Source organism: Bradyrhizobium sp. UFLA05-112 (assembly GCF_053572325.1).
In genome coordinates, this window is record NZ_JBANBK010000009.1 from 55,037 (window position 1) to 153,123 (window position 98,087).

Here is a 98,087-nt window from a genome sequence, read left to right on the forward strand (position 1 = left end):
CCGCAGATGGTGCCGGCGCCGCCCGCCGCGATGGCGCGGGTGATGTCGGCTTCATTGCCGACGGTGATGGCGAGTTCGGGCGCAGCAGCACGAAACGCCTGGAATTGCTTGAAGTCGCCGCTGGAGTCTTTCAGTCCCGCAACGAGCTTGCCGTAGCGCTTGCGCAAGTTCGCCGCGACTTGCGTCGGCACGGCGACGCCGGAGACCTGCGGGATGTGGTAGAGGTAGGCGCGCAGGCGATCGTCGGCGACGCCATCGAAGATCGCGGCGAAGGCATCCTCGAGGCCCTCGGACGTGACGTTGCGATCGAAATAGGGCGGCAGGTACAGCACATGGTTCACGCCGAGGCTCAGCATCGAACGCGTCAAGGTGATGCTGTCGCTGATCGCGGGAAAGCCGCCGCCGACACCGATGCGATCTGCGGCGATGCCGGCCTTGAGCAAGGCCTCCACGGTCGCGACCCGCTCTGCAACGTTGAATGAGGTGCCTTCGCCGGTGGTGCCGAACACCACGACGCCGTCGACGCCCGTCTTGAAGAGCCGAAGCGCATGATCCGCCAACCGGCCGGGGTCAGCGGCTCCCTCGGCCGTCAGCGGCGTCGGCGTGGCGACCCAGAACCCGCGAATTGCGTCCGTCATGACCTGTCCTCTGCAAGAGCAATCGTTCTAAAGCTTTGATCAGGCTTGCACTTCCTGAAAAGTGCGGAACCTGCTTGGCGTTCCCATTTACTTCTTGTACCTTACATACAACACCACTGCAATTCCGCGGTGAAGCGGGTCGCGCCGCCAAAAATGCATGGGCAGGCGCCGACCCGCGACGTACCCCGGCAACACACGTACCCCGGCAACAAGAGGCTCCGCATCGACATGACGACGCTACTCGAAGGCTCCGAGGGCATGTTGCGCGATCTGCGCGACCGGCTCGGCCCGCAAGCCGTGCTGATCGGCAACGAGGTGCCCGCGCGTAATTGCAACGACTGGAGCGCGAGCCTGCCGCAGACGCCGCTTGCGGTGATCCGGCCGATGGATGCGGCCGGCGTCGCCGCGGCGATTGCGACCTGCCGCAAGGCAAGTCTGCCGTTCGTGCCGCAGGGCGGATTGACCGGCCTGTGCCGCGGCGCGGCGCCCGAGCCCGGCTGGGTCGCGATCTCGCTGGAACGCATGACCGGCATCGAGGAGATCGATCGCGCTTCCGCGACCATGACAGTGAAGGCCGGCACGCCGCTGGAGACGATCCAGAAGGCGGCCGATGAGGCCGGCGTCTTCTTTCCACTCGATCTGGGCTCGCGCGGCTCCTGCGCGATCGGCGGCAATCTCTCCACCAACGCCGGCGGCAATCGCGTGATCCGCTACGGCATGACGCGCGAGTTGGTGCTCGGACTCGAGGTCGTGCTGCCGGATGGCACCATCATCACGAGTCTCAACAAGCTGATGAAGAACAATGCCGGCTACGACCTGAAGCATCTCTTCATCGGCTCGGAGGGCACGCTCGGCATCATCACGCGCGTGGTGCTGCGGCTGTTTCCAAAACCGCGCTCGACCATGGCCGCGCTGTGCGCCCTGGAGAATTATGCCGCTGTGGTCGACCTGCTCGCTGCCGCGCGCTCCGGCCTCGGCCCGCTGCTGTCGGCCTTCGAGGTGATGTGGCCGGATTATTGGGAGGTGATCACCGCGCGCGCCGGCGTCAAACCGCCGGTCGCTGCCGGACGCGGGCTCTACGTACTGGTGGAAGCGCAGGGCACCGACGAGAGCATCGATGCGCCGCGTTTCCAGGCCTGGCTAGAAGAGCTGATGGAGCGCGGCCTGCTCGCGGACGCCGCCGTCGCGCAATCGCTGGCGCAGACGCAGAAATTCTGGGCGGTGCGCGACATCTGCGCCGAGTTCGGCCAGGTGCTGGGGCCGCACATCTCCTACGACATTGGCCTTGCGGTGGCCCGGATGGACGAGTTCGTCACGCGCTGCAAGGCCGCGCTCGCCGAAGGCATCAAGGGCTGCGAGAGCGTCTATTACGGTCATATCGGCGACGGCAATCTGCACCTGGTATCCTGGGTGACGGGTCTGCCGACCGAGCGTCAGCCGAAGGACGCGATGGATGCGATCATCTATGGCCTGGTGCGCGAGATGGGCGGCAGCGTCTCCGCCGAGCACGGCATCGGCACGCTGAAGAAGCAGTGGCTCGGGCATGCCCGCAGCGAAGCCGAGATCGCGCTGATGCGCACGCTGAAGGCCGCGCTCGATCCCGCTCATCTGCTCAATCCCGGCAAGGTCATCTGAATCCCGATGAAGTCGCTGAAGCTCGATACGCCGAAATCGCTGGCGCAGCGTGTGATGCTGCGGCTGCGCCAGGGCATCATCGACGGCGAGTTCGCACTCGGCGCGGCGATTTCCGAGGAGAGGGTCGCGCAATCCTTCGGTGTCAGCCGCACGCCGGTGCGCGAGGCGATGGGCCAGTTGCAGGCGCAGGGCCTCGTGGTGATCCGGCCGCAAGTCGGCAGCTTCGTCTTTACCCCGAGCGCGGAGGACATCACGGCGCTCTGCACGTTCCGGATCGCGATCGAGCCCAAGGCCGCCGAACTTGCCTTCGCCCACGACCGTGCCGGTGCGGTCGCGGCGATGGAGCAGGCCATTGCCGCGATGGAGGAGGCGCTCACGGCCAAGGACAACGTTGCCTATGGACGCGCTGACAGCGCGATCCATGATGCGTTGTTCGCCCATTGCGGCAATCGCTATCTCCAGGAGTCCTATCAGCTCGTTTCCGGGCGCGTCGCAACGCTGCGCACCAATCTGAGCGCGCCGATTGACGTGCAGACGCCGGCCTCGTTCGAAGAGCATTACAAATTGTTGGGCCTGTTCGAACGCGGCGACTTCGACGGTTTCGCGCAATTGATGACGACCCACATCACCAATTCGGGCCTGACCTATGCCCGTGCCTTGCAAGTCGCCTGATCCTCATCGTGCGCGTGCCGGATTCAATCGACGGATTTGGCGTGGCGTCCTCCGGATCTGGCGCCGTGCGAGCTCCTGGCCACTCGTGTGATACAGGTCAGGAACTGGCCGGCGATTGAAGCCTCATCTCAAGCGCGGGCGTTGCAGGCGGGCTCACTCCGCTCGCTCGCCTGCGCCAGGCGCCGGTGCCTGCGCCGCGACAGATAGAGCAGCACTCCCGTGACCGCGAATAGCGGCATCAGGCCAGCGGCCAGCATGAAGGCGAGCCTGCCGGGCCAGCCCAGAATAGCGCCGCGGTGAATGTCGAGAATGCCGGCGATGGTCCGCTCGCCGAGCGTCTTGTTTGCGTAGATATCCGCAGATACGAGCTGGCCGGTGGCGGCATCGATACGGAATTCGTCGCGCACGCCTTCGAGCGTGGTTTCCGTGGGCCACGACCGGATGCGCATGACGGTGCCGCCACCAGCCGGCAACGTCAATTGCGCCCTCGCGAACGAGCCGCCCTGCTCGCGCAGGAACGTCGACCACGCGCGGTCGAATCCGGGCGGCTCCGCCGCCTCGCGCGCCGGCTTCGGCTGCATCCGCGCGGCGGCAGTCGATGGGCGCGACAACAGCCAGAGGACGCCATCCTTGTACCAATCGAACGAGTACCAGAGCCCGGTCAACGTCATCACCAGATAGATCGGCAGCACCCAGGTGCCGATGACCGCGTGCAGCGACCGGTGCAGGCCGCGACCACGCAAGGCCAGATTGGGCTTGAGCCACATCTTCACACTGCCGGCACGCTGCGGCCAGCGCAGCACGAAGCCGGAGACCAGCAGCGCGATCAGGCCGAACGCCGCGATTCCGGTGATCTGCCGGCCATAGCCCTTGCTATCGCCGGGCAGCAGCAGCCAGCGATGCAGCCTCCGGACGGTTGCGAAGAACTCCTCGCCGCGCGGCATCCCGAGCACGCGCGCGTCATAGGGATCGACATAGAGCGAGGACGGCCGCGCGCCCTGCTCTTCGCGGGCGAAACGGACGTGCACGGCCGTGGACGCATCGCGGGTCATCATGAGGGCCGAGACCTTGCCGAGCTCCTGCGTGGCCTTCAGTCTCGCGACGAGCTGATCCGGCGCAAGCACCGGCGAAGGGCGGGGCGCGACATGCATGATCCCGGCATTGAGGCTGTCGAGGATCTCGTCCTCGAAGCTCATGATCGCGCCGGTAATTCCGATCACCGCCAGCACAAGCGCGATCGTGAGGCCCAGGATGGAGTGGACGTCGAGCAGGACAGATTTGATCCGCCGCGCACCCATCATTCAGAACTTCACGGTTGCCGAAAGGGACACGCGCCGCGCGTCGCCGATCGCGACTTTGAGAGTATCGACAGCCGATGGATAGTCTGTCTCTTATACACATCTGCGCACCGCCGCCGAGGCGGAGCCGGCCCGGCAGCGCAGTGCCGAAATCGTAGACCAGATAGAGCGAGGCGGTATTGAGCGCGACGTTCTGCAATTGCTTGCCGTAGTAGGTCGGGTCGTCGGCCACGCGCGCGTCGGTGTAGCCATAGCTTCCGATCATGCTCCAGTGGTCGGTCAGCCGCCCGGTGACGTCGACCTCGACGCCGCGCGAGCGGACTTTTCCGGCAGCGCGATACTCGGTGACGCCGGTTGCGGCATTGAGCTGCGAGACCAGCACGTTCCGCTTGTCGATGTCGTACATCGCCGCGGTGCCCGAGAGGCGCTGGTTGAGATCGAACTTGATGCCGGTCTCATACTGGGTGCCTTGCTCGGGTGCGAGGTTCGAGCCGACGACCACGCCGCCGGTGAGCGGTGCAATCGTCGAGGTCGGCTTCAGGGATTCCGTGTAGCTTGCATAAAGCGAGACCTGTTCGGTGAGCTTGAGGATCGCGCCGCCGAGCGGCAGGGCCTTGTCGCCACTGAGATTCGTGTTGGTCACGAACGGACGCGCCTTGCCTGCGAGCTGCTCGTATTCCATCCAGCGAACGCCGCCGACCAAGGCGAGGCGGTCGGTGAGATGCAACGTGTCCTGGAAAAACAGCGCGCGCTCGCCGAGCTTGTCGGTCTGGTCGCTGTCGGCGGCGGACACCGTTGTGCCCGGCCCGATCAGCCCGTAGACGGGATCATAGATGTTGAACACGCTGGGCAGCGTCTTCCGCAGCAGATCCTGGCGGTAGATCGTACGATACTGCGCGTCGCCGCCGAACAGCACCTCGTTGCGCATCTCCCCTAACCAGAACACACCCTGCAAATAGGAGGTGCCGTAGCTGATGTTGCTGAGCGCGCCCAACGTGCCGTCATTGCTGCGCGACTCGATGCCCGTAACCGGATTCACCGCGGTAATGCGGAGCTGATAGGCGCCGTAGGATTCGGTGTTGTAGCCGTAGCCCGCGTAGAGCTTCCAATCCTGGTTGAAGCGGTGCTCCACAGAAGCCTGCACCAGATCGGACGTGCCCCACATGTTGTTGTAGGGCTCGTCCAGCCGGCGCGTCGCCGGGATCGCGAGTGGCTTCTTGGTGCGGGAATCGATCGCCGTGCCGCGATCGAAGGGATAGAGGAAGTCGCGGTGCTCGTAGTTGAGCTGGACCGTGGTGTCCTTGCCGTACCAGGCGAGCGACGGCGCGATCAGCGTTTCCTTGTGCGTACCGAAATTGCGCCAATAATCCTCGCCGACGCCGTAGGCGATGAATCGGTAGGCGAGCCCATCCTTGCCGATCGGACCCGTGATGTCGAACAGCGCATCGCCGCCGCTGCGTCCGCCATAGGTCGAGCCGAGCAGGGTGACGGAGCCGTGCTGATAGAGCTCGGGACGCTTGCTGATGGTGTTGACGATGCCGCCGGGATCCATGATGCCGTAGATCAGCGACGCCGGGCCCTTCAGCACTTCGACGCTTTCCACCGCGGCGTTGAGGCCGCGGCCTTGCACCAGCGGCATGCCGTTGCGCATGACCGAGCCGTCGCGGTTATCGCCAAAACCGCGGCGGATGATGGCGTCCTGGGTGCCGGCGAGCGTGTTGGTTTGCGTGATGCCGGAGACGTTGGCGAGCGCATCGTCGAGATTGCGCGGCAACTGGTCCTTCAAGACCTGCTCGGGCACCACGTTGACGGACTGCGACGTATCAAGCGGCGAGGCGCCCGTGCGCAGCGTGCTCGAGTTCGGCATCGCGCGATAACCGAGCTTGGCTTCATTCAGGACTGCCGCGGCAGCGGCCGCGCGCTCCGACGGCGAAGCTTCCATCGGCTTCGGATTGCGATCGCGTTGCCACGCGGTAGCCTGCGTGCGACGCGCCGATGTCGTAGCCGCATTCACCTTCGGCCGCTTTGTCGGCGCCTCCACCGTCACCGGCGGCAGCGCCGACTGCGCCTCTGCGATCCCTGTGGAGGAGGAATAATCGGCGAGCAGGACGACTGCTCCGAGGAGAACACGCGCACGACTCCTGCCGGCACGGTTTCGATGGCCGCGGACGCGCTGGCCATCAGCATTGGCACGCACTTTCGAGTCACTTCCAAGTCAGAGAATTGCATTCACGCAAGCGCGTCTAGCAGAGCCCGCGCAGCCCGCGCGACTTGAATAGCTCTAAGATCGAGTGGTTCTAAATCGGAGCGCGCGTTGCGCGGCGCAGTGCGCGATCAAGCCTGCTCTTCCCTCACCATGTCGATGAAAGCGCGAAGCGGCCGAGGCATGCGGCGGCGACTGGGGTAATAGAGCGAGGGGCCGGCGAACATGGGCTGCCAGTCGCACAGCACGGCCTTGAGGCGGCCAGCAGCAATATCGGGCGCGGCGTAAGGCTCGAACACGCAGGCCAGGCCAAAGCCTTCGAGGCAGGCGTCGAGGATGAGCTCCTGGTCGTCGAGAACCAGCGGACCTTCTGGGATGAATTCCAGCTCGTCGCCATCCTTTTCCAATGGCCAGGCAAAGAGGCCGCCGCCGGGAAAGCGCTGGCAGATACCCATGTGCCCCTTCAGGTCGGCAGGGACGCGCGGAATGGCGCGGGTGGCGAAATAGTCCGGGCTGCCGACCAGCGAGAAACGCATGGGACCAGACAAGGCAATCGCGATCATGTCGCGCGGCAGCTTCTCGTCGAAGCGAACCCCGGCATCGAACCCGGCGGCCACGATGTCGGTGAGCGCGTCATCGGACGCAAGCTCCACGCTCACGCGGGGATAGCGGCGCAGGAAGCGCTTGAGCGGAGGCAGCAGAATGAGCCGCGAGACGGAACGTGGTGCATTGATCCGGAGGCTGCCGGACGGGCCATGAGCAAAGGAGGCCGCCTCGTTCACCGCGGTTTCGATCGCTGCGAGCGCCGGATCGAGCTTGGCAAGCAGCTTCTGGCCGGCTTCCGTCAACGCCAAGGCGCGGGTCGTGCGGTTGAGAAGCCGGACGCCCATTCGCTCCTCGAGGGCGCGCATGCCGTGGCTCAGAGCGGACGGGGACACGTTCAGTTCGCTGGCTGCGCGCCGGAAGCTCTTCAGGCGCGCGATCGCCGCGAAAGCGGCAAGGTCGGGAAGGTCGGCGCGCTTCATTAGTGAATATGACTCATTGATTCATGCAATGAATACCCGATTATCGTTCTACATGCACCTTTCTAAAGAGATCCGCAGTCTCTCAAACACGGACCGCGATCAATGGAATTTTCGAACAAGACCTATGTCGTCACCGGCGCTTCCTCGGGAATCGGCGCGGCAACAGCCCGCGCCCTGGGACTAAGGGGCGCGAATGTCGTGCTGGCTGCGCGCCGCCTGGACTTGTGCGGCACGATCGCGGCAGACATCGAGCAAGCTGGCGGACGGGCCCTCGCCTTGCGATGCGACGTGACGCGGGAGGAGGATATCCGCGCGACGATCGCGCAGACGGTGGAGCACTTCGGCCGTCTCGACGGCGCGGTGAACAATGCCGGCCAACTAGGCCACGCCGCGCCCCTCCACGAGACCGCAACGGCCGACTTCGAGACGATCATGGCCGCCAACGTGACGAGCGTCTTCTGGTCCATGAGGTATCAGATCGCAGCCATGCTACCGAGCGGCGGCGGAGCTATCGTCAATGTTGCCTCCATTGCCGCGCATGTGGGCTTTGCCCAGGTCGCCCCCTATGTCGCCAGCAAACATGCGGTTCTGGGCCTCACCCGTACGGCGGCACTGGAGTATTTCGGCAAGGGCATCCGCATCAATGCGGTAAGCCCCGGCCCCATCGCCACGCCGATGGCGGAAATCGGCTTCGGCAGCCTCGACAATCTCAATGCCACCATGACGACGTCGCCCGCCGGTCGCGCCGGCATTCCCGCGGAAATCGCCGCATCCATCCTTTATCTTCTCTCCAATGCAGCAAGCTATGTGAGCGGTCAGGCGCTCGTTGCAGATGGCGGCTGGACGGTGGCCTGATATGCGGCGGCGCCGTCGTCTTGGCACCGTGTCAGTTTCTGCCCTCGGACTCGGCTGCATGGGCATGAGCGAGTTCTACGGCCCAAGCGAGGATGCGCAATCCTTCGCTACGATCGAACGGGCGCTCGATCTCGGCGTCGATCTTCTCGACACCGCCGACACCTATGGCTTTGGCTCCAATGAGGAGTTGCTCGGGCAATTCCTGAAAGGCAAACGCAATCGCGCTGTGCTGGCCACCAAGTTTGGCATCGTGCGATGCAAAAGACGCCCATGAGCGGCATGTCGACAACTCACCTGCCTACATCAGGACTGCCTGCGAGGGTTCTTTGCGGCGGCTCGGCATCGAAACCATCGATCTCTACTACTGCCACCGCCGCAATCCGGATGTCCCCATCGAGGAGGTGGTCGGCGCCATGGCGCGGCTCGTTGAGCAAGGCAAGGTTCGCTTGCTTGGCCTGTCCGAAGTTTCGCCCACCACGTTGCGCTTGGCATCTGCCGTTCACCCCATCTCGGCGGTGCAGAGCGAATATTCGCTGTGGAGTCGCGAGCCGGAAGGTGGAATGCTTGCAGCCTGCCGCGAGCTGGGAGCAACCTTCGTTGCCTATTCGCCGCTGGGCCGCGGCTTCCTTACCGGCAGGCTGGATGTGGCGGGACTTGCGGACGGCGACTTTCGCAAGACCAATCCGCGCTTCCAGGACGGCGCGCGGGAGACGAACCAGGCACTCGTCAATCAGCTTGACCGGATCGCCCGGACGCGAAACCTCACGCCCGCGCAGATGGCGCTTGCGTGGCTCTTGTCGAAACATCCGCACGTCACTCCGCTTTTCGGCACGCGCCGACCTGAGCGCGTCCAGGAGAATGCGACGGCAGCGGAGATCACGCTGTCTCCTGACGAGATCGGCACGCTCGATACGTTGTTTGCACCCGATACCATCGCCGGCTCGCGCTATCCGAGCACCGGAATGGTCGGAATCGAGCCATCAACCTAACGAGCGCGAGCGCAGCGATTGTGATGGCAAGCGGCGGAAATTGATGGGCCGGTCGATGGCAAGGACAAGAATCCGTGTGGTCCGCACTCGGTGTCGTCGAGATTGCGAAAACACTCACGGCTGTCGCTTGCAGAGTCCGTATCGTCGCGCGAGCGCGAGCGCGGTCATCGGCTTGCTGTAGAAATATCCCTGACCGATCTCGCAGCCGAATTTGCGCAAGAGACGCACCTGTTCCGCCGTCTCCACACCTTCCGCCACCACGTCCAGATCCAGAGCGTCCGCGAGCGAAACGAAGGCCCGGACCACGGCGGCCTTGCGGGGATCGCGGTCGATGCTCATGGTGAACGAGCGGTCGATCTTCACAACATTGATCGGAAAACGATCGATGTAGGCCAACGCCGAATGGCCGGTGCCGAAGTCGTCGACGGCGATGGAGACACCCATGCGCGAGATCGCCGAAAGCGTCTCCTGAACGCTCTCGCTGTCCTGGAGCATCATTCCTTCGGTGATCTCGATCTCGAGCCAGGCGGGCGGGCAACCGCTCGCCTCGAGCGCCGGCGCGATGTGCTCGGTCAATGCGCCGGTCGTGATCTGCCTCGGCGAAATGTTGACCGCCATGGTGATGGGCTGGGCGCGGTACTTGTTCTGCCGCACGATGGCCGCGCAGGCCCTCTCGAGCACCCAGCGACCGATCTCTACGATTTGTCCGGACTCCTCGGCGACGCTGATGAACCGGTCCGGCGATAGTGGACCGAGCGTCGGATGCTTCCAACGCAGCAGCGCTTCAACGCCCACGAGATGGCCGTCGCCGAGCCGGCATTTTGGCTGAAACACCAGGCTGAATTCCCGGCGATCGAGCGCCTGGCGAAGCGCCTGACCGAGGGCGACCTTCTCCATGGTTTGTTGCGAGAGCTCGGGCCGGTAGAACTGGGCCTTGTTGCGTCCGTTCCGCTTCGCCTCGTAGAGCGCCTCGTCCGCCGATCCCATCAGCTCGTCGATATCCCATTCGCCACTCACGACGGTAGTGATGCCGATGCTGCAGGACACGAACAATTCCGACCCACTCAGCCGGAATACGGGAGCCATCGCGCGCTGGATGCGTTCGGCGATCTCTTGCAGTTCGGCATCGTCCCGGATGTTTGCGACCAGAATGACGAATTCGTCGCCGCCGAGACGTGCCAGGGTGTCCGTCTCGCGGATGCAGGCGCTCAGGCGGCTTGCAACCTCCTTGAGCAGCTCGTCGCCACGGCTGTGGCCGAGCGTGTCATTCACGTCCTTGAAGTGGTCGATGTCCAGCAGCATCAGGCCGACACCGCCACGCGTGTTCGGCCCAACACTCAACTCGTCCCGGACGCGATCGTAGAGCAAGGCGCGATTGGCAAGCCCGGTCAGGGAATCGGAATAGGCGAGCCGCTGGATGCGTTCACGTTGGTTGACGGAGGCCGTGATGTCCCTGGAGACCGCGAGCACGGTTTGCACCTGTCCCGACTCGCCGACCTCCGGAACGAAACGCGCGTTCACCGTGCCGATCCCATCGACCTTTCTGACCTTGAACTCGGCCTCGCGCTGCTCGCCGCGGTCGAACACCTCTTGCAGCAGCGCCTTGAATCTCACGACGTCGATAACCGGCGAACCGTGGTCCGGCGTGCACCCTACGCCATAATTGTAGGCGGGACCGGTGATCGCCTGTGCCGCAGGATTGATATAGAGCCGTCGCAATCCGGAGTCGAACCGGACGATCGCATCCGGCGAGTTCTTGGCAAGCGCCCGAAACTCCTGCTCCCGCTGCGCGAGCTGTTCCTCCATGCTGCGCCGTTCCGTAATATCGCGCCCGATCGCCAGAACGCCCTGGACTGCCCCGTTGCGGTCCCACTCCGCGACGATCGAGATATGGTGCATCCGCAGTACTGCACTCTCGACCGGAACCTGCATTTCAAGCACCTGCGATTCACCGGTGGTGGACACCGTGTCGATAGCTTCGATGAAGCGAGCGAGGCCCTCTCCGGCAGAGGGCCAGATCTCGTTCAAGGTTTTTCCGTAGACGGCTTCGGGGCGAAGCTCGATCATTCGTGCATAGTGGGAATTGATGTAGGTCAGCGTCCGTTGCGGTCGAAGCGGATCACATTATCCGGGGAGTTCTCCGCAAGCGTCCGAAGCTCGGTCTCCCGTTCGTGCAATTCCTCGATCGTTTTCCGAAGATCGGTAATGTTGTGGCCGGCGCCGGCAACCCCGATCACCTCGGCTTCCGAGAGGATGGGAGACAGCGAGACGGACACGATGTGCTCGCTTCCCTGCAGGATGAGCCGCCTTTCATATTGGTGCGGCAGCCCGGTTTCCATCACACGACGATTGGATTCCCAGAGATCCTCGGCCACGTGAGCGGGCCAGACATCGTGAAATCGCTTTCCGATCAATTCGTCCGGATTTGTGCGGCCGATATTCGCTAGATAGGCCGAGTTGACGGCCATGAAGCGGCCATCCACGCCTACCAGCCAGGCCGGCATCGGAATGCTGGCCAGCAGCGCGCGATAGTATCTTTCCTGTATCGTAAGGCGTTCCTGAAGGGATAACCGCTCGGTCACATCGGTCCAGAACGCCAGCGTGCACTCTCGATCATGCCAGTTGAGCGGCTTGCAGACGACTTCGGTCGGCAGGATCGCGCCGCTCTTGTGGCGATGAAGCGCAATGGTTGCGCTCGGGCTGCGTGCGAGGCGCTCCGTCGTATCGCCAGCATGGGCCGCCGGCCCGTCACTGCAGATCAGATCGGCAAGACACAACCGCGCGAACTCTTCGCGCGAATAGCCGAGATCGGCGCTCGCCCGATCGCTGAAGTCCAGGAAGCGCTGGCTTGCGCAATCGATGATCACGATGCCACATGGAACGTGCTTGAGCAGCATCTGGTCGAGCGTCAACTCGCCCGCCAGCGGCGGGGAAGGTGCCGTCGGCAGGTGCCACATCCCCGCATCCTCCGGCATGGTCGATGCCGATCCAGGGCGCGCGGTTTGCCCCGCAGCCAGCTCGACCAATTCCGCCGTCTTCATGATCCCCACTGCCGCCATTCTGCCCACATCGGCCTAACGCTATCGAAGCCCCGTGAATGCAACGTTACCTCGGTTCCGTCGTATTTGAGTCCCGGATGGAGGGTTCGGAAAATGGACCGCTACGCCGGCAAATATGCCTCCTTGACGCGTCCGTCGGTTGAATTCGGCAGCCCGGGGTCTTATCGGTAAGCGCCATGAACACCCAGATCATGACCGCCGAGAGGCCCCTGATGGCCCAGGCGCGGCCGCGCAAGGCGGCCCCATTCCTCCCCATGAGCCGCGCCGAGATGACGGCGCTCGGCTGGGATGCCTGCGACATCGTGCTGGTGACGGGTGACGCCTATGTCGACCACCCGAGCTTTGGCATGGCGATCATCGGCCGGTTGCTGGAGGCGCAGGGCTTCCGGGTCGGCATCATCGCGCAGCCGGACTGGCATTCGGCCGAGCCGTTCAAGGCGCTGGGCAAGCCGAAGGTCTTCTTCGGCATCACCGGCGGCAACATGGATTCGATGGTTAACCGTTACACGGCGGATCGGCGCTTGCGCCACGACGATGCCTATACGCCCGGCGGCGAGGGCGGAAGGCGGCCGGACCGCTGCACGATCGTCTACGCTCAGCGTTGCCGTGAGGCTTTCAAGGACGTTCCGATCGTGCTCGGCGGCATCGAGGCCTCGCTGCGCCGGATCGCGCATTACGACTACTGGTCCGACAAGGTGCGCCGCTCGGTGCTGGCCGACGCCAAGGCGGATCTCCTGCTCTACGGCAATGCGGAACGTGCTGTCGTCGAGGTGGCCCACCGGCTCGCCGAGGGCACGGCGCCCCGCGATCTCGATTCCATCCGGGGCACAGCGCTGTTCCGCCGCGCGCCCGAGGACTACACCGAGCTGCACGCGGACGATCTCGATTCCGCCGATGAGGGCGCGGCTCGCCATCCCGGTAACACCGTGATCCGGCTGCCTGCCTGCGAGCAGGTCGAGCAGGACCGCGAGGCTTATGCGCGCGCTTCACGCGTGCTGCACCGGGAGAGCAATCCCGGCAATGCGCGGCCACTCGTCCAGCGTCACGGCGATCGCGACCTCTGGCTGAACCCGCCGCCGATCCCGCTGACCACCGAGGAGATGGACGCGGTCTACGATCTGCCCTACGCCCGCGCGCCGCATCCGGCTTACGGCGATGCCAGGATTCCGGCCTGGGAGATGATCAAGTTCTCGGTGACGATCATGCGCGGCTGCTTCGGCGGCTGCACCTTCTGTTCGATTACCGAGCACGAGGGCCGCATCATCCAGAACCGCTCGGAAGGCTCGATCCTGCGCGAGATCGAGCGCATCCGCGACAAGACGCCGGGTTTCACCGGCGTGATCTCCGACATCGGCGGTCCGACCGCCAACATGTACCGGATGGCGTGCAAGGATCCGAAGGTCGAAGCGGCGTGCCGGCGGCCGTCCTGCGTCTTCCCCGAGATCTGCCCGAACCTCAACACCTCGCACGACGACTTGATCCGGCTCTATCGCAAGGTGCGCGAGACCAAGGGCATCAAGAAGGTGATGGTCGCTTCCGGCGTGCGGTACGACCTCGCGGTGGAGAGCCCGGAATATGTCAAGGAGCTCGTCACCCATCACGTCGGCGGCTATTTGAAGATCGCGCCCGAGCATACCGAGCGCGGCCCGCTCGACAAGATGATGAAGCCGGGCATCGGCGCCTATAACCGCTTCAAGCGGATGTTCGATGCCGCAGCAGAACAGGCCGGCAAGAAATATTACCTGATCCCCTATTTCATCGCGGCGCATCCGGGCACGACCGACGAGGACATGATGAACCTCGCGCTCTGGCTCAAGAAGAACCGCTATCGCGCCGACCAGGTGCAGACCTTCCTGCCCTCGCCGATGGCGACCGCCACGGCGATGTACCACACCGGCGTCAATCCGCTGCGCGGCGTGCGTCGCGGCGGCAGCGACAAGGTCGAGGCGATCAAGGGGCTTCGGCAGCGCCGGCTGCACAAGGCGTTCCTGCGCTATCACGACCCCGACAACTGGCCGGTGCTGCGCGAGGCGCTGAAGGAGATGGGCCGTGCCGATCTGATCGGCTCCCGCCCCGACCAGCTCGTGCCCGCCCACCAGCCGCCCGGCACTGGCAAGGCCGCCGGAACGCGACGTCCCGTGCGCCCGGGTGGCCGGACGCAGCGCTTCACGACGAAGGGTGTGCGTGTGATGAAGTGAACGACCGCGCCCGTTGCGGGTTGGGGGTGATCTGCGCCGTGAAGTGCGCACGCCTCACTTGGCATCGATCGCGGAATTGTCCAAACGAAGCAGAATTGTGGTAGTATCATCGGGTCGCTGTCGAAAGCACGACCTGAAATTTCACTGGTCTCGGGTGGTTCGCGCCATGCTCAGGCCCGCAGAAGACACACGTGAAGTCCAAGAGCTGAACCCAGCTGAATTCGGTGCGATTGCCCACCTCTATCGCGGCGAAATCTATCGCAGCACCATCTGGCGCACACGCCTCGACAACACGACCAACTGGTCGATCGTGACCTTGGGCATCGCCCTGTCGTCGACATTCTCGTCTAAAGAAGCATCAGCGCTGCCGCTCATCCTGATAGGCATGCTGCTCGCGGTCTTTCTCGGACTCGAGGCGCGCCGTTATCGCTATTTCAACGTCTGGCGCGCGCGGGCGCGCTTCCTCGAAACACACTGGTACGTTCCGATCCTGAGCGGCAAACGCGGAGAGGACGATGCGAGTTGGCGAACCATCCTCGCGGAAGACTACCTGCATCCGCGTCATCATATCAGCTTCGTTCGCGCCGCCGGACGTCGTATTCGCCGCACATACATCTGGATCATCGTGATCCAGACATCGGCCTATGTCGGCAAACTCGCGATCCATCCGCAAATGGCGACTCACCTGGATGAACTCATCGATCGCGCCGCAATCGGCCCGATCCCGGGCTGGGTGGTGATTTGCTGCGGCCTTCTCTACAATCTCTGCTGGGTTGTGCTTGCCGTCGCGACATATTGGCTTGATCGGCGTGCGCATGGCACACGACCCTCCGCAGGAGGAATGGGTTGACCGACGAGCCGGCGCGATCCCCGCGGTTCGCAGATAGGTCGGCAATACTGTCTAACTACGAGGTGGCTGGAATCGAATCGTGTCGCGATGCAGTGACGAATTGCGGCATTCGACCGCAACGCCTATCTTGAGCCCAGCCAATCACGCGGCCGCCTATCGTGCGGCAGGGCCCACGGTGGACGGCTTGCATACCCATCGGAGAGCACGCCATGTCCATTGCTCCGACACTGCACCGATATCTCACCGCCGAGAAAATCCACTATGCCGAGATCCCGCACGATCTCACCATGTCATCGACGCGCACGGCGCAGGCCTGTCACGTGTCGGGCGATCGTCTCGCCAAGGCCGTCGTGTTGCGGCATGACGGCGGCTATATGCTCGCGGTCGTGCCGGCATCGCACCATCTCAACCTGCCGGACCTGAAGCAGAGGCTCGGGGAGGATCTCGCGATGGCCAACGAAACCGAGATCAATCGGATCTTCGCCGACTGCGCGCACGGAGCAGTGCCGGCCGTCGGCAGGTGCTACGGGCTCGATCTCATCGTCGATGACACCATCCAGGCCCAGCCCGAGGTCTATATCGAAGCCGGCGATCACGAGACGCTGCTCCAGCTGACGCATGCGCAGTTCGCGCGCCTGACGGCCAATGCGCCGCATGGACGCTTCAGCGTGCACGACTGACGCGGCGCGACGCGAGATGATCCACCGATGCGCCCTCGTCGCATCGCGCGTGCGGTCGCGCCCGGTTTGTTGTATAGTCACGCGACGGGGCTGCGTTCGCAACGGAGGTCCTCATGAAAGTCAGGGACGTGATGCACAAGGGCGTCGATTGGGTCAGCCCCGACACCCCGATCACCGAGATCGCGAAGTTGATGCAAGGGCACGACATCGGTTGCATTCCGATCGGTGAAGACGACCATCTGATCGGGATGGTGACCGATCGCGACATCGTCTGCAAAGGCCTTGCAATCAAGGACTTCAACGCCGCGCGCATGACAGCGCGGGACGTGATGACCGAAGGCATCCATTGCTGCCGGGAAGACGACGATCTGGCGAAGGCCGTGCATCACATGGAGACGCTGAAGATCCGCAGGCTGCCCGTGATCAACAGGAGCAAGCGGATGGTCGGCATGATCAGCCTGGGTGATGTCGGCCAATCCGCCACCACCGATCTGTTGACCCAATGCGTCAAGGGCGTGTCGGCCCATCACCATTGAGGCAACGCCGGCTCGGCCGGAGGGACGTCGATGGCTCCGTGCCCAAACGGCGCGGGCAAGGGAGGACATGATGGCGTGGCGCGACGACAAGGCCCGGGCGACCCTGATCCACGATGCGGCAGGAAGCATTCAGCCGGGCAAGAGCCCTCGGGCCTTTGCCGAGCTTCTGTTCGGCTACACCAATCTCGAGGACCTCGCCAATTACGATGCCTCCTCGCTGGCCCTGCTCGCGGAGCAAGCCTGGGAGCATGTGCAGCGACGCACGGCTGGCAGTGCCGATATCCGCGTCGTCAATCCGGCGATGCCGGACGGGCGCGAGATTTCCGTACTCGAAATTCTCAACGACAACATGCCCTTCCTGTTCGACTCCACCATGGCGGAGCTCACCGAGCAGGGCATCGAGGTCACCCTCGTCGCTCACCCGATCATCGCGGTGGAGCGCGATGACCAGGGCAAGCTCCTGCGTTTCTACGGTGAAGCATTGCCGGAAGGGGCAAGGGGCGCGCGCGAGAGCCTGATTCATCTCCACATCACCCGCCTGGATGCCGAGGCCGACCAGCAGAAGCTGATCGTCGGCCTCACCCGGACGTTGAACGACGTGCGCGCCTGCGTCACCGACTGGCGAGCCATGCGGGACCGCGTCGAGCAAGCGATCAAGACGTTCACGTCCAACCCGCCGCCGCTCCCAATCGACGAGGTCGCCGAGGCCAACCAATTCCTGCAATGGCTGTGTGCCGACAATTTCACGTTTCTGGGCGTGCGCGAATATCGCTTCTCGCCCGACAGCGATGCGTCGGATGACATCACGACTGGCGAAGGCCTCGGCATCCTGAGCGACCCCGATGCGAAGGTCCTGCGCCGCGGCAACGAAATGGTGGTGATGACGTCGGAGATTCGCGAGTTCATGCGCGAGCCTACCCTGCTCATCGTCATCAAGGCCAATGTCAGCAGCCGCGTCCATCGCCGCATCCGGATGGACTATGTCGGGATCAAGCTCTACACGCCCGACGGCCGGCTCGAGGGCGAGTTGCGCGTCGTCGGCCTGTTCACCTCGGGCGCCTATACGCGCTCCGTCCGACAGATCCCTTATGTTCGCCACAAGGTGTCGCGGGTGCTCCAACGCGCCGGCTTCGATCCGAGCGGCCATTCGGGCAAGGCGTTCATGCACATTCTCGAAGAGTATCCGCGTGACGAGCTGTTCCAGATCGACGTCGACACGCTCTACGATTTCGTCATGGAGATCCTGATCCTCTATGAGCGCCCCCGCGTCCGGGCGCTGGCTCGGGTCGACAAGTTCGATAGATTCGTCTCGATCCTGGTCTTCATTCCGCGCGACAAATACGACACCGACGTGCGCACGCGCGTCGCCAATTTCCTGGCGCAGGCCTACCGGGGGACCCTGTCGGCCTCCTACGTGTCCTTCCCCGAAGGCGCATTGGCGCGGGTCCACTACATCATCGGGCGCTATGAAGCGAAGACTCCCGCCGTCGAGCGCGCTACGCTGGAAGCCGGCATCAGCGCCATTGCCGCAACCTGGGCTGACAAGCTGAAGGCCGCGCTGACTGCGTCAACCGATGGCATGCGGGCGCGCATGCTCGCCAATCGCTATGCGCAGGCCTTTAGCGGCGGCTATGCCGAGGTATTCACGGCGGAACAATCGGTCGCCGACATCGCGACCATCGAAAGGCTGACGGCAGCCCGCCCGGTAACGATTTCGGTTCACCGCTTCGAGGGCAAGGACGATCCCAGGCGCTTCGGCCTGAAGGTGTTTTCGGACGCCGCGCCGCTGTCGCTGTCCTATCGGGTGCCGGTGATCGAAAATCACGGCCTGCGCGTGGTCAACGAGCGCACCTATCAGATCGTGCCCGGTAACAGGCCCGAACCGGTCTGGCTACACGACATGACGATCGAAACCAGCGACGGCAAGCCGATCGAGATCAGTCCGGAATTGAGCCATCGCCTGGAAGCATCGATCATGGCCGTTGTCAGCGATCGCGCTGAATCCGACGGATACAACGCCCTGATCGTGCGCACAGCCCTGGGCTGGCGGGAAGTCTCGAGTATCCGGGCACTGTCTCGCTATTTGCACCAGATTCGCGCTCCGTTCAGCCAGGACTATATGTGGGAGACCTTGCGCAAGAACGCCGCGATCACCGCCAACCTCGTCGCGCTGTTCCAGGCCCGCCTCGATCCGCGCCTCACCCTGACGGAGGCCGAGCGTGCGGCGCGCGAGACGACCCTGCTCGCAGAGATCGAGGAGCAGCTCAAATCCGTCGCCTCGCTCGATGAAGACCGCATCCTGCGTCGGTTCACCAATCTGGTGCAGTCGATCATCCGCACCAATTTGTGGCAGGTCGGCCAGGACGGACATCCGCGTCCGGTGATCTCATTCAAGTTCGACGCGCGCGGGATCGAGGACCTGCCGGCGCCGCGACCGCTGTACGAGATTTTCGTGCATTCACCCCGTGTCGAAGGCATTCACTTGCGCTTCGGCAAGGTTGCGCGGGGGGGACTGCGCTGGTCCGACCGGCCGCAGGATTTCCGCACCGAGATCCTGGGCCTTGTAAAGGCGCAGCAGGTCAAGAACGCCGTGATCGTGCCGGTCGGGGCCAAAGGCGGCTTCGTGCCCAAGCGCCTGCCCTCCCCCTCCAACCGCGACCACTTTATGGCCGAAGGCACGGAAGCCTATCGCATCTTCGTTCGCTCTCTGCTCGAACTGACGGACAACCTCGACGGCGACGACATCGTGCCGCCCGACTCGACCGTGCGGCATAACGGCGACGATCCCTATCTGGTCGTCGCCGCCGACAAGGGCACCGCCACCTTCTCCGATATCGCCAACGCGATCTCGGCCGAGAAGAATCATTGGCTCGGCGACGCCTTCGCCTCCGGTGGCAGCCAGGGCTACGACCACAAGAAGATGGGGATCACGGCGCGCGGCGCCTGGGAGGCGGTCAAGCGCCACTTCCGCGAGCTCGGCACCGACATTCAGACCATGCCATTCACCGTCGCCGGCGTCGGCGACATGTCCGGCGACGTCTTCGGCAACGGCATGCTGCTCTCGCCGGCGACGAAGCTCGTGGCGGCTTTCGATCACCGCGACATCTTCATCGATCCTTCGCCCGATCCGGCGACCAGCTTCGCCGAGCGCCAGCGCCTGTTCGACCTGCCGCGATCGAGCTGGCAGGACTACAACAAGTCGCTGATCTCGCAAGGCGGCGGTGTGTTCCCGCGCTCACTGAAGGCGATCCCGCTCGCACCGGAAGTGCGCGCCCTGCTCGATCTCGACAAGCCGCAGGCGACGCCTTTCGAAGTGATGACGGCAATCCTGAAAGCGCGCACGGACCTCCTTTGGTTTGGCGGCATCGGCACTTATATCCGCTCGTCCTCGGAAAGCGACGATCAGGCCGGCGACCGCGCCAATGATCCGATCCGCATCACCGGCACTGAGGTCCGCGCCCGGGTGATCGGCGAAGGCGCCAACCTCGGCGTCACCCAGCGCGGCCGCATCGAAGCGGCGCAGAAGGGCATCAAGCTCAACACCGACGCCATCGACAATTCGGCCGGCGTGAACACCTCCGACGTCGAGGTCAATATCAAGATTGCGCTGGCGCGCCCCGAGCGCGAGGGGCGCCTCAGCCCCGCCGACCGCAACAGCCTGCTTGCAGCGATGACCGACGAGGTCGGCGAACTGGTGCTGCGCAACAACTATCTGCAGACGCTGGCGCTCTCACTCGCAGAACGCAAGGGCGTGGCCGAGACCGGCTTCCTCACACGCCTGATGCAATCGCTCGAGCAGCGCGGTCTGCTCAGCCGCGCCGTGGAGTTCTTGCCGGACGATGCGGCGATCACCGAACGGGTGAGGCGCGGGCAGTCCCTGACACGGCCCGAACTTGCCGTGTTGCTCGCCTACGCCAAGCTGACGCTTTACGATGACCTGCTCGTGACCAGCGTGCCTGATGATCCCTATCTTGCCCGCGAACTGTCCCAGTATTTTCCGAGCGAGGTCCAGGACAAATTCCCGACAGCGGTCGAATTCCACCGCCTGCGACGGGAGATCATCGCGACCAGCCTCGCCAATGCCGTCATCAACCGCGGCGGCCCGGCATGCATGGTGCGCCTGATCGACGAGACCGATGCCGATATCCCTACCATCGTCATGGCCTATGTGGCGGTGGATGAATCCTACGGGCTCCAATGGCTCAATGACGCGATCGACAAGCTCGACGCCTGCATCGACGGGCAGTTGCAGCTGTCGCTCTACGCGACGATCCAGGACCTTCTGTTGTCCCGCATGGTCTGGTACGTGCGCAATGTCGATTTCAGGGATGGCCTGGAGGCGGTGATCGCACGTTTCGGGCCGGGCATCCGCGAGACCACGGCCTCCCTCGACAACTCGCTGCCGCCGGACTTGCAGGCCGTGCGCAGCAAGCGTCGGCAGGACCTCACTGAGGCCGGTGTCCCGGCCAGCCTTGCCAGCGAGCTCGCCGACCTCGACGCCCTGGTCGCGGCACCCGATATCGTGACGGTCGCCGAACGCACCAGCCGCGCCATCGGGGATGCCGCCGCGACCTTCTTCGCTGCGGAAGCCAATTTCCGTCTCGATCGCATCATCGCCGCCGCCCGCAGCGTCCCGGCCAACGATTATTTCGAACGCCTCGCCATCGACCGCGCCGTCGACCAGATCGCAGCGGCCGAAAGGCGACTGGCTGCGGATATGCTGGCGACCGGCCAGTCCGGCAAGCAAGCCGTCGAGATCTGGCTCACGGCTCACCCCGAAGCGACGCGCACCCGCCGCTCGGTCGAGGAGATCGCCGCCAGCGGCCTGACGCTCGCCAAGCTGACGGTGGCTGCGAACCTGCTGGGAGATCTGGTCAAGGGCTGACGCGCGCCCGCAAACGGAGGGACCCCATGATCCATGCGACTTGCCATACCGCCGACAACGTCGTCTGTCTCGAGTTCGATGCCACGCCCTGGTTCAGCGAGGCCGACGCTCCGAGCATCATCGATCTCGCCCGGCGCGAATGGACGAGTGCCGCAATTGCCGAGTCACTCGAACGCCGACGAGGATACGAAGGCTTGCATGACCTCATGGAATATGCGGCCAAGCGACTTCAAGAGGAGTCCCTGGAGGACCCGACCTGGGAAACCTTCGAGTGTGTCGTCGACGGACCGGACGCCATGGCATGGCTCGAGAAGAACCGGCCTGAAATTGTGGCACGAATTCCGCGTCGACGTCAGCGATAAGGTTTATCGGCTCTGATCGAAGCGGAACCGGGCTCGCCCTTTTCTCGCCGCCATCATCATTCACGGAGCTAGCGGAGCGGGGCAAACGGTGGGCAGTGTTCCCGAAGGTTCCGTGTGATCGTCCGACATCTTCTGCAACATGAAACTCACGTGTCGCGCCGCGCGCTCCTGCGAGGGTTCGCGTCCTTTGGCATCCTCGCACTCGGCGGATGCACGGGCTTGGGCGCGACGGGCGCTCGCTATGACGCGTCGTCGCTTTCCGTTGACCCCACTCTGCTCGTCACCACCACGCGCAAGCCCGTGAACGGCGGTCGCACGAAACCCTGGTTCGGGCCGGAGCGCGCGACCACAATGACGGTCGCACGGGCAAAGCTGGTGGCGCCGGACGAGAGCCGTCTTTCTCTCGCCGCGGTCGGACTTGGCGATTGGCGCCTTGACCGGGTCGAACCGGTGTCGGCCGACGCTGGCGATCTCCTTGCGCAGGCCGGCGGGGGAGGAGACGTGCTGATCTACGTGCACGGCTTCAAGCAGACATTCGAGACGGCGGCGCTCGATGCCGCCCATCTCTCCGATGGGATCAAGTTCCGCGGCCGGACCATGGTGTTCTCCTGGCCCTCCAAGGCAGGACTGTTCGACTATGCCTATGACCGCGACAGCGCGATGTGGTCGCGCGACGATTTTGAGCGCGTGCTCTCGTCCATCGTGTCGGCCCCAACCGGCGGCCGCGTGCACATCGTTGCGCACAGCATGGGGACCATGCTGACGCTCGAAAGCCTGCGTCAGCTCTATGCGCGATACGGCGATACGGTGACCAGCAAGATCGGCGCGATCGTGTTTGCCGCACCCGATATCGACATGGACGTGTTCTCGTCGGCGATCCAGCGCATGGGTCCGCTTGCCGGCAAGATCACCGTGATTGCCGCAACGAACGATCGCGCACTGGCGCTGTCGGGGCAAATCGCCGGCGGAATGACACGGGTCGGCGCCGCCGAGAAGGCCGCCATCGAGCGGCTTGGCGTGCGCGTGATCGACGCCTCGGACGCGGGCTGGGGTATCATCAACCACGATCTGTTTCTGTCGAACGCCGACGTGCAGCGGGTAATCCGTCGCTCGATCGACGGTACGGCCGCCTGAGAGCGCGCCTGCCGCTCCGCCTTTGGGCGAAAACACCTTGCAAGATGAACCACAGCGCAGCGTCGCACTCGGCTGCGCCGCTTGTGTCGCGGCCGGCTCGTCGCTCGACCGTCATCCCGTCCGCGCGATCCCATGCTATCATGCTGCGCGGAAATCCATCGGGAGCCTCGGTTGCAGCGCCAGCAGTTCAAAATCGTCATCCAGACGGGCGAGCCGGTCTGGACGCCGGCGCGCGAGGCGCTGTGGCGACGCATTGGGCAGCATGATTTCGAGCCCGACACGCCGCTGAACTTCACCCGGCGCCTCGCGCGCGACCACGGCTGGAGCGTGCAGGAAGCTCGCGCGGCCGTCGAGGCCTATCGCCGCTTCTGCTTTCTCGCCGTCGTCTCGCCGACGCCGGTCACGCCGAGCGAGATCGTCGACGAGGTCTGGCACCAGCATCTCGTCTATTCGCGCGACTATTGGACGATCTGGTGCGCCGAGAGGTTACAGGCCCCGCTGCACCATGATCCCACTCCCGGCGGGCCCGAGGCTCAGGTGACCTATCGCCGGCAATATGCCGAGACGCTCGCGCTGCATGAGCGCGTGTTCGGGCCGCCGAGCGCGGGGCTGTGGCCGGCGACACATCTGCGCTTCGGGCGCCAACGCTATCATGTGACGGACCGCCGCCGCTGGCTTATCATCCCCAGACCGATCGCATGGATTCGCGATCGATTGATGAGGACGAACAGATGACGTGGAATCCGCTGGACTGGACGGCTGGTCCCTTCCTGACTCTCTATCTGACCAGCGCAGCCATCATCTTCCTGCTGGGTTACCATTTCAGGTCGACGATCGGTCCCGCCGCGAACGCGACGCGCCAATTGAACGCGCTGGAGCTGGCCTATCTCGCCGGCGGCGCACGGCGCCTCGGCGATGTGATCCTGCTCAGCCTAACGTCGGGGCACGGCGCCACCATCGCCCAGAACGGTCGCACGATCACCGTCACCGACCAGACGCCGCTGACGACGATCGTGCGCAGGCCGGCATCGCTCGATATCCAGCCGGACATGTCGCGCCAGCAGTTCCAGACGGCGGTCAGGCCGATCGTCCAGCAGATTCAGGGGCGCCTGCAACAGCTCGGCTACACCCCGACCGACGCGCAGATGACGTCCTTCCATATGACGGTCCTCCCTTTCGTCGTGCTTCTTCTGGGTCTCGGAGCCATCAAGGCCGCCGTCGGCGCAGAGCGGCACCACCCGGTGGGGATCCTGATTGTCCTGCTCGTCGCCACAGTGATCGGGGGCATCATGCTGGCGAAGCGCCCCATACGGACGCGAGCCGGCCAAGAGGCCCTCGCAAGCTATCAGACCTCCAACGCGCGAGCCTCGCGCGCGCCGCGCGATCACGAGCTGCTGCTCGCCGTGGCGCTCTCGGGTGCCGTCGTCCTGTCGGGGACGCCCTACGCCCCCGTCTATGCCGCCTCGCAGACGATGAGCAGCAGTGGTGGCGATGGTGGCGGCGGCTGCGGTGGGGGCGGCGGAGGTGGCGGTGGATGCGGCGGCTGCAGTTGAGGGGGCGGCCGGAAAGCAAAACATCGAAAACAACCCCATGCAAAGTAGCCGGCGATTTGCCGCCGTGAGGCTTATGCACTCGGCTAAGTCATTTGAACATCAAACGAATCACGCGATTTCGGATAGAGCCTCAAGGAACGAAGTACCTTACGACCTCCTCCTGATGCACCCAACGCAACGGGCAGGTCATCGATCACGTCGCGCCACCTCCCGTTGGCGCTGGCGATCTCCGCGCGCTGAAGGCCCGCCATAACCGAAAGAAGATGGAACCCGGGAACACGTGATGCGTTACGACGACGCGGATGAGAAGGCCGCGTTGGAAGGTGACGAGATCCAGGCATCGCTGCCGGGATTCTCGCGATAGCTGCGCCACCTTCCGCATCATCGACCGGCATGGGCGCACCTCGGTGAAGGAGGGCTGCATGTCAAATGGCGTCGGTTCGAGATCTAGCATCCGGGAATCAGCCACCGGCCGGCAGGACGAAAAACGTACCGGATGGAGCTGGTGGTACCTGCTCCTCCTCATTCAATTCGTCGCCGTTCTCTGGCCGCCGTTCTACAACATGGCCGAGCCTGAGCTCATCGGCATCCCATTCTTCTACTGGTACCAGCTTCTCTGGGTCATCGTTGGAGCCATCCTGACCGCGATCGTCTATTTCGCGACGGAGGAATAGTCCGGTCGCGGGTGCAATCACGCGAGGGGAAACAATAACGCGGGAGGGCCAATCGGGAGGAATGCCGTGCAGGACGTCAACTGGACTGCCTTGATCATCTTCCTGGTGCTGTTTGCCCTGATCACGTGGCTCGGCTTCGCCGCGGCGCATTGGCGCAAGGGCGATCTCGATCAGTTGCACGAATGGGGGCTTGGCGGACGTCGCTTCGGCACGATCGTCACCTGGTTCCTGATCGGCGGCGACCTCTACACGGCCTACACCTTCATCGCCGTTCCGGCGCTGGCTTTCGGGGCCGGTGCGGTCGCCTTCTTTGCCGTCCCGTATACGATCATCGCGTATCCCATCCTCTTCCTGGTTTTTCCGCGGCTTTGGTACGTCTGCCACCGGCACAACTACATCACGGCCGCCGACTTCGTCCGCGGGCGCTTCGGCAATCGCTGGCTTGCACTGGCGATGGCGGTCACCGGCATCGTCGCGACATTGCCCTATATTGCGCTCCAGCTTGTCGGGCTTCAGGTCGTGATCGGAGGAATGGGCGTTTCCGGCGAGGGCTATAGTGGCGACCTGCCGTTGCTGTTCGCGTTCATCATCCTCGCCGCCTTCACCTATTCGAGCGGACTGCGGGCCCCCGCGTCAATCGCCATCGTCAAGGACATCCTGATCTACATCACGGCGTTCGCCACCATCGTCCTCGTTCCCATACAGCTAGGCGGCTTTGAGAAGATCTTCGCAGCCGTACCGGATTCGAAACTGCTGCTGGCTACGCCCGGCGCCAACACGACCGGCGCGTACGGCGCCTACGCGACGCTGGCGCTCGGATCGGCACTGGCGCTCTTCCTTTACCCTCATTCGATCACGGGCATCCTGAGCGCCAGCAGCGGACACGCCGTCAGGCGCAACGCGGCACTTTTGCCGGCCTATTCATTCATGCTTGGCCTGCTAGCGCTGGTCGGCTTCTTCGCCATTGCCGCAGGGGTCGGCAATCTTCCCGAATACGCGACCGGCTTCAAACAGTTCGGCAACAACTTTGCGGTGCCGGCCCTGTTCCTGCACAGCTTCCCGTCATGGTTCGTCGGCATCGCCTTTGCAGCCATCGGCATCGGAGCGCTCGTACCGGCCGCGATCATGTCGATCGCTGCCGCCAATCTCTACACGCGCAACATTCACCGCGAATTCATCAATGACGCGCCCACCGACAAGCAGGAAGCGCAGATGGCAAAGTTGGTGTCGCTCATCGTCAAGTTCGGCGCGCTGGCCTTCATCGTGTTCGTGCCGTCGAAATTTGCGATCTATCTGCAGCTCCTCGGTGGAATCTGGATCATCCAGACGCTGCCTGCCGTGATGCTCGGCGTCTACACGCGATGGTTCAACGATTGGGCACTCTTCGTCGGATGGGCCGCGGGAATTGTTGCCGGGACCGCGATGTTCGTCGCCGCGAACCTTACCCCGACCTATGCTCTTGCGGTAGGCGACTTCAGCTTTCCCGGCTATTCGGCGCTGTACGCCGTGGTTCTCAACCTCGTTCTGACACTCGTCCTCACGCCGCTGTTCAATCTCGTCAGCCGCACCTCGACCGATGAGACTCTCGCGACCGAGTATAGGGCGCCGTTGCGAACCTGAGAAAGATCGCAAGACGGAAAAGTGCACTGCGCACACCGATGCCGGATCACGTCACACGCTATGCCCGGCCCTTGATCTCATAGTGACCCGGCACGCATTTGTAGCGTTCGATCCGCCAGTTCGAATGATACAGCGGATGTTCACCCATCCACTTCGCAAGCGGCGCCTGCGCCCCCTTCATGCAGTCCTGAAACGTGATGTCGGGCGTCATGCTGCTGTCGGTCACGATCTCCTCGACGCAACTGCCCGCGGCGGCGCCGCCGAGGTGACAGAGAATTGCAACGACGGTCACGAACATTGCATCGCATCCCTTCCGGTTCGCCGGGCCGGCTGCGTGCACGATTGCAGCGTCCTCGCCCTTCAGCGGGGCCGATCTTACCGAGGGCTATCGACGCGTCATCCTACTTAGGTCCTGATCGTACTTTGGTCCTGATGCGGCTCCCTAGCCGCCCCGGACTACATATCGTTGTGCTCGATCAATTCAGGCTGGTTCCGCCGGGACAGAGAATCGGCTCTATTTGCATTGGAGACGAGTATGGCTCGAAATGGCTTGGTGCCGATGGCCGGCGTACGTGCGGCTCATCGGAGTGCGGCTCACAGAATCGTCTATCTGATCGTCGACAACGTCGTGGGATGGCCCGGCCGCGCACGCCTGAAGCTCGAGGTCGAACGATCCGATCTCGAAACCATGATCGCCAGCCTTGTCGACGGTCACTTCAATGATCCGGTCCGCATCATTGCCTTCGACCCGAACGCCCACTTGTCGAAGGACATCTCGAGAGAGCTCGCGGAGGAAATCCAGACACGTTGCGACATCGATGCCGTGCCGGTGCCGGAGCACATCCAGCGCTTCGTCAGATGCCACATGACCGCTCCCGCAGCGATCGCTCATTGATCTCGGCGCAGGGATGTCACGAATCGTCTTATCCGGCGAACAGCGTCCAGATCGCCAAGAACTGCAGTCAGCAGCTTAGCGAGGTCTTTGCGAACCAATTCCTGGCGCAATTAGTTCTTGGCGTTCCGCGTCTTGCTCGCTCCTCTGAGCGGGACCGCCGGTGATGGAGCCGGATTGTCCCAGCCCGCCATCTGCAGACAGGTGAGCAGATCGACATAACTTTGTATTCCCCCTTGCGAAGCCTCGCCTTCGCAAGTGTCACGCATCGGAGCAGGAACGGTCAGCCAGGTCTTACTCAGCTGTTGCTGTGCGAGTGTCTCGTCACGCATGCATTCGCCGGCGTCCTGCGCCAGGGCGAGCCCCGACGCCTTGTCGTCGGCAGAAACGTCCCTGCAAAGAGCTTCCACGTTCAGGATGGGCACGCGGTCTGAAATCAGGACCGCAGGGTGGCCAAGAAGCGATAATGCCAGCAGCGCTGCTTTCATCGGATCCTCCCCTTTTGAATTGGATTGGACGGGGCAGCTCGCGGAAACTTAGACCTGATTTATTTCCGGCTGGCTTCGTCTGGCCGAGAAAGGGTTTCGCTCTTGGGGCGTGCGCAATCTTGCCCGTGCGCCCTCCTCGCGACGCTTACGGTAATGGCGCAGAACAGCGCTTGAAATTGCTAGCAGAAATGGCGCGCCACGGCCGATAAAGATGGGCACTACTGCTTCGCCGCGGCGCTATGATGCTGCGGCCGCCAAGACGATCCAGACAGCGGCGCCTCTCCGGCGGCGACAGCCTTCAAGAAATTGAATTTGGGCTCGTAGGGGTCACGCATCTAGCGATGCGTGGCACGGCTCCACACAACCTTCAAGCTGGGAACGATTCGGACGTCCGACCTTCAGCATTTGACCCGCATGCTTAATCCAAAATTGAGCATAACATCTCCATCCCAACCGAGCGCATTTTCAGAATCGTAATCCCCGTTAGGTCATTCTACCTGCGCGAGCGTGCCGGGAGAGCGATGCATGAGTGCGGTGCTGGACATCTATGACGAGCAGCGGCCCGGCGCCGAGCGCCAGTTGCGCCACCGGCTCGAATTGCCGGCCGAACGAATGACGGCCCGCGACCTGATCCGCTGCCGCATCGAGGCGGACCTGGCCATCCATAATGCCGTTGAACGCGCGCGCCTTGACGGGACGATCGCCGCCCAGGACGCCGACCGCGACGCGCGCAACAAATGGCTGGTCGCGCCCGGCGGGGTCGAGCGAGCGTTGAACGGCCCGCGCGCATATGGTCCGGGTGTCAAACGCCTGCGCCCGATCAAGAGCGAAACCTTGATCGCGGTCGCGCTCAAGGCGTTCGCGAGCAACGGCTTCTTCATGATCTTCGACGGCCGTCAGATCGTCGACCTCGACGAGGTTCTGACCGTCAAGGAGGACAGCGCCGTGACCTTCCTGCGGCTCGTGCCGCTGGTCGGCGGCTGAGGATTTCAACGCACGTTAGAGTTTGAAGGAGCATGATGCATGGCGCTGCTCGACTTGTTCACCACCACGAAGGTCCGTACCCTCGAGGATTGGTCGCCGGATGTCCCTCGCTCGCGCATCGACATGAACGCGCTGATCGCCGACATGCGGCGGTCGGGCGTCGCAGCGCTCGATGCCTTTCTGGCCGAGTGCCTCGACACCGATCGCAGTTCCCATGATATCGACTACTGTCGGCCGGCGCAGATCGTCGGCGAGCTACCCACGAGCGACCGGCTGCGGTTCGTCGCACGCGCGGCGCAGACCTCGGCGGTCATCACGTATATCAACGCGACATCGCCTGAAACGATTCAAGCGGCCAAAGCCAAGATCTGGGCGACCCTGCTCGATCGCGCCGTTTGGTCAATCGAGAACTCGAAGATCCAGCTCGACGATGAGGCAGTTGCCGCTTTGGCGCGCGCCGCACGCATCCACTTACCGGTGCCTGGGACGTGTCATCCCATGCACCTTGCCAAGTTCCTTGTTGGCTGCACGCCCGAGCCGATGAGCCACGCGCAGCGACGAGCACTCGCCGAGGCCGCCGACGCGATCGATGGCTTTGCGTGGGAGTCCCATCGTTATGGCATCGCCTTCAACGCCGTCGAGCCCTTGTATCAACGGCTCGGGCGCAATTTTTCCGAAAGCGCCCTTTTTCAGCGCGAGGAGCGGGCAAAGGATACGTCGCGCCTGGCCGTCGCCCATGTTTGCGAGGAGACAAGTCCAACGCTCAAGGCATTGATCGAGGCGCTCTGCGAGAGAGCCCCGCAAGAGGTGCAGAAGTCTCTCGCAGCGGAGATATTGGCTTTTTCCCCACCCGCGAAGGGGGAAGCACTTGCCATGATTGTCGAGGTAGATCGCCGCAAGGAGGCGCTGGTAGCAGGAAAAGTCGCGAAATTCCCTCCTTACAGCGAGTATTCGAGTATCACAGGCATTGGCAACATTTCCTGCAACTTATCGGGTCCAATTCCGGATCTGGTCGGTCAGCTTCTCAGGACCAAGGTCGTCGCCGGCGACGCGGCGGCTGCCGCGTTGCTCATCGCGATGCCAACCGCAAACGTGATGCAGGACCTTCGGGTCATCAACATTGCGATTGCGACGATGAAGGCGGAACCCGCGCCGCAAACCAGACAGGCCGCCGTCGCATGTCTTGCGTGGATCGCGAAGCACGACGGGGTTTGGGCGGCCGACAAGTCTTTTCGCGCCCAGGCTGCGCACCGCCTCAAGGCCGCGCTCGACAACACCGGCGCCGCAGCGGGCGCCAAGGCTACAGCCGAGGGGCCGTTGCCGCCGCGCCCCATACTGAACGGATGGGCCAACGCCGTTGCATTCGAAAAGGAGCTGACGACCTACTACGGCAATCTCAACGACTTGCGAAAATGTGCGCCGCAGGAGTTCGCCTTCATCGAGGACTATCTGAAGGGACCTGAGCAACCCACAACGCGATTTAAGGTCACGGAGGGGATGACACAGGAAGGGTTTGCCGAAGAGTGGGCGATAAGCCACTGGCATACGAACAGACGCCAGTTCCCAGAAGCGCTCATGGAGCGGATGCGAAAGGCCGCACAGGCGCCCGCGGAATTTCATGCGGCGTGGAAGGCGCTGCATGGTCACGCCTACGAACTCGAGGGCAAGAGCGCGCCGTCGGACAAGTGGATGAAGGCCGCGCGCCCGTCTATCGCGAGCTTGAGTCCGGAGCAGCGGACCGCGTTTCTGACCACGGTGCTCGACATCCTCACGCCGGCGATGGGATTTCCGACCGACAATCTGGCACGCGCGGTCGTCTACCTCTCGGCCGACTGTGCAGCCGATGCTGTCGGACCGTTCCTGACACGCTACGCGCAGAACGTTTGCTTCGATGCCGTTCCCGGCTGGGGCATGCGCAACGAGCGCCTCGGCAACGCCTGCCTGTGGGCCTTGATCCACCTCAAGGAGGGTGGCGGCGTGCCTTATCTGGCCCGGCTGCTGACGCGCATAAAATATCCGAAGGTGAAAAAGCGTATCGAGGCGGCGCTGAACGAAGCGGCGGCCGAAGCGGGCATCGCCCGCAGCGAGCTCGACGAGCTGTCGATCCCGACGCATGACCTTAACGCGCGCGGCGCCGCCGAGATCGCGGTCGGTGAAGGCGCGGCGCTGCTGGCGATCGCGGGCACGGCCTCGATCGACGTGACGTGGCGCGCGGCGAACGGGAAAGTGTCCAAATCCGTCCCGGCCGCGCTCAAGGAGCACAAGGACGCGATCAAGTCGGTCAAGGCGCTTGCCAAGGAGATCGAGGCTGATCTGGCCGTTCAGCCTCCACGCCTGCAACGCTTGTGGCTCGATGACCGGCGCTGGACGGCCGAGATCTGGCGGCAGCGTTACGCGGAGCATCCCTTGCTCGGCGCGCTGAGCCGCCGGTTGATCTGGAACGTGCACCACGGAGACGGCCGGGTCGCTGCCATATGGTCAGATGACGGCATGACCGACGTGAGCGGCAAGCCGGTTTCGATCGACGGCGCGGAGATCACGCTCTGGCATCCGATCGGCTGTGCGGTCGAGGAGGTGATGGCATGGCGGGAGAAGCTCCGTGCACTGGATATCACGCAGCCGTTCAAGCAGGCGCACCGGGAAGTGTATCTCGTCACCGACGCCGAACGGCGTACCGGCGCCTACTCGAACCGCTTTGCCGGGCACATCGTCAAGCAGCACCAGCTCATGGCGCTGGCGCGCCTCAATGGCTGGATGATCACGCATCGTATCTGGGCCGACAGGCCCAACGACGAGCCGACGCACATCGTGCTGCCGCGGCAGGGTCTCGTCGCGGAATTCTGGACGGCGGGCGCCGGCGGCGATGATCCCGAGGTCAGCGAGTCGCAGGCTTATCTCTATCTGACGACCGATCAGCTCCGCTTCTACCGGATCGCAGATCCCGCCAAGCCGGTCGTCGCATCGGCGCGCGGCCCGGAAAGGGGAGCAGTCGTCAATATCGAGGACGTCCCGCCGCTCGCATTGTCCGAGGTGATGCGCCATTGCGACCTGTTCGTCGGCGTCGCCTCCGTCGCGAACGACCCCTATTGGGCCGATGGCGGCCAAGCCGCGGAACATCCCAACCAGTGGCGCCGCACGGTCGGCACCGCGTACTGGCGGAGGCAGGCTTTCGGCGATCTCAGCGCGATGGCCGAGACGCGCCTTGCTCTGTTGACGGCGCTTCTGCCGAGTCTAGCCATCGGCAAGGTCTCCCGCATCGTCGACGGCAAATATCTGCGCGTCGAGGGCAAGCGGCGCGCCTACAAGATTCATCTTGGCTCCGGCAGCATCCTCATGGAGCCGAACGACCGGTATCTGTGCATCGTCCCGGCGTCGGCGGCGTGGGCCGGGGCCGAGGTGCGCCTGCCGTTCGAGGGCGACAACATGCTGTCGATCATCCTGTCAAAGGCGGCCATGCTCGCCGACGATGACAAGATCACCGACGCCAGCATCCTGAGCCAGCTCGAACGGTGAACGCGGACGGCAGGTTTTGAGTGACCGGCTTTGCTGCGAAATGGCGCGCCCGGAACGATTCGAACGTCCGACCCTCAGATTCGTAGTCTGATGCTCTATCCAGCTGAGCTACGGGCGCGTGTTTCGCAAACAGCTGTGCGGGCGAGGCCCGCACGCAGCCTCCGGACGGAGCCGGAGGGGGTGCGAAAGAGCGCTCTGACTAGCCGCTCTTGTCCCGGTTGGCAAGGTCTGGGAGGGCGGTATTTGGGGCATTTGCGCCTCCCCACGATGTCATTCCGGGGCGATGCGGAGCATCAAGCCCGGAATCCAGAGGTTTTGGCGCGAGATTCCGGGTTCTCGCTACGCGAGCCCCGGAATGACGCGTGGGTGCTCGGAAACGCGGCGCCGGTCGGCCGCTGGCCGACCTTACGCCCTCGCCCGCTCGTTGCGAATGGAGAGGAGTTCCACGGGGCGGTCGGGGATCACGATCCGGAAGGTGGCGCCGATGGTGCCCTCGACGAGGTGAATGTCGCCGCCATGGGCGCGGACGAGCTCGGCGGCGATCGCGAGCCCAAGACCACTGCCGCCGGGGCGGCCCGAGGTCTGGAACGCCTCGAACAGGTGCTCCCGGGTCTTTGTCGGCACGCCGGGGCCGGTGTCGGAAACTTCCAGAATCGCGACCGCACCCTCGCGCTTGCCGGTGATCCGGATCTGCTGCGGGCTGGTCGCGCTCGCGGCGTGGGTTTCCAGCGCCTGCGCCGCGTTGCGGACGAGGTTGAGCAGCACGCGGAACAGCTGGTCGGGGTCGGCATCGATCGACAGCCCGCGCTCGATTGCGGCAACCCAGGTGATCGAGGCATCGGAGCCAAGGCCCGCGGTCTCGCGCACCTCCACGACCACCGGCTCGATCAAAATCAGGCGGCGATCGGGCGCGGCCTCCTGGGCGCGGCCGTAGGACAGGGTCGACTGGCAGAACGCGATGGCGCGCTCGAGCGAGCGCACGAGCTTGGGCGCAAAGCGCTGCACCCGCGGATCGGGCACGCTCGCAAGCTGGTCGGACAACAGCTGCGCTGAGGCCAGCAGGTTGCGCAAATCGTGGTTGATCTTGGAGACGGCAAGGCCAAGCGCCGCGAGCCGGCTCTTCTGATGCAGCATCGACATCAGGTCGCGCTGCATGTCCGACAGCTCGCGCTCGGCAACCCCGATCTCGTCGCCGCGCTGGCTCGGCACGATGATTCCCGCCGAGCTCTCGGGGTTTTCATGGAAGCCCACCAGGCTCGCGGTCAGCCGCCGCATCGGCCGCACGAACAGATAGTGGAGCGCGAGATAGACGAGGCCCGCGGTCAGGACCGCGATGAACAGGGCGACGACCACGACGTTGCGGGAGAAGCGGTACATCGCCTGCCGCAGCGGCAATTCATCGGTGACGACCTCGATGAACTGCGCATTGCCGCTCGCCGGGCCGACGATGCGGATGGCCTGGTTGCCGGTCTCCAGCATCATCTGGAAGGAGCCGGTGATCGCCTGCCATGCCGTCATCTCGCGCAGGTCGATGTCGTGCTCGATCGCGGCAGGCAAGTCGGCGCTGGCGAGCAGACGGCGCTGCTGGCCCATCTTGATCGCGACCGCGCGCGCATTGATGCTCCTGAGAATCTGCCGCGACAGCGAGTCCGGGACCATGCCGAGCGGCGCGGCGTCGAGCACCAGCGCTGCGGTGTTCGCCGCGGCGACGCGGTCGTTCAGCCGGTTGACCCAGAAGTTGGCGATCGCGGGCACGTAGAGCATGCTCGCCGCGATCATCACGAGGGGGACGGTCAGCAGCAGCAGCTTGCCGGACAGGCCGAGCCGGCGCGGGGCACGCGGCCGCACCGCCGCCGGGTCAGGCGGCCCCATGGATTCCAGGTCTTGGCGCCCTAGGTCCTGGCGCTCCAAGCCCCTTTGGGCGGGCTGAAGGTCTGTCGCTGACACGAATATCGCCTTCGTTGGCCTCGACTCGCGGAGGATGCGGCCCCTGACACCGGTCGGTCAAATTACGGATCGCTAATCTGCCAACGTAGGATGTAGGCGCGGAAACTGCGAGTCGCTACCTCCACTGGGAAAAACCCCGCGGAAACAGCGATATTCGCCAATTGGACCCGCCGCGCAGCGTTGACGAAAAGGGGACGCTCCCTTATAAGCCGCGCCGAATTGTCCGCGATGACCCGGTGTGACACCGGGAGCGGCTCTTTTGGGGCCGGAAAGGGCCCGCTTTGGGCCGCATCTTTCGGACGTATCCATCAATTCCAAAGGCAAATTGCCCGGTCAGCGGAGAACAACCCGTGAAGCGGACTTATCAACCCAGCAAACTGGTGCGCAAGCGCCGTCACGGCTTCCGTGCCCGCCTCGCCACCGCCGGCGGCCGCAAGGTCCTCGCCGCCCGGAGAGCCCGCGGCCGCAAGCGTCTGAGCGCCTGAGCCGGACTGGCCCTTTTTGGGATTTCATCATGGATCGGCTGAGGCAGCGGGCGGATTTCCTCGCCGTTGCCAATGGCGCGCGGGTGAACAGGCCCGCGTTCGTCCTGCAAAGCCGTTGCCGCGATGACGCCGGCCCGATCAGGGTCGGCTTTACCGTTACCAAAAAAAACGGCACTGCCACCGAGCGCAATCGCATCCGGCGCAGGCTTCGCGAACTGGTGAAGCGCTGCGACCCAGTGTCGATGCACCCCCACCATGATTATGTGCTAGTCGGCCGCAGGGACGCGCTCACGCGCGACTTCGCGGTCATGCTCGACGACCTCCGCGCGGCGTTCGCCCAATCGCAGCGCCCGGCGTCGAAGGGACGTGGGCAGAAGCCCTCACTCACGGGCCGCAAACCGGACTGATGACGAGAATCCAGAGATGACCGACAATCGCAACACCATCATCGCCGTCATTCTGTCCGGCCTGGTGCTGATCGCCTGGCAGTATTTCTACAACGTGCCGCAGATGGAGAAGCAGCGCGCGCAGCAGCAGGCTCAGGCCGAGCTCCAGAAGAGCACGCCGCAGCCGACAGCCACCGCGACGCCCGGCGCCACGCCGCAAGCCGGCAACGCAGGCCAGCCGTCGGCGGCGCCGGCCGCGAACCAGCAGGCCCAGCCGGTCGTTGCCCGCGACACCGCGCTTGCCGCAGCCCCGCGCGTGAAGATCGACACGCCGCGGCTTGCCGGCAGCGTTTCGCTGAAGGGCGGACGCATCGACGACCTTGCGCTGGTGCAATACCGCGAAACGGTCGATCCGAGTTCGCCGCCGATCGTCCTCTATTCGCCCTCGGGCACGGCGGAACCCTATTACGCCGAGTTCGGCTGGGTGCCGGCGACGGGTGTCACGGCCAAGCTGCCGGACGCCCAGACCATCTGGCAGCAGGACGGCAGCGGCAGCCTGACGCCGTCGACGCCGGTGGTGCTGAAATGGGACAATGGCGAGGGCCTCAGCTTCCGCCGCACCATCTCGGTCGACGACCACTATCTCTTCACCATCAAGGACGAGGTGAGCAACGTCGGCAATGCGCCGGTCACGCTCTATCCTTTCGCCCTGATCTCGCGCCACGGCACGCCGCAGGTCTCGGGCTACTACATCCTGCATGAAGGCCTGATCGGCTATCTCGGCGACCAGGGCTTGCAGGAATACGCCTACAAGAAGATCGACGAAGCCAAGCAGGTGAACTTCAAGGCCACCAACGGCTGGCTCGGCATGACCGACAAGTACTGGGCCTCGGCGCTGTTGCCCGACACCAATGCCCAGCTCCAGGCCCGTTTCTCGTCGAACCCCACCGGCAATTTGCACACCTACCAGACCGACTATCTGCTCGATCCCGTCACGGTCGCGATCGGCGGCACCGCGACGGCCAATGCGCGGCTGTTTGCGGGCGCCAAGGAAGCCGGCGTCGTCGGCGTGTTCCCGTTCGCCGGGCTCGGCGGCTACAATAAGGATCTCGGCCTGAACCATTTCGATCTGTTGATCGACTGGGGCTGGTTCTACTTCATCACCAAGCCGATGTTCCTGGGGCTCGACTTCTTCTACCGCTTCTTCGGCAATTTCGGCATCTCGATCCTGCTCGTGACCGTGATCGTGAAGCTGCTGTTCTTCCCGCTGGCGAACAAGTCCTACGCCTCGATGGCGAAGATGAAGTCGATCCAGCCGCAGCTTCAGGCGCTCCGCGAGCGCTATCCCGACGACAAGGTGAAGCAGCAGCAGGAGATGATGGAGATCTACCGCAAGGAGAAGATCAATCCGGTCGCCGGCTGTCTTCCCGTGGTGATCCAGATCCCGGTGTTCTTCTCGCTCTACAAGGTGCTGTTCGTCACCATCGAGATGCGGCACGCGCATTTCTACGGCTGGATCAAGGACCTCTCGGCGCCGGATCCGACCAATTTGTTCACGCTGTTCGGGCTGATCCCGTTCGATCCGACCACGATCCCGGTGTTCGGCCACTATCTCGCGCTCGGCGTCTGGCCGATCATCATGGGCATCACGATGTGGTTCCAGATGAAGCTCAACCCGACGCCGCCGGATCCGACGCAGAAGATCATCTTCGACTGGATGCCGCTGATCTTCACCTTCATGCTGGCGGGCTTCCCCGCGGGCCTCGTGATCTACTGGGCCTGGAACAACATGCTCTCGGTGATCCAGCAGAGCTTCATCATGCGCCGCAACGGCGTGAAGGTGGAGCTGTTCGACAATCTCAAGGCGACGTTCGCAAAGAAGGCGACGTAGCCACAACTTCGAACCTCATCCTGAGGAGCGGCCGCAAGGCCGCGTCTCGAAGGATGGCCACGGGCACCGGGGTCTTCATGGTTCGAGACGGCGCTTGACGCGCCTCCTCACCATGAGGGACTAGCACTGGGCCGTGGCATGAGTGACGACATCGACGACAGGCTGATCGAAGCGGGGCGAAAGCTGTTCGCGCGCGAGTGGCGGTTCGTGTGGGCGTCGCCCTCGATTCAAACGCTGCCACCGATGGCGGGGCTGGAGGTCGCCTTTGCCGGACGCTCCAATGTCGGCAAGTCCAGCCTGATCAACGCGCTGACCGGCCGCAACAATCTCGCGCGCACCTCGCATACGCCAGGGCGGACGCAGGAGCTGATCTTCTTCGAGGGCCCCGACAACACCGGCCTGCGGCTCGTCGACATGCCCGGCTATGGCTATGCCAAGGCGCCGAAGACGCAAGTCGCATCCTGGACCGACCTGATTCACAAATTCCTGCTCGGCCGCGCGTCACTGGCGCGCGTCTACGTGCTGATCGACGCGCGGCATGGCCTCAAGGATGTCGATCTCGAAATCCTGAAGACGCTCGATCGCTCGGCCGTCAGCTACCAGATCGTGCTCACCAAGGCCGATCAGGTGAAGGCTTCCGAGCTTGGCAGCCGCATCACCGAGACCGAAGCGGCGCTGGCAAAGCACCCGGCCGCGTTTCCCAACGTGCTCGCGACCTCCTCGCGCAGCTCGACCGGCATGGAGAGCTTGCGCGCCGCGATGGCGCGGCTCTTGGAAGAGCGGGCATCGTGATGCCACGATTGTTGCGCCTGCCGATCGTCCTTGCCGGCCTGATGGGCGCGGCCGGCGTAGCGCTGGCGGCAGCCGCCGCCCATGGCGACGCCGCGGGCCGGCTTGGCCCGGCAAGCGCCATGCTGCTGTTTCATGCAACCATCATATTTGCCACCGTCGCACTGATCGCGCACGGCCTTCTGCACGGCGAAATTGGTCTTGTCGCAGCGTTCGGCTTCGTAATCGGGGCAGGATTGTTCGCGGGCGACCTCACCGTGCGCCAATATGCCGGCCACGGACTGTTTCCTTATGCCGCGCCGACCGGCGGCACGCTGTTGATTGCGAGCTGGCTGGCGGTGAGCGTCGCTTCGATGTGGCCAAGGAAGTAACGCTTCAACTTACCCTCCCCTGAAGAGGGAGGGTAGGAACATCGCTTTGCGTGAACGCCGCCAATCGGATAGAACGCGGCCGACAGTCCCGCCAGCGAGATCCGCCCCATGACCGACATCTCTCCGCTCGACCAGGCCCGCATCCTGTCCGAAGCGCTGCCGCACATGCAGCAGTACGACGAGGAAACCATCGTCATCAAGTATGGCGGCCATGCCATGGGCGACGAGGAGACCGCGAAGAATTTTGCCCGCGACATCGTGCTGCTCGAGCAGACTGCCATCAATCCGGTGGTCGTGCATGGCGGCGGGCCGCAGATCGCGACCATGCTCAAGCGCCTCGGCATCGTCTCCGAATTCGCCGCCGGCCTGCGCATCACCGATGCCGCGACCATCGAGATCGTCGAGATGGTACTGGCCGGCTCCGTCAACAAGCAGATCGTCGGCTACATCAACGAAGCTGGCGGCAAGGCCGTGGGGCTGTCCGGCAAGGACGGCAACATGGTGAAGGCGTCGAAGACGACGCGCACCATCATCGATCCGGACTCGCATATCGAGAAGGCGGTCGATCTCGGCTTCGTCGGCGACCCCGAGAAGGTCGACCTCACGCTGCTCAATCAGCTGATCGGCTACGAGCTGATCCCGGTGCTGGCGCCGCTCGCGACCTCCAAGGAAGGCCTGACGCTGAACGTCAACGCCGACACCTTTGCAGGGGCCGTCGCCGGCGCGCTGAAGGCAAAACGTCTGCTGCTGCTCACCGACGTGCCGGGCGTGCTCGACAAGTCGAAGAAGCTGATCCCGCAACTCTCCGTCAAGGACGCGCGGAAGCTGATCGCCGACGGCACCATTTCCGGCGGCATGATCCCGAAGGTCGAGACTTGCATCTATGCGCTCGAACAGGGCGTGCAGGGCGTCGTCATCATCGACGGCAAGATGCAGCACGCGGTGCTGCTCGAGCTCTTCACCAACCAGGGCACGGGAACGCTGATCCACAAGTGATGGACGAGCGGCAAAAGAGAGACGTCATGGCCGGGCTTGTCCCGGCCATCCACGACCTTTCGGCCCATACAAAGAACGTGGATGCCCGGGACAAGCCCGGGCATGACGAGCAGAGAACGAGGCGGCACGGTCGCTCTCCCCTCACTCGCTTCCTGATGACCCTGCCGACAGCGGCTTTGTCTTTCTTCTTCTCCTCCGCCCCGGCTCTCGCCGACCTCAAGATCTGCAACCGCATGTCCTATGTCGTGGAAGCCGCGATCGGCATCGACGACAAGGCGGCGACCGCGACGCGCGGCTGGTTCCGGATCGATCCCGCCACCTGCCGCGTGGTGGTGCAGGGCACGCTGACCGCCGACCGTATCCTGCTCAACGCCCGCGCGCTCGGCGTCTATGGCGCCTCGCCGATCCCGCAGAACGGCAGCGACATGCTGTGCATCGCGCAGGAGAATTTCGTGATCGCCGCCGCGCGCCAATGCCGCAGCGGGCAAACGCAAGCCGCCTTCACCCAGGTGACGCCGACCCAGGGCGACGACGGCAACCTCATCGCCTATCTGGCCGAGGACTCAGAGTATGACGACGAGCAGGCCCGGCTCGCCGGCATCCAGCGGCTGCTGGCGATCGCCGGCTATGACGCCGGCGCGATCGACGGCGTCGACGGGCCGAAGACGCAATCAGCGCTCGCCGCTTTCCTCAGGAGCCGCGGACTGCCGTCCGACGTCGTGCAGTCGCCCAACCTCTTCAAGACCATGGTTGACGCGGTGCAGACACCGTCAACGAGCGGCCTGACCTGGTGCAACGACACCCCGCACAGGGTGATGGCGGCGGTCGCGACCGACGACGGCAAGGCCGTGACGAGCCGCGGCTGGTACCGCATCGATCCCGGCAAGTGCCTGCATCCTGACGTCGCCGGCCAGCCGAAACAGATTTTCAGCTTTGCGGAAGCCGTCGACGCCGACAACCGCACCATCAAGCTGAAGGACAAGCCGCTGAACTGGGGCGGCGAGAAGCAGCTTTGCACGCGCGAGACCAAGTTCGAAACCAACGAGCAGGCCGATTGTGGAGCGCGAGGATTTGCGGCGTCGGGATTTGGCGCGGTGGACATGAGCAGCGGCGGCAAGACGCTGCGCTTTGCGATGCCGTGATGGTGTTGATGGGATGATGACGACGACGCCACACACTCCGTCGTCGTCCTGGCGAAAGCCAGGACCCACTACCCCAGGATTGGGTTTGGCGAAGAACGACGACCAGAGTGCCCCATCGATAAATCACGCGGTATGGGTCTTGGCTTTCGCCAGGACGACGATTGAGCGCAGAGCGCCGCCGCGGTCAACGGATAGAGATTTGTGATGACCCCACCCCGCCCCTTCACCCATATCGACACCTGGGTGTTCGATCTCGACAACACGCTCTACCCGCATCACGTCAACCTGTGGCAGCAGGTCGATGCGCGGATCGGTGAGTTCGTTTGCAGTTGGCTGAACGTGACGGCTGAGGAAGCCCGCAATATCCAGAAGGACTATTACCGCCGCTTCGGCACCACCATGCGCGGCATGATGACACTGCATGGCGTGCGCGCCGACGACTACCTCGCCTATGTGCACAAGATCGACCACTCGCCGCTGGAGCCGAACCCGGCGCTCGGCGAGGCCATCGCGAAGCTTCCGGGGCGCAAGCTGATCCTGACCAACGGCTCGGTCGACCACGTCGATGCCGTGCTGTCACGGCTCGGCCTCGCCACGCACTTCGATGCGGTGTTCGACATCATCGCGGCCGAATTCGAGCCGAAGCCGGCGCGGCAGACCTACCAGAAATTCCTGAGCCAGCACGCGGTCGATCCGACCCGGGCCGCGATGTTCGAGGACCTCGCCCGCAACCTCACCGTTCCGCACGAGCTCGGCATGACCACGGTGCTGGTGGTGCCCGACGGCACGAAGGAAGTGGTCCGCGAGGACTGGGAACTGGAAGGCCGCGACGCCGCCCATGTCGACCATGTCACGGATGATCTGGCGGGGTTCTTGGCGAGGCTGTCGCCGAAATCGTAGCCCGGCTGAGTATGCCTTGACTCCGCGGGCCCGAATCCCGAAAAAGCGTCCCAATTCATCACGCATCTCCGTCTTCCCGAGAGGAAATCCCGATGTCCCTCCAAGCCCTCGAATCCACCATCAACGGCGCCTTCGATGCGCGTGACGGCATCTCGACCTCCACCAAGGGCGAAGTTCGCGAGGCCGTGGATCATGCGCTGGAGATTCTGGACAAGGGCGAGGCGCGCGTCGCCGAGCGTGAGGCCAGCGGCAAGTGGAAGGTCAATCAGTGGCTGAAGAAGGCGGTGCTGCTCTCCTTTCGCCTCAACGACATGAGTGCCATTCCCGGTGGTCCCGGCAAGGCCTCCTGGTGGGACAAGGTGCCCTCGAAGTTCGACGGCTGGGGCGAGAACCGGTTTCGCGACGCCGGCTTCCGTGCCGTGCCCGGCGCGATCGTGCGCCGCTCGGCCTTCATCGCGCGCAACGTCGTGTTGATGCCGTCCTTCGTCAATCTCGGCGCTTACGTCGATGAGGCGACCATGATCGACACCTGGTCGACCGTCGGCTCTTGCGCGCAGATCGGCAAGCGCGTGCACATCTCCGGCGGCGTCGGCATCGGCGGCGTGCTCGAGCCGCTGCAGGCCGAGCCCGTCATCATCGAGGACGACTGCTTCATCGGCGCGCGCAGCGAGGTTGCCGAGGGCGTCATCGTGCGCAAGGGCGCGGTGCTGGCCATGGGCGTGTTCCTGGGCGCTTCGACCAAGATCGTGGACCGCGAGACCGGAGAGGTCTTCGTCGGCGAAGTGCCGGAATATTCGGTGGTGGTGCCGGGTGCGCTGCCCGGCAAGCCGATGAAGAACGGCCAGATCGGCCCAAGCACCGCCTGCGCGGTGATCATGAAGCGCGTCGACGAGCGCACGCGATCGAAGACCAGCATCAACGAGCTGCTGCGGGATTGATCTGCGTCTCCAAGGTCGTCCTGGCGAAAGCCAGGACCCGTACCGCGGAATCCCTCGTTGCGGATCGTCGAAGTACCGGGCAACGAATCTTCGCCAAACTACGCCCTGTGGTAATGGGTCCCGGCCTGCGCCGGGACGACGCCGATATCGGAATCGGCTCGCGCGTCGCAGCCCTGGGACCAGCAGAGCGAGCTCGAATTTGTCCCGCCCAGCGCTAGCCCGCCCAGCGGCATGCATGTTAAGCGGGGGTCATGACCGATGCCCTGTCCATTGCCCGCGATCTCATCCGCTGTCCCTCGGTAACGCCGGCCGATGCCGGTGCGCTCGGGGTGCTCGAAAGGCTCCTCACTGAGGCCGGCTTCACCTGCCATCGCGTGACCTTCTCCGAAGCAGGCTTTGCCGATGTCGACAATCTCTACGCGCGGATCGGCAGCGAAGGTCCGCATATCACCTTTGCCGGCCACACCGACGTGGTGCCGCCGGGTGATGAAAGCGCCTGGAGCGTCGGTGCGTTCTCCGGCGAGGTGAAGGACGGCGTCCTGCACGGCCGCGGCGCGGTCGACATGAAGGGCGGCATCGCCTGCTCGGTTGCAGCGGTGCTGGAGCATCTCGCTGCGAACGGCGGCAAGGCGCGCACTGACGGCAAGGGCTCGATCTCCTTCCTGATCACGGGCGACGAGGAAGACGTCTCGATCAACGGCACGATCAAGCTGTTGAAGTGGGCCGCGGCGCGCGGCGAGACGTTCGATCATTGCGTGCTCGGCGAGCCCTCCAATGTCGAGACACTCGGCGACACCATCAAGGTCGGCCGCCGCGGCTCGCAATCCGGCACGCTCCATGTCGAGGGACGGCAAGGCCACGTCGCCTACCCACACCGCGCGTCCAATCCGGTGCCTGATATCTCCCGGCTGATCGTGGCGATCTCGGAGGAGCCGCTGGACCATGGCAGCGCGCAATTCCAGGCCTCCAACCTGGAATTCACTTCCGTCGACGTCGGCAACTCCGCCTACAACGTGATCCCCGGCCAGGCCCGCGCCAAGTTCAACATCCGCTACAACGACAACCACACGCAGGCGAGCCTGCGTGAGCTGGTCGAGACGCGGCTGACCAAAGCCTGCGGCAACCGCATCCGCGCGCACATCGCCTGGGAGCCTTCGAACTCCAACGTGTTCGTCACCAAGCCCGGCCCGTTCACCGATCTCGCGGTCTCCGCGATCGAGGAGGTGACGGGACGCAAGCCCGAGCTGTCGACATCAGGCGGCACCTCGGATGCGCGCTTCATTTCCAGCTATTGCCCGGTGATCGAATTTGGCCTCGTCGGCCAGACCATGCACCAGGTCGACGAACGCGTAACGGTGGCGGACCTGGAGAAGCTGACGAAGGTCTATCGCGGGATTTTGACGCGGTATTTCGCTTAGGGCTTCCGCTGCCGCCGTTCACTCCGCCGTCGCCTCCCACTCCGCTGTCATCGTCCGCGAAGGCGGACGATCCAGTATTCCAGAGACAGCGACGAATACGGAGGAGCCGCGGCGTACTGGATTCCCCGCCTTCGCGGGGAATGACAATGGAGAGCGTGGCAAGAGCCTCAGTCGCTCGTCGCTTAGTAATCCACCCGCACCAGATACAGCCCCTGCGGCGGGGCGACGATGCCGCAGGCGGCGCGGTTGCGGGCGGCGAGCGCCGCGGAGAGGTCATCGGCGCTCCAGCGGCCTTCGCCGACCCAGACCAGCGAGCCGACCATCGAGCGGACCTGGCTGTGCAGGAAAGAGCGCGCCGAGGTGAGGATCGTCACCTCGCGCCCGTCGCGCAGCACGTCGAGCTGGTCGAGCGTCTTCTCCGGCGATTTGGCCTGGCACTCGGTATCGCGAAAGGTCGTGAAATCGTGCTTGCCGATCAGGCGCTGTGCGGCCGCGTGCATGGCGTCGGTGTCGAGCCGGCGCGCCACGCGCCAGGCATGGCCGGCATCGAGCGCGAGGTTGGCGCGCGTGTTGACGATCCGATAGCGGTAGTGGCGCTTGATGGCCGAGAAGCGCGCCTCGAAAGTTTCCGGCACGATCTCAGCTTCGAGCACCGCGATCGGAGCGGGGCGCAGATGCGCGTTCAGGCCATCGCGAAGGCGATCCGGCGCAAAGGGCTTTTCGATATCGACATGCGCGACCTGGCCAAGTGCATGCACGCCGGCATCGGTGCGGCCGGCGCCGTGCACGCGCACCGCCCTGCCGCACATTGCCTTCACGGCCATCTCGAGTGCGCCCTGCACGGAAGGCAGCGTCTCCTGCACCTGCCAGCCGCAGAACGGCGCGCCGTCATATTCGATGGTGAGCTTGTAGCGGGGCATTTTTCCCGGTGTCATCGTCCGCGCAGGCGGACGATCCAGTACGCCGTGACGGTTCGGTCCAATTTTCAAGTGCCTCGGCGTACTGGATACCCTGCCTTCGCGGGGTATGACAGTGTCAGGTGAATTTCGCACCCGCCTTCAGCGGCACGCCGCGCAAGAAGTCCGCAGCCTGCATCCGCGCCTTGCCCTCGCGCTGCAGCTCGATGATGCGGATCGCACCCTCGCCGCAGGCGATCGTGAGGAGGTCGTCGAGCACCTCGCCCGGCGCACCCGAGCCTTTTGCTAGCTCACAGCGCAGGATTTTGACGCGGGCGTTCTCGGTCACGCCAGTGAGCTCGCTCCAGGCGCCGGGAAACGGCGACAAGCCGTGGATGTGGCGTAGGACCGCGCGCGCCGGCTTGCTCCAGTCGATCCGCGCCTCGGCCTTGTCGATCTTGGCCGCATAGGTGACGCCGTCCTCGCTCTGCTTCTTGAGCTGGAGCCCGCCGCGTTCGAGCGCGGCCACGGCGCGCACCATCAGGTCTGCGCCGAGCCGGGCGAGGCGATCGTGCAGATCGGCGGCGGTCATGGTGTCCGAGATCGCAAGACGCTCGGCCATGGCGACGTCGCCGGTGTCCAGCCCCACGTCCATCTTCATCACCATGACGCCACTCTCGGCATCACCAGCCATGATCGCGCGGTTGATCGGCGCGGCACCGCGCCAGCGTGGCAGCAGTGAGGCATGCAGATTGTAGCAGCCGAGCTTTGGGGCATCGAGGATCGCCTGCGACAGGATCATGCCGTAAGCGACCACGACGGCCGCATTGGCGTCGAATGCGCGGAATTCGTCGAGCGCTTCCGGCGTCTTCAGCGTCTTTGGTGTCAGTACGGGAATGCCGAGCTTTCGCGCGGCGTCTTCCACCGGCGTCGGTTGCAACTGCAGCCCGCGCCGCCCGCCCGGCTTCGGCGCGCGAGTGTAGACGGCCACGATCTCGTGGCCATGCGCGACGAGCTCGAGCAGCGTCGGCACGGAAAAATCGGGCGTGCCCATGAAGATGAGGCGGAGAGGCATGGGGCGAGACAATCCTCAGAACGAGCAAGGTACTCGTCATGGCCGGGCTTGTCCCGGCCATCCACGCCCTTCTTGCTCGCGGAGCGAAGAACGTGGATGCCCGGCACAAGGCCGGGCATGACGGCGGAGGAGGCGCCTCACTCCACCGCGCGCTTGGCGGCTTTCTCGAACTTCTTGAACACGCGGTCGCGCTTGAGCTTCGACAAATAGTCGACGAACAGCACGCCATTGAGATGGTCGATCTCGTGCTGGATGCAGGTGGCGTAGAGCCCTTCGGCATCCTCCTCGTGCAGCTTGCCGTCGAGATCGATGAAGCGCACCCGCACCTTCGCAGGCCGCTCGACCTCCTCGTAATATTCGGGGATCGACAGACAGCCTTCCTCGTAGACCGACAGCTCCTCGGATGAGGCGACGATCTCCGGATTGATGAAGACGCGCGGCTCTCGCGCGGTCTCGCCGTTCTCGTCACGCTTGGCGAGGTCCATGGTGATGAGGCGCAGGGGTTGCGCGACCTGGATCGCCGCAAGCCCGATGCCGGGCGCGTCGTACATGGTCTCGAACATGTCGTCGGCAAGCTTGCGGATCTCCGCCGTGACCTTCTCGATCGGCTTGGAGACCAGACGCAACTGCTTGTCGGGCAGGATGATGATTTCTCTTAGGGCCATGGCGGCGATTTAAGCCGGCCGCCCGATGCGGTCAATGTGGCCGGGAACACCGTTAAAGGTTCGCTAACCATAAAAATTAGGCTTCCGTTAACCATAAAAATTCACTGCTGGTTAACCATAAATGTTCCCTCTTCGTTCGCGCGCTCTCGCGAATCGGCTAGAAGGACTACATGAACGAGATCATTTTTACCGCTGGCGACTGGCCGGTGCGCACCGTGGATGCGCTGATCGGCTTCGGTGTGCTGGCCCTCATCCTGCTCCTCGTGATCGCCATCGTGATTGCGCGCGGCTCGCGGCGGGGCGCGGAACTCGCCATGGCCCAGACCATCCGGGCCGACGAGCTGGAGGAGCGCCTGAGCCAGATGCTGCACGCCCAGAGCGAGGCGTCGGGCCGCGTCGACGCCATGGCGCAGGCGCTCGCCGGCCGCCAGGCCGAGATGGCGCGCGCGGTCAACGAGCGGCTGGATTCGGTCACCCATCGCGTCGGCCAGTCCATGGAGCATACGACCCGCAACACCATGGAGAGCCTGCGGGCGCTGCACGAGCGGCTCGGGATCATCGACAGCGCGCATAAGAACCTCACCGACCTGACCACGCAGGTGACGACCTTGCGCGACGTGCTCGCCAACAAGCAGTCGCGCGGCGCGTTCGGCCAGGCGCGGATGGAAGCGATCGTCCAGGACGGGCTGCCGAAGGGCTCCTACGAGTTCCAGTTCACGCTCTCGACCGGCAAGCGGCCCGACTGCGTGGTGTTCCTGCCCGACCAGCGCCCGCTCTGCATCGACGCCAAATTTCCGCTGGAGGCGATGACTGCGCTGCACGACGCGCGCACCGACGAGGAGCGGCGCATCGCCACGCAGCGGCTGCGCGGCGACGTGATGAAGCATGTCAGCGACATCTCCGAAAAATATCTCGTCACCGGCGAGACCCAGGAGATGGCGCTGATGTTCGTGCCGTCGGAGTCGGTCTATGCCGAAATCCACGATGGCTTCGACGACGTGATCCAGAAGGCCTATCGCGCCCGCGTCGTGCTGGTGTCGCCCTCGCTGCTGATGCTCGCAATCCAGGTCATGCAGCAGATCATGAAGGACGCGCGCATGCGCGACGCCGCCGACCAGATCCGTACCGAGGTGATCAAGCTCGGCGACGATCTCGGTCGCCTGCGCGATCGCGTGCTGAAACTGCAGAAGCACTTTGCCGACGTGAACGAGGACGTGCGCCAGGTCCTGATCTCGGCCGACAAGATCGAGAAGCGCGCCGGCCGCATCGAGGAGCTCGATTTCAGCAAGACTGACGCGCCGGAGGGGCCGCGGCTCGTCGCAAGCGGCCCAGAGCTGTTCCCGCGCAAGCTGCAAGCGGGGGAGTGATCGTCTTAGATGAAGTAACCTGCCGCCCGCTGTCGTCGCCCGGCTTGACCGGGCGACCCAGTATCCCAGAGACGTCAGATGAGCGCACGCTGCTACTACGTCTACATTCTGGCCAGCAAGATCGGTGGAACGCTTTATATCGGTGTGACAAATGATTTGGTCCGCCGGGTGGCCGAGCACAGGCTGAAATTGGTCGAGAGCTTTACGAAGGAATACGACGTCCTGAAGCTGGTCTATTTCGAGCAGTTCGATGATCCCGAGAATGCGATCAAGCGGGAGAAGCGCCTCAAGAAATGGAAGCGCGCATGGAAGATCGCGCTGATCGAAAAGGACAATCCCGACTGGAACGATCTCTACCCGGGGATCGCTGGTCCTCCATAACTGCGGTCTCTGGAATACTGGGTCGCCCGGTCAAGCCGGGCGACGACACCTCACTTGTGGCCGTCAGAATCTGCTAACACCCCTCCATGACCGCACCTGACGCGACTTCCGGAACCGCTCCCGCGACTACCGATGCTCCCGCCACTTCCTGGCGCGAGAGCCTGGCCGTGTACCTGCAGCCGCGGGTGCTGATCGTGCTGTTTCTCGGCTTCTCCTCCGGCCTGCCGCTGGCGCTGTCGGGCTCGACGCTGCTGGTGTGGATGCGGGAGTCCGGCGTCGATCTCGGGACCATCGGGCTGTTTGCGCTGGTCGGCACGCCCTATACGCTGAAGTTTATCTGGGCACCGCTGGTGGATGCGCTGCATGTGCCGCTGTTCACCCGCGCCTTCGGGCGCCGCCGCGGCTGGCTGCTGTTCTCGCAGCTCTTGCTGATCATCTCGATCCTGCTGCTGGCGCTGACCGATCCTGCGCGCTCGCCGTTCTTCGTCGCGCTCGGCGCCTTGCTGGTGGCAACGACGTCCTCGACACAGGACATCGTGGTCGACGCCTTCCGCGTCGAGAGCCTGCCCGAGAGCGAGCAGGCGGCCGGCATGGCGTCCTATGTGGCGGCCTATCGCATCGGCATGCTGGTCTCGACCGCAGGCGCGCTGTTCATCGTATCCGGCTTCGAAAGCACCGGCATTCCGAAGCCGTCCGCGTGGATGTGGGGCTATGTGGTGATGGCGGCGATGGTGCTGATCGGCACGATCACCGCGCTGCTCGCCACTGAGCCCGCACAATCGGCAAAGGCGGAGGCCGCAACGCAGACCGAGACGGCATTCGCGCGCGTCCTGCACGCCGCGATCGGCGCCTTCTCGGAATTTCTGTCGCGCAAGGATGCGTTCGCTGCGCTCGCTTTCGTGGTGCTGTTCAAGTTCACCGATGCATTCTCCGGCACCATGACGGCCCCGTTCGTGATCGACCTCGGCTTCTCCCGCAACGACTATGCCGCGATCGTGAAGGGCGTCGGCCTTGCCGCGACTCTGATCGGCGGTTTTGCCGGCGGTTTCGTCGCGCGGCGCTATTCGCTGGCAACGAGCCTGTGGATCGGCGGCGTGGTGCAGGCGATTGCCAACCTGTCCTTCTCATGGCTTGCGCTGGTCGGCACCAACCAATGGGCGCTCGCCTTTGCGATCACCTGCGAGAACTTCACCAGCGCCATCGGCACCGTGATCTTCGTCGCCTATCTCTCCGCGCTGTGCCAGAACCCGCTGCACACGGCGACGCAATATGCGCTGCTCACCGCGCTGGCCGCGGTCGGGCGCACCTATCTGTCGTCAGGCGCCGGCTTCGTGGCGAAGATGACGGGATGGCCGCTGTTCTTCATGATCTGCGTGGTGGTCGCGGTGCCGAGCCTGATCCTGCTCGCATATTTGCAGAAGCGCGGACATTTCGAGACGCTGGGGCCGGTCAGGGTGTAGCGCTGCGGTGGCCGCCGTAGGGTGGGCAAAGCTGAGCGTGCCCACCTCTTCTGTTGCAATCGTGCAAAGATGGTGGGCACGGCGCAAGCGCGCCTTTGCCCACCCTACGGCAGCTGCCTTCGCGGCGAGCCGCCCCCAACTACTTCTTCACCAGGCTCCACTTCGTGATCACGGCTTCGCTCATCTGGCCGGGATCGCTGGCGCAGGTGACTTCGTCGACCTTCACGGAAATTTCCTTGCCGACGAATGATTTCAGCTGCGTGGCCTGCGCGTCACTGGAGGTGACGAGCTGGAATGTCTCGGGACCGGTCTCGAGATTGCACAACCCGCTCGGCGCCGGCAGGCGGCGTGGCTCGGACGTGATCTGGTAGGTCGCAACCTTCTTGCCATTCTTGACGTCGCGCACGCGCATGGTGTTCAGCTCGCCGGAGAGCACCTCGCCGTTGCTGATCGGCTTGCCGGGCTTTGACGGCGGGGGCGCCTCATCCTCCTGTTGCGCGGAGACGGCCGGCGTCACCAGCGTCATCATCGTCGCGACCAAAGCCAACCGTCTGGCGAATCGTTTCGTCATGTCGTCCGTTCCGTCGTCTTAAGGGAATAGCTAGAACAGGGTCCGCTGCCGCATTGCTGCCGATAGCGTACCTTCATCGAGATAATCAAGTTCTCCGCCAACCGGCACGCCATGGGCGAGCCGCGTCACCTTGACGTTGGCGTCCTGGAGCAGGTCAGTGATGTAATGCGCCGTGGTCTGGCCGTCCACCGTCGCGTTCAGCGCCAAGATGATCTCGTGTACCTGCGGATCATGCGCGCGGGCGACCAGCGCGTCGATGGTGAGGTCCTGCGGTCCGACGCCGTCGAGCGGCGACAATGTCGCGCCAAGCACGTGATAGCGCCCTTGCGTCGCATTGGCCCGCTCCAGCGCCCAGAGATCGGCGACGTCGGCGACCACGACGATGATGGCGCCATCGCGCCGCGGGTCGGTGCAGACCGTGCAGGGACTTTGCGTATCGATATTGCCGCAGGTCTTGCACACCTGGACCTTGTCGAGCGCGACCTGCAAGGCGGCGGAGAGTGGCATCATCAGCGCTTCGCGCTTCTTGATCAGATGCAGCGCGGCGCGCCGCGCCGAGCGCGGCCCCAAACCGGGCAGCCGCGCCAGAAGCTGGATCAGGCGTTCGATCTCGGGACCGGCAACGGCTCCCATGTCACTGGCCGAACAGGCCCGGCGGCAGGCCGAGTCCGCCGGTGAGCGCCTGCATCTTCTCCTGCATGGCGGCTTCCGCCTTGCGGCGCGCATCGCCCAATGCGGTGACGAGCAGATCCTCCAGCACCTCGCGCTCCTCGGCCTTCATCAGCGAGGGATCGATCCTGACGCCCTTGACGTCCATCTTCGCGGTCATGCGCACCGCAACCAGGCCGCCGCCGGATATGCCCTCGACCTCGACATTGCCGAGCTCGTCCTGCATCGCCTGCATCTTGGATTGCAGCTGCGCCGCCTGCTTCATCATGCCGAGAAAATCAGCCATGGGTGTTCGTCCTTGGAAAGATAGGCTCAGAGATCGTCGTCGCCGTCGGAACCGTCGGGCGGATCGTCACTGCCATAGTCGGCGTTAATATTGGATTCCGGCGTCTCGGGGGCAAGCCTGCGGACCTCGACCACCTTGGCGCCGGGGAAGCGCGACAGCACCTCCTGCACCCGTGGATCGGCCTCGGCGGTCCGCGCGTGCTCCTGCTTGGCGGCCTGGTTGACCGAGCGCAGCGTCGGCTGGCCCTGCTCGTTGGACACGATCACCGTCCAGCGGCGACCGGTCCAGAGCTCGAATTTGCGCGCCAGCTCGGAAATCATGGTCTTGGAGGCGTTGGGCTCGAGCGCAACCTCCAGCCGGCCCTCCTCGAAACGGACGAGGCGCATATCGGCTTCGAGCGCGCCCTTGGTCATGAGGTCGCGCTTCTGGCCGGCGAGCGCGACGAGCTGGGTAAAGCTCGTGATACGCAGCGCGGGCGCCGAGCCCTGAGTCTCCGGCGCGGGCGCTGCCATTTGCGGCCGCGCACCACCACCGAACGAGGACGGCGACGACGGCGCGCGCACCGGCGCCGCCGAGGCAACCGGCGCGGTCGGCGTACTGCGCGCAGCGCTTCCGCCGCTCACGATCGGCGAACCACCACCGTTCTGTTCCAGCATCCTGATCGCTTCGTCCGGCGTCGGCAGGTCGGCGACATAGGCGATGCGGACCAGCACCATCTCCGCGGCGGCTGCCGGGCGCGTTGCGGCCTGCACCTCGGTGATGCCCTTGAGCAGCATCTGCCACATCCGCGACAAGACGCGCATCGAGATCTTCGACGCAAAGTCGCGCGCGCGCAGCCGCTCGGTCTCGCCATAGGCGACGTTGTCGGCGGTGGCCGGCACGATCTTGACGCGGGTGACGAAGTTGACGAACTCGGCGAGATCCGAGAGCACGACGATCGGATCGGCACCGGTGTCGTACTGGTCGCGGAACTCCTTGAAGGCTGACGCGATGTCGGCGCGGACCAGCGAATCGAAGAGGTCGATGACGCGGGTGCGGTCGGCAAGCCCCAGCATCTGCCGCACGGCGTCGGCCTTCACCTGGCCGGCCGCATGCGCGATCGCCTGGTCGAGCAGCGACAGCGAATCGCGCACGGAACCTTCCGCCGCGCGGGCGATGATGCCGAGCGCCTCCGGCTCGATCTCGACGCCTTCCTTCGCGGCGATGTTGGCAAGGTGCTTCATCAGCACGTCGGCCTCGACCCGGCGCAGGTCGAAGCGCTGACAGCGCGACAGCACCGTGACCGGAACCTTGCGGATCTCGGTGGTCGCGAACACGAACTTGGCGTGCTCCGGCGGCTCCTCCAGCGTCTTCAGGAAGGCGTTGAACGCCGCCGTCGACAGCATGTGGACTTCGTCGATGATGTAGACCTTGTAGCGGGCGCTGGCCGGCGCATAGCGCACGCTGTCGTTGATCTGGCGGACGTCATCAACGCCGGTGTGCGACGCGGCGTCCATCTCCAGCACGTCCATGTGCCGGCTTTCCATGATGGCCTGGCAATGCACGCCGAGCGTCGGCATGTGGATGGTCGGGCCCTTCACCGAGCCGTCTGGCATCTCGTAGTTGAGCGCGCGGGCGAGGATGCGCGCGGTGGTGGTCTTGCCGACGCCGCGGACGCCGGTGAGGATCCAGGCCTGCGGAATACGCCCGGTTTCGAACGCATTGGAGACGGTGCGGACCACGGCCTCCTGGCCGATCAGATCGTCAAAGCTGGAGGGACGGTATTTGCGCGCCAGCACCCGGTACGGCGTTCCCGGCTGGGCGCCGAGCGCAAAGCCAGCCTGGCTGGCGCTGTCAGGATCGGTGGGGGCGCCAGCGTCGGTCATCGGTCGATCCGCAATGAAATCTCTCTCGGCCGGCTTTTGCGGAAAGGAGCGCGCTGGCGGGGAGTCCCGCCGGCGCAATTCGCTCGAAAAACAGGTAGGAGACTGACGAGCGACCCGATCCGGACCTCGTTAGGGCTGCTTCCTTCCGGACCTGACCCGGTTGGCGAGTGGCTCGTCCACCGCCAATCTCCCGGTCCCTATTTGGGGCCAAAAGGGCCGGAAAGCAAGCGGGTATCGGGTCGGTATCAGCCTGCCCAGCATCCGGGCAAATCCCCGCCCAAAGCGCCAAGAGGCTGTGCTTTCGCTGACAGTGCCGCCTTGGTAAGAACGCTGCCGGAACTTCACCCAATCAGAAAAGCGATAACAAAAATGGTTACACGTCGTGATGTTGCATCGATTGTCGGGCTGGGCGCGGTCGGCGCGGCAATGGCGGCAGGCGCGGTCGCATCCCCGGCGGTGGCGCAGACGGCCCCCGATCCCAGCGAATCCACCTTCGCGCGCATCCGCCGCACCAAGAAGATGCGGATCGGCGCAGTCAATGGCGGTGCGCCCTACTACATGAAGGACCTCGCCAGCGGCCAGTGGAAGGGTTTTTACGTCGACATCGCGAAAGCGCTCGCCGACGACATGGAAGCCGAGCTCGAGATCACCGAGACGACCTGGGGCAATTCGGTGCTCGATCTGCAGTCCAACAAGATCGACATCTTCTTCGGCCTCAACCCGACGCCGAAGCGCGCGCTGGTGGTCGATTTCTCGATTCCCGTCTTCAACAACGCCTTCGGCTTCCTCGCGAAAAAGGATTTCAAGCCGAAGACCTGGGCCGAGCTGAATTCGCCCGACATCAAGATCGCCGTCGACCAGGGCTCCTCGCACGACCAGGTCGTCAGCCGCCTGATCCCGAAGGCGCAGATCTCGCGCCTGAAGACGGCGGATGACGCCACCGCCGCGCTGCAGACCGGCCGCGTCGACGCGCAGTGCCTGATCACCATGCTCTCGCTCACGGTGTTGAAGAAGAATCCCTCGCTCGGTCAGTTCGTGCTGCCGACGCCGATCTTCGCCACCACCTCGAACGCCGGCTTCCGCCGCGAGACCGACAAGACCTGGCGCGACTACGTCAACACCTGGATCGACTTCAACAAGGGCCTCGGCTTCATCCGCACCGCGATCCTCACCAACATGGAGCTCGTGGGGGTGACGGAAGCGGACATTCCGCCGGGCGTGACGTTGTAGTGTGGTGAGATTGGCTCGAGTTCGATCCGCACACTCTGCTGCGCTCCCTCTCCCGCTTGCGGGAGAGGGTTGGGGAGAGGGTATTTCCACAATGAAGAACCCCGATGAGGAGAGAGCCCTCACCCGGCGCTTCGCGCCGACCTCTCCCGCAAGCGGGAGAGGTGCAGCGAGACTGCGGCGCCAGTATTCCAAGCTTTCGACGGCTGAGTAGCGCAACATGTATCAGTGGGACTTCGGCATCCTCTGGGGCTATCGCTGGCTCTTCCTGAACGGGCTCGGCGTCACCGTCGGCTTCACCGTGGTCATCGTGCTGCTCGGGCTGCTGTTCGGCCTCATCGCCGCGCTCGCGATGCTGTCGCGCTTTGGCTGGCTGCGCGGCATTGCGCTGACCTTCGTCGAGGCGTTCCGCTGCACGCCGATCCTGGTGCAGCTGATCTGGTTCTATTACGCGCTGCCGATCCTCGCCGGCGTCGAGATGACGCCGATCACGGCTTCGGCGCTGGCACTGTCGCTCTATGGCGGCTCGTTCTATTCGGAAATCATCCGCGGCGGCATCGTCTCGATCGACAGCGGCCAGTCCGAAGCAGGCGCCGCGCTCGGCATGACGCCGCGCCAGGCCATGATGCGCATCGTCCTGCCCCAGGCGATCAAGCGCATGATCCCGGCGCTGATGAACCAGTCGATCATCCAGTTCAAGAACACCTCGCTGGTCTCGGTGCTCGCGGTGCCCGACCTCGTCTATCAGAGCCAGGTCGCCGCGCATGACAGCTACCGGCCGCTCGAGACCTACACCGCGGTGGCGCTCGCCTATGCCGCGATCCTGATTCCCCTGACCATCATCGTGCGGCGGGGCGAGAAGCGTCTGGCGGTCAGCGAATGAGCGATACGTCCAAAGATACTTGCAAGGATACTTGCAAGATCGAGATCCGCGGCTTGCGCAAAAGCTTCGGCAGCAACGAGGTGCTGAAAAACATCAACCTCGACGTCGCCAAGGGCGGCGTGGTCGCGCTGATCGGGCCGTCGGGCTCCGGCAAGTCGACGCTGCTCCGCTGCATCAACCTGCTGGTCGTGCCCGATGGCGGCAGCGTCCGTGTCGGCGAGACGCGTTTCGCATTCGGTGAAGGCGCGAAGCTGCCTGATGTGAAGACGTTGGCAAAATTCCGCGCCACCACCGGCATGGTGTTCCAGCATTTTAATCTCTTCCCGCACATGACGACCCTCCAGAACGTCATGGAGGGGCCCGTCACGGTGCGCCGCATGCCGAAGGCAGGCGCCGAGAAATTGGCGCGAGCGCAACTGGCAAAGGTCGGGCTTCTGGAAAAGGCCGATCAATATCCGGCGACACTCTCGGGCGGACAGAAGCAGCGCGTCGCTATCGCGCGGGCGCTCGCGATGGAGCCGGACGTGATGCTGTTCGATGAAGCGACCTCCGCGCTCGATCCAGAGCTCGTCGGCGAGGTGCTGGGCGTGATGCAGCAGCTCGCTTCCGAAGGCATGACCATGGTGATCGTGACGCATGAGATCGCCTTTGCCCGCGAGGTCGCGGGCCGCGTGGTGTTCATGCGCGGCGGCGTCGTGGTCGAGGACGGCCCGGCGCGGCAGGTGATCGACAGCCCGCGCGAGGCCGCGACGCGCGCCTTCCTCAGCCATTTCCACCGCACCGGCGCGTTGCCGCCGGCCACCACAGCATCCTGATGTCAGATATCGATCGCGTCTATCTCGTCACCGGTGCCGCCAGCGGTATCGGCCGCGCCACGGCAAAGCTGCTCGCCGCGCCCGGCATTGGGCTCGTTCTGCATACGCGCGCGAACGAGGACGGACTTAGGGCGAGCGCGGCGGACGCCGAAGCATGCGGTGCGGCCGTTGCAACATGTCTCGGCGATCTCGCCAATGAAGTGGCTGTGACGCTTGCATGTGCGACTGCGCATCTCAATTTTGACCGGCTTGACGGATTGATCCTGGTTGGAGGCCACGCCCGCCGCGGCAGTCCGATCGGCACGCCCGCAGATCAATTCCTGCAGGCTATGGACGAATCCGCCCTCGCCTTCACACGTTTCGTCAAGGCCGCGCTTCCGCTCCTGCGTGCAGGCCGCGATGCGCGGATTGTCGCGGTGTCGTCCTTCGTCGCACACGCAATCCGCCCTGATTTCGCGCCCTTCGCGGCAACGGCCGCGAGCCGCGCTGCACTGGAAGCCCTGGTACGGCTCACCGCGGTCGAGCTCGCCGGCGACGGCATCACTGTCAACGCGGTTGCGCCGGGCCTCATCGTCAAGGACAAGCCGAGCGAGAGCCGACTTTCACCCGAGCAGATCGCCGCAACAGAAGCATTGATCCCGATGCGCCGTCGCGGACGGCCGGAGGAAGTGGCCGAGATCATCGCCTTCCTGGCGTCACCGAAGGCATCCTATGTCACCGGCCAGGTCTGGCACGTCAATGGAGGCCTGACATGACCGAAGCGACCGTCGAGCGTCTTAGGCTGTTCCTGATCGAAAGCCCGATCAAGATGGCGCGGCTTCAGGGCGTCGGCAACGTCAAGGGCACAGTGAAGCGCGTGCTGCTCGAGCTCACCGCGAGCGACGGTGTGGTCGGCTGGGGCGAAGCGGCGCCGTGGGAGGTGTTTACGGGAACGCCGGAGGCGGCGTTCTCCGCGCTCGACATCTACTTGCGTCCGATCCTGCTCGGCAAGCCGGTGCGCCGCATCCGCGCGCTGATGGCGGAACTCGAGCGCGCGCTGGTTGGACATGCCGAAGCAAAAGTCGCAATCGAGATGGCGCTGCTCGACATCGTCGGCAAATCGGCGGGACTTTCGGTCGCCGATCTGCTCGGCGGCCGTGTGCGCGACTCGATCCCCCTCTCCTTTTCGATCGCCGATCCCGATTTCGCCGCCGACCTCGAGCGCATGCGCAAAATGGTTCCGGACGGCAACGTCATCTACAAGGTCAAGACCGGCGTGAAGCCGCATCGCGAGGACCTCGATCACCTCGCGGCGATCCGCAAGGAGTTCGGCGACAAGGTCGATCTTCGCGTCGACTACAACCAGGCCTTGGCGCCGTTCGGCGCCATCAAGATCCTGCGCGATATCGAGCAATTTTCGCCGACCTTCATCGAGCAGCCCGTGCCGCGTAGATATCTCGACGTCATGGCACAGCTCACAGCGGAGCTGGAGACACCCGTGCTCGCCGACGAGAGCTGCTTCGAGCGCCGCGACATGATGGACGTGGTGCGCCGGCAAGCTGCTGACGCCGTGTCCATCAAGCTGATGAAGGCCGGCGGCCTGTTCGAGGCGCAAGCCATCATGGCGATCGCCGATGTCGCCGGGCTGCCCGGCTATGGCGGCACGCTGTGGGAAGGCGGCATCGGGCTCGCCGCCGCCACGCAGCTCATCGCGGCAACGCCCGGCATCTCGCTTGGCTGCGAATTCTACATGCCGCACCACGTACTGACCGAGGACGTCCTGGAGGAGCGCATCCCGAACCGAGGCGGCCATGTCGTCGTGCCCGATGGTCCGGGGCTTGGCATCCGCGTCAGCGAAGCCTCAGTCCGCGCCAACGCGCGCGTGCTGGCGGAGGCGTGAGGAGCGTCGGCATGGCCGCCGGCGCCAGCCACAAACTCAATCGTCGTCCCGGGCAAGCGTCAGCGCAGACCCGGGATCCATAACCACAGGATTGAGTTTGGCGAAGACTCGGGGTTACCAACTCGCGCCATGACTCCTTCCTGGGATTATGGGTCCCGGATCTGCGCTCCGCTTCGCTGCGCTTGTCCGGGACGACGATCGAGTATGCGGACTCCGCGGAGCACGATCCTTCCCCTAACGGAATCGCTGTCGTATGGTCGGAGCCAACACTCAGGGGTTCCTGCCCTCGCCGCCCGATCGCGCCGGGCCTTTCGGAAACACTTTCATGCCTGATCCCGCCTGGTCGCTGCACTCCCGCCTGAAAGAGGACACCATCGATATCGGCGACCTGCCGTTGTCGAAAGTGCTGGTCATCAAGGACGCGCATTACCCCTGGCTGTTGCTGGTGCCGCGCCGTGCGGATGCGGTCGAGATCATCGATCTCGACGAGGTCCAGCAGGCGCAATTGATGACGGAGATCACGCGCGTCTCCCGGGCGCTGAAAGAGACCACCAAATGCGACAAGCTCAACGTCGCAGCGCTTGGCAACCTCGTGCCGCAGCTTCACGTGCACATCATCGCGCGCCGCACCAGCGACGCTGCCTGGCCGCGCCCGGTCTGGGGGGTGATGCCGCCGTTGGCGCATGACGCCGAAGAGGTGCAGAACTTCATCAGCGCGCTTCGCCGCAAGATCTGGTTGGGTTGAAAGAACGATTGGGTTGAAAGAACAATAATGTCAGCATTCGACTCGTTTCCGCTGGGGCAGCCGGCCTTCGTCACCAACGTCCTCGATCGCGCCGCGCATCTGCGCCTCAATGACGAAAAACTCTTCGCACTCGAACAGAACCCGTCGTCGCGCGCTTATGTGATCTACCGCGACTCGCTCCTGGTGAAGCGCGAGGGCGAGCGCGTCCGCGCCCTGCTCTCGATCGATGAAGCCACCAAATGCGGCGCCAATCCCGGCACGATCTTCCTGGGGCTGCGCGATGGCGCTGCGGTGTTCGGCATGGGCATGCCGCAGGCGGCGGCCGAAAAACTCATCGGCAGTGAGGACTATAGCGTGACCGAATTGCGCGGCATGGCCATGCAAGGCGCGATTCCGCCGCAGGAGCTGTCCGCGATCGCGATGGCGAAGTCGATGGTCACCTGGCATCAGCGCCACGGCTATTGTGCCAATTGCGGTGCGCGCAGCGCGATGAGGGAAGGCGGCTGGAAGCGCGAGTGTCCTGCTTGCAAGGTCGAGCATTTTCCGCGCACCGACCCGGTCGTGATCATGCTGGTCGCCTCCGGCGACAAGTGCCTGCTCGGCCGCCAGAAGCAGTTTCCGCCGGGCATGTATTCCTGCCTCGCCGGCTTCGTCGAGGCGGCCGAGACCATCGAGGACGCGGTGCGCAGGGAGATCTTCGAGGAATCCGGCATCCGCTGCACCGATGTGCAGTATTACATGACGCAGCCCTGGCCCTACCCGTCGTCACTGATGATCGGCTGCAGCGCACGCGCGTTGACCGATGAGATCACCGTCGACCACTCGGAGCTGGAGGACGCGCGCTGGTTCAGCCGCGACGAGGCCCGGCTGATGCTGACGCGGACGCATCCGGACGGGCTTGCCGGCCCGCACCCCTTCGCCATCGCCCATCATCTGGTCGGCCGCTGGTTGCAGGGCAAGGACGGCGTATAGCGGCGACCGCCGATGTCCGCCAAAACGATCGCGCCACGCATCCTCTGCATCGGCATCCCCGTGCGCGACCTCACCTTCCGCGTGGAAGGCGTGCCCGAGCATGGCAGCAAGGCGAACGCCACGCATCTGGAGGAGATCTGCGGCGGCAACGCGCTCAACGCCGCGATCACCATCGCGCGGCTCGGCGGCCGCGTCGCCTTCGCGGGACCGATGGGTGATGCGCAGGAAACCTCAAGTGGCTTCATCCTCGAGCGCATGGCGCAAGAGGGCATCGATGCCAGACACGTCGTGCGCATGCCGGGCCTGACGACGCCGGTCTCGGCGATCATGATCGACGCGAGCGGCGAGCGCACCCTCGTCATCTATCGCGATCCCAAACTCTGGACAGTGAAGCTGCCTGATGCCGACGCGCTGCTCGGCGATTGCGACGCGATTTTGGTCGAGAGCCGCTGCGCCGAATTCGCCCTTCCCCTCTGCGCCGAGGCGCGACGCCGCGGCATAGCCGTCATCGTCGGCGTCGACCGCGCGATGTCGCAAGGCGATGGCCTCTTCGCGGTCACCTCGCACATCCTGTTCGCCAGCGAGCAGTTGCAGGAAACGGCCGGTGTTGCCGACGACGGTGGAGCGCTGAAGACGCTTGCGAGGCTGACACCGGCATTCGTCGCCGCCACCCGCGGCCCGCGCGGCACGATCTGGCTGAACGAGCGGGGTGGGCTGGAGGAGACGGCGGCCTTTCCGGTTCATGCCGTGGATACGCTCGGCGCGGGCGACGTCTTCCATGGCGCGTTTGCCCTTCGCCTCGCCGAAGGCGTGGAGGCCCGGGAGGCGCTTCGATTCGCCGCGGCCGCGGCCGCGCTGAAATGCACTCGCTTTGGTGGCGGCCTCGCCGCGCCGCAACGCATTGAAGTTGAAGGGCTTTTGCTCGGAAGCTAACCAGCGCGGGCACCCTGTCGCCTGAATATCAGCTTGCTCTAGAAGATTTTTCTATATATGAGGGGTTTCGACCCCTGAAATGGAAAAAAGTTCCTCAAATGAGCGACCTCGCCGTCCAACTCCCAGAGACCAACCGCCGCCTCGACGCCATCGACCGCAAGATTCTGATGGTCCTCCAGGAAGATGCCTCCCTGTCGGTTGCCGAGATCGGCGACCGGGTCGGACTATCCTCCACGCCTTGCTGGAAGCGCATCCAGCGTCTGGAGGCCGATGGGGTGATCCTCAAGCGGGTGGCGCTGGTCGACCAGAACAAGATCGGGCTCGGCATTTCGGTGTTCGTGTCGGTCGAGAGCGCCGACCATTCGGAGGCCTGGCTGAAGAAATTCGCCGAGGCCGTCAGCGCTATGCCCGAGGTGATGGAGTTCTACCGCATGGCGGGCGATGTCGATTACATGCTGCGCGTCGTGGTCGCGGACATGCAGGCCTATGACGTCTTCTACAAGAAGCTGATCAGCGCCGTGCCGCTCAAGAACGTCACCTCGCGCTTCGCCATGGAGAAGATCAAGTCGGTCACCGCACTGCCGATCCCGGCGGTGGTGGCGGCTTAGGCTTCGAATCTCACCACAACGGAACTGTCATCGCCCGACTTGACCGGGCGATCCAGTACTCTGAGACGTTCGTTATTGAACCGAGAAGCCGCGGCGTATTGGATGCCCCGCCGGAGCCTGTCATCGGGCTCGCCGAAGGCGAGACCCGGTGGCGGGGCATGACAGCGGTGAAAGAGGCGGGAGCCTCGCTCAAATCTTCTGATTGTACTCGCCGACTTCCGGATGCGTGCGCAGCACGCTATTCACCATCTCGAACATGTCGTGCATGCGCTGCTCGGAGACCGGGCTTTCGACCACCACGACGAGCTCGGGCTTGTTCGAGGATGCGCGCACCAGGCCCCAGCTTCCGTCCTCCACCGTGACACGCACGCCGTTGACGGTGACGAGATCGCGGATCGCCTGGCCGCCGATCTTCGCACCGCCCTTCTGAAGACCTTCAAAGTGCTTCACCACGGCGTCGACGACGCCATACTTGGCCTCATCGGCACAGTGCGGCGACATGGTCGGCGACGACCAGGTTTTTGGCAGCGCGTTCTTCAGATCCGCCATCGTTTTACCGGGGGCGCGGTCAAGCATGTCGCAGATCGCGATCGCGGAGACGAGGCCATCATCATAGCCGCGTCCGAATGGTTTGTTGAAGAAGAAGTGGCCCGACTTCTCGAACCCGGCAAGCGCGCCCATCTCGTTGGTGCGGCGCTTCATGTAGGAATGGCCGGTCTTCCAGTAGGCGGTCTTCGCGCCCTGCTTCTGCAGCACGGGATCGGTGATGAACAGGCCGGTCGACTTCACGTCGACGACGAACTGCGCGTCCTTGTGGATCGCCGACATGTCGCGCGCCAGCATCACGCCGACCTTGTCGGCAAAGATCTCCTCGCCCGTATTGTCGACGACGCCGCAGCGATCGCCGTCGCCGTCGAAGCCGAGGCCGACGTCGGCCTTGTGATGCAGCACGGCGTCGCGGATCGCGTGCAGCATCTCCATGTCCTCGGGGTTCGGATTGTACTTCGGGAAGGTGTGGTCGAGCTCGGTGTCGAGCGGGATCACCTCGCAGCCGATCGCCTCCAGCACCTGCGGCGCGAATGCACCGGCGGTGCCGTTGCCGCAGGCCGCGACCACCTTGAGCTTGCGCTTCAGCTTCGGACGGTTGGTGAGATCGGCGATATAGCGCGCCGGATAATTTTCGTGGAACTGATAGGAGCCGCCGACCTTGTTCTTGAAATCGGCGCCCAGCACGATCTCCTTCAGCCGCGTCATCTCATCGGGGCCGAAGGTCAGCGGACGGTTGGCACCCATCTTCACGCCGGTCCAGCCATTGTCGTTATGCGAGGCCGTGACCATGGCGACGCAGGGCACATCCAGGTCGAACTGCGCAAAATAGGCCATCGGTGTCACGGCGAGGCCAATGTCATGCACCTTGCAGCCCGCCGCCATCAGGCCGGAGATCAGCGCATATTTGATCGAGGCCGAATAGCCGCGGAAATCGTGCCCGGTGACGATCTCCTGTTTGACACCGAGCTCGGCGATCAGCGCACCCAGCCCCATGCCGAGCGCCTGCACGCCCATCAGGTTGATTTCTTTCTGAAACAGCCAGCGCGCGTCGTATTCGCGAAAGCCTGTGGCCTTCACCATCGGCTCGGATTCGAAGGCATAGGTGTTGGGCAGCAGCGCGGATTTCGGCTTGGGAAACATCGAGACAATCTCGTTAATGGGCAGGAGGAATATACCGCAGGCATAGCGAATGCTCAGGCCGAGCGGAAGGCGGGATCGGCGGCTTATGGCGGATAATTGCGGCAGTTTGGTAACGGGGAAACCTTACCCGCCGCCCTTCAAATCAACGCAACAAAGCGAAATGAAGCCCGGAGCGACCCGCGCTATTGCTCCAGCACCATCTGGCCGTTGGCGTATTCGAAGCGCCTCAGCTTGGACAGAAAGGAAAGCCCGAGCAAATTCTCCGACAGCGCCTCGTCCGGCAACACCATGGCATCGACGTCGCGAACGATGAGGCCGCCGACGTCGAGCATGGCGATGCGGGTGCGCGCGCCCTTGATGGTGCCGTTGGCGGTGGCGACGCTGGCGTTGTAGTCGCCGCGCGACGGGCGCAGGCCGAAACGGGCAGCCGAGGTCTCATTCAGCGCCACCACGGAAGCGCCGGTGTCGACCATGAAGCCGATGCGCTGACCGTCGATGCGCCCCTCGGTCTGAAAGTGGCCGCGGGCGTCGGGCGGGATGCTGACGCTGCGATTGCTCGCTTGCGGCGCGGCCGCCTGCACTGCGGCCATCTGGCGCGGCGCCGAGGTGGCGGAGGCGGAGCTCATCTTGTCGGCCATCTGCGCCATGAATGTGCCCAGCCCAATCATGATGGCCGCGAAGATCATAATGTTACGCATGGCACCACTCGGAACCGAAAACACGATTTCAGCACGCTACGCGTCCCTCCGCGAGCGAGCTTGCGGCCGGGACGCCGCCATTTTGGCGAAAAGCGTGACGGAAGGGTTAATGCGACCGCGTGGCAACACCACAAAGCCCTCATCCTGAGGAGCCCGCGAAGCGGGCGCCTCGAAGGATGGCCGCGGGTACGAGCGGGGCCTGCATGGTTCGCCCGGCGATGCGCAGCATCGTCCGGAGACGCGCGTTCCGCGCTCCTCACCATGAGGGTCTGCCCCGGTTTACGTCCCGCGCGGCTTGGCACGCCGGGTCGGGAGCGCATTCGCTGGATCGTCCGGCCAGGGATGGCGCGGATACCGGCCGCGCAGGTCGGAGCGGACCGCGATGTAGCTACCACGCCAGAAGCCGGGCAGGTCGCGCGTCACCTGCACCGGGCGCTGTGCCGGAGACAGCAGTTCGAGAACGAGCGGCACCTTGCCGCCCGCGATGGACGGATGAGTGTTGAGGCCGAACAGTTCCTGGAGCCGGACGGCGATGGTCGGGCCCTGCTCGGCCTCGTAATCGATCGCGAGCATCGTCCCGGTCGGCGCCTCGAAATGGGTGGGCGCCTCGCGTTCGAGCCGTGCGCGCAGCTCCCACGGCAGCAGCGCCATCAGCGCCTCGGAGAGGTCGCCGGCGGCGACGTCCTTCAGCGCCGTCTTGTCGTAGAGCGCGGGCACCAGCCAGTCATCGCGCCGCGCGATCAAGGCGGCGTCGGACAGATCGGGCCAGCTCTCGCCTTCGGCCTTGCGCAGGAACATCACGCGGTCGCGCCATTGAATGGCGGCTTTCGACCAGGGCAACCGATCGAGACCGGCGGCAATCAGGCCGTCGGCGAGGAGGCGGGCCGTCGTCTCGGACGGCGTGAGCGTGAGCGGCGCCTCGGACAACGTGATGGCGTGCAGCGCACGTTTGCGACGTGCGCGCAGCGCCATTGCACCGCGATCGAAGGAAATCTCGTCCGAGGTTTCGATGTGCTCGGCGAAGTGACCTTCAATATCGTCCTCGCTGATCGGCGCGGCAAGCAGGATGCGTCCGCTCGCCGCCGTACCCGTCATCTCGGCCACCGCTATGTAGGGCGCGCGCGCAAGGGAAGACGTCTGCTCGACGGCCGCGCCGCGGCCGTTGGCGAGCACGAAGCTGCCGTTGCCGCGGTTGCGCGCAACGCGGTCGGGGAAGGCGTAGGCGAGCATGATGCCGGTGCGCAAGTCGCCCTGCCTCGGCGTCCCATTCTCCGATGACGCGACTTGCGAGGCCCAGCGTCGTGCGAGGTCGCGGGCGCTGGTGGCACGCGGTGAGCGGTCGCGGCGGAATTGGTCGAGACGATGGTCGAGATCGACGCTGTCGCCGCCGAGCCCGCGCTCGGTGAGGATCGCGGCGATTTCGGCGGCGGCCCCGCCGCTGCCAGCGCGATGCGAATCCACGATCATGCGTGCGAGCCGCGGTGGCAGCGCCAACGCGCGCAGGCTCTTGCCTTCCGCGGTGATGCGACCGTCGGCATCGAGCGCGTTGAGCTCGGCAAGCAGGCTGTTTGCCTCTTTCAGGGCGGGCTGAGGCGGCGGATCGAGAAACGAGAGCGCGGCAGGATCGCTGACGCCCCATTGCGCAAGATCCAGCACGAGCGAGGAGAGGTCCGCGCTCAGAATTTCAGGCTGCGTGTAGGGCGCGAGCGAGGCGGTCTGCGGCTCGTCCCAGAGCCGGTAGCACACGCCGGGCTCGGTGCGGCCGGCGCGGCCGCGGCGCTGATCGACCGCAGCGCGCGAAGCTCGCACGGTCTCTAGCCGCGTCAAGGCGATATCGGGCTCATAGCGCGGCACGCGGGCGAGGCCGCAATCCACGACGATGCGCACGCCCTCGATGGTGAGCGAGGTCTCCGCGATCGAGGTCGCCAGCACCACCTTGCGCGTGCCCTTGGGCGCCGGCGCGATGGCGCGGTCCTGCACGGCGGCATCCAGCGCGCCGAACAACGGCACGATCTCGATTGCAGCATCATGGATGCGTTCGGCGAGAAAGTTCTGCGTGCGCCGGATCTCGGCCGCGCCGGGCAGGAACGCCAGCACCGAGCCGGCGTCAGTGCGCAGCGTAGAGGCAATCGCATCCGCCATCTGCCGCTCCAGCGGGGCGTCCGCCTTGCGGCCGAGATAGCGCGTCTCGACCGGGAACGCACGGCCCTCGCTCTCGACGACGGGCGCTTCCCCCAGCAGCCTCGCCACCCGGGCGCCGTCCAGCGTCGCCGACATCACGAGGATGCGCAGATCCTCGCGCAGGCCCAATTGCGCATCGCGCGCCAGCGCGAGACCGAGATCGGCATCGAGCGAGCGCTCGTGGAATTCATCGAACAGGACGGCGGCAACGCCTGTCAGTTCGGGATCGTCGAGGATCTGGCGGGTGAAGATGCCTTCCGTCACCACCTCGATGCGGGTCGCACGCGAGATTTTCGAACCGAAGCGGACGCGATAACCGACGGTCTCGCCGGCGCGCTCGCCGAGCGACTTGGCCATGCGGTCGGCGCTCGCGCGCGCCGCGATGCGCCGCGGCTCCAGCACGATGATCTTCTTGTCCCTGGCCCAGGGCGCATCCAGCAGCGCCAGCGGCACGCGCGTGGTCTTGCCGGCACCAGGCGGCGCCACCAGCACGGCAGCATTATGCGCTTCCAGCGTGCGCGACAGGTCGTCGAGCACCGCATCGATCGGTAGGGGCGTGTCGAAGCTGCGAGCCAATATCCGGCATCCGTCATCGCCCGCCTCGTGCGAAATGGCGGACTAAAGAGGGCGATCCAGTAAACTCAGACCCTCGTCACCGACGAGGGTCGAGCATACTGGATACCCCGCCTTCGCGGGGTATGACAACAAGATGCGGCGATCAAACCTGCCCGGCGGGTCGTCCGACGCTCTCATAGACGAAGCCGGCGGCTTCCATGTCTTCGGGACGATAGATGTTGCGCAAATCGACCACGACCGGCTGCACCATGGTCTCCTTCAGCCGATCGAGATCGAGCGCGCGGAATTGCACCCATTCGGTGACGATGACAAGCGCGTCCGCGCCCTTGGCGCAGGCATACGCATCCTCGCAATATTCGATCGCCGGCAGCTCGTGCTTGGCCTGGTCCATGCCGACCGGGTCGTAGGCGCGCACCTTCGCGCCCATGTCGAGCAGTCCGGTCACCAGCGGGATCGACGGCGCATCGCGCATGTCGTCGGTGTCGGGCTTGAAGGTGAGACCGAGCACGCCGATGGTCTTGCCGCGCAGCGCGCCGCCAAGCGCGTGGCTGACCTTGCGCGCCATCGCGCGCTTGCGGTTCTCGTTGACGGCAAGCACGGATTCGACGATGCGCAGGCTCACATCATAGTCCTGCGCGATCTTGATCAGGGCCTTGGTGTCCTTCGGGAAGCAGGATCCGCCGAAGCCCGGGCCCGCATGCAGGAACTTGGTGCCGATGCGGTTGTCCAGGCCAATGCCGCGCGCGACCTCCTGGACGTTGGCGCCGACCTTCTCGGACAAATCGGCGATCTCGTTGATGAAGGTGATCTTGGTCGCCAGAAACGCGTTGGCGGCGTACTTGATCATTTCCGCGGTGCGGCGCGCGGTGAACATCAGCGGCGCCTGGTTCAGCGACAGCGGACGGTAGATGTCGCTCATCACTTTTCGGCCACGCTCGTCATTCGTGCCTACCACGATGCGATCAGGGAACTTGAAATCGCGGATCGCTGCGCCCTCGCGCAGGAATTCAGGATTGGACGCGACCACCACATCGGCCTTCGGATTGGTCTCGCGGATGATGCGTTCGACCTCGTCGCCGGTGCCGACCGGAACCGTGGACTTGGTAACGACGACCGTGAAACCGGAAAGCGAGGCAGCGATCTCCCGCGCGGCGGCGTAGACGTAAGACAAGTCAGCATGACCATCGCCGCGCCGCGACGGCGTGCCGACCGCGATGAACACGGCGTCCGCCTCCGCAACCGGCCCCGAAAGGTCGGTCGTGAAGCTCAGGCGCTTGGCCTTCACGTTGGTCTCGACCAGCGAGTCCAGCCCCGGCTCGTAGATCGGGATCTCGCCGCGGTGGAGCGCGGCGATCTTGCGCTCGTCCTTGTCGACGCAGGTGACGTCATGGCCGAAATCCGCAAAGCACGCACCGGAAACCAGCCCTACATAGCCCGTGCCGATCATGGCAATTCGCATGAAAAACCTGCCTGTCTTGGTTAACGCATGATGACGCTTTGGAGCGGTCTTAAAGCATTTTCAGGTCCGCGGGGAAGAGGCTGATCCCCAGAAAAACGGCAAGAAGACCGGCATGTGATTTGTACAGTAAAGGGGACCGAAACCTGCCGCCGGCATACTGTGCCTCGCTCTTGGGCGGTAAGCGCCTCGAAAAGGGACACCATGACACCAATTGGCACGATCGCGGCAAGCGGAGGCTCCAAGACCTCGCCGCCGGCGCGCGTCGATTGGGTCGATTATGCCAAGGGCATCTGCATCGTCATGGTCGTGATGATGCACTCGGTGATCGGGGTTGAGCTCGCTGCCGGCGAACCCGGGTTCATGCATGGTCTGGTCGCCTTCGCAAAGCCGTTCCGGATGCCGGATTTCTTCCTGATTTCGGGACTATTCTTGCCGCTCGTGATCGACCGCGACTGGCGAATCTATCTCGACCGCAAGGTCGTGCATTTCGCCTATTTTTATGTCCTCTGGGTGACAATCCAGTTTGGCTTCAAGGCGCCGGCTTTCGCAGCCGAAACGGGCTGGCGCGATGCGGGCCTTCTGTACCTCGAATCATTCATCGAGCCGTTCGGCACGCTCTGGTTCATCTACCTGCTGCCGATCTTCTTCGTCGTCACAAAACTGACACGACGAATCCCGCCGCTCGCGATCTGGCTCGCAGCAGTGCTGCTGGAGACGGCCCGCATCGCAACAGGATGGACCGCCATCGACGAGTTCTGCGCGCGCTTCGTCTATTTCTACTCCGGTTATCTGTTTGCCGATTACGTGTTCGCGTTGTCGGAACGCGCGCGCAGGCATCCCGCCGTTGCCCTTGCCGCGCTTGGCGCGTGGGCGCTCATCAATGCGGGTCTCGTCGCACGCGGCGCAAGCGAATGGCCGATGATCTCGCTTCTGCTCGGCTTCTCCGGAGCCGTCGCCATCGTAACGCTGGGCACGCTGCTCGCGCATTCGCGCTGGCTCAACTTTCTTCGGTTCTGCGGCGAGCATTCGATCGTGATCTATCTCGCCTTCTTCCTGCCGATGGCCGCGACGCGGACGCTGCTGCTGCGCACCGGCATCGTTCCCGACATCGGCATGATGTCGGTGATCGTCACCATCGTGGGCGTGGTCGGTGCACTCTTGATCTGGCAGGCCGCGCTGCGCATGCATGCGAACTTCCTGTTCGAGCGGCCGAACGCCTTCTGGGTCGCGCCGAAGAAGGCGGGGCCGGTGTTGCAGGCGGCGGAATAGTTTCTCGCTCCGCGGTCGTCGCCCGGCTCGACCGGGCGACCCAGTCTTCCAGAGACAGCGGTTATTGACCGATGGGCCGCGGCGTACTGGATTCCCCGGTCAAGCCGGGGAATGACAGTGGGGATAGCGGCGCCAGCAGCCCAAAAATCGCCCCTCCAAGGCTGTCAAATGCCGCAAAAATTCATACATTGCGGCCATGCCCAAAACCTCCCCGAAGACCACCGCCAAAGCTGACTCCAAGGCTGCTGCGCCCAAGGCGGCCGCCGAAACCAAATCCGCTGCTGCCAAGCCTGCTGCCAAACCCGTGGCGGCGAAGAGGGCCGCCAAGGGTGATCACGTCTTCCTGGTCGACGGTTCCTCCTATATTTTCCGCGCCTATCACGCGCTGCCGCCGCTCAACCGCAAGTCCGACGGCTTGCAGGTCAACGCCGTGCTCGGCTTCTGCAACATGCTGTGGAAGCTGCTCCGCGACATGCCCGCGGACAACCGGCCGACGCATCTGGCGATCGTGTTCGACAAGTCGGAAGTCACCTTCCGCAACAAGATCTATCCCGACTACAAGGCGCACCGGCCGCCGGCGCCGGACGATCTCATTCCGCAATTCGCGCTGATCCGCGAGGCCGTGCGCGCCTTCGACCTGCCCTGCCTGGAACAGGTGGGCTTCGAGGCCGACGATCTGATCGCGACCTATGTGCGGCAGGCCTGCGAGCGTGGCGCGAGCGCGACCATCGTTTCCTCCGACAAGGATCTGATGCAGCTCGTCACCGACTGCGTCACCATGTACGACACCATGAAGGATCGCCGTATCGGCATTCCCGAGGTGATCGAGAAATTCGGCGTGCCGCCGGAGAAGGTGGTCGAGGTGCAGGCGCTCGCCGGTGATTCCACCGACAACGTGCCGGGCGTGCCCGGCATCGGCATCAAGACCGCGGCGCAACTGATCGTCGAATATGGCGACCTGGAGCAGCTTCTGTTCCGCGCGACCGAGATCAAGCAGCCGAAGCGGCGCGAAGCGCTGATCGAGAATGCCGAGAAGGCGCGGATTTCGCGCCAGCTCGTGCTGCTCGACGACAAGGTCGATCTCGAGGTGCCGCTCGACGATCTTGCCGTCCACGAGCCCGACGCGCGCAAGCTGATCGCCTTCCTGAAGGCGATGGAGTTCACGACGCTGACCCGCCGCGTCGCCGAATACGCCCAGGTCGATCCCGCCGATGTGGAGGCCGATCCCGGCTACAAGACCGGCGCCAGCGTGTTCTCGCCACTGCCGCCCTCGGACGTCGTGCCGGCGTCGGAAGCTGGCGCAGCAGCGCAAGCTGCGCCCAAGGAGGCCAACAAGGCCGCCGGCAAGGAAGACAAGGCCGCCAGTCCCAAGGGCACGCCGGTCTCGCTCGCCGAGGCCCGCGCGGAGGCCGCGCGCAAGACCAGGATCGACCGCGCCAAATATCAGACGATCAAGACCCTCGACCAGCTCAACGCGCTGATCGCGCGCATCCACGATACCGGCCATGTCGCGATCGAGGTGAAGGCAAGCTCGGAAGACCCGATGCAGGCCGATATCTGCGGCATCGCGCTGGCGCTCGGCGCTGATGATGCCGCCTATGTGCCGCTGGCCCACAAGCCGCCGGGCGGCGGCGCCGGACTGTTCGACGCCGGGCTCGCACCCGACCAGGTGAAATTCGAAGCGGCCGTTGCCGCGCTGAAGCCAGTGCTCGAATCGAATGGCATCCTGAAGATCGGATACAATGCCAAGTTCATCGCGGTGCTGTTGGCGCAGGCCGGCATCACACTATGCAACCATGACGACGCGGAATTGATCTCCTATGTGCTCGATGCCGGCCGGGGCTCGCACGCGTTGGAATCGCTCGCCGAGCGCTGGCTCGGCCACGCTGTGCTGGCCGAAAGCGAGCTCGTCGGCAGCGGCAAGAACAAGCTCACCTTCGACCAGGTCGCGATCGACAAGGCGACCGAGCATTCGGCCGAGCGCGCCGATGTGGCCCTGCGCTTATGGCACGTGCTGAAGCCGCGCCTTATCGCCGAGCACATGACCGCCGTCTACGAGACGCTGGAGCGTCCGCTCACCAGCGTGCTCGCGCGCATGGAACGTCGCGGCATCTCGATCGACCGCCAGGTGCTGTCACGCCTGTCGGGCGACTTTGCCCAGACCGCGGCGCGGGTGGAAGCCGAGATCCAGGAGATCGCCGGCGAGCCCGTCAATGTCGGCAGCCCGAAGCAGATCGGCGACATCCTGTTCGGCAAGATGGGACTTCCGGGCGGCACCAAGACCAAGACCGGCGCGTGGTCGACGACGGCCCAGGTGCTGGATGATCTCGCCGAGCAGGGCCACGGCTTCCCGAAAAAGATCTTGGAATGGCGCCAGGTCTCGAAGCTGAAATCGACCTACACCGACGCGCTGCCGACTTACGTCAATCCGCAGACCCATCGCGTGCATACGACCTACGCGCTGGCAGCGACCACCACCGGCCGGCTGTCGTCGAACGAGCCGAACCTGCAGAACATCCCGGTTCGCACCGAGGACGGGCGAAAGATCCGCCGCGCCTTCATTGCAACGCCTGGCCACAAGCTGGTCTCGGCCGACTATTCGCAGATCGAGCTTCGGCTGCTCGCCGAGATCGCCGACATTCCCGTGCTCAAGCAGGCCTTCAAGGACGAGCTCGACATTCACGCGATGACCGCGTCGGAAATGTTCGGCGTGCCGATCAAGGGCATGCCGAGCGAAATCCGGCGCAGGGCCAAGGCGATCAATTTCGGCATCATCTACGGCATCTCGGCGTTTGGCCTTGCCAACCAGCTCGGCATCGCGCGCGAGGAGGCCTCCGCCTACATCAAGAAGTATTTTGAGCGCTTCCCCGGCATCCGCGCCTATATGGACGAGACGCGCGATTTCTGCCGGAACCACGGCTATGTCACCACGCTGTTCGGCCGCAAATGTCACTACCCCGACATCAAGGCATCCAACGCCTCGGTGCGCGCCTTCAACGAGCGCGCCGCGATCAACGCGCGCCTGCAGGGCACGGCCGCCGACATCATCCGCCGCGCCATGACGCGGGTGGAGGACGCGCTGGCGGCAAAGAAGCTCTCGGCGCAGATGCTGCTTCAGGTGCATGACGAATTGATCTTCGAGGTGCCGGATGCGGAGGTGGAGGCGACGCTCCCGGTCGTGCAGCACGTGATGCAGGACGCGCCGTTCCCGGCCGTGCTGCTCTCGGTGCCGCTGCATGTCGATGCCCGCGCGGCGACCAATTGGGACGAGGCGCACTGACGGCGGACACTTGATGAAGATCGCAACGATCTCCGGCAGCTTGCGCGCCGGTTCGAGCAATACGGCTGCGCTGCGCGCAGCGGCTCTGCTCGCGCCTGTTGGCGTCGAAGTCGTGGCCTTCGAAGGAATTGCGGACCTGCCCTTCTTCAATCCGGATCTCGATGGCGACGACGTGCCTGCCCCGGTCGGCGCAATGCGCAACCTCATCGGAAGCGTGGATGGCCTCCTGATCTCCAGCCCCGAATATGCCCGCGGTGTCGCCGGCGTCCTGAAGAACGCGCTCGACTGGCTGGTCGGAAGCCATGAATTTCCGGGCAAGCCGGTCGCCTTGATCAACACGTCGCCTCGCGCCACGCACGCGCTTGCTGCCCTCACTCTCACCTTGGAGACGATGTCGGCCCGGATCGCAGAGGACGCTTGCGTGACGCTGCCCCTGCTCGGCGGTGCCTGGGACGAGCGTAGCATCGCCGCAGATCCTGCAGTCGCGGCGCCGCTGCGTTCGGCGATGGAACGTTTTGCCGCGTTCGTCAGGAGCGTGCAGGCCGACGTGTCCTAATTAATGAATTGTCCTGCGTGCAATTGCGCGATAGCGGCGCGGACCCTCGCATATTAGAACCAGAGCATCTCCCGCACGGGTTCTACCGATGCCCCACACATCCTCCCTGCTCGGCTTCGCCCTCGTCTGCTTCGGCATCGCGCTGACGCCGGGGCCGAACATGATCTATCTGATCTCGCGCTCGATCACGCAGGGGCCCGCATCCGGCATCGTCTCGCTCGGCGGCGTGGCGCTGGGCTTCGTGTTCTACATGCTGTGCGCGGCGTTCGGCATCACCGCGCTGCTGCTCGCCATTCCCTTTGCCTATGACGCGCTGCGCTTCGCCGGCGCCGGCTATCTGTTCTGGCTCGCCTGGCAGGCGGTGAAGCCGGGCGGACGCTCGCCGTTTCAGGTGAAGAAGCTCGCCGTCGACAGCCCGCGAAAACTGTTCGCGATGGGGTTCGTCACCAACCTGCTCAATCCCAAGATCGCGATGCTCTATCTGGCGCTGCTGCCGCAGTTCATCGACCCCGCCGTCGGCAGCGTGCTGGCGCAGTCGCTGGTGCTGGGTGCGATCCAGATCGCGATCAGTGTCAGCGTCAACGCGATGATTGCGCTTGCGGCCGGCTCGATCGCGCTGTTCCTGGCGACCCGCCCGAGCTGGATGCTGGTGCAACGCTGGCTGATGGGCACGGTGCTCGCCGGGCTTGCCGTGCGGATGGCGGTGGAAGCGAAGCGGGTATAGCCGAGCAGCAAAGCACATGCTCGTGTCCCGGACGCGCTGCAGCGCTCCCCGGCGATCCGAAGCATCGTCCGGTGCGCTGCTGCGCAGAGCCAGGACCTAATTCCACATGGGCCCCGGCTCTGCAGTGCACCGCTAACGCGCTGTACTGCGTCCGGGGCACGAGAGCCGACTGGTCGACTAATCCAGTTTCGCCTCAATCCCGCGCTTCACCGCGGGGCGCGCCATCAGCGCCTCGTACCAGCGCTTCACGTTCGGAAAATCCGCCAGCTCCACCTTGTGGCGCGGGTGGCGCCAGGCCCAGCCCAGGATGGCGAAATCGGCGACCGAGAGATCGCCCGCGACGAAGTCGCGGCCCTCGAGGCGGCGATCCAGCACGCCGTAGAGACGGCGCGTCTCGGCCATATAGCGCTTCAACCCGTAGGCGCGGTCCTGCTCGTTCTCCAGCGCGATGAAGTGATGCACCTGGCCGGGCATCGGTCCGAAGCCGCCCATCTGCCACATCAACCATTCATAGACGGGAACGCGGCCGGCCAGCGATTTCGGGAGGAATTTGCCGGTCTTCTCGCCGAGATAGAGCAGGATCGCACCGGATTCGAACACGCTGACGGGCTTGCCGTCCGGCCCCTCGGGGTCGACGATCGCCGGGATCTTGTTGTTCGGACTGAGCTTGAGGAACTCGGGCGCCATCTGTTCGCCCTTGGTGATGTTGACCGGGAAGACCTTGTAAGGGAGCCCCATTTCCTCCAGCGCGACCGAAATTTTTCGGCCGTTCGGCGTATTCCAGGTGTGGAGCTCGATGGTCATTTGCCGGTTTCCTTCCCGCTTTGTCTGGCACCCCACTACTCCAGGACGTCGCGGCCTTACAACCAGCGGTCCGGCATGGTGGCTGTCCGAAAGGCGCGGACGATCCCCTGTTGACGGTGGTTTTGCGGGGCCACCCCCCTCTGGCATGTCGGCTCTGTGGCGGATAAATTCCGCCTCCTCCAAAAGTGCCCCAGAGGGACCGTCGTGTCGAAATCAGCCTCCCGCGCCCGCTTGTTCGAAATCATCCGCCGGCGCTCCTTCGGCCGCGGCGAGGTGACGCTCGCGTCGGGCCGCAAGAGCGATTTCTATTTCAACCTGAAGCCGACCATGCTCGACCCCGAAGGGGCGACGCTGCTCGCCGAGCTCACCTATGAAGCGCTGAAGGACGACGAGCTCGATTTCATCGGTGGACTGGAGATGGGCGCGGTGCCACTCGCCGGTGCGCTCGCGCAGATCTCATGGATCAAAGGCCATCCGATCGCGGCCTTCTTCGTGCGCAAGAAGCCGAAGGAGCACGGCGCCAAGCTTGCCATCGAAGGCCTTGCCAAGGGCGAGACGCTTCAAGGCAAGCGCGTCGTGATCGTCGAGGACGTCACCACCACCGGCGGCTCGGCGCTGAAGGCGGTGGAATCGGTGCGCGAGGCCGGCGCCAATGTGGTGCTGGTGCTGACCATGGTCGACCGCGAGGAAGGCGCCAATGATACCTTCGGTCAGGCCGGCCTGCCGTTCCGCTCGCTCTACAAGGCGTCGGAATTTTTGAAGGGTTGAGACGGCAAGGCTCTGTCCATCGTCTTGCCCGGGCTTGTCCCCGGCCTTGACGCGATTCGATCCAACAACCGCCACGGTCATCGCTCATTTACTATCCGACACTATGGTGAATCAGCGCTGAGACACGTCGCTCTCGGTGCGGTTCGTGGCGTCGGGTGGAGTGGGCATTGCGTACAGATTTGTCCAATGTGCGTTGGCCGCACCGCGCGATGATTGTGGCTGCAACTGTTGCCACGCCGCTTCTCGTGGCGCCTGCCCCCGTGTCCGCCGAGGGCCTGTTCGACTTCTTCTTCAACGCACTACAGCGTCCGCAGCGCAGCGCGCCGCAGGCGAGTTCCTATATCGATCCCTTCGCGGCGGCGCAGCCGAATGGGCCCGCCCAGGATTCGCCGACGCGTTCGGCCGCCAGCGGTTCCGGTCCGGCGTTCTGTGTGCGCACCTGTGACGGCAAGTATTTCCCGCTGATGCGCGGCGTGGCCTCGCCGGCGCAGATGTGTCAGGCGTTCTGTCCTGCCACCACGACAAAAATCTATTTCGGCTCGAACATCGACGGCGCCACTTCGCAGACCGGCGAGCGCTATGCCGATAGCGAGAACGCGTTTGCCTTCCGCAAGGCGCTCCGTGCGGACTGCACCTGCAATGGCCGCGAGCCGGTCGGACTTGCGCCGGTGGACTTGGCGCTCGATACGTCGCTGAAGGCCGGTGACGTGATCGCGACGAGCGACGGTCTCGTTGCCTATACCGGCGTTCGCCTCGGCAACGAGCAGGCCGCCGACTTCACACCGGTCGCCTCCTATCCCGGCCTCACCGCACAGGTCCGCTCCCGCCTCGGCGAGATGAAGGTTGCGCCGGTGCGCGCCGAGACGGTGGCGACGGACGCGCCACCCCCTGAGATCGTGCGCGAGACGCCGCCGGATGTGACGGTGCCGAAGACGCCGACGCAGAAATCGGGCAGGCGCGCGGGGCTGAATTGACGCTTCGCGTCACCGTCCGATGATCACGCCGATCACGTTCGGCGCTGCCAGATACTTCTCCTCGATCGCCGCGCGCGCAGCGGCGCGGTTTTCCGGCGTGAGCAATCCGCGCTTCTCGGCGAGGATCATCCAGCAAAACCCCCACCAGTCCGTCAGCATGCCCGCGTCGTCGACGAGGTCATAACCTTGCTCGGCCGCGAAGATGCGCGCCTGCGCCTCGTCGAGCGTGTCGAGGAACAGGTGGTCCCCGGCCGAGAACAGGTCATCGCTGATGTCATCGATGGTGTAGCCCCAGATCGACTGGCACACCGCGTTGAACTCGCGATCGATCTGGTCGTCATCGACCGCGTAGCGCCGCGCCGCCTGATGCAGCCGCGACAGCGAGCGCGCGAAGTCGCCAATTCGGGTGAGGGCGAATTGATCAAAGGCAATGGTGGACATGTAGTCCTCGCGAAATCGGACAGACGCTAGATATTGTGTCGGCAACACGCCGAATCACAATGATATATCAAAGGCTTGCTAAACTGTTCTTAATTTGTTCTGTTGAACATTTGGCTGGCTGAAAAGCGTCGTCCTGGCGAAAGCCAGGACCCATTACCCCGGTCAGCGTTGCTCTTGCGAGATTGCCCCACCATGAGCGCAGGCAGCTACTACGTCTACATCCTGGCCAGCCGCCATCACGGAACGCTGTACATCGGCGTCACCAACGACATCCGTACGAGGCTTGAGCTGCACCGCTCCGGTCGCGGGTCGAAGTTCGTGCAGAAATACAAAATCTTCCGCCTCGTCCACCTCGAAGCATTCGCGACGCCGCAGGACGCTATCGCGCGCGAGAAGCAACTGAAGTTCTGGAAACGTGATTGGAAGATCAAGCTAATCGAACAAGAAAATCCCGATTGGAATGACCGGTCGGGCCTCATCTGACAGCCGGGGTAATGGGTCCTGGCTTTCGCCAGGACGACGATGGGGAGCGAGCCTTGGCTCCTACCTCCGCCCTCAATTCGCCGCCGACAGCATCCTGTCGCCGCAATAATTCGCGTAGAACTTGCCGCCGCATTGGCGCTTGATGGCGGCGCAGCGCGCGGCGGGTGTGGCGTTTTGGGGCAGGGAGAATGCGCAACTCACGCCGTCAGCGCTGCGGCGGATCTGGCCGGCGGCAAAGGCGGCGCTGGAGGCGGTGATGCAGATCACGAGCAGAGCGGCGGTGGCGATTTCGATCAGCAGTCTCATGGACGTACTCTCCCTCCACACCAAGGGCTGAATCCTTCACCAATCTAGCACGAAAATCCCCCTCTCTCCGTGCGCGACCGGGTTCCCAAAGCGGCCCATTCCTTGCATAAATTTACGCCAGCGCAGTGCACGGTCGCGCCGACAATGGTTCCGCTTCCGCGGCGAGCCGCGTAAGGTTTGCCGCGCACGATTTGGCGCGTAAGCTTTGTTCAGTGTCCCGAGACCAGGAAGTGACTGTTTTGCAAGAGCAATCGTCCCAGCCGAATTTTCCCGCAGCCGGCCAGCCCATCGACGAGCTGGCACTGGCGGAGATCAAGGGTGCGATCCTGGCAAAGCTGCGCCTTGCCATCGGCAAGGACGCGGGCATGGCGACCAGGCACGACTGGTACCAGGCCGCAGCTCTCGCGCTACGCGACCGTATCGTGCATCGCTGGCTCAGCGCGGAGAAGCGCAGCTACGATGCCGGACGCAAGCGCGTCTACTATCTCTCGCTCGAATTCCTGATCGGCCGTCTCTTCACCGACGCGCTGAACAACATGGGACTGCTCAACATCTTCGAGGTCGCACTCGGCGATCTCGGCGTCTCGCTCCCTGAGCTGCGCAAATGCGAGCCGGATGCCGCGCTCGGCAACGGCGGCCTGGGGCGGCTCGCCGCCTGCTTCATGGAGAGCATGGCGACGCTGTCGATCCCCGCGATCGGCTACGGCATCCGGTATGATTACGGCCTGTTCCGCCAGATCATCAATCAGGGCTGGCAGCAGGAATATCCGGACGAATGGCTGAGCTTTGGCAATCCCTGGGAATTGCAGCGGCCGGAAGTCATCTATCACGTCCATTTCGGCGGCGGCGTCGAGCATGTCGACGACAAGGGCCGTGACCGCTCGATCTGGCATCCGGCCGAGACCGTGCAGGCAATCGCCTATGACACTCCGATCGTCGGCTGGCGCGGCCAGCACGTCAACGCGCTGCGGCTGTGGTCGGCGCGCTCGCCCGATCCGCTGAAGCTCGACGTGTTCAATTCGGGCGACTATGTCAGCGCCTCGTCCGAGCAGGCGCGCGCGGAAGCGATCTGCAAGTTCCTCTATCCGAATGATGAGAGCCCGGCCGGCCGCGAGCTGCGCCTGCGGCAGGAATACTTCTTCGTCTCGGCCTCGCTCCAGGATCTTGTCAAGCGACATCTCTCCTCCGACGGACAGCTGCGCAGCCTGTCCATGAAGGTCGCGGTGCAGCTCAACGACACGCATCCGTCCCTTGCCGTGACCGAATTGATGCGGATCCTGATCGACCTGCACAATTTCCGCTGGGACGAGGCGTGGAAGATCACCGTCGCCACGCTCTCCTACACCAACCACACGCTGCTGCCAGAAGCGCTGGAAACCTGGCCGGTCGAGCTGTTCGAGCGGCTGTTGCCGCGGCATCTCGAGATCATCTACCGCATCAACGTTCAGCACCTCGCGCTGGCCGAAGCGCGCTGCCCCGGCGACATCGATTTCCGCGCCTCGGTCTCGCTGATCGACGAGAAGAGCGGCCGCCGCGTGCGCATGGGCCAGCTCGCCTTCGTCGGCTCGCACCGCATCAATGGCGTCTCGGCGATGCATTCGGACCTGATGCGCGAGACCGTGTTCCACGATCTCAACCATCTCTATCCTGGCCGCATCACCAACAAGACCAACGGCATCACCTTCCGCCGCTGGCTGATGCTGGCGAACCCGAAGCTCACCGACCTCTTGCGCGAGGCCTGCGGCGAGGCCGTGCTCGACGATCCCACGCAACTGATGCTGCTGGAAGCGCGCGCCAGCGATGTCGCGTTCCAGCAGAAATTCCGCGCGGTCAAGCATCACAACAAGACGGCGCTCGCGCGCGTGATCGGCGAGCGACTCGGCATCAAGGTCGACCCGGGCGCGCTGTTCGACGTGCAGATCAAGCGTATCCACGAATACAAGCGCCAGCTTCTCAACATCATCGAGACGGTCGCGCTGTACCAGGCGATCAAGGACAATCCCAACGGCAACTGGGTGCCGCGGGTGAAGATTTTTGCCGGCAAGGCGGCGGCGAGCTACCGCTACGCGAAGCTGATCATCAAGCTGATCAACGACGTCGCCGAGGTCGTCAACAACGATCCCGCGATCGGCGGCAAGCTCAAGGTCGCCTTCCTGCCCGACTATAACGTCAGCCTCGCCGAGGTGATCATTCCCGCGGCCGATCTCTCCGAGCAGATCTCGACCGCCGGCATGGAAGCCTCCGGCACCGGAAACATGAAGCTGGCGCTGAACGGCGCCATCACCATCGGCACGCTCGACGGCGCCAATATCGAGATCCGCGACCATGTCGGCGCGGAGAACATCGCGATCTTCGGCATGGAGGCTGGCGACGTGATGATCCGGCGCAAGCAGGGCCTGGATGCGGCCGACGTGATCCGCAGATCCCCGCAGCTCTGGCGCGCCATCAATTCGATCGGCAGCGGCGAGTTCTCGCCCGGCGATCCCGGCCGCTTCGAATCCATCGCGCATGCGCTGCGCTATCTCGACCATTACATGGTCAGTGCCGACTTCGATTCCTATTACGAGGCGCAGCGTAGCATCGACGCGCGCTGGCAGGTGGCGCCGGCCTGGACACGGGCCTCCATCCTCAACGTCGCGCGCATGGCCTGGTTCTCCTCCGACCGCACCATCCGCGAATATGCCGAAGAGATCTGGAACGTGCCGGTGAATCCGGTCACGCCGCCATTTCAGGAAGCAGAGGACCAGCGCGGCGCGACAGGCTGAGCTGATTTTCCGCTCGGCGAAATCTGCGTTACCTGTGAGGTCATTGCATAATTCCTCTGCAATGATGATATGACCGTCATCATCTCCAAGGGAGGGGCGTCAGTGATGGTCACCCTCGCCTCAACGATCGTCATTGCGAGCGAAGCAATCCAGAATCTTTGCGCAGCGGGAGTCTGGATTGCTTCGTCGCTTCGCTCCTCGCAATGACGACCGGGTCGGTATCGAGGTCTAGTTCATGCACGCCAAACTCCCGCACCTCTTCGACGAAGCGACGCGCATCACCGCCGGTGACAGTTGCTGGCAGGGTCAGACCAGCGACGACTACTGGGCCTTCGTCGGCCCATTCGGCGGCGCTACGGCTGCGACGATTTTGCGCGCACTGATCGACCATCCGCAGGCCGCCGGCGACCCGCTGTCGATGACCGTGAACTACTGCGCGCCGATCGCCAAGGGCGTGTTCGATCTCGACGTGCGGCTGGTGAAGGCCAATCGCTCCAGCCAGCATTGGTGCGTCGAGCTGTCACAGGACGGCGGCGAGGTCGCAACGCTTGCCACCGCCGTGTTTGCCGATCGCCGCCCCTCCTGGTCCCATCAGGTGGCACAGTTTCCCGACGCGCCGCCTTTTGAAGCGACGCTGCCCTTTCCCAAGATCAAGGCGTCCTGGGCCAACCAGTACGAATTCCGCTTCGTCGAGGGAGAGATGCGGATCGGCGCCGGGAAGGAAGAACTAGCCAGCACCTATTCGAAGGTGTGGATCAGCGATCGCACACCGCGCAAGCTCGACATGCCGTCGCTGATGGCAATGTCGGATGCTTTCTTCGGCCGCATCTTCCACGCGCGGCGCGAGCTGGTGCCGTTCGGCACGGTGTCGCTGACGACCTATTTTCACACTGACAGCGAGGCGCTCGCCGCCGAGGACATCACGCGCGTGCTCGCCACCGCCGATGCCAAGATCTTCCACAAAAGCTACGGCGATCAGACCGGCGAGCTGTGGTCGCCCAACGGCCGCCTGCTCGCGACCACGACGCAGATCGCGTATTTCAAGGCGTGAGTACACTCGTCGTCCCGGACAAGCGAGCGGAGCGAGCGCAGATCCGGGACCCATACCCCCAGGGAGTAGTTTGGCGAAAGATTCGGAGTTGTCAGCTCGCGCCACAACTTCTCCCTGGGGGTATGGGTCCCGGCCTTCGCCGGGACGACACCGAGCGCGTGGCCGGCGGCTACAGCGGTGTGCCAACAGACGCAAACAAAAAGGGCGGCCTCTCGGCCGCCCTTTTTCATTTCCACGTAACGAAGCGTTACTCCGCCGCCAGCTTCACATCCGGCGCGGCGGCGCGGACTTCGGCGTCGACCTGGGCTTCGAACTTGGCAAAGTTCTTCTGGAACATGCCGACCAGCGCGCGAGCAGTCTTGTCGAACTCGTCCTTGTCCTTCCAGGTGTTGACCGGGTTGAGGATCTCAGCTGGCACGCCCGGCAACGCGGTCGGGACCGCGAAGCCGAAATATTTGTCGGTGCGGAATTCGACGTTGCGAAGCGATCCGTCGAGCGCGGCGGTGAGCAGCGCGCGCGTCACCTTGATCGGCATGCGCGAGCCGACACCGTACTTGCCACCGGTCCACCCGGTGTTGACCAGCCAGCAGTCGACATTGTGCTGGGCGATCAGGTCGCGCAGCATGTTGCCGTAGACGCTTGGATCGAGCGGCAGGAAGGGCGAGCCGAAGCAGGTGGAGAATTCCGGCTGCGGCTCGTTGCCGAGGCCGCGCTCGGTGCCCGCAACCTTCGCCGTGTAACCGGACAGGAAGTGGTACATCGCCTGTGCCGGCGAGAGCTTTGCGATCGGCGGCAGCACGCCGAAGGCGTCGGCGGCGAGCATCACCACGTTCTTCGGCTGCGGCGCACGTCCGGTGCGCGAGGCGTTGGGGATGAAATCCAGCGGATAGGCCGAGCGCGTGTTCTCGGTCTTGGAGCCGTCGTCGAAATCGACGACGCGGGTGTCTTCGTTGAGCACGCAGTTCTCGAGCACCGCGCCGAAGCGCGTCGAGGCGGCGTAGATCTCCGGCTCGGCATCCTTCGACAGCTTGATGCACTTGGCGTAGCAGCCGCCTTCGAAATTGAACACGCCGTTCGGGCCCCAGCCATGCTCGTCGTCGCCGATCAGCGTGCGGTTCGGATCGGCCGACAGCGTGGTCTTGCCGGTGCCGGACAGGCCGAAGAAGATCGCGGTGTCACCCTTCGATCCGACATTGGCCGAGCAATGCATCGGCATCACGCCACGCTCGGGCAGGTAATAGTTCAGCGTGGTGAAGACCGACTTCTTCATCTCGCCGGCATAATAGGAGCCGCCGATCAGCACGATCTTGCGGGCGAAGTCGATCGCGACGACGTTCTCCGACTTGCAGCCGTGACGTTTCGGATCGGCGCGGAAGCTCGGCATGTCGATGATGGTGAGCTCGGGCACGAAGGTCGACAGCTCGATCGCCTCGGGGCGGATCAGGAGCGTGCGGATGAACAGCGAGTGCCAGGCGAGCTCGGTGAAGACACGCGTCTTGATCCGGTAGGCCGGATCGGCGCCGCCATAGAGGTCCTGCGCGAACAGGCTCTTGCCTTCGGCGTGCTTGAGGAAATCCTGATAGAGCGTCTCGAACTGCTCCGAGGTGATCGACTGATTGCCGGCCCACCACATCTTCTTGTCGGTGGTGGCGTCGCGAACCGTGAACTTGTCCTTCGGGCTGCGGCCGGTGAACTCACCGGTATCCGCGCAGAGCGCGCCGTCTGCGGAGAGCACCGCTTCTCCGGCGGAGAGCGAGTACTGATAAAGTTGTGGTGCGCCGAGATTCCAATGAACCCGCTTGAGATTCTTTAAGCCGAATTTGTCGGCGCCAAAGGCACCGTTGCGCACGCCCGTCTCTTGCACGAAAAATCCTCCTAGAACCCGCATTATTGGCGCGATCATCTTTGAGCGCCATCCATCGCGGCCACCGTGAATAATAGGCCGTCCGGCCTCGGCTGAACGACCTAATACTGATGAACGCTGGCGTTGCCAAGCTGATCCCGTAGGATTTGGTTTATTCAAGGGCCGGGCCAAAAGTCGCGCATGCCTGTTCTAACGCGTGCGCGTAGAAAACGATCGATGGTCGCGCAACCAAATGGGCAAATCAGCGCCGTCAGGGATTTTGCAACGCACAATCCTCGCTGCTTTTCCAGCGCTGTTCTATCGTACCGCACCTTCTCCGATCAGCGCGAAGGGCGCCCAGATCGCAGGATAGGCATTGCGCGGCGAGGAGGCGTCATCGAGATAGGTTAACATTGCGCGCCGCAATGCTTCGGCTCGGCCGAGTCCTGGTTCGTTTTTGAGCAAATCGAAAGTCGATGTGGTCAGCCGGGTGGCAGCTTCGGAATCGACTGCCCAATGCGAGACCAGAAGCGCACGCGCGCCAGCATAGAAGAACGCGCGTGCCAGTCCCGACAACGCCTCCGCGCCAGGCCTGTCGGCGGCGATGGTGTTGCACGCCGATAGCACGACCCAGTCCGCATTGAGCTTGAGCTGCGCGACTTCGCTTGCGGTGAGCAGGCCGTCGTCGAAGTCGGTCGGCTGATCCGGCATCGAGAGCGCGAGCGAAGGCTCGCCCAATCCCTTGACGTCTCCGGCGACGAGACCATGGGTGGCGAAATAGATGATGCTGTATTGGGCAAGCGCTGCCCGCTTCAGTGTCGTCTCGCTGGCGTCGCGGCCGAGATGGACATCGGCTTCGGCAGCACCGACGTCCTTTGCCACGGCACTGAGCTCGTCGGCCGTATCGGGCAGTTGCGGCAGCGCCTGGGCGAGCCGCACGCGATCGACGCCGGCGCCGCGCCAGAATTCGGTATAGGCAAGCGTCGCGATGCTGCGCGCCGCAGCCTTTGTCGCGCGCCGGTCAGCAGGCGCCTCCTGCGCCGGATTGAACAGTGGATCGCCAAAGCCGGTCATCGGCTTGACGCTCTGATCCCTGCGCGCAAAGGCGCGCAGCGACTTCAGGCTGACCACCGAGGGCAAAACCGAGACGGCCTGGCGCCGCAACAACCACGCAGCGCGGCGATAACCCTCGAGCGTGTCCGGAATGGCCGCTTGCGGCTTGTCGGTGACCAGCAGATGAAACGGCAGTGCCGTCAGCGCACCGGAGGGGACCACGAGCAGGCTGCGCTTGTCCTTTGTAAGCGTCTCGACGGGCCCGAGCAGCGTCATATAGAGCTCGTTGGCAAGCGCCAGATCGAACAGCCCCGATTTACCTGAAGAATCGCCAGCCTTGCCGACGTCGAGCCCCTTGCGGAACGCCGAGACCTTTTGCGCAAGCGCGTCAGCGCCGAGCGCAATCCGTTTCCAGTCGACGCCTTCGCGCGTGATCGCGATGACATAGCTCTCTTTGTCGACGGCGGCATAGAGCACCATCGCTTCATCGGCCGACAAGAGCGCCTGGATCTGTTTTACCGCCAGTGGCAGCGGATTGGAGAGCGAGGCATAGTCCGGGAATTCGACGGCAAGCGTCTTCTGCAAGCTCGCGCGCTCGCTTGCGATCGCCGCAAGACGCTGCCGATTGCGCTGCTCGCCGGCCGCATCGCGCTGCCCGGGCTGCTTCGACACTGCGGCGATGATCGCCCTGTCGAGTGCATCTGCCTCCGAGGCGAGATCCTGGTCCCGCCGCGCCAGCTCGGCAAGCCGATCGCTGCCGGCGGCAAGCCGCACCGCGAGCTTGTTCACGGCCGACGCGGCGGAGGATTGCGTGCCGCGCTGGATAGCGGCAAGCGCGTCGTCCAGCGCCTTGTCGTCAGTCAGCAATTGCTGCTGCCGCGCGACAAACAGGACCGGCAGTACGACGCGGAGCTGCGCGCCGCTATTGGCAAGCGCCTTCTCCGCGAGCGGCAGCGCCTCGGCGGTCTTACCCGACGCTTGCAGGAAAAAAGCGAGATTGCTGGTCGAGGTCGCGACATCGGGATGATCGGGTCCGAGCGCACGCTCGCGGATCGAGAGCGCGCGGCGATAGAGCGGCTCGGCATCGGCGAAACGCTGCTCGTGCTCGTAGAGCCCGGCAAGATTGTTCAGCGAGCGCGCAACATCGGGATGGTCGGCGCCCAGCACCTTTTCGCGGATCGCAAGCGAGCGTTTGATCGGCGCCTCTGCATCCGCATCGCGGTTGAGGTCGCGATCGAGCTGGCCGATATTGTTCAGGAGCGTCGCCACTGCGGGATGCTCCGGGCCGCCTGCCTTCTGGTAGATGGCGAGCGCGCGCTGAAACAGCGGTTCGGCGTCTGCATAGCGCTCCTGTTTCACATAGAGCGTGGCGAGATTGTTGAGGGACTGACCGACATCGGGATGTTCGCGCGGCAGCGTCTTTTCGCGGATCGCGAGCGCGCGCTTGAACAGCGGCTCGGCGTCGGCGAAGCGTTGCTGGCGCTGATAGAGCGCGGCGAGGTTGTTCAGCTCGGGCGCGATCTCCACCGTGTCGAGGCCGAGGGATTTTTCCAGAAGTGCGATGGCGCGCTTGTAGAGGGGCTCGGCCTGATCGTCATCACCCTGCGCGACATGGATTTGGGCAATGTTGTTCAGCGCACCGGCGAGATCGCGGCTGTTGTTGCTCTTCTCGAGGCTTGCCACCATGGCCTGCGCTAGCGGCAGCGCCTCCGCATATTTGCCGGCGCGGCTCAGTTCGTTGATCTTGGCGCTTTGCACGGCGAAATTCTGGGCCGTGGCAGATGTGGCAAAGGATGCGCCGAGCGCGAGCGCAAGGCCAGCCGCCAGCGCCAAACGTACATGTCGTGTCATGAAAGCTCTCGTTGCCAACCCAGGCCATATTGCTTGACCATGGGTCGCAGCGATGGGCGTCGCCGTTCATGCCGGCTGTTGCTAACCGCCCTTGGCCCGCGCCTCGCCCGCCAGCTCCACCAGCATCTTGCGCAGCGCGTTGCCATCCGTCACCCGCTCGGGGAACTCGAGCCGCAGCACGGCCTGTTCCGACTGCATGTCCAGGCCCTCGGGATCACAGCCCGTGCAGCGCCAGTCGGCTTCGGCTGCACCGAGCAACCTTGTCGCGTACAGACTCATGGTGTCGCGATGGTCGGCATTCATGTGCGCGACCGCGCGCTCCTCGGCTTCAAGCAGTTCGCCAGCGCCCGCGAGGTCCGTGAGGAACCGCTCGGGCTTGAGATCGAGGATACGGCCGAATCCCGCGACCAGATGGGTTCGGGATGGCTTGATCCGGAAGAAAGAAAAATCCTTAAACGAAACAAAGTCTTCCGCTGAGGGATGGGCGGCCAGGTAGCGCCGGCGCAGGAGCTCCAGCTCGCCTTCCGTCCCCTGCTCCGCCTGTCCCGACAGCATGATTCGGGCTCCTTCCAGGGGATCGCCGGGGCCGCGCTCGTCCAGCATCAACGAGACCCGCCCGTCGGCGAGGATATTTTTGGTATGCACGGCAAGCCGCGAGATAAGCAGAATCGGCGAGCCGTCGGGGTGGCTTGCCAGATTGACCAGGGAGCAATAGGGATCGCCCGTACCGGGCATCAGGGTCGCCAGCGCTCCCTGCCGGGAGCGCCGCAGCAGCGATTTGGCGAGCTTTCCGGGGTCGAAATCGGAGGTCGGTTGCATCTGATTCTCTTCGGTTTTCCGGCTTTTACGGGTTGCAAGGCCGGCCTTTTCGGGGTTAAACGGGGTCCGGTTACGGGTCGGACCGCGGCAGCTTCGCCGCGTTTCGAGGAACTTTGGTCACACTTCAGCCCAGCTTGCATTGCTCGGTGACAAGGTTCGAACCCCAGGTTTGGGGGCCCATGTATGCGGCGCATCACTGAATTGCTCGCCGTTTTAGATCACGACCCCAACGGAAAGCAGAGGCTCATGCCCACAATCGCTTTGGTCGACGACGACCGCAACATTCTCACATCCGTCTCGATTGCGCTGGAAGCCGAAGGCTATCGCATCATGACGTACACCGACGGCGCCTCCGCGCTGGACGGCTTCCGCACCACGCAGCCCGATCTTGCCATTCTCGACATCAAGATGCCGCGCATGGACGGCATGGAGACGCTGCGGCGGCTGCGCCAGAAATCCGATCTGCCGGTGATCTTCCTCACCTCCAAGGACGAGGAGATCGACGAGCTGTTCGGCCTCAAGATGGGTGCCGACGATTTCATACGCAAACCGTTCTCGCAGCGGCTGCTGGTCGAGCGCGTCAAGGCGGTATTGCGTCGCTCGGCGCCGAAGGACCCGACCGCCGCGCCGAAGGAGAACGACGCCAAGGCGCTGGATCGCGGCCTTCTGCGTATGGATCCCGAGCGACACACCTGCACCTGGAAGAACGAGCCGGTGACGCTGACGGTCACCGAATTCCTGATCCTCCAGGCGCTGGCGACCCGGCCCGGCGTGGTGAAGAGCCGCAACGCGCTGATGGATGCTGCCTATGACGACCAGGTCTATGTCGACGATCGCACCATCGACAGCCACATCAAGCGGCTGCGCAAGAAGTTCAAGGTGGTCGACAACGAGTTCGAGATGATCGAGACACTTTACGGCGTCGGCTACCGCTTCAAGGAAGCCTGAGGCGAGCTGGCCTCTTTCGGGGACTTTGCGGACTGACGGGGTTGTCGGTCTCGGCTAAGATGCGGGACCAATCGCACGACCAGTCCTAACGCGGGCGTAAGCATTGCTTGACCGGACACAGCCTGATTCCAGCCTGAACGCCGAGGATGTCGTGTCCACGGGCGTTCAGGACTATTCGGCTGAGGAGAAGCAGGTCGCGCAGGGCTGGCGGCCTCTGAACTGGCTGAAGCGCGCCGGACAGTTCTTCTTCGCTCTCTCTTTCTCGAGCCTGACCCGCCGCATCGTCTCGCTGAATCTCGCCGGCCTCGTCGCGCTGGTCGCGAGCATCCTTTACCTGTCGCAGTTCCGCGCCGGCCTGATCGACGCGCGCGCGCAGAGCCTGTTGGTGCAGGGAGAGATCATCGCGGGGGCGATCGCGGCCTCCGCGACGGTGCAGACCAACGCCATCACCATCGACCCCGACCGGCTGCTCGACCTCAAGCTGGGCGACAGCTATAGCGGGTCGGACGACTATTCGCCGCTGGATTTCCCGATCAATCCGGAGCGCGTGGCGCCGGTGCTGCGCACGCTGATCTCACCGACCAAGACGCGCGCGCGGATCTACGATCCCAACGGCATCCTCCTGCTGGACAGCCGCAACCTCGAGAACGTGCTGCGATACGACCTGCCGCCGCCGTCCGAGAAGCCCGGCATCCTCGAACGCGGCATGACCTCGGTGCGCACCTGGCTCAACCGCGGCGACCTGCCGCTCTATCGCGAGCTCGGGCCCGAAAACGGCAATGGCTATGACGAGGTGGGTGACGCGCTGAAGGGCCAGAAGCGGTCGATGGTGCGGGTCAATTCGCGCGGCGAGGTGATCGTCTCGGTCGCAGTGCCCGTGCTGCGCTCGCGTGCCATCCATGGCGCCTTGATGCTGTCCACCCAGGGCGACGATATCGACCAGATGGTCACGGCCGAGCGGCTGGCGATCCTGAAAGTCGGCGGTGTCGCAGCCGCCGTCATGATCATGCTGTCGCTGCTGCTCGCAAGCACGATCGCTGGTCCCGTCCGGCGCCTCGCCGACAGTGCCGAGCGCGTCCGTCGCCGCACCAAGTCCCGCATCGAGATCCCCGACTTCACTCGCCGCCGCGACGAGATCGGCCATCTCTCCGGCGCGCTGCGCGACATGACCAATGCGCTCTATCGCCGCATCGAGGCGATCGAGATGTTCGCCGCCGACGTCGCGCACGAGCTGAAAAACCCGCTGACCTCGCTACGCTCGGCGGTCGAGACCTTGCCGCTCGCGCGCAACGACACCAGCCGCGCGCGCCTGTTGGAAGTGATCGAGCACGACGTGAAGCGGCTCGACCGCCTGATCTCGGATATTTCGGATGCGAGCCGGCTCGATGCCGAACTGCAGCGGCAGGATGCTATCCCGGTCGATCTGCGGCGGTTGCTGACGACGCTCACCTCGGTCGCCAACGAGACCAAGCTCGGCCACGACGTCGCGGTCGAAACCCGATTCGAAGGCCGCGGCCCGACCGACGGCCTATCCGTAACCGGCCACGATTCGCGGCTTGGGCAGGTCATCTCCAACCTCTTGTCGAACGCGCAGTCCTTCTCCGAGCCGGGCAACAAGGTGCGCATGACCTGCCGCCGCGTGCGAACCGAGATCGAGATCTTGGTCGACGATGACGGCCCCGGCATCCGCGAGGACGCGCTGGAGCGCATCTTCGAGCGCTTCTACACTGATCGCCCGCATCAGGGCTTTGGCCAGAACTCCGGCCTCGGCCTGTCGATCTCCAAGCAGATCATCGAGGCCCATGGCGGACGCATCTGGGCGGAGAATCGCGTTGGTACCCCGGACGCCGACGGCGAGCCCACGGTTGCCGGCGCACGCTTCCTGGTGAGGCTGCCGGCGCTATGAGCGAGGACAGCGCTAGCGTCCACGCCTCCGCGGTCAGAATCGGGAATAAGGCTGTGCTGATCCGGGGGCCCTCGGGCGCCGGTAAATCGCGCCTTGCCTTCGATTTGATCATGGCGGGCCGCGCCGGGATGGTCGAAAGGGCCGTTTTGGTGGGCGACGACCGTGTCCATCTGGCGACAGTCGGCAACGAAATTGTAGTCCGCCCTGCCCCCGTCCTGGCCGGCCTGATCGAGATCCGGGGCCTCGGCATCCGCCGCTGCGACTTCGTGGAGCATGCGACTGTCGGCCTCGTGGTCGACCTCGCTGCCCCTGATGCGGAGCGCCTGCCGTCGCCAGAAGCCCTGAAAACCAACATTTCCGGTGTTGAATTACCGCGAATCCCGGTCGGAGTGGGTCACCAGGCCCTTCCCCTGGTTGTCGCGGCCTTGATCACTACCAAGAGTTCATCTTCCGTTAACCCTTCGGGCGATTGTTTGAAGGGAAATGGTAACCATATGAACCCCACTATCGCGACCGAATAGATCGGCGCAGCTCCCCTCATCCATCCGTCTAGATTCAGGGAGATACGCAACATCCCCTCTTGCGCGGGGGCTCTGGATGGTCAAAGTGGCGCGTTCGTGCGGCGCACCAAAAGCGCCCGCGAGGAGTTTTCCGATGATTGGTCTAGTACTTGTGACCCACGGGCGCCTTGCCGACGAGTTCAAGGCAGCGCTTGAGCATGTCATGGGCCCACAAAAGCAAATCGAAGCGATTACGATCGGTGCCGAGGATGATTCCGATCTCTGTCGAAGCGACATTATCGAAGCGGTTAATCGCGTCGATTCCGGCGACGGCGTTGCGATCCTAACCGATATGTTCGGCGGCACGCCGTCCAACCTTGCAATATCCTGCATGAGCCGACCCAAGGTCGAAGTGCTGGCGGGCATCAATCTCCCAATGCTCGTGAAGCTCGCCAAGGTGCGCGAGGAGCGCGCGCTGCCCGACGCGATCGCGATGGCCCAGGAGGCCGGCCGCAAATACGTCACCATCGCCAGCCGCGTGCTCGCCGGCAAATGAGCGACGACGCGCCACTCGGAAGTGAGGCCAGTCCTCCTGCGGGAACTGGCGTGCCCGAAGGGGCGATCTCCAAAGAACTGCTGATCATCAACAAGCGCGGCCTGCACGCGCGCGCGTCTGCAAAGTTCGTGCAGGCGGTGGAACGCTTCAACGCGCAGGTCTGGGTGACGCGCGGCGGCGAGACCGTCGGCGGCACCTCGATCATGGGGTTGATGATGCTGGCCGCAGGGCCCGGCACGACGATCACCGTTTCAGCCAAGGGCGATGACGCCGAGGCCGCGCTCGCCGCGATCACCGAGCTCGTTGAAAGCAAGTTCAACGAGGAAGGGACGTAGCGGCTTCAGCGAATGAAGCTGCGTAGGGTGGGCAATGCGAAGCGTGCCCACCACTCTCCAACTCTCGACAGAAGTGGTGGGCACGGCGCTTCGCACCTTCGCCCACCTTACAGCTTGCGGCGAAGAGTTACCCTCCCGGCGGCGCGATGTAGACGTTCCACGTCATCGCAGGGCCTGCCTTGCCATGGGTGAAGCGGCGCGTCGTCATCACGATCCGCTCGGCGTTCGGCGCGGTTTCCTTGACCCATTTGTCGAAATCGTCCGCGCGGCCGTCGGTGGGATCGAACACGCCGATGAAGCCGAGGCGCTTGACGTCCTCCGCTGCGGTCAGGCCGGAGCTCCAGGCTTCGTGCGGCGTGAACGGGCTCGGATGATCGGGGCTGTAGAATGCCATCGGCTGGATGGTTTCCATGGTGCCGGCGACGATCGGCCAGCGTGAGCCGAAGCGGGTGCGCCACGCCTGCGTCAATTCACGCGCGAGCTCGGAGCGCGCGCCATAGGTCGCGGTGTTGCCGGCATTAGCGGCCATTTCGCGCGCGGCAATCCAGGGCGAAGCGGCGAGCGTTGCCAGCGACAGCACGAGCCAGATCGCTGCAACGTTGAACAGGCTCGCGCGCTGCACGCGCAGCGCCGGGATCGAAACCAGCGCCAACGGCACCAGGAAGAACAGCGAGATGCCCCAGTCCGTCTTCATGTAGATGCCGAAGGCGAGCGCGCCGAGCGGCGGGCCGACCGCGACGATGATCTGGATGATCCAGATATTCAGCGCCTGCGAGACGTTGACGCCAGGATTGTCGCCGCGCGCCCAGGCGCGGCTGACGATCGCCAGGGGGGCGCGCAGCAGCAATCTCCACCACGGCGGCACCAGCGCCATCGCCAGTGCCGCCAGCGCCACCGGGAGTGCGAGCAGTGCGAAATTATGCAGGGCGTAGCCGCGCACGAGATCGTTGATCTGCGCGCGATCGCTGAGGCTGTAGGTGTCGCCGGCATAGGTCAGCGGCACGAAATGCGCGTCAGCCAGCCAGATGCCATGCGGGATCATCGCGACGAGCAGCGTTGCGATTGCAACCCATGGCGCCGGCGAGGCCAGGAATCTGACGCGATCCGGATGGATCAGCGCGGCAAGGCCGATGGCGCCGATCATGGTCAGCACCCAGTATTTCGTCATCAGCGCGAGCGCCCCGGCGAGCCCGAGCAGGACGCCGGATTGCCAGCTCCGTTTCTCGAACGCGTTGAGATAGGCGAGCACGAGGAGCGGGAGCGTGACGAGTTGCAACAAATCCGGGTTGTACTTGAAACCCTTGAAGTTGAAGATCGGGTAGAGCGCGGTCATCACCAGGACGAGGAATGCGCGCCGGGCGTCGACCACACGCAGCGCGATCAGCCAGCAGATCACCATGCCGAGGCTGACGGTCACCATCGCGAGCGCATAGGTCGCCCAATCCATCGGCGGAAAGACCATGAACCAGAGGCCTGCGATCCAGCCCGACAGCGGCGGGTGCTTGCCGTAGCCGAGCAGGAATTTCTGACCCCAGGCATAGGCTTCGGCGACGTCCATGTGAACGTCCTGCGCGGCCTTCAGATTGATCAGAATGAAGGTCCACACCACCGCATGGAGGACGGCGAGCTGGATCACCAGCCACAGGCGGGTTTTGGGATCGGTGGCGCTGGCGACCAGCCGGGCTACGAGCCGCCTCGGGCTCAAACCGCGCTTCGCGTGCGTTCCGGCGGGCAGGATCGAAGTCGTCGACATGGGTCGTTGCCTAGCGCGTTTTGCGCTTTAGTGAAATCAGCTTGGCGTGAATGAGAACCGCTGAACGCGCCTTTGGCGCGGAAAAGTTATCGAGAACCACCAACCAGGAGTTCCGGGCGGTATTCGAAATGCATGGTGTCGTAGTGATACCATTTTCCGCCCCAGATGAATCCGTGGCGTTCGAAGATGTCGACGATCTCCCGCGGCATCCTGTTCTTGTAGGGAACGGACTTGCTTCGGCCCGCCCACAACCAATAGTCGGAGTATCGCAAGTTCAGATCGATTGCGGCGGCATAGCCATGCATGCTCATTCTTCCGGTGTCGGCGACGGGCCGGCACGACAGGACGCCCGCAATGGGAAAGGCGGCAGCCTTCAGCGCGGGATCGAGCTTTTCGATCTCCGCTGACACCTCTCTGAGCCGATCGGCGACGCCATTGATCCGCGTCACCCGGATCGTCTTTCCCCACGACCGGGGCAGCCAGACGACGGTGACGAGATTCCGCTGGACCTCGCCATTGTGGCAATCGCCATACATCTTCTTGAAGAACGCCTCGTTCCGGAACCTTCCGGGATCAGCGTTCAATGCAGGGGGCGCGGAAGCGCCGACAGGATAGGGCAAACGCAGCTGGTCGAGAATGGAGGCATTGCGTAGGCGCTGATCAAAAGACTTGTCGTCGACACCATCGTCCACGGGCATGGTCGTGCCATCACGCCAAAGAATGTGCTTGCCGTCGTGGCTCGACAGAGCTTCGGGATAGGCACGAACCAGCCGATCGAGCAGTTCGGTCCTGGTTTGGGCCTTCGCAGGCGCGGGTGCAAGCAGGAGAACGATGAGGACGCGGGCCGCCCGCGACGCGATCATCGGTGCTTGCCGGCCTGATCGAGCAGCGCGATGTTGGCCTCCTCGATCGAATTGAGCTTGGGATTCCATGTATTGGGCGAATACCACGGGAAGCGCTCGAAGCGGGCTTTCAGATCCGCCGACTCGAAATAGCGTCCCCGTCGCGCAAAGATCTCGTTGCGCGCAAGGCGTAGCTCGTCGTTCGAAAGCCCGCGCAGATCGGCGGGAGTGAGCAGGCGCCGGTCCGAATCGGGAAAGATGAAACCGTTTTGAGTCGGTCCGCCGGATTCGTAACGCTCGATCAAGGCAACGTTTGCCTTCTCGACGGCGTTCAGCTGAGGGTCCCAGGTGTGGGGCGCGTACCAGGGGAACATTGAAAACCTGGCCGTCAGATCTGGCGAGTTGAAGTAGCGCCCTCGCCGCGCAAAGATTTCGTTGCGCGCAAGGCGCAGATCATCCTTGCTCAACGTCCTCAGATCGCTTTCGTCAAGCAGGCGTGTATCCGAATCCGGAAAAAGGAAGTCCGATTGTGTCCTCGTCACGGAAGGCGCGGAAGACGGAAGGTTGGAAGGCGGCGGCACGACCGTCGCCGGCACATCGACCGTCGCGACCTGGGCTGCTGGGCCTCCGGAGAAGTAGAACGAGCCATCGATCGGGGAGGTGGAAACCCAGGGTTGCTGCGCGCTTCCGGTCGCACGCTTCACTGAGAGTCCCACCTGATTGAACGTCTGCAGCACATCGAGCCCGGGCCGCTGCATCGTTTCGACCAGCGCCCGCGTATAGGGGCTGTGGCCATCACTCCCGTCGAGCGCAACGTTTCCAGGCTGCGTCGCATAGGAGAGCAGCGTTCCCTCCGGTGCGCGGATTTGCGCCAGGCCGCCGTCCGACCCACGCAAGCCGCGACCGCCAAATGGATTGTTCCTGCAGGCATCGAGGATGACGATGTTCAGCTTGGTACCTGCTCCGTCCATCTGTCGAAGCACCAGCGCAACATCGACCATCTGGAAATCGACGTCTGTCTCGCGGGCTGGGTTCGCCGTAACCGGCACGAGATAGTTCGTTCCGCGAATCTGGATGCCGTGCCCGGCGTAATAGAACAAGGCGACGTCGGCACCGATCAATTGGCTGCCGAAGTGCTGGACCGCGTTGTCGAACCCCGCCTTGTCCAGCTCGACCTGGGCGGTGCCGCCGACCAGCGTGAAGCCGAGCCGTTGCAACGTATCGGCCACCAGCAGCGCGTCGTTCTTCGGATTTTCAAGCCGCGGCACGCTCTGGTAGGCGGAGTTGCCGATGACGAGGGCTACGCGCTTCTCCGCCGAGGCCGGGGAGGTAAAAGATGCGGCAAATACGAGAATGCAAAGAATTTTCCAACGCATGGCCCGCCTCCACCATTGAAAGCTGCAAAAATAGCAGAGGCGCCGCCTGAAATCGATGGGTTGAAGGTTTGGGAAGCCCTGAGCGATCCCCCGGCAGATCAAGGGAATGGTTGCCGCACGGGGATGTGAGTGGTATCCCGCGCCCCATGACGACCGCCCCCATTTCCAACATCCGCAATTTCTCCATCGTCGCCCATATCGACCATGGCAAATCGACCCTGGCCGACCGCCTGATCCAGATGACGGGCGGCCTGTCCGAGCGCGAAATGGCCGGCAAGGAGCAGGTGCTCGATTCCATGGATATCGAGCGCGAGCGCGGCATCACCATCAAGGCGCAGACCGTCCGGCTCTCGTAATGTGTATAAGAGACAGACGCTCGCCAACGTCTACCAGGCACTCGACAACAATCACGAGATCGTCCCGGTCCTGAACAAGGTCGACCTTCCGGCCGCCGAGCCGGAAAAGATCAAGCAGCAGATCGAGGACGTCATCGGCATCGATGCGTCGGATGCGGTGATGATCTCGGCCAAGACCGGCCTTGGCGTGCCCGATGTGCTGGAGGCCATCGTCACCCGCCTGCCGCCGCCGAAGGGCGACCGCGACGCGACCTTGAAGGCGCTGCTGGTCGACAGCTGGTATGACGTCTATCTCGGCGTCGTCGTGCTGATCCGTGTCGTCGACGGCATCATGAAGAAGGGCAGCCGCGTCCGCATGATGGGCACGGGCGCCGCCTACGACGTCGAGCGCGTCGGCTTCTTCACGCCGAAGATGCAGCAGGTCGACGAGCTCGGCCCCGGCGAGATCGGCTTCATCACCGCCGCGATCAAGGAAGTCGCCGACACCCGCGTCGGCGACACCATCACCGACGACAAGAAGCCGGTCGCTGAGATGCTGCCGGGCTTCAAGCCGGCGATCCCCGTGGTCTTCTGCGGCCTGTTCCCGGTCGATGCCGACGACTTCGAGACGCTGCGCGCCGCGATGGGTAAGCTGCGCCTGAACGACGCCAGCTTCTCCTTCGAGATGGAGACCTCTGCCGCACTGGGCTTCGGCTTCCGCTGCGGCTTCCTCGGCCTCTTGCACCTGGAGATCATCCAGGAGCGGCTGTCGCGCGAGTTCGATCTCAATTTGATCGCGACCGCGCCGAGCGTCATCTACAAGATGAAGCTGACCGACGGCGCCGAGATCGAGATCCACAACCCCGTCGACATGCCCGACGTGGTCAAGATATCGGAGATCGACGAGCCCTGGATCGAGGCCACGATCCTCACGCCGGACGAATATCTCGGCAGCGTGCTAAAACTCTGCCAGGACCGCCGCGGCTCGCAGAAAGAGCTCACCTATGTCGGCTCCCGCGCGATGGTGAAGTACGACCTGCCGCTCAACGAGGTCGTGTTCGACTTCTACGACCGCCTGAAATCGGTCTCCAAGGGCTACGCCTCGTTCGACTATCATCTCACCGACTACAAGCCGGCCGATCTCGTCAAGATGCAGATCCTGGTCAACGGCGAGCCGGTCGATGCGCTCTCGATGCTGGTGCACCGGACCCGTGCGGAGGGCCGCGGCCGCGCCATGGTCGAGAAGATGAAGGAGCTGATCCCGCAGCACATGTTCCAGATCCCGATCCAGGCGGCGATCGGCGGCAAGGTGATCGCGCGCGAGACCGTGCGCGCGCTGCGCAAGGACGTCACCGCAAAGTGCTACGGCGGCGACATCACGCGTAAGCGGAAACTTCTGGAGAAGCAGAAGGAAGGCAAGAAGAAGATGCGGCAGTTCGGCAAGGTCGACATCCCGCAGGAAGCTTTCATTGCCGCGCTGAAGGTCGACAGCTGAGGCGGATGAGACGGGGGCCGGCCTGGAGCCGGACAACAAAAACTCGAAAACAACCCCATGCAAAGTAGCCGGCGACGGCCGGCGCGACACCTTCCGATTTTACGAAATTCGATTGACACGTCGGGCAAATCACCGGCATGATGGCATCATCGCGACCCGTGGAATCGGCAGAGTCCTGCTGGGGGAAGACGATGCATCGCTCGATCAACGTGATCGCGGCTATAGGCCTTGCACTTGGTGGCGCCCTGGGAATGGCGGGGGCCATGGTCACGCAACAGAACGTGCAGGGGATTCTGTGGGCGATCGACGGCTCGGGACTCGTGATGGCCGCAGCACTGCTCGCCACAAAATACTTTCGGGCAGGGCATGACGTTGTCGCCGGCGGCTTTCTGGTTTTTGCCATCGGCGAGGGCATCATCATGCTTTCAGGCCCTGCGGCAGGTGTTGCGGGCAGCATCCCGGCGTTTGCCGCCGGCAGCGCTCTTTGGGGGACAGCGCTTCTCCTCATCAGCATTCCCGGGCTGTTCGCCATGCCAATCCGAATCCTTGGCATCGTGAGCGCGGCCCTGTTCATCGTCACCGCGGCGAGAATTTTCTGGGGTGAGCCGCTAGAGCCAACGTCCATACCGTTGCCGACCTACGCCTATCCCGTGCTGGTCGCGACCTTCGCCGGCTGGATCTGGACACTCTGGCGAGAAATCGACGGCAAATAGCGTAGCGCGTTAACAGCGACACGAAGTGGGTCGCCGAGCTCTGCTTTATTTCGTGGGCTGGTCGAACCCGAACCGAAATCGACGACACTATTCCTCTGCGTATCGTACGGCCACGCCCGTCCTGGCGTCGCCCCGAGGAAGGTCTGTCATGCGGAAGCGAAACTGGCGTTTGATCGCCGTCGGCGTGGTGCTGCTGGCTCTCGCCGTGCTGTTCTTTCTGTCCATGCGGGACATGACACCCTGGTCCAACAATCCTGTCGTCCTGATGCGCACGGTCGGCGAAGTCTCCGGTGCCGTCGGCGGCCTTAGCATCGTCATGATCATGTTCGGGTTGATCGGCCGCAAGGCGCCGGCCTGATAGCACTACTTTGGCAGATCGTTGATTTTGCCGTGCTTTATAGGATTCCCGAATCAATTTTTCAATGATTCATAGGT

The 98,087-nt window shown here is 64.2% G+C and carries 83 protein-coding genes, 1 tRNA gene, 1 other RNA gene and 3 pseudogenes (1 of these 88 cut by a window edge); 57 read left to right on the top strand and 31 right to left on the bottom strand.

Translation table 11 applies throughout. The features are described 5' to 3' along the window. Positions 1–638: the 5' portion of a dihydrodipicolinate synthase family protein gene (locus tag SO180_RS07565; RefSeq protein ID WP_449378188.1), read on the bottom strand. It extends 247 nt beyond the left edge of the window; the window shows 638 of its 885 coding nt (coding positions 1–638); the start codon lies at positions 636–638; its stop codon lies beyond the left edge, outside the window. Positions 639–866: 228 nt separating this feature from the next. On the opposite strand from SO180_RS07565, the gene SO180_RS07570 reads away from it, so the two are divergent. Next, a complete protein-coding gene (locus SO180_RS07570) occupies positions 867–2,273 on the top strand; it encodes an FAD-binding oxidoreductase (RefSeq protein ID WP_449378189.1) in 1,407 nt (468 codons plus the stop codon). 6 nt (positions 2,274–2,279) lie between these two features. Further along, positions 2,280–2,945: a GntR family transcriptional regulator gene (locus tag SO180_RS07575; RefSeq protein ID WP_449378190.1), complete on the top strand. Its 666-nt coding sequence runs from the start codon at positions 2,280–2,282 to the stop codon at positions 2,943–2,945. 128 nt (positions 2,946–3,073) lie between these two features. On the opposite strand, the gene SO180_RS07580 is transcribed toward SO180_RS07575, so the two are convergent. From SO180_RS07580 to SO180_RS07590, 3 genes and pseudogenes are all read right to left on the bottom strand, one after another. Next, positions 3,074–4,243 carry a PepSY-associated TM helix domain-containing protein gene (locus SO180_RS07580; RefSeq protein WP_449378265.1) on the bottom strand — a complete coding sequence of 390 codons (1,170 nt, stop codon included), beginning with the start codon at positions 4,241–4,243 and terminating at the stop codon, positions 3,074–3,076. A gap of 3 nt (positions 4,244–4,246) precedes the next feature. After that, positions 4,247–6,440 (bottom strand): annotated as a pseudogene (locus SO180_RS07585) (TonB-dependent siderophore receptor). 137 nt (positions 6,441–6,577) lie between these two features. Beyond that, positions 6,578–7,471, bottom strand: a complete 894-nt coding sequence (locus SO180_RS07590; protein WP_449378191.1) for a LysR family transcriptional regulator — start codon at positions 7,469–7,471, stop codon at positions 6,578–6,580. 102 nt (positions 7,472–7,573) lie between these two features. On the opposite strand from SO180_RS07590, the gene SO180_RS07595 reads away from it, so the two are divergent. Together SO180_RS07595 and SO180_RS07600 are read left to right on the top strand one after the other, a co-directional pair. Then, positions 7,574–8,326, top strand: coding sequence for an SDR family NAD(P)-dependent oxidoreductase (locus SO180_RS07595; protein ID WP_449378192.1), 753 nt, complete (start codon positions 7,574–7,576; stop codon positions 8,324–8,326). 1 nt (position 8,327) lies between these two features. Then, positions 8,328–9,315: pseudogene (locus tag SO180_RS07600) on the top strand (aldo/keto reductase). Between the two features lie 114 nt (positions 9,316–9,429). Here the strand turns inward: SO180_RS07600 and SO180_RS07605 are convergent. Both SO180_RS07605 and SO180_RS07610 read right to left on the bottom strand, forming a co-directional pair. Continuing rightward, positions 9,430–11,382 carry a putative bifunctional diguanylate cyclase/phosphodiesterase gene (locus SO180_RS07605; protein ID WP_449378193.1) on the bottom strand — a complete coding sequence of 651 codons (1,953 nt, stop codon included), beginning with the start codon at positions 11,380–11,382 and terminating at the stop codon, positions 9,430–9,432. 26 nt (positions 11,383–11,408) lie between these two features. Continuing rightward, on the bottom strand, positions 11,409–12,356 hold the full coding sequence (locus tag SO180_RS07610) for a PAS domain-containing protein (RefSeq protein WP_449378194.1): 948 nt from the start codon (positions 12,354–12,356) through the stop codon (positions 11,409–11,411). A 194-nt stretch (positions 12,357–12,550) separates the two neighbouring features. On the opposite strand from SO180_RS07610, the gene SO180_RS07615 reads away from it, so the two are divergent. The 11 genes from SO180_RS07615 (at position 12,551) to mctP (ending at position 26,866) form a co-directional block, all read left to right on the top strand. Then, on the top strand, positions 12,551–14,572 hold the full coding sequence (locus tag SO180_RS07615; RefSeq protein ID WP_449378195.1) for a YgiQ family radical SAM protein: 2,022 nt from the start codon (positions 12,551–12,553) through the stop codon (positions 14,570–14,572). Positions 14,573–14,738: 166 nt separating this feature from the next. Next, complete coding sequence (locus tag SO180_RS07620; RefSeq protein WP_449378196.1) at positions 14,739–15,422, top strand: DUF2270 domain-containing protein; 684 nt, start codon at positions 14,739–14,741, stop codon at positions 15,420–15,422. A gap of 209 nt (positions 15,423–15,631) precedes the next feature. Further along, on the top strand, positions 15,632–16,102 hold the full coding sequence (locus tag SO180_RS07625; protein WP_449378197.1) for an aminoacyl-tRNA deacylase: 471 nt from the start codon (positions 15,632–15,634) through the stop codon (positions 16,100–16,102). A gap of 113 nt (positions 16,103–16,215) precedes the next feature. Then, a complete protein-coding gene (locus SO180_RS07630; protein ID WP_449378198.1) occupies positions 16,216–16,638 on the top strand; it encodes a CBS domain-containing protein in 423 nt (140 codons plus the stop codon). Between the two features lie 70 nt (positions 16,639–16,708). Next, a complete protein-coding gene (locus SO180_RS07635) occupies positions 16,709–21,523 on the top strand; it encodes an NAD-glutamate dehydrogenase (protein ID WP_449378199.1) in 4,815 nt (1,604 codons plus the stop codon). Positions 21,524–21,549: 26 nt separating this feature from the next. Beyond that, positions 21,550–21,885, top strand: coding sequence for a hypothetical protein (locus SO180_RS07640; protein ID WP_449378200.1), 336 nt, complete (start codon positions 21,550–21,552; stop codon positions 21,883–21,885). Between the two features lie 114 nt (positions 21,886–21,999). Then, a complete protein-coding gene (locus tag SO180_RS07645; protein ID WP_449378201.1) occupies positions 22,000–23,019 on the top strand; it encodes an alpha/beta hydrolase in 1,020 nt (339 codons plus the stop codon). A gap of 171 nt (positions 23,020–23,190) precedes the next feature. Then, positions 23,191–23,754, top strand: a complete 564-nt coding sequence (locus SO180_RS07650) for a glycine-rich domain-containing protein (RefSeq protein ID WP_449378202.1) — start codon at positions 23,191–23,193, stop codon at positions 23,752–23,754. Beyond that, positions 23,751–24,572: a TIGR04222 domain-containing membrane protein gene (locus tag SO180_RS07655; RefSeq protein ID WP_449378203.1), complete on the top strand. Its 822-nt coding sequence runs from the start codon at positions 23,751–23,753 to the stop codon at positions 24,570–24,572. The genes SO180_RS07650 and SO180_RS07655 overlap by 4 nt, the downstream gene beginning before the upstream one ends. Before the next feature lie 422 nt (positions 24,573–24,994). Beyond that, positions 24,995–25,246 (top strand): DUF3311 domain-containing protein, encoded by a 252-nt coding sequence (locus tag SO180_RS07660; RefSeq protein ID WP_449378204.1) that lies wholly within the window; start codon positions 24,995–24,997, stop codon positions 25,244–25,246. Positions 25,247–25,312: 66 nt separating this feature from the next. Continuing rightward, entirely contained in the window at positions 25,313–26,866 is a 1,554-nt protein-coding gene (gene mctP, locus SO180_RS07665; RefSeq protein ID WP_449378205.1) for a monocarboxylate uptake permease MctP, read from the top strand. 58 nt (positions 26,867–26,924) lie between these two features. Here the strand turns inward: mctP and SO180_RS07670 are convergent, their stop codons facing one another. Further along, positions 26,925–27,164 (bottom strand): hypothetical protein, encoded by a 240-nt coding sequence (locus SO180_RS07670; RefSeq protein ID WP_449378206.1) that lies wholly within the window; start codon positions 27,162–27,164, stop codon positions 26,925–26,927. Positions 27,165–27,401: 237 nt separating this feature from the next. Between SO180_RS07670 and SO180_RS07675 the strand changes: the two genes are divergently transcribed. Continuing rightward, positions 27,402–27,761, top strand: coding sequence for a hypothetical protein (locus tag SO180_RS07675; RefSeq protein ID WP_449378207.1), 360 nt, complete (start codon positions 27,402–27,404; stop codon positions 27,759–27,761). A 110-nt stretch (positions 27,762–27,871) separates the two neighbouring features. On the opposite strand, the gene SO180_RS07680 is transcribed toward SO180_RS07675, so the two are convergent. After that, positions 27,872–28,246: a hypothetical protein gene (locus tag SO180_RS07680; RefSeq protein ID WP_449378208.1), complete on the bottom strand. Its 375-nt coding sequence runs from the start codon at positions 28,244–28,246 to the stop codon at positions 27,872–27,874. 525 nt (positions 28,247–28,771) lie between these two features. Here SO180_RS07680 and SO180_RS07685 point away from each other — a divergent pair. Together SO180_RS07685 and SO180_RS07690 are read left to right on the top strand one after the other, a co-directional pair. Then, positions 28,772–29,230, top strand: a complete 459-nt coding sequence (locus SO180_RS07685) for a hypothetical protein (protein ID WP_449378209.1) — start codon at positions 28,772–28,774, stop codon at positions 29,228–29,230. Between the two features lie 39 nt (positions 29,231–29,269). After that, positions 29,270–32,743, top strand: a complete 3,474-nt coding sequence (locus SO180_RS07690) for a DUF4132 domain-containing protein (RefSeq protein ID WP_449378210.1) — start codon at positions 29,270–29,272, stop codon at positions 32,741–32,743. Positions 32,744–32,784: 41 nt separating this feature from the next. Here the strand turns inward: SO180_RS07690 and SO180_RS07695 are convergent. Continuing rightward, positions 32,785–32,861, bottom strand: a tRNA-Arg gene (locus SO180_RS07695). 287 nt (positions 32,862–33,148) lie between these two features. Beyond that, a complete protein-coding gene (locus SO180_RS07700) occupies positions 33,149–34,690 on the bottom strand; it encodes an ATP-binding protein (protein ID WP_449378211.1) in 1,542 nt (513 codons plus the stop codon). 350 nt (positions 34,691–35,040) lie between these two features. On the opposite strand from SO180_RS07700, the gene rpmH reads away from it, so the two are divergent. The 10 genes from rpmH (at position 35,041) to dapE (ending at position 44,006) form a co-directional block, all read left to right on the top strand. Further along, positions 35,041–35,175: a 50S ribosomal protein L34 gene (gene rpmH, locus SO180_RS07705; protein WP_008542748.1), complete on the top strand. Its 135-nt coding sequence runs from the start codon at positions 35,041–35,043 to the stop codon at positions 35,173–35,175. A gap of 29 nt (positions 35,176–35,204) precedes the next feature. Continuing rightward, positions 35,205–35,582, top strand: coding sequence for a ribonuclease P protein component (rnpA, locus tag SO180_RS07710; RefSeq protein ID WP_449378212.1), 378 nt, complete (start codon positions 35,205–35,207; stop codon positions 35,580–35,582). 16 nt (positions 35,583–35,598) lie between these two features. Continuing rightward, on the top strand, positions 35,599–37,452 hold the full coding sequence (yidC, locus tag SO180_RS07715; RefSeq protein WP_449378213.1) for a membrane protein insertase YidC: 1,854 nt from the start codon (positions 35,599–35,601) through the stop codon (positions 37,450–37,452). A 138-nt stretch (positions 37,453–37,590) separates the two neighbouring features. Further along, positions 37,591–38,244: a ribosome biogenesis GTP-binding protein YihA/YsxC gene (gene yihA / locus SO180_RS07720; RefSeq protein ID WP_449378214.1), complete on the top strand. Its 654-nt coding sequence runs from the start codon at positions 37,591–37,593 to the stop codon at positions 38,242–38,244. Beyond that, on the top strand, positions 38,244–38,612 hold the full coding sequence (locus SO180_RS07725) for a DUF423 domain-containing protein (protein ID WP_449378266.1): 369 nt from the start codon (positions 38,244–38,246) through the stop codon (positions 38,610–38,612). Before yihA ends, SO180_RS07725 begins: the two co-directional genes overlap by 1 nt. 108 nt (positions 38,613–38,720) lie before the next feature. After that, complete coding sequence (gene argB / locus SO180_RS07730) at positions 38,721–39,608, top strand: acetylglutamate kinase (RefSeq protein ID WP_449378215.1); 888 nt, start codon at positions 38,721–38,723, stop codon at positions 39,606–39,608. 155 nt (positions 39,609–39,763) lie between these two features. Continuing rightward, positions 39,764–40,750 carry a DUF1036 domain-containing protein gene (locus SO180_RS07735; RefSeq protein ID WP_449378267.1) on the top strand — a complete coding sequence of 329 codons (987 nt, stop codon included), beginning with the start codon at positions 39,764–39,766 and terminating at the stop codon, positions 40,748–40,750. 204 nt (positions 40,751–40,954) lie between these two features. After that, positions 40,955–41,650: a pyrimidine 5'-nucleotidase gene (locus SO180_RS07740; protein ID WP_449378216.1), complete on the top strand. Its 696-nt coding sequence runs from the start codon at positions 40,955–40,957 to the stop codon at positions 41,648–41,650. Between the two features lie 92 nt (positions 41,651–41,742). Further along, positions 41,743–42,588, top strand: a complete 846-nt coding sequence (gene dapD / locus SO180_RS07745) for a 2,3,4,5-tetrahydropyridine-2,6-dicarboxylate N-succinyltransferase (protein ID WP_449378217.1) — start codon at positions 41,743–41,745, stop codon at positions 42,586–42,588. Positions 42,589–42,839: 251 nt separating this feature from the next. Then, complete coding sequence (dapE, locus tag SO180_RS07750) at positions 42,840–44,006, top strand: succinyl-diaminopimelate desuccinylase (protein ID WP_449378218.1); 1,167 nt, start codon at positions 42,840–42,842, stop codon at positions 44,004–44,006. A gap of 182 nt (positions 44,007–44,188) precedes the next feature. Here the strand turns inward: dapE and truA are convergent, their stop codons facing one another. The 3 genes from truA to def form a co-directional block, all read right to left on the bottom strand. Further along, positions 44,189–44,926: a tRNA pseudouridine(38-40) synthase TruA gene (gene truA, locus SO180_RS07755; RefSeq protein WP_449378219.1), complete on the bottom strand. Its 738-nt coding sequence runs from the start codon at positions 44,924–44,926 to the stop codon at positions 44,189–44,191. Between the two features lie 115 nt (positions 44,927–45,041). Then, positions 45,042–45,977, bottom strand: a complete 936-nt coding sequence (gene fmt, locus SO180_RS07760; protein ID WP_449378220.1) for a methionyl-tRNA formyltransferase — start codon at positions 45,975–45,977, stop codon at positions 45,042–45,044. 137 nt (positions 45,978–46,114) lie between these two features. Next, the gene (gene def, locus SO180_RS07765; RefSeq protein WP_449378221.1) at positions 46,115–46,642 is read right to left on the bottom strand and encodes a peptide deformylase; all 528 of its coding nucleotides are present in this window, start codon (positions 46,640–46,642) and stop codon (positions 46,115–46,117) included. A gap of 170 nt (positions 46,643–46,812) precedes the next feature. On the opposite strand from def, the gene SO180_RS07770 reads away from it, so the two are divergent. The 3 genes from SO180_RS07770 to SO180_RS07780 all read left to right on the top strand — a co-directional run bounded on the left by SO180_RS07770 (position 46,813) and on the right by SO180_RS07780 (position 49,850). After that, on the top strand, positions 46,813–48,009 hold the full coding sequence (locus tag SO180_RS07770; RefSeq protein ID WP_449378222.1) for a DNA recombination protein RmuC: 1,197 nt from the start codon (positions 46,813–46,815) through the stop codon (positions 48,007–48,009). A gap of 78 nt (positions 48,010–48,087) precedes the next feature. Continuing rightward, the gene (locus SO180_RS07775) at positions 48,088–48,390 is read left to right on the top strand and encodes a GIY-YIG nuclease family protein (RefSeq protein ID WP_449378223.1); all 303 of its coding nucleotides are present in this window, start codon (positions 48,088–48,090) and stop codon (positions 48,388–48,390) included. Between the two features lie 86 nt (positions 48,391–48,476). Then, positions 48,477–49,850 (top strand): AmpG family muropeptide MFS transporter, encoded by a 1,374-nt coding sequence (locus SO180_RS07780; protein ID WP_449378224.1) that lies wholly within the window; start codon positions 48,477–48,479, stop codon positions 49,848–49,850. 139 nt (positions 49,851–49,989) lie between these two features. Here the strand turns inward: SO180_RS07780 and SO180_RS07785 are convergent, their stop codons facing one another. The 5 genes from SO180_RS07785 to ffs all read right to left on the bottom strand — a co-directional run bounded on the left by SO180_RS07785 (position 49,990) and on the right by ffs (position 53,432). Continuing rightward, positions 49,990–50,421, bottom strand: a complete 432-nt coding sequence (locus tag SO180_RS07785) for a hypothetical protein (RefSeq protein WP_449378225.1) — start codon at positions 50,419–50,421, stop codon at positions 49,990–49,992. Between the two features lie 30 nt (positions 50,422–50,451). Continuing rightward, positions 50,452–51,054, bottom strand: a complete 603-nt coding sequence (recR, locus tag SO180_RS07790; protein WP_284271008.1) for a recombination mediator RecR — start codon at positions 51,052–51,054, stop codon at positions 50,452–50,454. A 1-nt stretch (position 51,055) separates the two neighbouring features. Continuing rightward, positions 51,056–51,376, bottom strand: coding sequence for a YbaB/EbfC family nucleoid-associated protein (locus tag SO180_RS07795; RefSeq protein ID WP_449378226.1), 321 nt, complete (start codon positions 51,374–51,376; stop codon positions 51,056–51,058). Positions 51,377–51,402: 26 nt separating this feature from the next. Further along, positions 51,403–53,241 (bottom strand): DNA polymerase III subunit gamma/tau, encoded by a 1,839-nt coding sequence (locus SO180_RS07800; RefSeq protein ID WP_449378227.1) that lies wholly within the window; start codon positions 53,239–53,241, stop codon positions 51,403–51,405. A gap of 94 nt (positions 53,242–53,335) precedes the next feature. Further along, an RNA gene (ffs, locus tag SO180_RS07805) (signal recognition particle sRNA small type) lies at positions 53,336–53,432 on the bottom strand. A 178-nt stretch (positions 53,433–53,610) separates the two neighbouring features. On the opposite strand from ffs, the gene SO180_RS07810 reads away from it, so the two are divergent. The 9 genes from SO180_RS07810 to SO180_RS07850 all read left to right on the top strand — a co-directional run bounded on the left by SO180_RS07810 (position 53,611) and on the right by SO180_RS07850 (position 61,303). Then, a complete protein-coding gene (locus SO180_RS07810; RefSeq protein ID WP_449378228.1) occupies positions 53,611–54,471 on the top strand; it encodes a transporter substrate-binding domain-containing protein in 861 nt (286 codons plus the stop codon). 217 nt (positions 54,472–54,688) lie between these two features. Continuing rightward, positions 54,689–55,351: an amino acid ABC transporter permease gene (locus tag SO180_RS07815; protein WP_254110009.1), complete on the top strand. Its 663-nt coding sequence runs from the start codon at positions 54,689–54,691 to the stop codon at positions 55,349–55,351. After that, positions 55,348–56,166, top strand: coding sequence for an amino acid ABC transporter ATP-binding protein (locus SO180_RS07820; RefSeq protein WP_449378229.1), 819 nt, complete (start codon positions 55,348–55,350; stop codon positions 56,164–56,166). The genes SO180_RS07815 and SO180_RS07820 overlap by 4 nt, the downstream gene beginning before the upstream one ends. Next, on the top strand, positions 56,166–56,921 hold the full coding sequence (locus SO180_RS07825; protein WP_449378230.1) for an SDR family NAD(P)-dependent oxidoreductase: 756 nt from the start codon (positions 56,166–56,168) through the stop codon (positions 56,919–56,921). The genes SO180_RS07820 and SO180_RS07825 overlap by 1 nt, the downstream gene beginning before the upstream one ends. Further along, positions 56,918–58,045: a muconate cycloisomerase family protein gene (locus tag SO180_RS07830; protein WP_449378231.1), complete on the top strand. Its 1,128-nt coding sequence runs from the start codon at positions 56,918–56,920 to the stop codon at positions 58,043–58,045. Before SO180_RS07825 ends, SO180_RS07830 begins: the two co-directional genes overlap by 4 nt. A gap of 325 nt (positions 58,046–58,370) precedes the next feature. Next, positions 58,371–58,790 carry an HIT domain-containing protein gene (locus SO180_RS07835; protein ID WP_449378232.1) on the top strand — a complete coding sequence of 140 codons (420 nt, stop codon included), beginning with the start codon at positions 58,371–58,373 and terminating at the stop codon, positions 58,788–58,790. Between the two features lie 27 nt (positions 58,791–58,817). Then, on the top strand, positions 58,818–59,762 hold the full coding sequence (gene nudC / locus SO180_RS07840) for an NAD(+) diphosphatase (protein WP_449378233.1): 945 nt from the start codon (positions 58,818–58,820) through the stop codon (positions 59,760–59,762). 12 nt (positions 59,763–59,774) lie between these two features. Beyond that, the gene (locus tag SO180_RS07845) at positions 59,775–60,695 is read left to right on the top strand and encodes a sugar kinase (protein ID WP_449378234.1); all 921 of its coding nucleotides are present in this window, start codon (positions 59,775–59,777) and stop codon (positions 60,693–60,695) included. A gap of 98 nt (positions 60,696–60,793) precedes the next feature. After that, positions 60,794–61,303 (top strand): Lrp/AsnC family transcriptional regulator, encoded by a 510-nt coding sequence (locus SO180_RS07850; RefSeq protein ID WP_027520825.1) that lies wholly within the window; start codon positions 60,794–60,796, stop codon positions 61,301–61,303. A 189-nt stretch (positions 61,304–61,492) separates the two neighbouring features. Here SO180_RS07850 and SO180_RS07855 read toward each other — a convergent pair whose 3' ends face one another. The 4 genes from SO180_RS07855 to SO180_RS07870 all read right to left on the bottom strand — a co-directional run bounded on the left by SO180_RS07855 (position 61,493) and on the right by SO180_RS07870 (position 67,906). Further along, the gene (locus tag SO180_RS07855) at positions 61,493–62,992 is read right to left on the bottom strand and encodes a phosphomannomutase/phosphoglucomutase (RefSeq protein ID WP_449378235.1); all 1,500 of its coding nucleotides are present in this window, start codon (positions 62,990–62,992) and stop codon (positions 61,493–61,495) included. A 182-nt stretch (positions 62,993–63,174) separates the two neighbouring features. Continuing rightward, on the bottom strand, positions 63,175–63,690 hold the full coding sequence (locus SO180_RS07860) for a TIGR02281 family clan AA aspartic protease (protein WP_449378236.1): 516 nt from the start codon (positions 63,688–63,690) through the stop codon (positions 63,175–63,177). A 279-nt stretch (positions 63,691–63,969) separates the two neighbouring features. Next, the gene (hrpB, locus tag SO180_RS07865) at positions 63,970–66,447 is read right to left on the bottom strand and encodes an ATP-dependent helicase HrpB (protein ID WP_449378237.1); all 2,478 of its coding nucleotides are present in this window, start codon (positions 66,445–66,447) and stop codon (positions 63,970–63,972) included. A gap of 142 nt (positions 66,448–66,589) precedes the next feature. Next, on the bottom strand, positions 66,590–67,906 hold the full coding sequence (locus tag SO180_RS07870; RefSeq protein WP_449378238.1) for a UDP-glucose dehydrogenase family protein: 1,317 nt from the start codon (positions 67,904–67,906) through the stop codon (positions 66,590–66,592). A gap of 201 nt (positions 67,907–68,107) precedes the next feature. Here SO180_RS07870 and SO180_RS07875 point away from each other — a divergent pair, with 201 nt between their 5' ends. From SO180_RS07875 to SO180_RS07890, 4 genes are all read left to right on the top strand, one after another. Then, the gene (locus SO180_RS07875) at positions 68,108–69,175 is read left to right on the top strand and encodes an acyltransferase family protein (RefSeq protein WP_449378239.1); all 1,068 of its coding nucleotides are present in this window, start codon (positions 68,108–68,110) and stop codon (positions 69,173–69,175) included. 196 nt (positions 69,176–69,371) lie between these two features. After that, the gene (gene polA, locus SO180_RS07880; protein WP_449378240.1) at positions 69,372–72,455 is read left to right on the top strand and encodes a DNA polymerase I; all 3,084 of its coding nucleotides are present in this window, start codon (positions 69,372–69,374) and stop codon (positions 72,453–72,455) included. 13 nt (positions 72,456–72,468) lie between these two features. Next, a complete protein-coding gene (locus SO180_RS07885) occupies positions 72,469–73,011 on the top strand; it encodes an NADPH-dependent FMN reductase (RefSeq protein ID WP_449378241.1) in 543 nt (180 codons plus the stop codon). A gap of 88 nt (positions 73,012–73,099) precedes the next feature. Beyond that, positions 73,100–73,735, top strand: coding sequence for a LysE family translocator (locus SO180_RS07890; RefSeq protein WP_449378242.1), 636 nt, complete (start codon positions 73,100–73,102; stop codon positions 73,733–73,735). Positions 73,736–73,912: 177 nt separating this feature from the next. On the opposite strand, the gene SO180_RS07895 is transcribed toward SO180_RS07890, so the two are convergent. Further along, complete coding sequence (locus SO180_RS07895; RefSeq protein WP_449378243.1) at positions 73,913–74,539, bottom strand: glutathione S-transferase family protein; 627 nt, start codon at positions 74,537–74,539, stop codon at positions 73,913–73,915. 204 nt (positions 74,540–74,743) lie between these two features. Between SO180_RS07895 and pyrE the strand changes: the two genes are divergently transcribed. Continuing rightward, entirely contained in the window at positions 74,744–75,307 is a 564-nt protein-coding gene (gene pyrE / locus SO180_RS07900) for an orotate phosphoribosyltransferase (RefSeq protein WP_449378244.1), read from the top strand. 209 nt (positions 75,308–75,516) lie between these two features. Beyond that, positions 75,517–76,281, top strand: a complete 765-nt coding sequence (locus SO180_RS07905; protein ID WP_449378268.1) for a DUF2865 domain-containing protein — start codon at positions 75,517–75,519, stop codon at positions 76,279–76,281. A 9-nt stretch (positions 76,282–76,290) separates the two neighbouring features. Here SO180_RS07905 and SO180_RS07910 read toward each other — a convergent pair whose 3' ends face one another. After that, positions 76,291–76,722 carry a hypothetical protein gene (locus SO180_RS07910; protein ID WP_449378245.1) on the bottom strand — a complete coding sequence of 144 codons (432 nt, stop codon included), beginning with the start codon at positions 76,720–76,722 and terminating at the stop codon, positions 76,291–76,293. Between the two features lie 192 nt (positions 76,723–76,914). Between SO180_RS07910 and SO180_RS07915 the strand changes: the two genes are divergently transcribed. After that, positions 76,915–77,205, top strand: a complete 291-nt coding sequence (locus SO180_RS07915) for a GIY-YIG nuclease family protein (RefSeq protein ID WP_449378246.1) — start codon at positions 76,915–76,917, stop codon at positions 77,203–77,205. Positions 77,206–77,277: 72 nt separating this feature from the next. Here the strand turns inward: SO180_RS07915 and SO180_RS07920 are convergent, their stop codons facing one another. After that, positions 77,278–77,511, bottom strand: a complete 234-nt coding sequence (locus tag SO180_RS07920; protein WP_449378247.1) for a hypothetical protein — start codon at positions 77,509–77,511, stop codon at positions 77,278–77,280. Positions 77,512–77,750: 239 nt separating this feature from the next. Here SO180_RS07920 and SO180_RS07925 point away from each other — a divergent pair, with 239 nt between their 5' ends. Both SO180_RS07925 and SO180_RS07930 read left to right on the top strand, forming a co-directional pair. Then, positions 77,751–80,276: a glycogen/starch/alpha-glucan phosphorylase gene (locus tag SO180_RS07925; RefSeq protein WP_449378269.1), complete on the top strand. Its 2,526-nt coding sequence runs from the start codon at positions 77,751–77,753 to the stop codon at positions 80,274–80,276. Between the two features lie 235 nt (positions 80,277–80,511). Beyond that, positions 80,512–81,327: an acyl-CoA thioesterase gene (locus tag SO180_RS07930; protein WP_449378248.1), complete on the top strand. Its 816-nt coding sequence runs from the start codon at positions 80,512–80,514 to the stop codon at positions 81,325–81,327. Between the two features lie 247 nt (positions 81,328–81,574). Here SO180_RS07930 and SO180_RS07935 read toward each other — a convergent pair whose 3' ends face one another. The 3 genes from SO180_RS07935 to SO180_RS07945 all read right to left on the bottom strand — a co-directional run bounded on the left by SO180_RS07935 (position 81,575) and on the right by SO180_RS07945 (position 86,893). Then, positions 81,575–83,191, bottom strand: a complete 1,617-nt coding sequence (locus SO180_RS07935) for a phosphoenolpyruvate carboxykinase (RefSeq protein WP_449378249.1) — start codon at positions 83,189–83,191, stop codon at positions 81,575–81,577. Between the two features lie 297 nt (positions 83,192–83,488). After that, on the bottom strand, positions 83,489–86,074 hold the full coding sequence (locus tag SO180_RS07940; RefSeq protein ID WP_449378250.1) for a CHAT domain-containing tetratricopeptide repeat protein: 2,586 nt from the start codon (positions 86,072–86,074) through the stop codon (positions 83,489–83,491). Positions 86,075–86,155: 81 nt separating this feature from the next. Continuing rightward, positions 86,156–86,893, bottom strand: a complete 738-nt coding sequence (locus tag SO180_RS07945) for a HugZ family pyridoxamine 5'-phosphate oxidase (RefSeq protein WP_449378251.1) — start codon at positions 86,891–86,893, stop codon at positions 86,156–86,158. Positions 86,894–87,139: 246 nt separating this feature from the next. Between SO180_RS07945 and SO180_RS07950 the strand changes: the two genes are divergently transcribed. The 5 genes from SO180_RS07950 (at position 87,140) to SO180_RS07970 (ending at position 91,138) form a co-directional block, all read left to right on the top strand. Further along, on the top strand, positions 87,140–87,841 hold the full coding sequence (locus tag SO180_RS07950; protein ID WP_027520846.1) for a response regulator transcription factor: 702 nt from the start codon (positions 87,140–87,142) through the stop codon (positions 87,839–87,841). A 103-nt stretch (positions 87,842–87,944) separates the two neighbouring features. After that, entirely contained in the window at positions 87,945–89,747 is a 1,803-nt protein-coding gene (locus SO180_RS07955) for a stimulus-sensing domain-containing protein (RefSeq protein ID WP_449378252.1), read from the top strand. After that, entirely contained in the window at positions 89,744–90,268 is a 525-nt protein-coding gene (locus SO180_RS07960) for an HPr kinase/phosphorylase (protein ID WP_449378253.1), read from the top strand. Before SO180_RS07955 ends, SO180_RS07960 begins: the two co-directional genes overlap by 4 nt. A 133-nt stretch (positions 90,269–90,401) precedes the next feature. Further along, positions 90,402–90,803, top strand: coding sequence for a PTS sugar transporter subunit IIA (locus SO180_RS07965; RefSeq protein WP_011090868.1), 402 nt, complete (start codon positions 90,402–90,404; stop codon positions 90,801–90,803). After that, positions 90,800–91,138 carry an HPr family phosphocarrier protein gene (locus SO180_RS07970; protein ID WP_449378254.1) on the top strand — a complete coding sequence of 113 codons (339 nt, stop codon included), beginning with the start codon at positions 90,800–90,802 and terminating at the stop codon, positions 91,136–91,138. Before SO180_RS07965 ends, SO180_RS07970 begins: the two co-directional genes overlap by 4 nt. A 127-nt stretch (positions 91,139–91,265) precedes the next feature. Here the strand turns inward: SO180_RS07970 and SO180_RS07975 are convergent, their stop codons facing one another. The 3 genes from SO180_RS07975 to SO180_RS07985 all read right to left on the bottom strand — a co-directional run bounded on the left by SO180_RS07975 (position 91,266) and on the right by SO180_RS07985 (position 95,109). Beyond that, a complete protein-coding gene (locus SO180_RS07975) occupies positions 91,266–92,891 on the bottom strand; it encodes a glycosyltransferase family 39 protein (RefSeq protein ID WP_449378255.1) in 1,626 nt (541 codons plus the stop codon). An 86-nt stretch (positions 92,892–92,977) separates the two neighbouring features. Beyond that, positions 92,978–93,754: a M15 family metallopeptidase gene (locus tag SO180_RS07980; protein WP_449378256.1), complete on the bottom strand. Its 777-nt coding sequence runs from the start codon at positions 93,752–93,754 to the stop codon at positions 92,978–92,980. Beyond that, a complete protein-coding gene (locus SO180_RS07985) occupies positions 93,751–95,109 on the bottom strand; it encodes a YARHG domain-containing protein (RefSeq protein WP_449378257.1) in 1,359 nt (452 codons plus the stop codon). Before SO180_RS07985 ends, SO180_RS07980 begins: the two co-directional genes overlap by 4 nt. A gap of 146 nt (positions 95,110–95,255) precedes the next feature. Between SO180_RS07985 and lepA the strand changes: the two are divergent. The 3 genes and pseudogenes from lepA (at position 95,256) to SO180_RS08000 (ending at position 98,010) form a co-directional block, all read left to right on the top strand. After that, a pseudogene (gene lepA, locus SO180_RS07990) lies at positions 95,256–96,939 on the top strand (translation elongation factor 4). 191 nt (positions 96,940–97,130) lie between these two features. Further along, positions 97,131–97,652 (top strand): hypothetical protein, encoded by a 522-nt coding sequence (locus SO180_RS07995; RefSeq protein WP_449378258.1) that lies wholly within the window; start codon positions 97,131–97,133, stop codon positions 97,650–97,652. Between the two features lie 148 nt (positions 97,653–97,800). After that, positions 97,801–98,010, top strand: coding sequence for a hypothetical protein (locus SO180_RS08000; protein WP_449378259.1), 210 nt, complete (start codon positions 97,801–97,803; stop codon positions 98,008–98,010). Positions 98,011–98,087: the final 77 nt, after the last annotated feature.

Excerpts from the sequence above, each read along its gene's own strand:
- SO180_RS07570 (WP_449378189.1), top strand. The coding sequence starts at position 867 with ATGACGACGCTACTCGAAGGCTCCGAGGGCATGTTGCGCGATCTGCGC.
- SO180_RS07575 (WP_449378190.1), top strand. The coding sequence starts at position 2,280 with ATGAAGTCGCTGAAGCTCGATACGCCGAAATCGCTGGCGCAGCGTGTG.
- SO180_RS07580 (WP_449378265.1), bottom strand. The coding sequence starts at position 4,243 with ATGGGTGCGCGGCGGATCAAATCTGTCCTGCTCGACGTCCACTCCATC.
- SO180_RS07590 (WP_449378191.1), bottom strand. The coding sequence starts at position 7,471 with ATGAAGCGCGCCGACCTTCCCGACCTTGCCGCTTTCGCGGCGATCGCG.
- SO180_RS07595 (WP_449378192.1), top strand. The coding sequence starts at position 7,574 with ATGGAATTTTCGAACAAGACCTATGTCGTCACCGGCGCTTCCTCGGGA.
- SO180_RS07605 (WP_449378193.1), bottom strand. The coding sequence starts at position 11,382 with ATGATCGAGCTTCGCCCCGAAGCCGTCTACGGAAAAACCTTGAACGAG.
- SO180_RS07610 (WP_449378194.1), bottom strand. The coding sequence starts at position 12,356 with ATGAAGACGGCGGAATTGGTCGAGCTGGCTGCGGGGCAAACCGCGCGC.
- SO180_RS07615 (WP_449378195.1), top strand. The coding sequence starts at position 12,551 with ATGAACACCCAGATCATGACCGCCGAGAGGCCCCTGATGGCCCAGGCG.
- SO180_RS07620 (WP_449378196.1), top strand. The coding sequence starts at position 14,739 with ATGCTCAGGCCCGCAGAAGACACACGTGAAGTCCAAGAGCTGAACCCA.
- SO180_RS07625 (WP_449378197.1), top strand. The coding sequence starts at position 15,632 with ATGTCCATTGCTCCGACACTGCACCGATATCTCACCGCCGAGAAAATC.
- SO180_RS07630 (WP_449378198.1), top strand. The coding sequence starts at position 16,216 with ATGAAAGTCAGGGACGTGATGCACAAGGGCGTCGATTGGGTCAGCCCC.
- SO180_RS07635 (WP_449378199.1), top strand. The coding sequence starts at position 16,709 with ATGGCGTGGCGCGACGACAAGGCCCGGGCGACCCTGATCCACGATGCG.
- SO180_RS07640 (WP_449378200.1), top strand. The coding sequence starts at position 21,550 with ATGATCCATGCGACTTGCCATACCGCCGACAACGTCGTCTGTCTCGAG.
- SO180_RS07655 (WP_449378203.1), top strand. The coding sequence starts at position 23,751 with ATGACGTGGAATCCGCTGGACTGGACGGCTGGTCCCTTCCTGACTCTC.
- SO180_RS07660 (WP_449378204.1), top strand. The coding sequence starts at position 24,995 with ATGTCAAATGGCGTCGGTTCGAGATCTAGCATCCGGGAATCAGCCACC.
- SO180_RS07670 (WP_449378206.1), bottom strand. The coding sequence starts at position 27,164 with ATGTTCGTGACCGTCGTTGCAATTCTCTGTCACCTCGGCGGCGCCGCC.
- SO180_RS07675 (WP_449378207.1), top strand. The coding sequence starts at position 27,402 with ATGGCTCGAAATGGCTTGGTGCCGATGGCCGGCGTACGTGCGGCTCAT.
- SO180_RS07680 (WP_449378208.1), bottom strand. The coding sequence starts at position 28,246 with ATGAAAGCAGCGCTGCTGGCATTATCGCTTCTTGGCCACCCTGCGGTC.
- SO180_RS07685 (WP_449378209.1), top strand. The coding sequence starts at position 28,772 with ATGAGTGCGGTGCTGGACATCTATGACGAGCAGCGGCCCGGCGCCGAG.
- SO180_RS07690 (WP_449378210.1), top strand. The coding sequence starts at position 29,270 with ATGGCGCTGCTCGACTTGTTCACCACCACGAAGGTCCGTACCCTCGAG.
- rnpA (WP_449378212.1), top strand. The coding sequence starts at position 35,205 with ATGGATCGGCTGAGGCAGCGGGCGGATTTCCTCGCCGTTGCCAATGGC.
- yidC (WP_449378213.1), top strand. The coding sequence starts at position 35,599 with ATGACCGACAATCGCAACACCATCATCGCCGTCATTCTGTCCGGCCTG.
- yihA (WP_449378214.1), top strand. The coding sequence starts at position 37,591 with ATGAGTGACGACATCGACGACAGGCTGATCGAAGCGGGGCGAAAGCTG.
- SO180_RS07725 (WP_449378266.1), top strand. The coding sequence starts at position 38,244 with ATGCCACGATTGTTGCGCCTGCCGATCGTCCTTGCCGGCCTGATGGGC.
- argB (WP_449378215.1), top strand. The coding sequence starts at position 38,721 with ATGACCGACATCTCTCCGCTCGACCAGGCCCGCATCCTGTCCGAAGCG.
- SO180_RS07735 (WP_449378267.1), top strand. The coding sequence starts at position 39,764 with ATGACCCTGCCGACAGCGGCTTTGTCTTTCTTCTTCTCCTCCGCCCCG.
- SO180_RS07740 (WP_449378216.1), top strand. The coding sequence starts at position 40,955 with ATGACCCCACCCCGCCCCTTCACCCATATCGACACCTGGGTGTTCGAT.
- dapD (WP_449378217.1), top strand. The coding sequence starts at position 41,743 with ATGTCCCTCCAAGCCCTCGAATCCACCATCAACGGCGCCTTCGATGCG.
- dapE (WP_449378218.1), top strand. The coding sequence starts at position 42,840 with ATGACCGATGCCCTGTCCATTGCCCGCGATCTCATCCGCTGTCCCTCG.
- truA (WP_449378219.1), bottom strand. The coding sequence starts at position 44,926 with ATGCCCCGCTACAAGCTCACCATCGAATATGACGGCGCGCCGTTCTGC.
- fmt (WP_449378220.1), bottom strand. The coding sequence starts at position 45,977 with ATGCCTCTCCGCCTCATCTTCATGGGCACGCCCGATTTTTCCGTGCCG.
- def (WP_449378221.1), bottom strand. The coding sequence starts at position 46,642 with ATGGCCCTAAGAGAAATCATCATCCTGCCCGACAAGCAGTTGCGTCTG.
- SO180_RS07770 (WP_449378222.1), top strand. The coding sequence starts at position 46,813 with ATGAACGAGATCATTTTTACCGCTGGCGACTGGCCGGTGCGCACCGTG.
- SO180_RS07775 (WP_449378223.1), top strand. The coding sequence starts at position 48,088 with ATGAGCGCACGCTGCTACTACGTCTACATTCTGGCCAGCAAGATCGGT.
- SO180_RS07780 (WP_449378224.1), top strand. The coding sequence starts at position 48,477 with ATGACCGCACCTGACGCGACTTCCGGAACCGCTCCCGCGACTACCGAT.
- SO180_RS07785 (WP_449378225.1), bottom strand. The coding sequence starts at position 50,421 with ATGACGAAACGATTCGCCAGACGGTTGGCTTTGGTCGCGACGATGATG.
- recR (WP_284271008.1), bottom strand. The coding sequence starts at position 51,054 with ATGGGAGCCGTTGCCGGTCCCGAGATCGAACGCCTGATCCAGCTTCTG.
- SO180_RS07795 (WP_449378226.1), bottom strand. The coding sequence starts at position 51,376 with ATGGCTGATTTTCTCGGCATGATGAAGCAGGCGGCGCAGCTGCAATCC.
- SO180_RS07800 (WP_449378227.1), bottom strand. The coding sequence starts at position 53,241 with ATGACCGACGCTGGCGCCCCCACCGATCCTGACAGCGCCAGCCAGGCT.
- SO180_RS07810 (WP_449378228.1), top strand. The coding sequence starts at position 53,611 with ATGGTTACACGTCGTGATGTTGCATCGATTGTCGGGCTGGGCGCGGTC.
- SO180_RS07815 (WP_254110009.1), top strand. The coding sequence starts at position 54,689 with ATGTATCAGTGGGACTTCGGCATCCTCTGGGGCTATCGCTGGCTCTTC.
- SO180_RS07820 (WP_449378229.1), top strand. The coding sequence starts at position 55,348 with ATGAGCGATACGTCCAAAGATACTTGCAAGGATACTTGCAAGATCGAG.
- SO180_RS07825 (WP_449378230.1), top strand. The coding sequence starts at position 56,166 with ATGTCAGATATCGATCGCGTCTATCTCGTCACCGGTGCCGCCAGCGGT.
- SO180_RS07830 (WP_449378231.1), top strand. The coding sequence starts at position 56,918 with ATGACCGAAGCGACCGTCGAGCGTCTTAGGCTGTTCCTGATCGAAAGC.
- SO180_RS07835 (WP_449378232.1), top strand. The coding sequence starts at position 58,371 with ATGCCTGATCCCGCCTGGTCGCTGCACTCCCGCCTGAAAGAGGACACC.
- nudC (WP_449378233.1), top strand. The coding sequence starts at position 58,818 with ATGTCAGCATTCGACTCGTTTCCGCTGGGGCAGCCGGCCTTCGTCACC.
- SO180_RS07845 (WP_449378234.1), top strand. The coding sequence starts at position 59,775 with ATGTCCGCCAAAACGATCGCGCCACGCATCCTCTGCATCGGCATCCCC.
- SO180_RS07850 (WP_027520825.1), top strand. The coding sequence starts at position 60,794 with ATGAGCGACCTCGCCGTCCAACTCCCAGAGACCAACCGCCGCCTCGAC.
- SO180_RS07855 (WP_449378235.1), bottom strand. The coding sequence starts at position 62,992 with ATGTTTCCCAAGCCGAAATCCGCGCTGCTGCCCAACACCTATGCCTTC.
- SO180_RS07860 (WP_449378236.1), bottom strand. The coding sequence starts at position 63,690 with ATGCGTAACATTATGATCTTCGCGGCCATCATGATTGGGCTGGGCACA.
- SO180_RS07870 (WP_449378238.1), bottom strand. The coding sequence starts at position 67,906 with ATGCGAATTGCCATGATCGGCACGGGCTATGTAGGGCTGGTTTCCGGT.
- SO180_RS07875 (WP_449378239.1), top strand. The coding sequence starts at position 68,108 with ATGACACCAATTGGCACGATCGCGGCAAGCGGAGGCTCCAAGACCTCG.
- polA (WP_449378240.1), top strand. The coding sequence starts at position 69,372 with ATGCCCAAAACCTCCCCGAAGACCACCGCCAAAGCTGACTCCAAGGCT.
- SO180_RS07885 (WP_449378241.1), top strand. The coding sequence starts at position 72,469 with ATGAAGATCGCAACGATCTCCGGCAGCTTGCGCGCCGGTTCGAGCAAT.
- SO180_RS07890 (WP_449378242.1), top strand. The coding sequence starts at position 73,100 with ATGCCCCACACATCCTCCCTGCTCGGCTTCGCCCTCGTCTGCTTCGGC.
- SO180_RS07895 (WP_449378243.1), bottom strand. The coding sequence starts at position 74,539 with ATGACCATCGAGCTCCACACCTGGAATACGCCGAACGGCCGAAAAATT.
- SO180_RS07905 (WP_449378268.1), top strand. The coding sequence starts at position 75,517 with ATGATTGTGGCTGCAACTGTTGCCACGCCGCTTCTCGTGGCGCCTGCC.
- SO180_RS07910 (WP_449378245.1), bottom strand. The coding sequence starts at position 76,722 with ATGTCCACCATTGCCTTTGATCAATTCGCCCTCACCCGAATTGGCGAC.
- SO180_RS07915 (WP_449378246.1), top strand. The coding sequence starts at position 76,915 with ATGAGCGCAGGCAGCTACTACGTCTACATCCTGGCCAGCCGCCATCAC.
- SO180_RS07920 (WP_449378247.1), bottom strand. The coding sequence starts at position 77,511 with ATGAGACTGCTGATCGAAATCGCCACCGCCGCTCTGCTCGTGATCTGC.
- SO180_RS07930 (WP_449378248.1), top strand. The coding sequence starts at position 80,512 with ATGCACGCCAAACTCCCGCACCTCTTCGACGAAGCGACGCGCATCACC.
- SO180_RS07940 (WP_449378250.1), bottom strand. The coding sequence starts at position 86,074 with ATGACACGACATGTACGTTTGGCGCTGGCGGCTGGCCTTGCGCTCGCG.
- SO180_RS07945 (WP_449378251.1), bottom strand. The coding sequence starts at position 86,893 with ATGCAACCGACCTCCGATTTCGACCCCGGAAAGCTCGCCAAATCGCTG.
- SO180_RS07950 (WP_027520846.1), top strand. The coding sequence starts at position 87,140 with ATGCCCACAATCGCTTTGGTCGACGACGACCGCAACATTCTCACATCC.
- SO180_RS07960 (WP_449378253.1), top strand. The coding sequence starts at position 89,744 with ATGAGCGAGGACAGCGCTAGCGTCCACGCCTCCGCGGTCAGAATCGGG.
- SO180_RS07965 (WP_011090868.1), top strand. The coding sequence starts at position 90,402 with ATGATTGGTCTAGTACTTGTGACCCACGGGCGCCTTGCCGACGAGTTC.
- SO180_RS07970 (WP_449378254.1), top strand. The coding sequence starts at position 90,800 with ATGAGCGACGACGCGCCACTCGGAAGTGAGGCCAGTCCTCCTGCGGGA.
- SO180_RS07975 (WP_449378255.1), bottom strand. The coding sequence starts at position 92,891 with ATGTCGACGACTTCGATCCTGCCCGCCGGAACGCACGCGAAGCGCGGT.
- SO180_RS07980 (WP_449378256.1), bottom strand. The coding sequence starts at position 93,754 with ATGATCGCGTCGCGGGCGGCCCGCGTCCTCATCGTTCTCCTGCTTGCA.
- SO180_RS07985 (WP_449378257.1), bottom strand. The coding sequence starts at position 95,109 with ATGCGTTGGAAAATTCTTTGCATTCTCGTATTTGCCGCATCTTTTACC.
- SO180_RS07995 (WP_449378258.1), top strand. The coding sequence starts at position 97,131 with ATGCATCGCTCGATCAACGTGATCGCGGCTATAGGCCTTGCACTTGGT.
- SO180_RS08000 (WP_449378259.1), top strand. The coding sequence starts at position 97,801 with ATGCGGAAGCGAAACTGGCGTTTGATCGCCGTCGGCGTGGTGCTGCTG.